The 93,696-nt window shown below is 68.3% G+C and carries 96 protein-coding genes, 1 tRNA gene and 3 riboswitches (1 of these 100 only partly in view); of the genes, 47 read left to right on the top strand and 50 right to left on the bottom strand.

Going from position 1 to position 93,696, the window contains the following annotated elements; genetic code table 11:
• Positions 1-776 carry the 3' portion of a pyrroline-5-carboxylate reductase gene (gene proC, locus AC1DYK_RS22460; protein WP_478168323.1) on the top strand. It extends 79 nt beyond the left edge of the window, so the window shows 776 of its 855 coding nt (coding positions 80-855); the start codon falls outside the window, past its left edge; it ends in the stop codon at positions 774-776.
• Positions 777-1,166: 390 nt separating this feature from the next.
• Here proC and ubiA read toward each other — a convergent pair whose 3' ends face one another.
• The 4 genes from ubiA to AC1DYK_RS22480 form a co-directional block, all read right to left on the bottom strand.
• The gene (ubiA, locus tag AC1DYK_RS22465; protein ID WP_478168324.1) at positions 1,167-2,045 is read right to left on the bottom strand and encodes a 4-hydroxybenzoate octaprenyltransferase; all 879 of its coding nucleotides are present in this window, start codon (positions 2,043-2,045) and stop codon (positions 1,167-1,169) included.
• A complete protein-coding gene (locus AC1DYK_RS22470; RefSeq protein WP_478087533.1) occupies positions 2,035-2,628 on the bottom strand; it encodes a Dps family protein in 594 nt (197 codons plus the stop codon). Before AC1DYK_RS22470 ends, ubiA begins: the two co-directional genes overlap by 11 nt.
• Positions 2,629-2,720: 92 nt before the next feature.
• Positions 2,721-3,686, bottom strand: a complete 966-nt coding sequence (locus AC1DYK_RS22475; protein WP_478087535.1) for a LysR substrate-binding domain-containing protein — start codon at positions 3,684-3,686, stop codon at positions 2,721-2,723.
• A 158-nt stretch (positions 3,687-3,844) separates the two neighbouring features.
• On the bottom strand, positions 3,845-5,881 hold the full coding sequence (locus AC1DYK_RS22480) for an ATP-dependent DNA helicase RecG (RefSeq protein ID WP_478168325.1): 2,037 nt from the start codon (positions 5,879-5,881) through the stop codon (positions 3,845-3,847).
• Between the two features lie 77 nt (positions 5,882-5,958).
• Between AC1DYK_RS22480 and queA the strand changes: the two genes are divergently transcribed.
• The 4 genes from queA (at position 5,959) to AC1DYK_RS22500 (ending at position 10,290) form a co-directional block, all read left to right on the top strand.
• On the top strand, positions 5,959-7,002 hold the full coding sequence (gene queA, locus AC1DYK_RS22485) for a tRNA preQ1(34) S-adenosylmethionine ribosyltransferase-isomerase QueA (protein WP_478168326.1): 1,044 nt from the start codon (positions 5,959-5,961) through the stop codon (positions 7,000-7,002).
• The gene (locus tag AC1DYK_RS22490) at positions 6,999-8,231 is read left to right on the top strand and encodes a PQQ-dependent sugar dehydrogenase (protein ID WP_478168327.1); all 1,233 of its coding nucleotides are present in this window, start codon (positions 6,999-7,001) and stop codon (positions 8,229-8,231) included. Before queA ends, AC1DYK_RS22490 begins: the two co-directional genes overlap by 4 nt.
• Positions 8,228-9,418, top strand: coding sequence for a tRNA guanosine(34) transglycosylase Tgt (gene tgt / locus AC1DYK_RS22495; RefSeq protein WP_478168328.1), 1,191 nt, complete (start codon positions 8,228-8,230; stop codon positions 9,416-9,418). The genes AC1DYK_RS22490 and tgt overlap by 4 nt, the downstream gene beginning before the upstream one ends.
• Positions 9,419-9,510: 92 nt before the next feature.
• On the top strand, positions 9,511-10,290 hold the full coding sequence (locus AC1DYK_RS22500; protein ID WP_478168329.1) for an SDR family NAD(P)-dependent oxidoreductase: 780 nt from the start codon (positions 9,511-9,513) through the stop codon (positions 10,288-10,290).
• Here AC1DYK_RS22500 and AC1DYK_RS22505 read toward each other — a convergent pair.
• The 4 genes from AC1DYK_RS22505 to AC1DYK_RS22520 all read right to left on the bottom strand — a co-directional run bounded on the left by AC1DYK_RS22505 (position 10,263) and on the right by AC1DYK_RS22520 (position 15,249).
• Positions 10,263-11,360: a serine endopeptidase gene (locus AC1DYK_RS22505; protein WP_478168330.1), complete on the bottom strand. Its 1,098-nt coding sequence runs from the start codon at positions 11,358-11,360 to the stop codon at positions 10,263-10,265. The two genes, AC1DYK_RS22500 and AC1DYK_RS22505, sit on opposite strands and share 28 nt — an antisense overlap.
• Positions 11,361-11,760: 400 nt before the next feature.
• Positions 11,761-12,414 (bottom strand): phosphatase PAP2 family protein, encoded by a 654-nt coding sequence (locus AC1DYK_RS22510; RefSeq protein ID WP_478168331.1) that lies wholly within the window; start codon positions 12,412-12,414, stop codon positions 11,761-11,763.
• A gap of 10 nt (positions 12,415-12,424) precedes the next feature.
• A complete protein-coding gene (locus tag AC1DYK_RS22515; protein WP_478168332.1) occupies positions 12,425-14,377 on the bottom strand; it encodes an MFS transporter in 1,953 nt (650 codons plus the stop codon).
• 26 nt (positions 14,378-14,403) lie between these two features.
• A complete protein-coding gene (locus tag AC1DYK_RS22520; protein WP_478168333.1) occupies positions 14,404-15,249 on the bottom strand; it encodes a hypothetical protein in 846 nt (281 codons plus the stop codon).
• A gap of 125 nt (positions 15,250-15,374) precedes the next feature.
• Here AC1DYK_RS22520 and AC1DYK_RS22525 point away from each other — a divergent pair, with 125 nt between their 5' ends.
• The 3 genes from AC1DYK_RS22525 (at position 15,375) to AC1DYK_RS22535 (ending at position 19,316) form a co-directional block, all read left to right on the top strand.
• Entirely contained in the window at positions 15,375-16,109 is a 735-nt protein-coding gene (locus AC1DYK_RS22525) for a helix-turn-helix domain-containing protein (RefSeq protein ID WP_478168334.1), read from the top strand.
• A 133-nt stretch (positions 16,110-16,242) separates the two neighbouring features.
• Positions 16,243-16,349: riboswitch (glycine riboswitch) on the top strand.
• A 78-nt stretch (positions 16,350-16,427) separates the two neighbouring features.
• Positions 16,428-17,666: an FAD-dependent oxidoreductase gene (locus AC1DYK_RS22530; RefSeq protein WP_478168335.1), complete on the top strand. Its 1,239-nt coding sequence runs from the start codon at positions 16,428-16,430 to the stop codon at positions 17,664-17,666.
• Positions 17,667-17,688: 22 nt separating this feature from the next.
• Positions 17,689-17,790, top strand: a riboswitch (glycine riboswitch).
• A riboswitch (glycine riboswitch) is annotated at positions 17,791-17,910 on the top strand.
• Between the two features lie 89 nt (positions 17,911-17,999).
• Positions 18,000-19,316, top strand: coding sequence for a D-amino acid dehydrogenase (locus AC1DYK_RS22535; RefSeq protein ID WP_478168336.1), 1,317 nt, complete (start codon positions 18,000-18,002; stop codon positions 19,314-19,316).
• Here the strand turns inward: AC1DYK_RS22535 and AC1DYK_RS22540 are convergent.
• Together AC1DYK_RS22540 and AC1DYK_RS22545 are read right to left on the bottom strand one after the other, a co-directional pair.
• Positions 19,277-20,545 carry an FIST signal transduction protein gene (locus tag AC1DYK_RS22540; protein ID WP_478168337.1) on the bottom strand — a complete coding sequence of 423 codons (1,269 nt, stop codon included), beginning with the start codon at positions 20,543-20,545 and terminating at the stop codon, positions 19,277-19,279. The two genes, AC1DYK_RS22535 and AC1DYK_RS22540, sit on opposite strands and share 40 nt — an antisense overlap.
• Positions 20,546-20,587: 42 nt before the next feature.
• Positions 20,588-21,298: a PhaM family polyhydroxyalkanoate granule multifunctional regulatory protein gene (locus AC1DYK_RS22545; RefSeq protein WP_478168338.1), complete on the bottom strand. Its 711-nt coding sequence runs from the start codon at positions 21,296-21,298 to the stop codon at positions 20,588-20,590.
• Positions 21,299-21,436: 138 nt separating this feature from the next.
• Between AC1DYK_RS22545 and AC1DYK_RS22550 the strand changes: the two genes are divergently transcribed.
• Positions 21,437-21,847 carry a VOC family protein gene (locus tag AC1DYK_RS22550; protein ID WP_478168339.1) on the top strand — a complete coding sequence of 137 codons (411 nt, stop codon included), beginning with the start codon at positions 21,437-21,439 and terminating at the stop codon, positions 21,845-21,847.
• Positions 21,844-23,034: a toxin-antitoxin system YwqK family antitoxin gene (locus tag AC1DYK_RS22555; protein WP_478168340.1), complete on the top strand. Its 1,191-nt coding sequence runs from the start codon at positions 21,844-21,846 to the stop codon at positions 23,032-23,034. Before AC1DYK_RS22550 ends, AC1DYK_RS22555 begins: the two co-directional genes overlap by 4 nt.
• A 128-nt stretch (positions 23,035-23,162) precedes the next feature.
• Here AC1DYK_RS22555 and AC1DYK_RS22560 read toward each other — a convergent pair whose 3' ends face one another.
• The 3 genes from AC1DYK_RS22560 to AC1DYK_RS22570 form a co-directional block, all read right to left on the bottom strand.
• Positions 23,163-24,140 carry a Bug family tripartite tricarboxylate transporter substrate binding protein gene (locus AC1DYK_RS22560; protein WP_442281973.1) on the bottom strand — a complete coding sequence of 326 codons (978 nt, stop codon included), beginning with the start codon at positions 24,138-24,140 and terminating at the stop codon, positions 23,163-23,165.
• 125 nt (positions 24,141-24,265) lie between these two features.
• Positions 24,266-24,469, bottom strand: a complete 204-nt coding sequence (locus AC1DYK_RS22565) for a hypothetical protein (RefSeq protein ID WP_478168341.1) — start codon at positions 24,467-24,469, stop codon at positions 24,266-24,268.
• A complete protein-coding gene (locus AC1DYK_RS22570) occupies positions 24,466-26,211 on the bottom strand; it encodes an FAD-dependent monooxygenase (RefSeq protein ID WP_478168342.1) in 1,746 nt (581 codons plus the stop codon). Before AC1DYK_RS22570 ends, AC1DYK_RS22565 begins: the two co-directional genes overlap by 4 nt.
• Positions 26,212-26,285: 74 nt before the next feature.
• On the opposite strand from AC1DYK_RS22570, the gene AC1DYK_RS22575 reads away from it, so the two are divergent.
• Positions 26,286-27,062: a LuxR C-terminal-related transcriptional regulator gene (locus AC1DYK_RS22575; protein ID WP_478168343.1), complete on the top strand. Its 777-nt coding sequence runs from the start codon at positions 26,286-26,288 to the stop codon at positions 27,060-27,062.
• Positions 27,063-27,154: 92 nt separating this feature from the next.
• Here the strand turns inward: AC1DYK_RS22575 and AC1DYK_RS22580 are convergent, their stop codons facing one another.
• Positions 27,155-28,171 (bottom strand): fumarylacetoacetate hydrolase family protein, encoded by a 1,017-nt coding sequence (locus tag AC1DYK_RS22580; RefSeq protein WP_478168344.1) that lies wholly within the window; start codon positions 28,169-28,171, stop codon positions 27,155-27,157.
• A 99-nt stretch (positions 28,172-28,270) separates the two neighbouring features.
• Between AC1DYK_RS22580 and AC1DYK_RS22585 the strand changes: the two genes are divergently transcribed.
• The 3 genes from AC1DYK_RS22585 to AC1DYK_RS22595 all read left to right on the top strand — a co-directional run bounded on the left by AC1DYK_RS22585 (position 28,271) and on the right by AC1DYK_RS22595 (position 30,707).
• Entirely contained in the window at positions 28,271-29,428 is a 1,158-nt protein-coding gene (locus tag AC1DYK_RS22585) for a DUF3108 domain-containing protein (protein ID WP_478168345.1), read from the top strand.
• 89 nt (positions 29,429-29,517) lie between these two features.
• Entirely contained in the window at positions 29,518-29,829 is a 312-nt protein-coding gene (locus AC1DYK_RS22590; RefSeq protein WP_163928374.1) for a BTH_I0359 family protein, read from the top strand.
• A gap of 29 nt (positions 29,830-29,858) precedes the next feature.
• A complete protein-coding gene (locus AC1DYK_RS22595) occupies positions 29,859-30,707 on the top strand; it encodes a ChaN family lipoprotein (RefSeq protein ID WP_478168346.1) in 849 nt (282 codons plus the stop codon).
• Here AC1DYK_RS22595 and aptA read toward each other — a convergent pair.
• Positions 30,691-32,028 (bottom strand): omega-aminotransferase AptA, encoded by a 1,338-nt coding sequence (gene aptA / locus AC1DYK_RS22600; protein ID WP_478168347.1) that lies wholly within the window; start codon positions 32,026-32,028, stop codon positions 30,691-30,693. The two genes, AC1DYK_RS22595 and aptA, sit on opposite strands and share 17 nt — an antisense overlap.
• A gap of 96 nt (positions 32,029-32,124) precedes the next feature.
• On the opposite strand from aptA, the gene purU reads away from it, so the two are divergent.
• The 4 genes from purU (at position 32,125) to AC1DYK_RS22620 (ending at position 34,516) form a co-directional block, all read left to right on the top strand.
• On the top strand, positions 32,125-32,970 hold the full coding sequence (purU, locus tag AC1DYK_RS22605; RefSeq protein ID WP_478091450.1) for a formyltetrahydrofolate deformylase: 846 nt from the start codon (positions 32,125-32,127) through the stop codon (positions 32,968-32,970).
• A 71-nt stretch (positions 32,971-33,041) separates the two neighbouring features.
• On the top strand, positions 33,042-33,401 hold the full coding sequence (locus tag AC1DYK_RS22610; protein WP_478168348.1) for a YgiW/YdeI family stress tolerance OB fold protein: 360 nt from the start codon (positions 33,042-33,044) through the stop codon (positions 33,399-33,401).
• Between the two features lie 12 nt (positions 33,402-33,413).
• Positions 33,414-33,764, top strand: coding sequence for a CidA/LrgA family protein (locus tag AC1DYK_RS22615; RefSeq protein ID WP_478091453.1), 351 nt, complete (start codon positions 33,414-33,416; stop codon positions 33,762-33,764).
• A 23-nt stretch (positions 33,765-33,787) separates the two neighbouring features.
• Positions 33,788-34,516, top strand: coding sequence for an LrgB family protein (locus AC1DYK_RS22620; RefSeq protein WP_478168349.1), 729 nt, complete (start codon positions 33,788-33,790; stop codon positions 34,514-34,516).
• A gap of 23 nt (positions 34,517-34,539) precedes the next feature.
• Here the strand turns inward: AC1DYK_RS22620 and AC1DYK_RS22625 are convergent, their stop codons facing one another.
• Genes AC1DYK_RS22625 through AC1DYK_RS22635 form a run of 3 tightly spaced genes read right to left on the bottom strand, consistent with a single transcriptional unit; the run spans position 34,540 to position 40,244 of the window.
• Positions 34,540-35,274: an SGNH/GDSL hydrolase family protein gene (locus AC1DYK_RS22625; protein WP_478168350.1), complete on the bottom strand. Its 735-nt coding sequence runs from the start codon at positions 35,272-35,274 to the stop codon at positions 34,540-34,542.
• Positions 35,275-35,323: 49 nt separating this feature from the next.
• Entirely contained in the window at positions 35,324-38,626 is a 3,303-nt protein-coding gene (locus tag AC1DYK_RS22630) for an acetyl-CoA carboxylase family protein (protein WP_478168351.1), read from the bottom strand.
• 4 nt (positions 38,627-38,630) lie between these two features.
• Positions 38,631-40,244, bottom strand: coding sequence for an AMP-binding protein (locus tag AC1DYK_RS22635; protein WP_478168352.1), 1,614 nt, complete (start codon positions 40,242-40,244; stop codon positions 38,631-38,633).
• Between the two features lie 74 nt (positions 40,245-40,318).
• On the opposite strand from AC1DYK_RS22635, the gene AC1DYK_RS22640 reads away from it, so the two are divergent.
• The 4 genes from AC1DYK_RS22640 to AC1DYK_RS22655 all read left to right on the top strand — a co-directional run bounded on the left by AC1DYK_RS22640 (position 40,319) and on the right by AC1DYK_RS22655 (position 43,752).
• Positions 40,319-41,011 carry a TetR/AcrR family transcriptional regulator gene (locus tag AC1DYK_RS22640; protein ID WP_478168353.1) on the top strand — a complete coding sequence of 231 codons (693 nt, stop codon included), beginning with the start codon at positions 40,319-40,321 and terminating at the stop codon, positions 41,009-41,011.
• A 45-nt stretch (positions 41,012-41,056) separates the two neighbouring features.
• Complete coding sequence (locus tag AC1DYK_RS22645; protein WP_478168354.1) at positions 41,057-42,304, top strand: branched-chain amino acid ABC transporter substrate-binding protein; 1,248 nt, start codon at positions 41,057-41,059, stop codon at positions 42,302-42,304.
• Between the two features lie 187 nt (positions 42,305-42,491).
• A complete protein-coding gene (gene rocF / locus AC1DYK_RS22650; protein WP_478168355.1) occupies positions 42,492-43,403 on the top strand; it encodes an arginase in 912 nt (303 codons plus the stop codon).
• Positions 43,404-43,512: 109 nt separating this feature from the next.
• On the top strand, positions 43,513-43,752 hold the full coding sequence (locus tag AC1DYK_RS22655; RefSeq protein WP_478090660.1) for a hypothetical protein: 240 nt from the start codon (positions 43,513-43,515) through the stop codon (positions 43,750-43,752).
• Positions 43,753-43,769: 17 nt separating this feature from the next.
• Here AC1DYK_RS22655 and AC1DYK_RS22660 read toward each other — a convergent pair whose 3' ends face one another.
• Positions 43,770-44,414, bottom strand: coding sequence for a DUF2242 domain-containing protein (locus tag AC1DYK_RS22660; RefSeq protein WP_478168356.1), 645 nt, complete (start codon positions 44,412-44,414; stop codon positions 43,770-43,772).
• Positions 44,415-44,531: 117 nt separating this feature from the next.
• On the bottom strand, positions 44,532-45,803 hold the full coding sequence (locus tag AC1DYK_RS22665) for a Glu/Leu/Phe/Val family dehydrogenase (RefSeq protein WP_478090658.1): 1,272 nt from the start codon (positions 45,801-45,803) through the stop codon (positions 44,532-44,534).
• 180 nt (positions 45,804-45,983) lie between these two features.
• On the opposite strand from AC1DYK_RS22665, the gene AC1DYK_RS22670 reads away from it, so the two are divergent.
• Positions 45,984-46,463 (top strand): Lrp/AsnC ligand binding domain-containing protein, encoded by a 480-nt coding sequence (locus tag AC1DYK_RS22670; protein ID WP_478168357.1) that lies wholly within the window; start codon positions 45,984-45,986, stop codon positions 46,461-46,463.
• A 5-nt stretch (positions 46,464-46,468) separates the two neighbouring features.
• Here AC1DYK_RS22670 and AC1DYK_RS22675 read toward each other — a convergent pair whose 3' ends face one another.
• Positions 46,469-47,155, bottom strand: a complete 687-nt coding sequence (locus AC1DYK_RS22675) for a YggS family pyridoxal phosphate-dependent enzyme (RefSeq protein WP_478168358.1) — start codon at positions 47,153-47,155, stop codon at positions 46,469-46,471.
• 39 nt (positions 47,156-47,194) lie between these two features.
• Here AC1DYK_RS22675 and AC1DYK_RS22680 point away from each other — a divergent pair, with 39 nt between their 5' ends.
• The 3 genes from AC1DYK_RS22680 to AC1DYK_RS22690 all read left to right on the top strand — a co-directional run bounded on the left by AC1DYK_RS22680 (position 47,195) and on the right by AC1DYK_RS22690 (position 50,458).
• Entirely contained in the window at positions 47,195-48,238 is a 1,044-nt protein-coding gene (locus AC1DYK_RS22680; protein ID WP_478157119.1) for a type IV pilus twitching motility protein PilT, read from the top strand.
• A 143-nt stretch (positions 48,239-48,381) separates the two neighbouring features.
• Positions 48,382-49,518: a PilT/PilU family type 4a pilus ATPase gene (locus AC1DYK_RS22685; RefSeq protein WP_478094147.1), complete on the top strand. Its 1,137-nt coding sequence runs from the start codon at positions 48,382-48,384 to the stop codon at positions 49,516-49,518.
• Between the two features lie 22 nt (positions 49,519-49,540).
• A complete protein-coding gene (locus tag AC1DYK_RS22690) occupies positions 49,541-50,458 on the top strand; it encodes an NAD(P)-dependent oxidoreductase (protein ID WP_478168359.1) in 918 nt (305 codons plus the stop codon).
• A 194-nt stretch (positions 50,459-50,652) separates the two neighbouring features.
• Here the strand turns inward: AC1DYK_RS22690 and AC1DYK_RS22695 are convergent, their stop codons facing one another.
• Complete coding sequence (locus tag AC1DYK_RS22695) at positions 50,653-51,423, bottom strand: BON domain-containing protein (RefSeq protein ID WP_478168360.1); 771 nt, start codon at positions 51,421-51,423, stop codon at positions 50,653-50,655.
• Positions 51,424-51,613: 190 nt separating this feature from the next.
• Between AC1DYK_RS22695 and AC1DYK_RS22700 the strand changes: the two genes are divergently transcribed.
• On the top strand, positions 51,614-53,086 hold the full coding sequence (locus tag AC1DYK_RS22700; RefSeq protein ID WP_478168361.1) for a patatin-like phospholipase family protein: 1,473 nt from the start codon (positions 51,614-51,616) through the stop codon (positions 53,084-53,086).
• A 12-nt stretch (positions 53,087-53,098) separates the two neighbouring features.
• On the opposite strand, the gene AC1DYK_RS22705 is transcribed toward AC1DYK_RS22700, so the two are convergent.
• Together AC1DYK_RS22705 and AC1DYK_RS22710 are read right to left on the bottom strand one after the other, a co-directional pair.
• Positions 53,099-53,734: an SIS domain-containing protein gene (locus AC1DYK_RS22705; protein ID WP_478091696.1), complete on the bottom strand. Its 636-nt coding sequence runs from the start codon at positions 53,732-53,734 to the stop codon at positions 53,099-53,101.
• A 148-nt stretch (positions 53,735-53,882) separates the two neighbouring features.
• Complete coding sequence (locus AC1DYK_RS22710) at positions 53,883-54,281, bottom strand: YraN family protein (RefSeq protein ID WP_478168362.1); 399 nt, start codon at positions 54,279-54,281, stop codon at positions 53,883-53,885.
• On the opposite strand from AC1DYK_RS22710, the gene rsmI reads away from it, so the two are divergent.
• Both rsmI and AC1DYK_RS22720 read left to right on the top strand, forming a co-directional pair.
• On the top strand, positions 54,281-55,228 hold the full coding sequence (gene rsmI / locus AC1DYK_RS22715; protein ID WP_478168363.1) for a 16S rRNA (cytidine(1402)-2'-O)-methyltransferase: 948 nt from the start codon (positions 54,281-54,283) through the stop codon (positions 55,226-55,228). The genes AC1DYK_RS22710 and rsmI overlap by 1 nt on opposite strands.
• 96 nt (positions 55,229-55,324) lie before the next feature.
• Positions 55,325-55,819 carry a macro domain-containing protein gene (locus tag AC1DYK_RS22720; protein WP_478168364.1) on the top strand — a complete coding sequence of 165 codons (495 nt, stop codon included), beginning with the start codon at positions 55,325-55,327 and terminating at the stop codon, positions 55,817-55,819.
• 21 nt (positions 55,820-55,840) lie between these two features.
• On the opposite strand, the gene AC1DYK_RS22725 is transcribed toward AC1DYK_RS22720, so the two are convergent.
• Complete coding sequence (locus AC1DYK_RS22725) at positions 55,841-56,569, bottom strand: glutathione S-transferase (RefSeq protein WP_478168365.1); 729 nt, start codon at positions 56,567-56,569, stop codon at positions 55,841-55,843.
• A 339-nt stretch (positions 56,570-56,908) separates the two neighbouring features.
• Between AC1DYK_RS22725 and AC1DYK_RS22730 the strand changes: the two genes are divergently transcribed.
• Positions 56,909-57,517, top strand: coding sequence for an N-acetyltransferase (locus tag AC1DYK_RS22730; RefSeq protein ID WP_478168402.1), 609 nt, complete (start codon positions 56,909-56,911; stop codon positions 57,515-57,517).
• A 91-nt stretch (positions 57,518-57,608) separates the two neighbouring features.
• Positions 57,609-57,932, top strand: a complete 324-nt coding sequence (locus tag AC1DYK_RS22735) for a c-type cytochrome (protein ID WP_478168366.1) — start codon at positions 57,609-57,611, stop codon at positions 57,930-57,932.
• 13 nt (positions 57,933-57,945) lie between these two features.
• On the opposite strand, the gene AC1DYK_RS22740 is transcribed toward AC1DYK_RS22735, so the two are convergent.
• From AC1DYK_RS22740 to AC1DYK_RS22750, 3 genes are read right to left on the bottom strand one after another with little or no spacing between them, the layout of a single operon-like run.
• Positions 57,946-58,281: an SMR family transporter gene (locus AC1DYK_RS22740; RefSeq protein WP_478168367.1), complete on the bottom strand. Its 336-nt coding sequence runs from the start codon at positions 58,279-58,281 to the stop codon at positions 57,946-57,948.
• Between the two features lie 15 nt (positions 58,282-58,296).
• On the bottom strand, positions 58,297-58,578 hold the full coding sequence (locus AC1DYK_RS22745) for a hypothetical protein (RefSeq protein WP_478168368.1): 282 nt from the start codon (positions 58,576-58,578) through the stop codon (positions 58,297-58,299).
• A gap of 5 nt (positions 58,579-58,583) precedes the next feature.
• On the bottom strand, positions 58,584-58,910 hold the full coding sequence (locus tag AC1DYK_RS22750) for an antibiotic biosynthesis monooxygenase (RefSeq protein WP_478168369.1): 327 nt from the start codon (positions 58,908-58,910) through the stop codon (positions 58,584-58,586).
• A 93-nt stretch (positions 58,911-59,003) separates the two neighbouring features.
• Between AC1DYK_RS22750 and soxR the strand changes: the two genes are divergently transcribed.
• Positions 59,004-59,474 carry a redox-sensitive transcriptional activator SoxR gene (gene soxR / locus AC1DYK_RS22755; RefSeq protein WP_478168370.1) on the top strand — a complete coding sequence of 157 codons (471 nt, stop codon included), beginning with the start codon at positions 59,004-59,006 and terminating at the stop codon, positions 59,472-59,474.
• A gap of 45 nt (positions 59,475-59,519) precedes the next feature.
• The gene (locus AC1DYK_RS22760) at positions 59,520-60,359 is read left to right on the top strand and encodes a methyltransferase, TIGR04325 family (protein ID WP_478168403.1); all 840 of its coding nucleotides are present in this window, start codon (positions 59,520-59,522) and stop codon (positions 60,357-60,359) included.
• 746 nt (positions 60,360-61,105) lie between these two features.
• On the opposite strand, the gene AC1DYK_RS22765 is transcribed toward AC1DYK_RS22760, so the two are convergent.
• Positions 61,106-61,180 (bottom strand) — tRNA-Arg (locus AC1DYK_RS22765).
• A gap of 40 nt (positions 61,181-61,220) precedes the next feature.
• Positions 61,221-61,859, bottom strand: coding sequence for a TetR family transcriptional regulator (locus tag AC1DYK_RS22770; protein WP_478168371.1), 639 nt, complete (start codon positions 61,857-61,859; stop codon positions 61,221-61,223).
• A 164-nt stretch (positions 61,860-62,023) separates the two neighbouring features.
• Between AC1DYK_RS22770 and AC1DYK_RS22775 the strand changes: the two genes are divergently transcribed.
• The 4 genes from AC1DYK_RS22775 to AC1DYK_RS22790 all read left to right on the top strand — a co-directional run bounded on the left by AC1DYK_RS22775 (position 62,024) and on the right by AC1DYK_RS22790 (position 68,556).
• Positions 62,024-63,274 carry an efflux RND transporter periplasmic adaptor subunit gene (locus tag AC1DYK_RS22775; RefSeq protein WP_478168372.1) on the top strand — a complete coding sequence of 417 codons (1,251 nt, stop codon included), beginning with the start codon at positions 62,024-62,026 and terminating at the stop codon, positions 63,272-63,274.
• Between the two features lie 13 nt (positions 63,275-63,287).
• Positions 63,288-66,449, top strand: coding sequence for an efflux RND transporter permease subunit (locus tag AC1DYK_RS22780; protein ID WP_478168373.1), 3,162 nt, complete (start codon positions 63,288-63,290; stop codon positions 66,447-66,449).
• A complete protein-coding gene (locus AC1DYK_RS22785; RefSeq protein ID WP_478168374.1) occupies positions 66,442-67,851 on the top strand; it encodes an efflux transporter outer membrane subunit in 1,410 nt (469 codons plus the stop codon). Before AC1DYK_RS22780 ends, AC1DYK_RS22785 begins: the two co-directional genes overlap by 8 nt.
• A 102-nt stretch (positions 67,852-67,953) precedes the next feature.
• Positions 67,954-68,556, top strand: coding sequence for a c-type cytochrome (locus AC1DYK_RS22790; RefSeq protein ID WP_478168375.1), 603 nt, complete (start codon positions 67,954-67,956; stop codon positions 68,554-68,556).
• Between the two features lie 73 nt (positions 68,557-68,629).
• On the opposite strand, the gene AC1DYK_RS22795 is transcribed toward AC1DYK_RS22790, so the two are convergent.
• The 4 genes from AC1DYK_RS22795 to AC1DYK_RS22810 form a co-directional block, all read right to left on the bottom strand.
• Positions 68,630-69,175 carry a DUF2946 family protein gene (locus AC1DYK_RS22795; protein WP_478168376.1) on the bottom strand — a complete coding sequence of 182 codons (546 nt, stop codon included), beginning with the start codon at positions 69,173-69,175 and terminating at the stop codon, positions 68,630-68,632.
• A gap of 127 nt (positions 69,176-69,302) precedes the next feature.
• Positions 69,303-70,274, bottom strand: a complete 972-nt coding sequence (locus AC1DYK_RS22800; RefSeq protein ID WP_478168377.1) for a YheT family hydrolase — start codon at positions 70,272-70,274, stop codon at positions 69,303-69,305.
• Positions 70,275-70,277: 3 nt separating this feature from the next.
• Complete coding sequence (locus tag AC1DYK_RS22805) at positions 70,278-70,730, bottom strand: YybH family protein (RefSeq protein WP_478168378.1); 453 nt, start codon at positions 70,728-70,730, stop codon at positions 70,278-70,280.
• A 52-nt stretch (positions 70,731-70,782) separates the two neighbouring features.
• Positions 70,783-71,547, bottom strand: coding sequence for a hypothetical protein (locus AC1DYK_RS22810; protein ID WP_478168379.1), 765 nt, complete (start codon positions 71,545-71,547; stop codon positions 70,783-70,785).
• Positions 71,548-71,592: 45 nt separating this feature from the next.
• Here AC1DYK_RS22810 and AC1DYK_RS22815 point away from each other — a divergent pair, with 45 nt between their 5' ends.
• From AC1DYK_RS22815 to AC1DYK_RS22825, 3 genes are read left to right on the top strand one after another with little or no spacing between them, the layout of a single operon-like run.
• A complete protein-coding gene (locus AC1DYK_RS22815; RefSeq protein ID WP_478168380.1) occupies positions 71,593-72,189 on the top strand; it encodes a LemA family protein in 597 nt (198 codons plus the stop codon).
• Positions 72,190-72,204: 15 nt separating this feature from the next.
• Positions 72,205-73,128, top strand: a complete 924-nt coding sequence (locus AC1DYK_RS22820; protein ID WP_478168381.1) for a TPM domain-containing protein — start codon at positions 72,205-72,207, stop codon at positions 73,126-73,128.
• 2 nt (positions 73,129-73,130) lie between these two features.
• Entirely contained in the window at positions 73,131-73,676 is a 546-nt protein-coding gene (locus AC1DYK_RS22825; protein ID WP_478168382.1) for a TPM domain-containing protein, read from the top strand.
• 606 nt (positions 73,677-74,282) lie between these two features.
• Here AC1DYK_RS22825 and AC1DYK_RS22830 read toward each other — a convergent pair.
• Positions 74,283-74,420: a hypothetical protein gene (locus AC1DYK_RS22830; protein ID WP_478168383.1), complete on the bottom strand. Its 138-nt coding sequence runs from the start codon at positions 74,418-74,420 to the stop codon at positions 74,283-74,285.
• A 558-nt stretch (positions 74,421-74,978) separates the two neighbouring features.
• Between AC1DYK_RS22830 and AC1DYK_RS22835 the strand changes: the two genes are divergently transcribed.
• Genes AC1DYK_RS22835 through AC1DYK_RS22845 form a run of 3 tightly spaced genes read left to right on the top strand, consistent with a single transcriptional unit; the run spans position 74,979 to position 76,812 of the window.
• Entirely contained in the window at positions 74,979-75,395 is a 417-nt protein-coding gene (locus AC1DYK_RS22835) for a hypothetical protein (protein WP_478168384.1), read from the top strand.
• Between the two features lie 17 nt (positions 75,396-75,412).
• Entirely contained in the window at positions 75,413-76,456 is a 1,044-nt protein-coding gene (locus tag AC1DYK_RS22840) for a glycosyltransferase family 2 protein (protein ID WP_478168385.1), read from the top strand.
• A 41-nt stretch (positions 76,457-76,497) separates the two neighbouring features.
• Entirely contained in the window at positions 76,498-76,812 is a 315-nt protein-coding gene (locus AC1DYK_RS22845; RefSeq protein WP_478168386.1) for a hypothetical protein, read from the top strand.
• Positions 76,813-76,894: 82 nt separating this feature from the next.
• On the opposite strand, the gene AC1DYK_RS22850 is transcribed toward AC1DYK_RS22845, so the two are convergent.
• The 15 genes from AC1DYK_RS22850 to AC1DYK_RS22920 form a co-directional block, all read right to left on the bottom strand.
• On the bottom strand, positions 76,895-77,209 hold the full coding sequence (locus AC1DYK_RS22850) for a cyclic nucleotide-binding domain-containing protein (RefSeq protein WP_478168387.1): 315 nt from the start codon (positions 77,207-77,209) through the stop codon (positions 76,895-76,897).
• A gap of 13 nt (positions 77,210-77,222) precedes the next feature.
• The gene (locus AC1DYK_RS22855) at positions 77,223-78,389 is read right to left on the bottom strand and encodes a Gfo/Idh/MocA family protein (protein WP_478168388.1); all 1,167 of its coding nucleotides are present in this window, start codon (positions 78,387-78,389) and stop codon (positions 77,223-77,225) included.
• A 129-nt stretch (positions 78,390-78,518) separates the two neighbouring features.
• Positions 78,519-79,481 carry a substrate-binding domain-containing protein gene (locus tag AC1DYK_RS22860; protein ID WP_478089746.1) on the bottom strand — a complete coding sequence of 321 codons (963 nt, stop codon included), beginning with the start codon at positions 79,479-79,481 and terminating at the stop codon, positions 78,519-78,521.
• A gap of 53 nt (positions 79,482-79,534) precedes the next feature.
• Positions 79,535-80,548, bottom strand: a complete 1,014-nt coding sequence (locus AC1DYK_RS22865) for an ABC transporter permease (RefSeq protein ID WP_478168389.1) — start codon at positions 80,546-80,548, stop codon at positions 79,535-79,537.
• Positions 80,526-82,019 (bottom strand): sugar ABC transporter ATP-binding protein, encoded by a 1,494-nt coding sequence (locus AC1DYK_RS22870; protein WP_478168390.1) that lies wholly within the window; start codon positions 82,017-82,019, stop codon positions 80,526-80,528. Before AC1DYK_RS22870 ends, AC1DYK_RS22865 begins: the two co-directional genes overlap by 23 nt.
• Before the next feature lie 58 nt (positions 82,020-82,077).
• Positions 82,078-83,247, bottom strand: coding sequence for an ROK family protein (locus tag AC1DYK_RS22875; protein WP_478168404.1), 1,170 nt, complete (start codon positions 83,245-83,247; stop codon positions 82,078-82,080).
• Between the two features lie 300 nt (positions 83,248-83,547).
• Positions 83,548-83,967, bottom strand: a complete 420-nt coding sequence (locus tag AC1DYK_RS22880) for a F0F1 ATP synthase subunit epsilon (RefSeq protein ID WP_478168391.1) — start codon at positions 83,965-83,967, stop codon at positions 83,548-83,550.
• Positions 83,968-83,976: 9 nt separating this feature from the next.
• Complete coding sequence (gene atpD / locus AC1DYK_RS22885; RefSeq protein ID WP_478168392.1) at positions 83,977-85,392, bottom strand: F0F1 ATP synthase subunit beta; 1,416 nt, start codon at positions 85,390-85,392, stop codon at positions 83,977-83,979.
• Between the two features lie 43 nt (positions 85,393-85,435).
• The gene (atpG, locus tag AC1DYK_RS22890) at positions 85,436-86,311 is read right to left on the bottom strand and encodes a F0F1 ATP synthase subunit gamma (protein WP_478168393.1); all 876 of its coding nucleotides are present in this window, start codon (positions 86,309-86,311) and stop codon (positions 85,436-85,438) included.
• A gap of 24 nt (positions 86,312-86,335) precedes the next feature.
• Positions 86,336-87,889: a F0F1 ATP synthase subunit alpha gene (atpA, locus tag AC1DYK_RS22895; RefSeq protein WP_478168394.1), complete on the bottom strand. Its 1,554-nt coding sequence runs from the start codon at positions 87,887-87,889 to the stop codon at positions 86,336-86,338.
• A gap of 38 nt (positions 87,890-87,927) precedes the next feature.
• Positions 87,928-88,458 (bottom strand): F0F1 ATP synthase subunit delta, encoded by a 531-nt coding sequence (locus tag AC1DYK_RS22900; protein ID WP_478168395.1) that lies wholly within the window; start codon positions 88,456-88,458, stop codon positions 87,928-87,930.
• A gap of 7 nt (positions 88,459-88,465) precedes the next feature.
• Positions 88,466-88,936, bottom strand: a complete 471-nt coding sequence (locus AC1DYK_RS22905) for a F0F1 ATP synthase subunit B (protein ID WP_478168396.1) — start codon at positions 88,934-88,936, stop codon at positions 88,466-88,468.
• 80 nt (positions 88,937-89,016) lie between these two features.
• Positions 89,017-89,280 (bottom strand): F0F1 ATP synthase subunit C, encoded by a 264-nt coding sequence (gene atpE / locus AC1DYK_RS22910; protein WP_019657641.1) that lies wholly within the window; start codon positions 89,278-89,280, stop codon positions 89,017-89,019.
• A 54-nt stretch (positions 89,281-89,334) separates the two neighbouring features.
• Positions 89,335-90,204: a F0F1 ATP synthase subunit A gene (gene atpB / locus AC1DYK_RS22915; RefSeq protein ID WP_478168397.1), complete on the bottom strand. Its 870-nt coding sequence runs from the start codon at positions 90,202-90,204 to the stop codon at positions 89,335-89,337.
• 12 nt (positions 90,205-90,216) lie between these two features.
• Positions 90,217-90,705 (bottom strand): ATP synthase subunit I, encoded by a 489-nt coding sequence (locus tag AC1DYK_RS22920; protein WP_478168398.1) that lies wholly within the window; start codon positions 90,703-90,705, stop codon positions 90,217-90,219.
• 173 nt (positions 90,706-90,878) lie between these two features.
• Here AC1DYK_RS22920 and AC1DYK_RS22925 point away from each other — a divergent pair, with 173 nt between their 5' ends.
• From AC1DYK_RS22925 to lipA, 4 genes are all read left to right on the top strand, one after another.
• Positions 90,879-91,784, top strand: coding sequence for a D-amino acid aminotransferase (locus AC1DYK_RS22925; RefSeq protein WP_478168399.1), 906 nt, complete (start codon positions 90,879-90,881; stop codon positions 91,782-91,784).
• Entirely contained in the window at positions 91,781-92,074 is a 294-nt protein-coding gene (locus AC1DYK_RS22930; RefSeq protein ID WP_478092021.1) for a YbeD family protein, read from the top strand. Before AC1DYK_RS22925 ends, AC1DYK_RS22930 begins: the two co-directional genes overlap by 4 nt.
• Positions 92,074-92,751, top strand: a complete 678-nt coding sequence (gene lipB / locus AC1DYK_RS22935) for a lipoyl(octanoyl) transferase LipB (protein ID WP_478168405.1) — start codon at positions 92,074-92,076, stop codon at positions 92,749-92,751. The genes AC1DYK_RS22930 and lipB overlap by 1 nt, the downstream gene beginning before the upstream one ends.
• A 19-nt stretch (positions 92,752-92,770) precedes the next feature.
• A partial coding sequence (gene lipA / locus AC1DYK_RS22940) for a lipoyl synthase (protein ID WP_478168400.1) occupies positions 92,771-93,696 on the top strand: 926 nt, incomplete at its 3' end.

Here is a 93,696-nt window from a genome sequence, read left to right on the forward strand (position 1 = left end):
TGGCCAGCGCCATCATCGGCGGGCTCCTCAAGCAGGACACGCCGGCAGCCACCTTCGAGATCGTGGAGCCCTTTGCGGAGGCGCGCGAACGGCTGGCCCGCGACTTCGGCATCGTCGCCCAGGCCGAGGCCGGCCCGGCCCTGGCGCGCTGCGAGGTCATCGTCTGGGCGGTCAAGCCGCAGAATTTCGCCGAAGCCGCGAAGCCGGTGCGCGGGCTGGCGCCGGAAGCCCTGCATCTCAGCGTCGCCGCGGGCATTCCGTCCGACAGCATCGCCCGCTGGCTCGGCACCGAGCGCGTGGTGCGGGCGATGCCCAACACGCCGGCCCTGGTCGGCCAGGGCATGACCGGGCTGTTCGCGCGCGACGCGGTCGATGGCGCCGGCCGCAAGCGGGTGGAACGGGTGCTGGGCGCCACCGGGGAGCTGCTCTGGGTCGATGCCGAAGGCGCGCTCGACGCGGTCACTGCGGTTTCCGGCTCCGGTCCGGCCTACGTGTTCTATTTCCTGGAGGCCATGACCGAGGCCGGCATCTCGCTGGGCCTGACGCCGGCGCAGGCGCACCAGCTCGCGGTCGGCACCTTCTCGGGCGCCACGGCGCTGGCCGCCAGTTCCAGCGAACCGCCGGCGGTGCTGCGCGCGCGCGTGACCTCCAAGGGGGGCACGACCCATGCGGCGATCACGTCGATGGAAAACGCCGACGTCGCCGGCAAGTTCAAGGCCGCGATCCGCGCCGCCCACCAGCGCGCCGGCGAACTTGCGGCCGAATTCGGGGGATAGGCTCGCCCCCAGGTTGCCCGGCACTTCATGTCCGGGCGCCCACCCCCTGCCGGGGGCAACACCAGCGGCCCGGCGGAGCCGGATCCGCGGTGTTTCACCAACGGGCCTGGCTGCGCCGGCCGGTGAATACTGGCGCTGTGGTTGTTCTATGGCGGCGCGCAGCGCGCCTGTTGGTGGGCGGCCGCGGAACCGGCTTCGCCGGGCCGCTGGCTGCGCCCCCGGTAGGGGGTGGGCGGGCTACACGCAGTGAGCCCAACCTGGGGGCGAGCTAGTGCTCCGCGCAGCGCGCCTGTTCGTGGGCAGTCGCGGAACCGGCTTCGCCGGGCCGCTGACTGCGCCCCCGGTAGGGGGTGGGCGGGCTACACGAAGTGAGCCCGACCTGGGGGCGAGCTACATCCAGCCGGTGGCAACGCCGGCGAACACCGTGAAGCCGAGCCAGTGGTTGAGGCGGAAGGCCTTGAAGCAGCCCTCGCGCGTGCGGTCCCGGATCAGACGCCAGTGCCACAGCGCCTGCCCCGCCGCCGCGGCGATCGCCAGGTAGAAGACCGGGCCGAGGCCCATGCCGGCGCCGACCGCGGTCCACACCACGAGGAACACCGCGTAGCATGCCATCACGATCGCGACGTCGAAGCGCCCGAAGGTGATCGCCGAGGTCTTCATGCCGATCCGCAGGTCGTCATCGCGGTCGACCATTGCGTACTCGGTGTCATAGGCCAGCACCCAGAACAGGTTGCCGGCCAGCAGCCACCAGGCCAGCGCCGGCACTTCGCCGCGCACCGCGGCAAAGGCCATCGGGATGCCGAAGCTGAAGGCGATGCCGAGCACCGCCTGCGGGATCGATACGAAGCGCTTGGCATAGGGATAGGCCAGCGTGATCGCGAGCGCCACGAAGGACCACAGCACCGTCACCTGATTGGTGGTGAGCACCAGCGCGAAGGCGCACAGGGCTAGCACGGCGCCGACCGCCAGCGCCTCCTTGACCGAGAGCGCACCGCTGGTGACCGGCCGCTGCGCGGTGCGCTTGACGTGGCGGTCGAACTCGCGGTCGGCCACGTCGTTGATGCAGCAGCCCGCGCTGCGCATCAGGAAGGTGCCGAGCACGAAGACGACCAGCAGGTGCCAGCCCGGCCAGCCGCCGGTCGCAAACCAGAGCGCGCCCAGGGTCGGCCACAACAGCAGCAGCCAGCCGGCCGGCCGGTTCCAGCGGATCAGGTCGAGGTAGAGCCCGAGCCGCCCGCGCGGGGACTCGGCGGCAGGATCATTCTTCAAGGAGCGAGCGCAGCATCCAGGCCGTCTGGTCATGCACCGTGCAGCGCGCGGTCAGCATGTCGGCGGTCGGGTCATCGCCGGCTTCCTCGGCCACGGGGATGAACTCGCGGGCGATGCGCGACACGGTCTCATGGCCCTTGACCAGGATGCGCACCATCTCCATCGCCTTGGGCGGGACCTGCGGCACGTCGGGCACGGTGGCGATCTTGCTGAATTCGGCATAGGAACCCGGTGCGTAGTGGCCCAGCGCGCGGATGCGCTCGGCCAGGACGTCGGTCGAGGTCCAGAGCTCGGTGTACTGGCCCATGAACATCGCATGCAGCGAGTTGAAGTGCGGGCCGGTCACGTTCCAGTGGAAGTTGTGGGTGGTCAGGTAGAGCGTGTAGGTGTCGGCCAGCACCCGGCTCAGGCCTTCGGCGATGGCCGCGCGGTCCTGGCGGTCGATGCCGATGTTGATGATCGGCGCGTTGCGGCTGCCCGATTCCTCGGCCACCCGGATGCCGCCTTTGCGCGGCACCTTGCCGGCCGACGAGGCCGGAGCGGGCGTGGCGGGCGACTTGGGCTTCTTGATGACTTTGGCCATGCGAAGGGTTCTTTCTACAGAAGGGTTGACGGCAGGAGGAAGCCGGAAACGGCGCACCGGCTTCGCAACATGCGCACTCTATCTCAGGACCGTCAGGACAGGCGCTTGACGCCCGGCAGTTCGCAGGCATAGATCGCGTTGCGCAGCGCCGCGATCGCCTCGTAGCGCGTGAAGCTGCGCCGCCAGGCCAGCACCACGCGCCGCGTCGGCGGCTCGCCGCCCTGGGTGTCGCGCACCGGCAGGTAGCGCACGATCTGCTCGGGCTCCTTGCGCCCCTTGCCGCGGGGCTTGAGCGCGTCGGCCGGCACCGACAGCCGCGGCACCAGCGTCACGCCCATGCCCGAAGCCACCATGTGCTTGATGGTCTCCAGCGACGAGCCCTCGAAGCTCTTGCGGATGCCTTCGGCGTTGCTCGAGAAGCGGGCGAATTCGGGGCAGACCTCGAGCACGTGGTCGCGGAAGCAGTGGCCGGTGCCGAGCAGCAGCATGGTTTCCTTCTTGAGTTCGTCGGAACTCACGGACTCGCGCTCGGCCAGCGGGTGATGCGCCGGCAGCGCGGCCATGAAGGGCTCGTCGTAGAGCGCAGCCATCGCCAGGCCGGTGTCGGGAAAGGGCTCGGCCATGATCGCGCAGTCGATCTCGCCGGCGCGCAGCATCTCGAGCAGCTTGGCGGTGAAGTTCTCCTGCAGCACCAGCGGCATCTGCGGCGTGCGCGCGATGTTCTGGCGCACTAGGTCGGGCAGCAGGTAGGGGCCGATGGTGTAGATCACGCCGAGGTTCAGCGGGCCGGACAACGGGTCCTTGCCGCGCTTGGCGATCTCCTTGATGCTCGCGGCCTGGTCGAGCACGCTCTGGGCCTGCTGGACGATCTGCTCGCCCAGCGGCGTGACGGTGACCTCGCCGGCGCTGCGCTCGAAGAGCTTGACCTCGAGTTCGTCCTCGAGCTTCTTGATCGCCACCGACAGGGTCGGCTGCGAGACGTAGCAGGCCTCGGCGGCCTTGCCGAAATGCCGTTCGCGCGCGACCGCAACAATGTATTTGAGTTCGGTGAGGGTCATAGCTTGGGTCAATTATTGCTCGCGAACGTTGCTCGCCCCCAGGTTGCCCCGCACTTCGTGTCGGGGCGCCCACCCCCTGCCGGGGGCAACACCGGCGGCCCGGCGGAGCCGGTTCCGCGGCGTTTCACGAAGGGGCCGGGCTGCGCCGGCCACGCGGGTCAGGCCTTGAGGTATTCGGCCTTGCTGCCCAGCCAGCGGTCGACATGCTTCTCGGCCAGCGCGGGGTGCCGGTCGAGCATCTGCGGAGCCAGGTCGCGGGCCCAGTCGAGCAGCATGACATCGGTGCTGAGGTCGGCGAATCGCAGCAGCGGCGCACCCGACTGGCGGGCGCCGAGGAATTCGCCGGGGCCGCGGATCTCGAGGTCGCGGCGCGCGATCTCGAAGCCGTCGCCGGTCTCGGCCATCGCCTTGAGCCGCGCCCGCGCGGTCTCGCCGACCCGGCCGCCCTCGTTCGGCGCGTACAGCAGCACGCAGGCCGAGGCCGCGGCGCGGGGGGGGGCCCCGTCGACCCCGACCTCGATCACCGTGGTGCTGACCAGCACCTGCAGCTTGTTGGCCGTGAAGCTCTCCATCACCGCCTGCTTGTCGGCGGTCGGCATGCGCGAATGCAGCAGGCCGACGCCGACCTGGTCGCCCAGCGCGTCGGCCAGTTCGTCGCGGGTCTCGGTGGCGTTGCGCAGGTCGACCGCCTCGCTCTCCTCGATCAGCGGGCAGACCCAGTAGACCTGACGGCCCTGCTGCAGCTGGGCCTGGATCCGGTCGATGACCTCGTCGCGGCGGTGCTCGGCCACCAGCTTGGTCACGATCGGCGTGCGGCCGGGCGGCAGCTCGTCGAGCGTCGAGACGTCGAGGTCGGCGTAGTAGCTCATCGCCAGGGTGCGCGGGATCGGCGTGGCACTCATCATCAGCAGGTGGGGTTCGAGGTCGCCCACCGCCTTGCCGCGCAGCGCGAGGCGTTGCGCCACGCCGAAGCGATGCTGCTCGTCGATGATCGCCAGCGCCAGCTTCTTGAAGCGCACCTTCTCCGAGATCACCGCATGGGTGCCGATCACCAGCGCCGCCTCGCCGCTCTCGACCGCGGCCGACATCGCGTCGCGCTCCTTCTTCTTCTGGCTGCCGGTGAGCCAGGCCACGCGCAGGCCGCGCTCGGCCAGCAGCGGATCGAGCCAGCCGACCAGCTTGCCGAAATGCTGCGCCGCCAGGATCTCGGTCGGCGCCATCAGTGCGCACTGGTGGCCGGCATCGATGCAGCGCGCGGCGGCCAGCGCCGCCACCACGGTCTTGCCGGAACCGACGTCGCCCTGCAGCAGACGGTGCATCGGGACGTGGCGCGCCAGGTCGCGGCTGATCTCGACGCCCACGCGCTGCTGCGCCCCGGTCAAGCCGAAGGGCAGCACGGCCAGCAGCTCCCGGTGCAAGGACTCGCCCGAGGCGGCCGCATCGAGCGCCGGCGCGCGCTGCGCCGCCCGGGTGCGCCGCGCCTGCAGCTGCGAGAGCTGCTGGGCCAGCAGCTCATCGGCTTTGAGGCGCTGCCAGGCGGGATGGCTGTGGTCCTCGAGGGTGGCCAGCGCGACATCGGGCGCGGGATAGTGCAGGAAGCTCAGCGCCCGGCGCAGGTCCCAGGTCCCGTGCGGGGCGGCCCCCGCGGGCAGGGTCTCGTCGAGCACGGCACGCGCCAGACCCGAACGCACCTCGCGCCGCAGCACCGGCTGGGCCAGCCCGGCGATCGTCGAATACACCGGCGTCAGCGCCTCGGGCAATGGGGTGCCCGCGGCCTTCACGGCCGGATGCATCATCTGCCGCCCGATGAAGCCGCCCCGCACCTCGCCGCGCACCCGCACCCGGGCGCCGACCGCGAGCTGCTTCTGCTGCGAGGGGTAGAAGTTGAAGAAGCGCAGCTGGCAGGTATCGCTGCCGTCGTCGACGGTCACGATCAGCTGGCGCCGCGGCCGGAAAGCCACTTCGCTCTCGGTGACCACGGCCTCGATCTGCGCCATCTCGCCGTCGCGCACGTCGGCCAGCCGCACGACGCGGGTCTCGTCCTCGTAGCGCATCGGCAGGTAGAGCGCGAAGTCGATGTCGCGCAAGAGGCCCAGCTTGCGCAGCGCCCGCTGCACCACGCTGAGCCCGGTGCCGGGCGCGGGCGCGGCGGCGGCGGGCTTTTCAGGGGTCGGGAACTTGGAAGCGGCAGGCATGGGACAATTCTGCCCGGCTCTTCGCCTCCCTCTTCCCCATGCCTCCTTGGCACGGGCCTGTCCGGCCCTCAAGCACCATGCGCGCCTTCACGCTCTCCGATTTCGATTTCGCCCTGCCGCCCGATCTGGTGGCCCAGCATCCCGCCGCCGAACGCAGCGCCTCGCGCCTGCTCGACGGCACCGGCGCCGAACTGGTCGACCGCATCTTCAACCAGCTGCCCTCGCTGCTGCGGCCCGGCGACCTGCTGGTCTTCAACGACACCCGCGTGGTCAAGGCGCGGCTCTTCGGCGAAAAGCCCACCGGCGGCAAGCTCGAGCTGCTGGTGGAGCGCGTGCTGCAGGGCCCCGAGGTGGTGGCCCACATGAAGGTCAGCAAGAAGCCGCCGGTCGGCACCACCCTGGCGATGACGGGCGGATTCACGGCCACGCTGCTGGGCCGCTGGCCCGAGGAGGACGGCGCCCTGTTCCGCTTGCGCTTCGACAGCCCCGCGGGCGAAGACCCCTACGCGCTGATGGCGCGCTGCGGCCATGTGCCGCTGCCGCCCTACATCACGCACGCCGATTCGACCGACGACGAGAGCCGCTACCAGACCGTGTTCGCGCGCGTGCCCGGCGCGGTGGCGGCACCGACCGCCGCGCTGCATTTCGACGCGTCGCTGCTGGCGGCGCTGGAGGCGCGCGGCGTACAGCGCGCCAATGTCACGCTGCATGTCGGCGCCGGCACCTTCCAGCCCGTGAAGACCGAGAACATCGCCGAGCACACCATGCATGCCGAGCGCTACGAGGTGCCCGAGGCGACGCAGCGCGCGATCGCCGACTGCAAGGCGCGCGGCGGCCGCGTCGTCGCGGTCGGCACGACCACCGTGCGCACGCTCGAAAGCTGGGCCAAGAGCGGCGAGGCCGCCGGGGACACGCGCATCTTCATCACGCCGGGCTTCCAGTTCGCGCACGTCGACCTGCTGGTCACCAACTTCCACCTGCCCAAGAGCACGCTGATGATGCTGGTCAGCGCCTTCGCGGGCTACGAACCCGTGATGGCGCTCTACGCCCACGCGATCCGCGCAGGCTACCGCTTCTTCAGCTATGGCGACGCCATGCTGCTCGCCCGGGTGCAGCCATGACGCGCAGGCCCTGGCTTGCGCTGGCGATGCTGCTGCTGATGCCGCTCGCCGCGGCGGCCCGCGGCTACACGCCGCAAGGCCGATGCGGGGACTATGCGCGGCTCGACATCCGCAGTCCGGCCGGCACCTGCGTCGCGTTGCTCGCCGACGAGAACGAAGGCCTGCGCGCACCGCGACGCGTGCTCGAGATCGCGCCCGGACGCTACTGGGTCGTCGACATGGGCTCGTGGGAGCCGCGCAAGGGCCGCCTGCTCGAGATGACGCTGCCCGCGGACGGCCCGGCGCCGCGCCGCGCGCGCTTCACGGTGCTCGCCGAGCAACTCGACCGCCCGCTCGGCCTGGCGCTCGGCCCGGACGGCAAGGCCTACGTCGGCGAAGCCGGCAGCATCTGGCGCACGCCGATCCCGGCGCCCGGCGGCGCGCTGCTGCGAGAGATGCTGATCGACAACCTGCCCAAGGACGGCAGGCACCCACTGAAGGAACTCGCCTTCGGCCCGGGCGGCCGGATGTACGTGAACATGGGCTCGGACTCGGACGACTGCCGCGATGGCGCGAAGGCGTACCCGCTGCCCTGCCCCGACGGCACCGGTCCGATGCCGCGCGCCGCGGTCTACGAGGGCAGCTTCGGCGGCGACGGCTTCAAGCTGCAGGGCTTCAAGCCCTTCGCCACCGGCCTGCGCAACTCGGCCGCGCTGACGGTGCTGGCCGACGGGCCGGCCAAGGGCACCGTGCTGCAGGGCGAGAACTCGATCGACTACGACCCGGCCGACCAGCCACCCGAAGAGCTCAACCGCCTCCAGGCCGGCCGCGACTACGGATGGCCCTACTGCGTGGGCCGCCGCCAGCCGGCCCGCGGCTACGAGGCCCGCTTCGATTGCAGCCGTACCGAGGCGCCCTGGATGCTCTGGCCCGCGCACGTCGCGCCGCTGCAGATGCAGGTCGGGCCTGCCGGCAGCCGTTTCGCCGGCCAGCTGCTCGTCGCCTGGCGCGGCCACCGGCCCGCGGGGCACCGCGTGGTCGGCTACAAGCTCGACGCCAAGGGAATGCCGTCGGGACGCCCGATCGACTGGCTCGCCGGCTGGACCGCCGCGCCCGGCGTGCGGCCGCTGGGCCGCCCGACCGGATTGACCGTCGACCGCCAGGGCCGGATGCTGGTGGTCGAAGACTTCAACCGCACCGTACTCATGCTGATGCCCGACGGGCCCGCCTCTGCAAGCCTCCAAAGATGACCACCACACTGCCTCGCCTGCAATTCGAACTCCTCGCCACCGATTCGCAGAGCCACGCGCGACGCGGCACCCTGACGCTGAACCACGGCGTGGTGCAGACCCCGATCTTCATGCCCGTGGGCACCTACGGCACGGTCAAGGGCGTGATGCCGCGCAGCCTGCACGAGATGGGCGCGCAGATCATCCTCGGCAACACCTTCCACCTGTGGATGCGCCCCGGCCTCGACGTCATGGCGGCGTTCGGCGGCCTGCACCAGTTCGAGAAATGGGACAAGCCGATCCTCACCGACTCGGGCGGCTTCCAGGTCTGGTCGCTCGGCGCGATGCGCAAGATCAGCGAGGAAGGCGTCAGGTTCGCGTCTCCGGTCAACGGCGACAAGCTGTTCCTCACGCCCGAGGTCTCGATGCAGATCCAGACCATCCTCAACAGCGACATCGTGATGCAGTTCGACGAATGCACGCCCTACGACGTCGACGGTCACGTGACGACCGAGGCCGAAGCCCGCCAGTCGATGGAGCTCAGCCTGCGCTGGGCACGCCGCTGCCAGTCGGAGTTCGCCCGGCTCGAGAACCCGAACGCACTGTTCGGCATCGTGCAGGGGGGCATGTTCGAGAACCTGCGCGAAGAATCGCTGGCCCAGCTGGTCGAGATGGATTTCCCGGGCTATGCGATCGGCGGCGTCAGCGTCGGCGAGCCCAAGGACGAGATGCTGCGCATCATGGCCCACACGCCGCACCGGCTGCCGCCGAACAAGCCGCGCTACCTGATGGGCGTCGGCACGCCCGAGGACCTGGTCGAGGGCGTGGCACAGGGCGTCGACATGTTCGATTGCGTGATGCCGACCCGCAATGCGCGCAACGGCACGCTGTTCTCGCGCTACGGCGATCTCAAGATGCGCAACGCCCGCCACAAGAGCGATCCGCAGCCGATCGATGCGAGCTGCAGCTGCCACGCCTGTGCGGGCGCCTCCGGCGTGCCGTGGAACGAGGGCGGGCGCGACGGCTTCAGCCGCGCCTACCTGCACCACCTCGATCGCTGCGGCGAGATGCTGGGCCCGATGCTCACCACCATCCACAACCTGCACTACTACCTGAACCTCATGCGCGAGATCCGCGAGGCGCTCGATGCCGGGCAGTTCGCCGAATTCCGCGCCCGCTTCAAGGCGGATCGGGCACGCGGGATCTAGGCTGAGCGCAGGGTCCGCGAAGCCGGGTGCGAACGCGGGCATTCTCGTTCACCTGGGTGGCGAGCGGCTCGGCGGAAGCTCAGAATCCACGCATGTCCGCATCCACCTCCCCCGCTCCCTCGGCCATCTACCCCTCCCTGGCCGGCCGCACTGTCTTCATCTCGGGCGGCGCCACCGGCATCGGCGAAGCCCTGGTGCGCGCCTTCCATGCGCAGGGCGCGCGGGTCGGCTTCTGCGATCTCGACGTGACGGCCGGACGCGCGCTGGCGCAGCAACTGGGCGGCAACGACGAACCGCTGTTCCAGGAATGCGACGTCACCGACGTGGCCGCGCTCGGTGCGACCATCGCCGCGGTGCGCTCGCGCTTCGGCCCGATCCAGGTGCTGCTCAACAACGCCGCCAATGACCGCCGCCACCAGATGGCCGAGGTCACGAGCGATGAATTCGACCGTCTCGTGGCGGTCAACTTCAAGCACCAGTTCTTCGCCGCCCAGGCGGTGGCGGACGACATGCGCGCGCTGGGCGGCGGCTCGATCATCAACTTCGGCTCGATGAGCTGGATGATCAAGGGCGCCGGCTATCCGGTCTACCAGGCCTGCAAGGCGGCCACGCGCGGGCTCACGCGCTCGCTGGCGCGCGATCTGGGCAAGGCCCGCATCCGGGTCAACTCGATCGTCCCCGGCTGGGTCATGACCGAGCGCCAGCTGCGGCTCTGGGTCAAGCCCGAATCGGCCGCCGAGATCGACGCCGCCCAGTGCCTGCCCGGCCGCGTGATGGCCGAGGACATCGCCAGCATGGCGCTGTTCCTGGCCGCCGACGATTCGAAGATGTGCACCGCGCAGGACTACGTGGTGGACGCCGGCTGGACCTGAAGCGGCCCGGGCTGCGGCGGCGGCAGCGCAGCACCCGCATCCGCCGCCGTGCCGCAGGCGTGGCAGAACTTGGCGAAGGCGTTCTTGCGCGCATCGCAGGCGCGGCAGTGGTCGAACAGGCCGATGCCGCAGTGCGGGCAGAAGTCGATCTCATCGTTCTTGAGGTCCACCGGGCGTTCGCAGCCCGGGCACACGCTCTTGGCCAGTCGCGCCAGCGCCGTGTCGTAGCTCAGCTCGTGGCGGCGCACCGTCTCGGGCTGCGCCTCGGCCAGCTTCTGGCGCGCCAGGTAGCGGTTGAGCGCCAGGATGGCGTAGCGCCCGATCAGCACCGTGACCACGATACCCACTGCATAGCGAACGTAGCCGCCGTAGCTCGGCAGGTAGGGCACCAGTTCGACGAAGAAGGCGAACAGCGCGAAGTAGATGAAGCCCCAGACGAAGGGCCACCAGGTGCTCTTGCGCTTCTTCGCGAACAGCCAGCCCGCGATCACCAGCAGCGGCAGCGTGAGCGCCAGCCGGTACAGGAACACCCGAAGCTCGACCTTTCGGTTCTCGGCATCGAGCCGCTTGCGCGCCGCCTCCTCGAGCACCACCAGTTGCTGCTGCGCCCGCTGGCGCGACTGCCGGGCATCAAGCGCGATCTGGCGCTGCGCGACCACGTTGCGCTCGGCCTCGTCCTCCTTGGCCTTCAGCGCGTCGAGCGCCTTGGTGCGGACGATCAGCTCGCTGTCCTGGTCGGGCTGCGCGGTGGCGCGACGGGTGGCGAGCCAGTTTCCGAAGGTCTCGCGCGCCGCCCGGCTGGCCTGCTGGGCCGCGACCAGCTTGAGCTCGGCCTGCTCGCGGTCGCGCGCCGCCTGCTGCTCGCTGCGCTCGGCGTCGCGCACGGTATTGCGCAGCGGATCGGCTGCCGCACGGTCGATGAAGTCGTCGAGCTCGATCCGGTGCTCGACCTGAGGCAGGTCACCGACGATCGTGCTGCCGAGCCCGACCAGGAAGCTGGCGAACACAATCGCCACCAGCCAAAGGCCGCGGCGAAACCACTTTTCGGACAGGCGCAGGGCTTTGCTCATCGCATTCCTTCTCTTGAGACGATTTGTCGTTCTGGATCGACTGATTCTGGACGATGGCTTGCGAGCCCCCCCGGTTCACGGGAAACACGAACACCCCGGCCAGGATCACTGCCGCGGCCATCAGGCCCATCTGCAACGCCAGCCCCACGAGGTGCCGAGAGCGCGAGACGCGCACCCGGTATTCGCGCTCGTACGGGCCGAAGTTGGTGGGCGTCCGGCTCAGCACGGTTTCCCGCCCTCGCAGAGCGGGCCGCACAGGCCGCAGCCAGAAAACGTGAACAGATACTGCTTCATGAAGTTCTCTCCGCCAGGAAATGAAAGTGGGCGGATGATGGTCCGCCCCTTGGTTTCCTGGAGCGCTTTGATGCAGCGGTCGCGATCCTCTGCGCCGCCGGTATCGCTACCTGATACCCAGCGGCATCCGGCGACCCGCCAGCAGGTCCGCGCGCGTGAAAGGCCGCTCGATGCCCGACAGTCGCACGGCAATGACTTCGAGCGCGCCCTGGGTCGGCGCCGGCGTGCCGGGCCGCAGGAACAGCACCGGCGTGGCGAGGCTCAGCAGCACCAGCGTCCAGCTCAGGCGTGGATGCGGCAGGCGGTGCTGCCACCAGAGAAAGGTCCCGCTGACAGCGGCGCCGAGCGCATAGCCGAACACCACTTCCGAGAGCGAATGCGCATCGAGCGCCAGCCGGGTGGCGCCGATGAAGGCGGCGAACAACCATCCGAGCAGTGCTGCGCCCACCCGGACCCGATGCTCCCAGCGCGAGACCACCAACCAGCAGGCCACCGGCCAGACGCTGGCCGCGATCGCGGTGTGGCCGCTGAAGCCGGTGAAATCGAGCGTGACGCTGCCGATGCCCCAGCCGAGGAAGGCGATCTTCGACACCGCGATCAGGGCGCCACCGAGGCCGAACAGCAGCACCCAGAGCACCGCCAGGGGCCGGGTGGCGCCGCGAATGCCGAGCCACACCGCGATCCAGAGCGCGGCGGGCAGCAGAAAACCGCTGTCACCGAACCAGGTGATCGCGTGGAGAATTTGACGGAGGCCGGGCATCGGACGGGCGTCAGCTGCCGAGCAGCACGCTCACGCGCCGCCGCAGGCTTTCGGGCTGCACCTCCACGCGGGGCACCGCGCCGCCGACATGGAGCCCCACGCGGCTGAAGAAGCCGCGCCGGAACGGCCGCACCATCGCGACGTTCTGGCCGGCGCGCGTCTCGACCCGGCTGAAGTACGAGCCCCACAGATTGGTCAGCGCCATCGGGATCACCGGCGGGTCGATGCCTTCGGCGCGGGCAGCGTCCAGGATCTTCATCACGCCGCCCTTGAACGGTTGCAGGCTGCCGTCGCGCGTGATCGCGCCTTCGGGAAAGATGGCGAGCAGGTCACCCTCGCGCAGCACCTGCACGGCCTCCGCGAAGGCCTTCTCGTAGGCCGCCGGGTCTTCCTTCTGGGGCGCGATCGGGATCGCCTTGGCCAACCGGAACAGCCCGCCGAGCACCGGCACGGCGAAGATCCGGTGGTCCATGATGAAGCGGATCGGGCGCGGGCTGGCGGCCATCAGCAGCACCGCGTCGATGAAGCTCACGTGGTTGCACACCAGCACCGCGGGCCCGTCGGCCGGGATGTGCTCCTGGCCCCGGATGTCGAAGCGGTAGACCAGGTGCGACAGCACCCAGGCCACGAAGCGCAGCAGGTATTCGGGAACCAGCATGAAGATGTAGAAAGCGACCACCGCGTTGGCGACGCCGGTGAACAGGAAGATCTGGGGAATCGTGAAGCCACCCTTCAGCAGCGCACCGGCGATGACCGAACTGGCGATCATGAAAAGCGCATTCAGGATGTTGTTGGCCGCGATGATACGAGCCCGGTGCGTGGGCTGGCTGCGCATCTGGATGAGCGCATACATCGGCACGCTGTAGAGCCCCGCGAACAGCGACAGCAGCCCCAGGTCGGCCATCACGCGCCAGTGGGCCGGCTGGGCCGAGAACGCGCCCAGCCCCATCTGCCCCACGGCCGGCAGCGCCCGCGACGCGAAATAGAGATCGATCGCGAACACGCTCATGCCGATGGCGCCCAGCGGCACCAGGCCGATCTCCACCTGGCGCCGGCTCAGCGTCTCGCACAACAGCGAGCCGATGCCGATGCCGACCGAGAACACCACCAGCAGCAGCGAGGCCACCTGCTCGTCGCCGTGCAGCACCTCCTTGGCGAAGCTCGGAAACTGGGCCAGGAAGACCGCGCCGAAGAACCACATCCACGAGATACCCAGCAGCGAGCGGAAGACGACCACGTTGCCGTGCGCCAGCTTCAGGTTGCGCCAGGTTTCGCTGACCGGATTCCAGTTGATCGACAGGCCGGGGTCGGTGGCCGGCGCCAGCGGGATCGCCTGCGCCACCGCCCGTCCGACCAGCGCCAGCAGCAGGCAGGCCACGGCCACCGTGGCATGGCCGACCTGCGGCAGGGCGACCAGCAGGCCTCCCGCGACCTGCCCGAGCAGGATCGCGACGAAGGTGCCCATCTCGACCATGCCGTTGCCCCCGGTGAGCTCGCGCGGCGTGAGCACCTGCGGCAGATAGGCGAACTTGACCGGGCCGAACAGGGTCGAGTGCAGCCCCATCAGGAACACGCAGCCGAGCAGCACGACGGCGTCCGCCCGCAGGAAGCCCCAGGCGGCGATGCCCATGATCGCGATCTCGAGGTTCTTGACGAAGCGGATCATCTTCGTCTTGTCGTACTTGTCCGTGAGTTGCCCCGCGGTGGCGGAGAACAGCAGAAAGGGCAGGATGAACAGGGCGCCGATCGCCAGCCCCGCCATGGCGGGCGACATCCAGGCCAGCTGCAGCTGGTAGGTCACCATCACCGTGAAGGCGAACTTGAACAGGTTGTCGTTGGCGGCGCCGGCGAACTGGGTCCAGAAAAAAGGCGCGAAGCGCCGCTGCCGCAACAAGGCGAACTGGTTGGCGTGGGCGGGCCCCTCGGGCAGGCTGGCGGACGAGACTTCGGAAGGATGGGTCATTCGAATGGGCGCAGCGGTCTGTTGGCTCAGGCCGTCAGGGCGGCGGCCCGCGAATTGTGCCGCAGGGTCTGCCGCCCCATCGCCTGCAGCGCATGCAGCACGGGAAGCGCCGCCAGGGCGGCCGTCAGGTGCTTGAGGCTGTGGCCCGACACCAGCTGCTGCGTCGCCTCGAGGATCGCAGGATCCGCCAGTTCGAACAGCTTGGCGAGCGCATAGAAGAAGACCACTCGGCCGAGCGCGAGGCCGATGGCGCCGGGCACCGGCCGTGCCAGCGCCAGCGCGAGAACCAGCGCCAGGCCGCCGAACTGCACCAACGCCCAAGGCAGCGCGTTGCCGCTGCGATGGCAGACTGCCACTGCCAGCAGCCCGCCGGCGAGCGTGACCCAGGCGGCTGGCCAGCCGGCGCGTGCGCTGACCCGCTCGCAGACAGCGACACCGACCAGCCCCGCGAAAGCCACCGCCATGCCGGCGCGATCCGCCGCCAGCCGCATGGGATCGGGCTGCAGGTGATAGAAGGCCGAGCCGAGTGCGGTGAGGATCAGGCCGGCGAAGAACATCCAGGCGCAATCCAGTGCATCGAAGGGCAGCGGCGCCAGGGCCTGCGGCAGCGGCGCGGCCTCCAGCAGCTCGTCGTGGGCGCGACCGAGCCAGTGCAGCCAGCGCAGGCCCCAGATGCCCACCACCGCGAAAGGCAGGTTGCTCAAGACGTCCATCGCGTTCGGCAGCGCACCCCAGGACCGGCCGTCGGCGAAGGGCGCGCCGCCCAGCGCCGGGTTCGGCACCGCGGGACCGAAGACCGCGGCGACCGATAGCAGCGCGGCGAGCGCCAGCAGTGCACGCTCGCGATGGGAGAGGGACGACGGCAGGGACATGGCAGACTCCGATGGGTGGCTCGACGAGGCGGAATCTAGGTTGTCGACCCCGCGCCGGGCATCGAGAATCGATACGGAGCACTTTTTCACCACTTCGGGTATCGCTTCGCAATACTCCCTCAGACATGAGCACCACCGTCGACCTGGTCAACGCACTCAAGAGCGAACTCAAGACCGCCCGCATGACCTATGCCGACCTGGCCAGATCGCTGGACATGGCGGAATCCAGCGTCAAGCGGATGCTGGCCAAGGGCGACATGCCGCTGACGCGGGTCGACGCGATCTGCCGGGCGCTCAAGATCGACTTCGCGGAGCTGGCCCGCCGGGTGGCGGACGCTCAGCCCCTGCTCAAGGAACTCACCCTCGAGCAGGAGAAGGCGGTGGTCAAGGACAAGAAGCTCCTTCTGCTGGCAATCTGCGTGCTGAGCCAGTGGACGCTGGAGCAGATCGTCGCCGCCTACCGGATCAGCGAGGCCGAGTGCATCGGCTACCTGGTCCAGCTCGACCGGATCGGCATCATCGAGCTGCGGCCGCTGAACCGCTACCGGCTCAAGCTCGCCAAGACCTTCCGCTGGCGTCCGCACGGGCCGGTGATGGATTTCTTCCGCGAAAACGTGGTGCTCGACTACTACCGCGGCGGTTTCGACGGCCCCGCCGAAGGCCTGCTGCTGGTGCACGGCTCGATCAGCAAGTCGCTGGCGCCGGCCTTCCTCGACCGGCTGCAACGGGTCGCGCAGGACTTCGCCCAGCAGCACCAGACCGATCAGAAGCTGTCGCCCAAGGAGCGCGAGGGTTACACGCTGCTGCTGGGCATGCGCAACTGGGAATTCGAGCTGTTCACGCGCCTGCGCCGGGCCTGACGCACACGAAACGGGTTTCCTCGATAAAATCCGGCGAGCAGAAAAGCGGACGCACCCGTCCCACCGATGGCGCAATCTCCCATGAACGCTCAGGTGAATCGCCAGGCGATTCGGCCACTGCCTATTTTTTGATCAATCGCCGACTGGAGAGTCACCACGCCAAGTGGTGCACCGAAGGAGCAAACCCGCTGCCGGGCGCAGCGGGTGAAACTCTCAGGTAACAGAGACAGGGGGAGCGGCAGTCTGAACCCCGGGTCTTGCCGCTTTCACAGTAAGCGCTAACGCCCGCCGTTCATGCCATCCCAAAAGGATTCGGACATGCGCGTGGTTGTACTTGGCGCCGGCTTGCTCGGCGTGACTTCGGCCTATTACCTTCAGCAGCTCGGTCATGAAGTGACCGTGGTCGACCGGCACGCGACGCCGGCGGCCAAGGCGCGCGGCCTGGCCGCGGTCGGTGCACATTCGCCCGCAGTGCGGCCCGGACTCGCAGCGCCCCGGACCGCACAACGCTGGACCAAGATGTGCGGCCGCATGCGCCGCCGGCTGGCCGGCCTGATCAACCAGGCCATGGGCACGCCGCCGCCGAAACGCGATCCTCTCGACCATCTCGTGCGCCTGGCCGCCTACAGCCGCAAGAGCGCGCGGGCGCTGCGCGACGAAGATGGCGTGCCGCAGGGCCCGCGGACGGCCGGCCTCCTGAACCTCTTCACCGACCCCGAGGCCTTCCGCGTGCGGACGGCCCGGGCAAGCCATTGGACGGGGCTCGGCTGCGAGGAGCGGCTGCTGTCGGCCGACGAAGCGATCGGCATGGAGCCGGCGCTGAAGGCGATCCGCGGCAAGCTGGCCGGGGCGACCCATGCACTCGAGGATCCGGCGCGCGATCCGACGCAATTCGCGGCCAGCCTGGTGTTCCTGTGCCGTGCGGCGGGCGTGCGCTTCATGACCCGGCACACGGTGGTCTCGCTCAAGGAGCGCGACGGCCGCCTCGACCACGTCGAACTGCTCGATGCCGCCGGCCAGCCCGCCACGCTGCGCGCCCAGGCCTACGTGCTGGCGCTGGGGGCCTCGAGCGTGCCGCACGCCGAGGACCTGGGCATCGACATGCCGCTGCGCTTCCTGCGCGAGTACATCGTCACCATGCCGATCCTGGACCCGGCGAAGGCGCCGCGCATCGCGCTGCGCGACCGGCAAGGCAAGCTGCGCATCACGCGCGTCGAAACGGCGGCCGGCGAGCAGTTGCGGATTCAGGCCGTCGTGCAGGCCGGGCTCGACGAGACGGCCGAGCCCGACTCGGACCGCTTCCAGGCGATCGTGCGCCGCACCGAGATGCTGCTGCCCGGCGTCGCCGACGCCAAGCAGGCCCGTTTCGAGACCGCCATGCATGCGGTCAGCACCAACCGGCTGCCGATGATCGGCAAGACGCGCTTGCCCAACCTGTTCCTGAATACCGCGCCCGGCACCAGAACCTGGATCCATGCCTGCGGCGCGGGCAAGTCGATCGCGCGCATCGTCAGCGGCCTGCGGCCCGAGCTCGATTTCGCCTTCCGGCGCCCCTAGGCCGGCGCTGCGCCGCTACAATCCGCACTCTGCAGGAGAGCGGGCCCACGGGCCCCACCGAAGGCGCAAACTCCCATAAACGCTCAGGTCGGCTCACAAGATGAGCCTGTACTGCAGTTCACTGTCAAAGCCGTCTGGAGAGCCATCACGCCGCTTGCATGCGCGCGCGTGGTGCACCGAAGGAGCAAACCCGCTGCGGGCGCAGCGGGTGAATCTCTCAGGTACCGAGGACAGGGGGAGCGGCAACTTGGACTCTCGGTCCGGTTGCTTTCGTTGTCGACAGCATTCCGTCTCCGTTGCGTTCAAGCGCTGCAACCTTCAAGGGTTCTCGATATGCGCGTGATCGTTCTTGGCGCCGGCCTGCTCGGCGTGACTTCGGCTTACTACCTCCAGCAACTCGGCCACGAAGTGACCGTGATCGACCGCCAGGCCACGCCGGCGGCGGAAACCAGCTTCGCCAATGGCGGCCAGATCTCGGTCAGCCATGCCGAGCCCTGGGCCAACCCGGGGGCGCCGCTCAAGGTGCTGCAATGGCTCGGCAAGGAAGATGCGCCCTTGCTGTTCCGCATCCGCGCCGACATGCGCCAGTGGCTCTGGGGGTTGCAGTTCCTGCGCGAATGCACGCCGGCGCGCACCCGCCACAACATCGAGCAGATCGTGCGCCTGGGCACCTACAGCCGCGACACCCTGCAGCAGTTGCGGCGCGACACCGGCCTGGACTACGACCAGCGCACCCAGGGCATCCTGCACTTCTACACGACGCAGAAAGAGTTCGATGCGGCGCTGAAGCCGGCCGAGCAGATGCGCGCGCTCGGCTGCGACCGGCGGGTGATCTCGGCCGACGAGGCGGTGAAGCTCGAGCCCGCGCTCTCCCACATCCGTGCGCAGCTCGCCGGCGCCACCTACACCGCGGAGGACGAATCGGGCGACGCCAACCGCTTCGCGCGAGAGCTGGTCAAGCTGGCCGAGGCGGCCGGCGTGCGCTTCCTCATGAGCCACACCGTGACCGCGCTGCGCGAAGCCGGCGGCAGCATCGACCACGTCGAGGCGACCGACAGCGAGGGCCGCTTCCAGCGTATCCGCGGCGATGCCTTCGTGCTGGCGATGGGCTCGCTGAGCCCGCTCTACGCGGCGCCGCTCGGAATCCGCCTGCCGATCTACCCGGCCAAGGGCTATTCGGTCACGATGCCGGTCAAGGATGCCTCGAAGGCCCATCAGGTCTCGTTGACGGACGACGAGTTCAAGCTGGTGTTCTCGCGCTACACCTCGGCCACCGGCGACCGGCTGCGCATCGCCGGCACGGCCGAGCTCAACGGCTACGACCGCGACCTGAACCGGGTCCGCTGCGAGGCCATCGTGCGGCGCGTGGAGCAGCTGTTCCCGGGCGCCGGCAACGCGGCCGAGGCCCAGTTCTGGACCGGGCTGCGCCCGGCGACACCGAGCAACGTGCCGCTGATCGGGGCGACGAAGCTGCCGAACCTGTTCCTGAACACGGGCCACGGCACGCTGGGCTGGACCCATGCCTGCGGGTCGGGCAAGTCGATCGCGCGCATCGTGAGCGGACTCGCACCCGAGGTCGACTTCGCCTTCACCGGGCTGCGCGCCGGCCTTCAGTCGTCGTTGGTGAAGACCGTCAGCACGCCGGTGTAGCCGTACAGGTGGTTGCGGGCGATCTCGCCGGCGGCGAAGAAGCCGACCAGCGGGACATCGCCCAGAGCATGCCGCACGATCTGCAGCTCGGCGCCGGGGGCGCCGAAATGCGGTCCGCCGCGGCCCGAGCAGCTCACATAGATGGCGCCCGCGATGCGGCGTGCCGGATGCGGCGCGGCCTCGGCCTCGCCGGCCGCGACCGCGCGTGCGGTCGCCAGCGTCTGCTCCTGCGGTTCGAGCTCCTCGCGGATCTCGGCGCAGACGCGCATCAGGTCGGCGCGCGCCGCCTGCGCGTTGCGGCGGCAGAAGCTCATGCGCATGCCGGCTTCGGCAACATCGGCGATCGCCACGCCGCGACGTGTCGGATCCAGCCCGATGATGTGGCGCACCCGCACGTCGGCGCCCAGGTCGCCGGTGCGCCGGACGCCGTCGCTGCCGGCCTCGGCCAGGCCGACCAGGGTCGCGCGCACAGCGTCGATCGCCTGCTCGGGTGCATCGAGCGACACCCGCAGGTCGGCCAGCAATACGTCGAGCGCGGGCTCGCCGTCGAGCTCCAGCAGCAGATTGCCGTCGGCCTTGGTGATCTCGCGCTCGCGCGAGACCGGCTGGCAGCCTTGGGTCACACGCGACACCAGCCGCACACCCTCGCCGAACACCACGCCCGAGAGGCCGCCCGAGAACACGCCGCCGACCGCGCCGTGGCCACGGATGTTGCCGTTGCCGCCGATCGCGAATTGCAGCGAGCCGACACGGCCGGATGACAGGCCGCCGAACAGGTAGCCGGTGTCGGTGCGCTCCGCCATCTCGGCGATCAGTTCGCCCAACTCGGGCGTGCGCGGGTCGGCGTGCACCAGCGCGGTATGGGCCGCGAAGCCGCTCATTTCCGAGCTGGCGAGCGGCGCCACGCCGGAGAACACGCGGTATTGGTCGCTCGGCAACTCGCACAGCATCACGCTGAGGGCCGGCTCGTCGAAATACTCGGCGTTGTTGGCCGCCACACCGACCCCCACGGTGCCGGTCCAGTCGGTGATCTCGGGCAGTTCGGCACCCAGGTGATCGAGGATCTCCTGGGCGTCTTCCCCGTAGTGGTCGGTGATGTAGAGCAGGCCCAGGGTCGGCGAGCGCGCATAGTCGGGCAGCGCCATCTGCGCCCGCAACTGGGCCAGCACCAGGCCGGCGGCCATGCGCCATTGCGGGTGGGTGGCATGCCCGGAAGGAAACAGCTTCATGGGCTCGGCTTTCTTTTCTCTCTCGGAGGCGAGGAATCGGCGTCAGCGCGCACGCTTGCGCGCCGGCGCCGGGCGTTTGGCAGCCGCCGCACCGCCGCGGGGCGGCGCCGGAGCCTTCTTTCGGGCGGCGGCCGGCCTGGCGGCGCTCTTGGCCGGGGTCGAACGCGCGCCCGAACCGGCCGCGTCGGCCAGCGGCTGCGCCATGGCCGGCACCGTGAGCTGCGAGGCGTCCTGCAGGGCCGAACTGGCGATCTGCTGGAACTGCTGCGTGAGGGCACCCCACCATTGCAGTGGGTCGACGACCCCGGCCCCATCCGCCGCGGCCGCGGCAGGCGTCGGCGCCGGTGCCTCTTCGGCTTCCGGCGCCGCCTCGGGCGCGGGTGCCGCGGCCGGCGCCGCGGTCCGGAACGCAGGTGCCGGTGCGGGCGCTGCCGGCCGCGTGAAGGCGCTCGCGAGGTCTTCCATGCGCACGTTCATGCCGCGCAAGGTCGACAGCGTCATCTTCTGCACCTCGAGCGCCTGGATCGTCGCCTTGAGCGCATGGCCATTCTGCTCGAGCCAGTACTGAACGGTCTTGAGCTCCTGGATGCGCTTGTCGACCTCCTCGACGCTCAGCGTCGGCGCCACCCAGTTCGACAGGCTCGGCAGCCCTGGCACGGCGCTGGGCGTGGTGCTCCCGCCAGCCAGGTTCTTCAGGAAGTCGAAACCCGGAACGAACTGACTGAAGGCGAAAGGCTTGCTGGCGTCGCTCATGGGGGGTGCTCCGGAAGTGTGTTTCTTGTGCAGGCAGCTTACTCCAAGCGTCCACGCTTTTGGGCTTGCCGATGGCATCAGGGACTCGCCATCGAGGCCCGGCTTGTGGACAATGACCGACCCGACACAGAAAGTCACATGTCCATCTTCCACCTCGCCTTCCACGTGCGCGACCTCGACGAAGCCGGGCGCTTCTACGGCGGCGTGCTCGGCTGCGCCGAAGGCCGCAGCACCGACACCTGGGTCGACTTCGACTTCTTCGGCCACCAGATCTCGCTGCACCTCGGCGAGCCCTTCGCCACCGCGCGCACCGGCCGCGTGGGGGACGCGATGGTGCCGATGCCGCACTTCGGCATCGTGCTCGAACTGCCCGCCTGGCGCCAGCTCGCCGCGCGCCTGGAGGCGGCCGGGGTCGACTTCGTGCTGAAGCCGCAGGTGCGCTTCGAGGGGCAGCCCGGCGAGCAATGGACGATGTTCTTCTGCGATCCCTTCGGCAATCCGATCGAGGCCAAGGGCTTCAGGTCGCTCGACACCGTATACGACGCATGAGTCTTTCGGCCGCGGCACCCCAGCCATCGACGCGCCAGCGCTTCGCCGCGGCGGCCGTGCTGCTGCTGTTCGCCTGCGGCACGGCGCACGCGGTGCAGGACTGCGAGCTCAACGGCCAGGCGGTGAACCCGGCCAATGGCGGCACCACCGTCGGCAAGACCGGCCTGATGCGCTGCAAGGACCGCGACAGCGGCCTGCTGGTGCGCGAGCAGCAGATCCAGAGCGGCACCTTCATGGGCCTGGTGCGCTTCTACGAGGACGGCAAGCTCGTGAAGGAACACAGCGTGAACGCGCGCGGCAACATGGAAGGCCGTGCCCGCGAGTTCTCGCCCACCGGACAGGTGCTGCGCGATGCGACCTACGAGGACGGCCGCGAGATGGGCCTGGTGCGCAGCTTCTATGCGACCGGGTCGCTGCGCCGCGTGACCTTCTTCGCCGATGCGGCGGGCGAGCGCGCCTCGGTCGAGTTCACCGAAAGCGGCCAGCTCTCGGCACTGCGCTGCGGCGACAAGCCGGTGCTGGCGCCGGTGGCCGACGACGCACGGCTGTGCGGCTTCCGCAACGGCGCGTCGAAGGTCGAATTGTTCGACGCCCAGGGAACGCTGCGGTCGCGGCTGTCCTATGTGGCCGGCAAGCGGGTGCGCAGCGAAGACCTCTACGACAACGGCAAGCCCGCGACGCAGGACGAGGTGGTGGGCAACCAGCGCACCGAAAGGCGCTTCTCCTCCGAAGGGATCAAGCGCCGCGAAGTGATCTCGCTGATCGGCGAGCGCGGCGCGGTCAAGCAGCGCGAGCAGGAGTTCTCCGAGAAAGGCACGCTGGTGCGCGAGCAGCTCTGGAACACCGCCGGGGCGCCGCTGAGCGACACCAGCTACTACCAGAACGGCCAGCCGCGCAGCAAGTCGGTCCATGGCGTGGACGGCAAGGCGCGCCTGATCGAGATCACCGAATTCCACGACAACGGCCAGCGGGCAGCCGTCGGCCGCTACCTGGCCAGCGACCGCCTCAGCCAGATCCCCATCGGCGCCCATCAACGCTTCAGCGACACGGGCGTCCTCATCGCCGAATCGATCTACGACAGCAAGGGCCGCATCACGCGCGAACGCGCCTGGGATCCCAGCGGCAAGCTGGAGCGCGACGACGATATGTTCGAGGACGGCTCGCGCAAGGCCTTCGCGAGGCCGTAGCCCGGAAGAGGGTCAGGCCGGCGCCGGGCCGCCAGCGCGGCAAAGTCCGCGCTTCGCGCAGACGGGCGGCCTGCTGACTCCCCCTCGGGGGGCAGCGACCACACGAAGTGAGGGAGCGTGGGGGCCAGTTAGTCGAGCTTGATGCCCGCGGCCTTGATGATGGGGCCCCAGCGCTGGGATTCGGCGCGCGACAGGGCCGCGAACTGCTGCGGCGTGCCGGGCATCGCCTCCATGCCGAAGTCGTTGAAGCGCTTCTGCACCGCCGGCGCGGTGAATGCCCGATTGAGGTCGCCGTTGAGCCTGGCGACGATCGCCGGCGGGATGCCGGCCGGTCCCACGACGCCCTGGAAGGCGAACACTTCGGAATTCGCGACGCCCACTTCCGCCAGCGTCGGCACTTCGGGCAACAGCTTCGAGCGGCTGCCCGAGCCGATGGCCAGAACGCGCACCTTCTTGCTCTGCATGATGGACAGGCCCGAGGCGAGGTCGAGGAACATGGCCGGCACCTGGCCGCCCATCACGTCGGCCATCGCCGGCGCCGCACCGCGGTACGGAATGTGGGTGATGAAAGTGCCGGTGCGGACCTTGAACATCTCCATCGCCAGGTGATGCGGCGAGCCGTTGCCCGGCGAGGCGTAGTTGACCTTGCCCGGATTGGCCTTGACATAGGCCAGGAAGGCCTTGAAGTCCTGCGCCGGGAAGTCCGGGTGCACCACCAGCGCCAGCGGGAACTTGCCGATCGCGCCGATGTAGCTGAAGTCCTTCTCGGGGTTGAACGGCAGCTTGCTGAACAGGTGCTCGTTGAAGGCCAGCAGCGCGTTGTCGGCCGACATGATGGTGTAGCCGTCGGGCTTGGCCTTCGCGACCAGTTCGGCCCCGATGTTGGTCGACGCGCCGGGACGGTTGTCGATCACGATCTGCTGACCCAGCGTCTGCCGCATGGCCTCGGCCAGGGTGCGCGCGATCACATCGGTGCCGCCGCCGGCCGGGTACGGCACCACCCACTTGATGAGCTGGTCAGGATAGGCGCCCTGGGCGCGCGCCCACGGAGCGGCTGCAGCGGCCGCAGTCGCGGCGAGGGTGGTGAGCAGGGTTCTGCGATCCATCGAATAAGTCTCCTGGTTTCGTGTGTTCTGAAATGTAAGGGGTCCGACCGGCGCCGGGCCGCCCCAAGGCGGTCGGCACCCCCTCGGGGGGCAGCGAGTACACGAAGTGACGAGCGTGGGGGTCGTCAAACCGACAGCGACGGCACCGGCAAGCCATCCAGCGCCTGCGCGAGCGCGGCCCGGCAGCGTGCTTCGTCGCCGACCTGCTCGAACAGCAACAGCGCAAGCCGCGCGAGGAACAGCGATTCTCGTTCGGCGCCGGCTTCGCTGATGGCGCGCGCGCACTCGGCGTAGACGCGGTCGCGGGCTTCGGGGGACAGGGCGGTCATGGGGACTCCTTGGTTGGCAGCACGGCGGCGCGCGCCAGGGCCCGCAGCAGCTCGCCCTCGGGCGGACGGCGCCAGCGCGCAACCACATGGCCGTCGGGGCGCAACAGATAGACGGCGCCCTGCGCCGCGCCGAGCGCCGCGAACACCTCGGGACCGGCTTCGCCCGGCAACAGCTCGCACAGCGCAACCGGCAGCGGCCCGGCCTGTGCCCGCGCCACGTCGGAGGCCAGCAGTGGGTCCGGCTCCTGCATGTTCAGCACCAGCACGGTAAAGGCAGGGCCGAGGCGATCCGTCAGATGCAGGCCCTCGGCCAGCGCCTGCTCGGGCATGACCTCGCCCGGCCGCGGACCGGCGGTCAGCGCCTCGCCTTCGCTCGACAGCATCGATCCCTCGTAGCCCACGGCCTGCGTCTGGCGCGGGTTGATCAGGTTGGCGATGCCCCGGTGCGCACCCGAAAGCGACAACGCCGCCTCGCGCAGCAAGTCGAAGCCGCGCGAGGGCGGCGACATGAATTCGGTGCTGCGCATCGCGTTCTCGGCATTGATGTGGAAGGCCGCGATGCGCTCCTGCGAGTAGCTGTCGAGCAGCGACGCCTCCGAGACGCCGCGGGCCACCAGCGCCAGCTTCCAGGCCAGGTTGTCGGCATCGTCGAAGCCGGAATTGAGGCCGCGCACGCCGAAGATCGGCATCGCATGCGCGGCATTGCCTGCGAACAGCACGCGGCCGTGGCGGTAGCTCTCGAGCGTCATCGCGCCGGCGCGGTAGACCGAGGTCCACACCGTGTGCCAGGGCAGGTGGCCTTCGCCGATGGCATCGAGATGGCGTTGCACGAACTCGGCCACCGCCGCGGGCTGCAGCGCCTCTTCGGTGCTCTGGCCCGCGCGCAGCTGGTAGTCGATGCGCCAGATGTCGTCGGGCTGACGGTGCATCAGCACGGTCGAGCCGGGGTTCCAGGGTGGATCGAACCAGGCGCGGCGTTCGGTCGGATACGCGCTGTGCAGCTCGATGTCGATGATCACGTAGCGGCCTTCGTAGCCGGTGCCGACCAGTTCGAGGCCGAGCGACTTGCGCACGAAGCTCTGGCCGCCGTCGCAGGCGGCCAGCCACTCGCCGCGCAGCGCGTAGTCGCCGAGCACGTTGCGGGCCGCGAGCACCAGGCCGTCCGCATCCTCCACGAAGCCGGTGAGCTCGGTGCCCCAGCGGATGTCGATCAGTCCGGGCGTGGACGCGTTGCGACGGTCGATCTCGTCCAGCAGGTACTGCTCGATGTAGTACTGCTCCAGGTTGATCATCGGCGGCAGCTTCTGCTGCTCGTCGTGCGGCATCTCGAAGCGGAACACCTCGTCGGTCTTGTAGTAGCTGCGCCCGCCCGTCCAGGGCAGGCCCTTGGCCAGGAAGGCCGGCAACGCGCCCAGGCGCTCGACGATCTCGAGGCTGCGGCGCGAAATGCAGGCCGCGCGGCTGCCGACGCAGACCGTGTCGTCGGCCTCCAGGATCACGCTGCGCACGCCATGGTTCGCCAGGCCGAGCGCGAGCGACATGCCGACCGGCCCGCCGCCCGCGATCACGACCGGATGGCGGCCGGGCTCGGCGCCCTCCTCCAGCGCCGGCATCCGGGGTTCGAAGCGCGTGTAGTGGAAGGCGCCGACCGAGGGCGGCAGGCCGGCGGCGGCTGGCGGCAGCGGACCGCTGGCGGCGTCGCCGGCGCGCGCAGCGGGAGGGTTCACAGCGGCAGTGTTCATGGAACGGGATTGTCCTGATGCAGCTGCGACGCCGATGTCGTAACTTCGTACGAAGTGTTAACCCCTAAATCGCAATGAAACGCTGGCCCGTCCGTGCCGCCGGCCAGGCCCTGTCAGCGCCAGTCGTCTGCGACGTGCTCGCGGGCATCGGCACGCCGCACCTGGCCGCCAGCTACCTGACGGCGATGCAGCGCGTGCTGCCCGTGACCTTCTGCACCGTGTTCGCGGCGAGCGCCAACGGCCGCATCGAAACCGTCTCGGCCGCGAGCACCTATGGCCACACGGCCGAGCGCACCGCCGAGCGCTACGTGGCCGAGCGCTTCGACCGGCGGGACCCCCACATGGCCTGGCTGGCCGCTCGCAAGCTGCCCAAGGGCCCGCAGATCTGGCTCGGCCACCATCGGGCCGAGGAGGTGGAAGACCCGGCCTACCGGGCCGCGTGCTACGGCGATGTCGGCATCCGGGAGCGCAGCTCGGTGCTGCTGCTGCTGCCGACCGGCCAGCGGGCGGCCGTGAGCTTCTACCGCAGCCTCGCCCAGCCCGATTTCGGCGCTGCGGATTTCGCGCTGCTCGAAACCCACGCCGCGCTGCTCGCCGACGCCACCGCCGCCCATGCGCGCAGCGCGGTCGCCGTCCGGGAGGCCGCGGAGCCGGCGCTGGCATCGCGCCTGCTGGGCCTGAGCCTGCGCGAGCGCGAGGTGGTCGGCCACTTGCTGGCCGGCAAGACCGCCAAGGAGACGGCGCGCGAGATCGGCATCGAGCTCACGACCGTGCGCACCCACCAGTACCGGGCGTTCCGGCGGCTGGGGATACGGAGCCTGAAGGAGCTGCTGCGCGGCGCGCGCGGCTGAAAGCCCCCACGCTCCCCCACTGCGTGTGGGTCGCTGCCCCCCAAGGGGGCCGCAGGCCGGCTTGGGGCGGCCCGGCGCCGGCCCGAGCGCGGCTACCTCGCCGCCGCCGGGGCCACCACTTCCTGGTCGATCGCGCCGAAGACCGACTGTCCATCGCGGCCCTTCATCTCGATCTTGATGGTGTCGCCGTACTTCATGAACTCGGTGCTGGCCTGGCCGTCCTGGATGGTCTCGATGCAGCGCTTCTCGGCGATGCAGCTGTAGCCCTTGGGCCAGTCCATGCCGCCCTTCTTCTCGACGCCCTTGTTGCTCACCGTGCCGCTGCCGACGATGCTGCCGGCGCGCACGTTGCGGGTCTTGGCGATGTGGGCAATCAACTGCCCGAAATGGAAGGTCATCTCCTCGCCCGCATCGCACATGCCGACCTTGCGGCCGTTCCAGGTGCTCTGCAGCGCCAGGTGCACGCGGCCGCCCTGCCAGGCGTCGCCCAGCTCGTCCGGGGTGACCGCGACCGGGCTGAAGGCGGTCGCGGGCTTGCTCTGGAAGAAGCCGAAGCCCTTGGCCAGTTCGGCCGGGATCAGGTTGCGCAGGCTGACGTCGTTGGCCAGCATCACGAGGCGGATGCCGTCGAGCGCCTGCGCCGGGGTGGCGCCCATCCTGACGTCGCCGGTGACGACCGCGATCTCGGCCTCGAAGTCGATGCCGAAGGCCTCGCTGGCGACCACCACCGGATCGCAGGGGCCGATGAAGTCGTCGCTGCCGCCCTGGTACATCAGCGGGTCGGTGTAGAAGCTCTCGGGCACTTCGGCGTTGCGCGCCTTGCGAACCAGTTCGACGTGGTTGAGGTAGGCCGAGCCGTCGGCCCACTGGTAGGCTCTCGGCAGCGGCGCCATGCACTGCGCCGGATCGAAGGGAAAGGCGTGGCGGGCCCGCCCGCCATTGAGTGCGTCGTAGAGGTCCTGCAGCTGCGGGCTCATGAAGCCCCAGTCGTCGAGCACCTGCTGCATGCGGCTGGCGACGCCGGTGGCGTAGTGGGCGCTGACGAGGTCGCGCGAGACGACGACGAGCTGGCCGTCGCGGGAACCGTCTTTGAGGGTGGCGAGTTTCATGGGTGGCGGCGCGTGCCGACTCGGCATCGCTACTAAACTGGTTGGACGGGCGGCAGTGTACCGAGGTGAACCTCTGGGCCGGCGTCCGCTCCATCCTCGATGCTTCCCGCAGCCCTGCCCGATGCCCCCGACGCTCCGCGCCCACCCTGGCGCGGGCTCGCGCTGCTGACCGCGGCCGTGGTGCTGGCCCACCTGGCCTTGCTGGGGCTGGCGCCACCGGCCACGGGGCCGCGCCCCTCTCCGCTCGCCAACACCTTCATCACGCGCAGCATCGTGGTCGCGCCGCCGCCGGCGCCCGAGCCGGCTGCTGCGGCGGCGGCGGTGGTCACGCCTGCACCACCGCCGCCCCGCCCCGTGCGGCCGCGGCCCGCAGCTCGGCCCCGCCCGGCGGTGGAGCCGGCCCCCACGCCGGCCGCCGCCGCTTCGATGCCGCCCGAGGCGCCGCCGAACGACCTCATCGCCCAGGCCGCGATCGACGCCGGCGACGCGCAGGCGCCCGAAGCGACGGCCGGTGCGCCCACATCCGGTGCATCCGGCGCATCCGGTGCAGGCGGAGCAGGCGGCGGCGAGACGGCCGGCGCGATCGCCGGCCCGGTGGCGCTGCAGATTTCGGGCTCGGTCCGGCTGGCCTTCGCGGCCACCGCCCAACAGGGGGCGCAGCCCCTGCAGGGCGTGTTCGGCGAGCTCGTCTGGCTGCAGGACGGCAGCCACTACGACGCGACGCTGTCGTGGACCTTCCTCTTCAAGACCCTGCGCAGCCAGCGCAGCACCGGAAGCATCGGTCCGACCGGCATCGAACCCCTGCGCTTCTCCGACAGGCGCAAGGCCGAAGTCACCTCCCTTTTCGACCGCGACAAGGGGCTGGTCGTGTTCAGCAGCAACGCACCGAGCGAGATGCTCCTGGCCGGTGCGCAGGACCGGCTCAGCGTGGTGCTGCAGCTCGGCGGCCTGCTGGCCGGCGATTCGGCACGCTACCCGCCCGGTGCGGTGATCGCGGTGCAAACGGTCGGGCCGCGGGACGCCGAGATCTGGACCTTCAACGTCGAAGGCGAGGAGGCGCTCAGCGTGCCCGCCGGCGATTTCCAGACCCGCAAGCTCACGCGCAACCCACGCAAGCCCTTCGACGACAGGATCGAGCTGTGGCTGGCCCCGGCACTGGGCTGGCTGCCGGTGCGCATCAAGCAAACCCAGACCAACGGCGACTTCATCGACCTGCAGATGCGAAACCAGGTGCCATTGCGCGCCGCCAATCCCTGAAAAAACGCAAAAAACACGCAGAAAAAGGCGTCCGCCTACAAAACAACGATGGATATTGAAACTGGCGCGTTGATTGCTATCTAAGCATCATGAATGCCATCGACATCCTGACAGGACCCGCCATGCAGATGCTCTACGACTCCGACTCCTTCGTCGTCGTGCACGTGCAGCCGACCGAAGACGAGGCGCCCGCGGCGCCCCACCTGCCGGTGCTGGCGCGCCATGGCTTCGAGATCGTCGACAAGCGCTCGGGCAAGGAGGTCTACCTCGACGGCTCCTGGGCGGAACTGTTCCAGCAGCAGATCGCCGCCTGGCAACTCAACACACCAACCCAGGAAGAGGTCGAGGACACGCTCGAAGGCTACGCCGAGTTGGCGCACACTCCGGTCCTGGTGCACTGAAGGATGCCGGCGGCCAGTAGCATCGCGGGATGACGCTTCGACGCCCCCTCGCACCCTCCACTTCTCTTCGTCATCCGGCTCGTGTGGCGCTGGTCCTCGGCGCCGCCTTGCTGGCGGCCTGCACGACGCCCCGCCCCACCACCAGCAGCACCGAAGAACCGGTCGCCCGTCGCGTGGCGGCACAGATGCCGGCCGATGCCCTGTTGCTGGGCGAGCAGCACGATGCCGCGGAACACCAGCAGATCGAACGTGAAACCGTCGAGGCCCTGGTGCAAAGCGGCCGCTTGGCCGTCGTTGCACTGGAGATGGTCGAAGAAGGCAACAGCACAAAACTCTTGCCGGCCGATGCGACCGAAGTGCAAGTGCAGGCCGCGCTGAGCTGGAACGACAAGGGCTGGCCCTGGACCGCCTACGGTCCGGTGGTGATGGCCGCGGTGCGCGCCGGCGTGCCCGTGATCGGCGCCAACCTGCGGCGCGCCCACATGAAGGATGCGATGGCCGACGTGTCGCTCGATGCGCAGCTGTCGGACGGTGCGCGCACCGCCCAGCAGGAGGCCGTGCGCAGCGGCCACTGCAATCTTCTGCCCGAGTCGCAGATCGTGCCGATGACCCGGATCCAGATCGCCCGCGACCGCGCCATGGCGCAGGCCGTGATCAAGGCGAAGGTGCCGGGCAAGACGGTGCTGCTGGTGAGCGGCGCCGGCCACAGCAACAAGTTGCTCGGCGTTCCCCAGCACCTGCCGACCGACGTCTCGGTCAAGGCAGTGAAGATGCAGGCGGGGGATTCCGACATGGGCCCCGGCGCCTTCGACGCCGTCTGGCTGACCCCCGCGCTGCCCGAGAAGGACTACTGCGCCGGCGTCAAGCGTTCTTCCTGATCGAATCCGCCAGCGTGTTGACCAGCGTGTCGATGTGCGACTTCTCGACGATGTACGGCGGCGCAATCACCAGCACGTCACCCGCGGGCCGCACCAGCGCGCCCTTGTGATAGCAGTCCAGGAAGATGTCGTAGGCGCGCTTGCCCGGCGCGCCGGCGATCGGCGCCAGCTCGACCGCCGCGGCCAGGCCCAGGCTTCGAATACCCACCACGTTGGGCAGGCCCTTGAACGCGCTGTGGAAGGCATCGCCCAGCACCTTGCCCATTTCGCCGGCGCGCGCGAACAGCTGCTCCTTCTCGAACAGCTCCAGCGTCGCGAGGGCGGCCGCGCAGGCCACCGGGTGGCCCGAATAGGTGTAGCCATGGAAGAACTCCACCACGTGTTCGGGCGCCGAGGTCTTCATCATCTCGTCGTAGAGCTTGTCGCGGCAGATCACGCCGCCGAGCGGAATCACGCCGTTGGTCACGCACTTGGCGAAATTCAGCATGTCGGGCACGACGCCGTAGAAGTCCGACGCGAAATTGGTGCCCATGCGTCCGAAGCCCGTGATGACCTCGTCGAAGATCAGCAGGATGCCGTGCTTGTCGCAGATCTCGCGCAGCTTCTGCAGGTAGCCCTTGGGCGGCAGGTACCAGCCGGCCGAGCCCGCGACCGGCTCCACGATGATGGCCGCCACGTTGCTCGGGTCGTGCAGCGGCAGGATGCGCTGCTCGAGCTCGGCCAGCGGATCCTCGGCCCAGACCGGCTCCTGGTTGTGGATGTAGGCGTGGTTGACCGGATCGTGGATGAATCGCATGTGGTCCACGCGCGGCAGGAAGGCCGAGCCGAACACCTTGCGGTTGCCCGGGATGCCGCCGACCGACATGCCGCCGAAACCGACCCCGTGATAGCCCTTCTCGCGGCCGATGAAGAGGTTGCGGTGCCCCTCGCCCCGGGCGCGGTGGTAGGCCAGCGCGACCTTCATCGAGGTGTCGGCCGCTTCGCTGCCCGAGTTGCAGAACAGCACCTTGTTGAGGTCGCCCGGCGCCATCGCGGCGATCGTCTCGGCCGCCTTGAAAGCGCGGTCGTTGCTGACCTGGAACGCGGTCGCGTAGTCGAGCGTGTCGAGCTGCTTCTTGATCGCCTCGTTGATCGGCTTGCGGTTGTGGCCTGCGCCCACGCACCACAGCGAGGAGATGCCGTCGATCACCTTGCGGCCGTCGTGGGTGGTGAATTCCATCCCGTCGGCCGCCACGAAGACCCGTGGATCCTTCTTGAACGAACGGTTGGGGGTGAAGGGCAACCACTGGTTGTCCATGCTGAAGTCGTCGTTGAAGGCCATGAAGTCACTCCTGCGAGGTTGGGTCTGGCGGCGGGGAAGTGGGCATTTTGGCACCAGGCGCCCGCGCCGGCGGGCCCTGCGACAATGGCGGGCCTTATGAACCCCGCGTACATCCTCACCCTCTCCTGCCCCGATCGCACCGGCATCGTCCACGCCGTCTCCGGCTTCCTGCTCGAGCGCGGCGGCAACATCGAAGAAGCGGCGCAGTACAACGACCACCACACCGGCCTGTTCTTCATGCGCGTGCGCTTCGCCTGCGAGCAGGGTGAAGCCCAGTTGCGCGAGCAGATCGCCACCCTCGCGGCCGAATTCGGCATGCGCTGGAAGCTGCACGCCGCCGCCGAACCGATGAAGACCGTGATCCTGGTCAGCAAGGAAGGGCACTGCCTCAACGACCTGCTGTTCCGCTGGAAGAGCGGCCTGCTGGCGATCGACGTGCGCGCCATCATCTCGAACCATCGCGAGTTCTACCAGCTGGCCGCAAGCTACAACGTCCCCTTCCACCACATTCCGGTGACCGCCGCGAACAAGGCGCAGGGCGAAGCGAAGCAGTTGGAGATCATCGAGGCCGAAGGCGCCGAACTGGTGGTGCTGGCGCGCTACATGCAGATCCTCAGCAACGACCTGTGCGGCAAGCTGGCCGGCCGCGCCATCAACATCCACCACTCGTTCCTGCCGAGCTTCAAGGGCGCCAAGCCCTACTACCAGGCGCACGACCGCGGCGTGAAGCTGATCGGCGCCACCGCCCACTACGTGACCGCCGACCTCGACGAAGGCCCGATCATCGAGCAGGACGTGGAGCGCGCCGACCACACCGACACGGTCGAGGACCTCACGGCCCGCGGCCGCGATACCGAAAGCCAGGTGCTGGCGCGGGCCGTGAAGTGGCACAGCGAGCACCGGGTGCTCCTGAACGGGCACCGCACCGTCGTGTTCCGTTGAAGGCACGAACCGCATTCGTCGTGTCGTACAGTAATGGCGACTCGCACGATCGACAAAAGAAAGGACATCTCATGCGGACCTGGAAACACTACCTTCTCGCGCTGCTGGCCGTCGGCACTGCCGGCATCGCCATGGCCCAGTACGTGGGCCCCTCGGGCACGCAGCTGACCACGGTAGCCAATGTGCTGAAGACCGGCAAGGACGACCAGCAGGTCCTGCTGCAAGGCGTGCTGCTCAAGAAGGTGGGCCATGAGAAGTACGAGTTCAGCGACGGCACCGGCACCATCCGTGTCGAGATCGACGACAAGATCTTCCCGCGCGAAACCATCGACGAGAAGACCCGCGTCGAGCTCCTCGGCGAAGTCGAAAAGGACTTCATGACCTCGCCCCAGGTCGACGTCGACACGATCCGGCGCCTGCCGAGCCAGTAAGCGCCACCCTCGATGAACGGCCTGCGCGGAATGGCCTGGCTGCTGGTGTTCCAGTCGGTCGGCGAACTGCTCTCGCGCGGCCTGTCGCTGCCGCTGCCGGGCCCGGTGCTCGGGATGATGCTGATGCTCGCGGGGCTGCGTTTCGCCGCCGTGCGCGAGCCGGTGTCCGAATGCGCCAGCTTCCTGCTGGCGCATCTTTCGCTGCTGTTCGTGCCGGTCGGCGTCGGCGTCATGACGCACCTCGCGCTGCTCGGCCAGTACGGCGGGCGCATGCTGCTGGTGATTGCGCTGTCGACCTGGATCGGCCTCGCGGTCACGGCCCTGGTGCTCTTCTGGCCCGACCGGAAGAACCATCCGCTCTAGGGGCCTGAAAAGGCCCTGCTCGCATGCCGCGCTTCGTCGAACTGTGGATCTACCTCTCGGCCACCCCGCTGTTCGGGCTCACGGCCACGCTGGTCGTCTACCTGCTGGCGAACGCGGCCTACACGAGGGCCGGCGGCGCGCCCTGGGCGAACCCGGTGCTGTGGTCGGTCGTCGTGCTCGCCGGCGGCCTGCTCGCCACGCGCGTCGACTACCCGACCTATTTCGCCGGCGCGCAATTCATCCATTTCCTGCTCGGACCGGCCGTGGTGGCACTGGCCTGGCCGCTGTGGCAGCGGCGCGCCGAGTTGCGGGCGCGCTTCGGCCGCCTGCTGCTCGCTGCGCTGCTCGGCGGCGCTGCCGCCGCCGGTTCGGCGGTCGCGCTCGGCTGGGCCGTGGGCCTGCCGCACGACGTCGTGCTGTCGCTCGCGCCCAAGTCGGTGACGGCGCCCGTCGCCATGGGCATCTCCGAGAAGATCGGCGGCATTCCCGCCCTGTCGGCGGTGTTCGCCGTGCTGACCGGCATGATCGGCGCGCTGTCCGCCAAGTACCTCTTCGATGCGCTGCGCATCGGCACCGACGCCACGGGCTTCGCCGCGCGCGGCTTCGGGCTCGGCACCGCGGCGCACGGCATCGGCGCCGCCCGCGCGCTGCATGTCGACGCCGATGCCGGCGCCTATGCGGGGCTCGCACTGGGCATGCAGGTCGTGCTGGCCGCCCTGCTCATGCCCCCGGTCTTCAGGCTTCTCCAATGAAGCGCCTGGCTGCTGGCCGAGGTCTATTTCAGCAGCAGCCGAAGATCGATCGCGTTGGCCATCGCCGCATAGCCCGCATTTCCCGGATGGAGATGGTCGCCGCTGTCGTTGACCGGATTCAATGCCTGCGGATCGGAGGGGTCGCGCAGCGCCGCGTCGAAATCCACCACCCCGCCGATGTCCTGGCGGCCGCGGATCCAGCGGTTCACGGCTTGCCGACGTGATTCTTTCTCCTTGCTCCAGTACGCCGAGCCCTTGAAGGGCGGCAGCGTGCCCAGCAGCGTCTTGACCCCGCGCGCGCTTGCCTGCTCGATCAATTGCTGAAGGCCGGCGACGATCTGATCCGCGGCGGGCTGGCCGCGGATCGGCCCGGCGGCGCCTTCCGGCATGCTGAAGCCGATGTCGTTGATGCCGAGCAGGATCACGACATGGGTCACGCCGCGCTGCGCCAGCACATCGCGCTCGAACCGGGCGATGCCCTTGGGTCCGACCCCGTCAGCCAGCAGGCGGTTGCCCGAGATGCCGGCATTGATCACCGCGACGGGTGCGGCGCCGCCCGGCTTCGCGCGCAGCCTGGCGGCCAGACGCTCGGGGTAGCGGACCGGGCGCCCTTGCTCCTCGACGACCCCCGCGCCCTCGGTGATCGAATCGCCAAAGGCCACCACCACGCCGGTGCCGGCCGATCGCGCCGGCATCTGTGCACCCAGCAGCAGGGCGCCCAGCAGCAGCGTCGGCAGGCATCGAGAAAACGGCTTCATGAGAAGCACGGAGTCTACGCAAGGCCGGGGCCCGGCCTGCGGCCGGCTTTCACCAGGTGTCGACGTAGGCCGTGGCCGGCGGCCGCACCGCGGACGCGGAGGCGAGCCCACGCACCAGCCAGGCGCGGGTGTCGGCCGGATCGATGACCGCGTCGATCTCGAGCGTCTGCGCCATGTGGATCGCCTCGCCGTTCGCGTACTGCTGTGCGACCAGCTTCTTGAACAGCGCATCGCGCTCGGCGCCCACCGCCGCCGCTTCGAGTTCCTTGCGGAAGCCGAGCCGCACGGCGCCTTCGAGCCCCATCGCACCGAATTCGCCGGTGGGCCAGGCGACCGTGAACACCGGGGCGTCGAAGCCGCCGGCGGTCATGGCCTGCGCGCCCAGGCCGTAGCCCTTGCGCAGCACCACCGCGAAATACGGCACGCGCAGGTGCGAGGCCACCATGAACATGCGGCAGACGTGGCGCACCTGCGCCTGCGCCTCGATCTCGGGGCCGACCATGAAGCCCGGCGTGTCGCACAGCGCCACCAGAGGGAGGCCGTGCGCATTGCACAGCTGCATGAAGCGCGCGGCCTTGTCGGCGGCCTCGACGTCGATCGCGCCGCCCAGGTGGTGCGGGTTGTTTGCCAGCAAGCCGACCGGCTTGCCCTCGATGCGCGCCAGCGCCGTGACGATGCCGGCGCCGAAACCGGCGCGCAGCTCGAGCATCGAGCCGGTGTCGGCGACACCGCGCATCGCGGCGCGCACGTCGTACACACGCAGCCGGTTCTCGGGGATCGCCTGCCGCAGCGCGCGCGGGTCGGCGCATTGCCAATCGATGGTCGGCCCCTGGAAGTACGAAAGGTACTGTTTCGCCGCGGCGACCGCGTGGGCCTCGTCCTTGACCAGGATGTCGATCACGCCATTGCGCGACTGCACGCTGCTGGGCCCGATCTGCTCGGGCGCGAAGGTGCCGAGGCCGCCGCCCTCGATCATGGCCGGGCCGCTCATGCCGATGTTGCTCGCCTCGGTGGCGATGATCACGTCGGCACAGCCGAGCAGCGCGGCGTTGCCCGCGAAGCAGCGGCCGTGCACGATGCCCACCACCGGCACCTTGCCCGACAGCGCGGCGAACTGGCTGAAGGTGTGGTTGTTGAGGCCCGCGACGACGGCCAAGTCGGTGTCGCCGGGCCGCCCGCCGCCGCCTTCGGCGAACAGCACCACCGGCAATTGCAGCTGGTGCGCGATGCCGAGCATGCGGTCGGTCTTGTGGTGGTTGCGCATGCCCTGCGTACCCGCCAGTACGGTGTAGTCGTAGGACATGACCACGCAGCGCGACTTCTCGGGCCCGAACTGCTTCGCGTTGATGCTGCCGATGCCGGTCACCATGCCGTCGGCCGGCGTGTTGGCGATCAGGTCCTCGAGCGTACGGCGACGGGTCTGGGCGGCGATCGCGAGCGCGCCGTATTCGGTGAAGTTGCCTGGGTCGTCTGCCGAGTCGCAAAGGTCGGCGATGTTGGCGCGCGCGGTGCGCCCCCCCTGCGCATGGCGCTTGGCCACCGCAGCGGCGCGGTTGGCATCGAGGGTCGGCGCATGGCGGTCGATCACCTTCTGCAGGTCGGGACGGATCTCGTCGAGATGGCGCTCGGCATGCGCCTCGGCTTCGACCGCCTGCGCGTCCATCTCTTCGAGCCTGACCAGCGACTGGCCTTCGACCAGGTAGTCGCCCGCCGCCGCCAGCAGCGCGACGACGCGGCCGGCCGTGGGCGCATGCAGCAGATGCTCCATCTTCATGGCTTCGAGCACACCGAGCTGTGCGCCCGCCGGCACCACGTCGCCCACATCGACCTCGAACTGCACCAGCCTGGCGGGCATCGGCGCCTTCACCACGAGGCCGGCTTCCTCGTCCTGCGGCAAGGCTGCCGCTTCGCGCGGGGCGGCAGCAGGCCGCGCCGTCTTCGCCACCGTCGCGTCGATGTGCGCGGCGGCGGCGAGCAGATCGCCCAGGTGGGCCTCGACGAAGCGCGTGTGCACCGCCTGCGACGCGAACTCGGGCCGCATCGCGATCGCGCGCAGCAGCGCAAGGTTGGTCGCCATGCCGTCGACATGGCATTCCTCGAGCGCCCGCAGCGAACGTCGCACCACGTCGGCGAAGCGCGGCGACGACGATTGAACGATCAGCTTGGCCAGCAGCGTGTCGTAGTGCGGAGAGGGCGCGAGGCCGGCATAGCCGTGCGTATCGACGCGCACGCCGGGGCCGGCGGGCAGGTCGAAGCGCGTCAGCGTGCCGCCGGACGGCCGCGCGCTGCCCTGCGCATCGAGCGTCTCGGCGTTGACGCGCCACTGCACCGCGAAGCCGCGCTGCGGCGCCGTGCGCTGCGTATCGACGCCCAGGTCCGCCAGGGTCTGGCCGGTCGCGACGCCGATCTGGAGCTGGACCAGGTCGAGGCCGGTGACCGCTTCGGTCACCGTATGTTCGACCTGCAACCGCGGATTGGCTTCGATGAAGACGAAGGGCAGCGTCGCCGAATGGTCGTCGACCAGGAATTCGAAGGTGCCCAGGCTCTGGTAGCCGACCGCCTTCGCCATGCGCAGCGCGGCCTGCGTGACCTGATCGCGCAGCGCTGGCGGCAGCGACGGGCTCGGCGCGATCTCGACCAGCTTCTGGAAACGCCGCTGCAGCGTGCACTCGCGCTCGCCCAGGCTCGCCACCGCCTCTCCGTCGCCCAGCACCTGGACCTCGATGTGGCGTGCGTTGCGCATCAGTCGCTCGACGTAGACGCCCTCGACGCCGAACGCGGCCTTGGCTTCGGACATGCAGCGCGCATGGGCTTGCGGCAGTTCGTCGGCCTGGAGGACGGCGCGCATGCCGCGGCCGCCGCCACCGCCGATGGCCTTGACCATCACGCCCGCGCCATCCGCCTGCTGGGCCGCGAAGAAAGCCTGCGCTTCGGACAGCGTCACCGCGGCGGGGCTGCCGGGCATCACCGGTACGCCGCACTGCTCGGCCAGCGCCCGCGCCCGCGCCTTGTCGCCGAACAGCGCGAGCTGGTCCGGCGTCGGACCGATGAAGCGCAGGTCCGCGTCGGCGCACGCCTGCGCGAAATCCGCACGTTCGCTCAGGAAACCGTAGCCCGGATGCACCGCATCGCAGCCCTGTGCGCGCGCGATCGCGATCAGTGCCGCAATGTCCAGATAGGCCGAAGGCCCGGTCGCAGCAAGCGGCACGGCCGTGTCGGCCAGCTGCACATGCAGCGCGGTGGCGTCGTCCTTCGCATGCACCGCGACGCTCGCGATGCCGAGGTCGCGCAGCGCGCGCACCAGCCGGACCGCGATCTCGCCGCGGTTGGCAATCAGAACTTTCTTCATCATCCGGTCAGTCCTTGAGCAGGCGGCGCAGCACCTTGCCGGCACCCGTGGTGGGCAAGGCCTCGATGAAGCTCACCGCACGCGGCGCCTTGTAGCTGGCCATGTTCTCGCGCGACCAGGCGATCAGCGCATCGGCATCGAGCGTGGCCCCGGGCTTCTTCACGACGAAGGCCTTGACCACCTCGCCCTTCTCCGGGTCGGCTTGCGCGATGACCGCGGCCTGCGCCACGGCGGGATGCTTGATGAGGATGGTCTCCACCTCTTCGGGGAACACGCTGTAGCCCGAGACCTTGATCATTTCCTTGAAGCGGCCGATGAAGGTGAGGTAGCCGTCGGCATCGAGCTTGCCCATGTCGCCGGTGTGCACCCAGCCGCCGCGCAGGGTCGCTGCCGTGGCTTCGGGCTTGTTCCAGTACCCCTTGAAGGAACCCGCGCTGGCGAGCACGATCTCGCCGACCTCGCCCGCCGGCTTGTCCTCGCCCGTGTCGGTGTCGATGATGCGGATCGTGACGCCCGGCACCGCGATGCCCTGCGTGCCCCAGCGTGGCGCGTGGTGCGGCGTATAGGTGTCGCAGGTGTGGGTCTCGCTCAGGCCGTAGGCGGCCTCGAAGGAGCTGCAGTTCTTCGCGAAGCCGCGCCATTGCTGCGCGAGCGGCTCGGTGAAGGCGATGCCGAAGCTGGTGACCGGATTCATGCGCAGGCTCGACAGGTCGTGCTCCGCAATGCCTTCCACGTGCATGCAGGCCACGTTCATCGGCGCGATGCTGTACCACCAGCTGACCCGGTAGCGGTCGATGGCCTGCAGCGTCGCGCGCGGCTCGAAGCGATGCAGCAGCACCGAGGTCGCGCCGGCGAGCACCGGCACGTTGACGCCCATCAGCATGCCGGCGATGTGATAGAGCGGCGCGATCGACAGCAGCACGTCGCCGCCCGAGACGCCGTTGCAGTCGGCCGCCGCGCGGGTCTTGAAGAGCGCGTTGCCGTAGCTCAGCATCGCGCCCTTGGGCAGGCCGGTGGTGCCGGAGGTGTAGGTCATGAGCGCCACGTCGTCGAGCGACACCTCGACCGGCGCAGGGCACTGGCCGCTGCGCATCACCGCGAGGAAGTCCTCGCAGCCGGCCGGCAGGTCGCGCGGCTCGCGTTGCGCCGCGGCCAGTTCGGCCGGCAGGTCCGGCGTGGGCGCGGCGGGCAGCAGGTCGGCATAGTGCACCACGAACACATGCGCCAGCGCGCTCGACGCGCGCACCTTGTCGACCACCGGCAGCAGCGACGAGGCCGCGACGATCACGCGGGCCTTGAGGTCGTTGACCTGGTAGGACAGCTCGTGCTCCTTGTTGAGCGGCCCGCTCGGGCAGACGATGGCGCCGATCTTCTGGATGCCGAAGTGCGCGACCAGGTATTGCGGGCAGTTGTTGAGGAACAGCACGACCGGCTCGCCCTTGCGCACGCCGATCGCCTGCAGACGCGCGGCGAAGGCGTCGCTCGCGGCGTCCAGCTCGGCGTAGCTCAGGGCCTGCCCGTACCAGATGCAGGCCGGGTGGCCGCCGCGCTCGCGCGCATGCGTACGCAGGTACTCGTGCAGCGGCTGCTGCGGGCGGTCGGGAAGCTGGATTGTCTCCATGGCGTCACTCTCACAGGGTTATCGATAGGGATCGGCACTTGCCATCGCCGCATGGTGCACCAACAATCCTACCCATGGGTATAACTTCGGCGACACAGCACAAACCCTCTGAATGCGGCCCGACGCCATCCACGCGAAGCGACCTGCCGCGGCGCACCGGCCGGCAGCGCACCGCCACGGCGGGCACCGACGTGCAGCGCGAGCGCATCCTGCAGGCCGCGGCGCAGCTCTTCGCCGCGCAGGGCTACGCCCACACGACGATGGCGCAGATCGTGCGCGCGCTCGATGCCACCAAGCCTTTCGTGTACTACTACTTCCGCGACAAGCAGGAGATCTTCGAGACGCTGTCGTGGCGGCCCGCGGTCGACTGCTTCACCGCGATGGACTTCGCCGCCGGCGACACGCGCCCGGCCGTCGACAAGGTCAAGGAGGGCATCGAGCGGCTGATCCGCGCCACGGTGGCACATCACCCCTGCGCCTTCTTCGCCTACAAGGAGCCGCAGGTCTACCGGCCCGAGTACCTCGCGGCGCAGAAGAAGCTGGCCCGCCACTTCTACGACCAGCTCTTCCCGCTGCTCGAGGAGGCCCGCAGCGACGGGGACCTCGACTTCGGCGAGACCAAGATCACCGCCTTCGCCGCGCTGAGCCTGCCCGGCTTCCTCTACAGCTGGTACCGGCCCGATGGCCGCCTGTCGCCCGACGAGGTGGTGGCCGAGCTGTCGAAGCTCGCCTGGCGGGTGCTGGGCCTGCGCGAGCGCCGGACCTGAGCCGGACCGCTTTCTTTCCACGAAACCCAAGACCGGAGACCGTCCATGAAATTCCCCCGCCTGCTCGCGCCCGCCGCGGCCACGGCCCTGCTCGCAGCGGGCGCCGCCCATGCCCAGCAGACCTACAAGATCGCCTACATCGATCCGCTGTCGGGACCGTTCGCGAACGTGGGCGAGCTGATGCTCACGCACACGCAGTACGCGATCGAGGACATCAACGCCAAGGGCGGCGTGCTCGGCGGCACCAAGCTGCAATTGCTCCAGTTCGACAGCAAGCTGTCGGCGCAGGAGAGCCAGAGCGCGCTGCAGGCCGCCATCGACCAGGGCGCACGCGCCATCGTCACGGGCGGTTCGGGCTCCTCGGTGGTCAGCGCCCTGGTGCAGGCGGTCAACCGCTGGAACCAGCGCAATCCGGGCCGCGAGCTGCTGGTGCTGAACCACTCGTCGATCGACCCCGAACTGACGGGCAAGGCGTGCAGCTTCTGGCACTTCCAGACCGAGGCCAACACGGCGATGAAGATGAAGGCGATCGCCAACTACACCAAGAAGACCCCGGAGTTGAAGAAGGTCTACCTGCTGAACCAGGACTACGCCCACGGCAAGCAGTGGGCCAGCTACGGCCGGCAGATGGTCGGCCTCGCGCGGCCCGACATCCAGTTCGTCGGCGAGACGCTCCATCCCATCGGCCGCGTGAAGGACTTCGCCCCCTACCTTGCCAACATCAAGCAGTCGGGCGCGGATTCGGTCATCACCGGCAACTGGGGCCAGGACATGACCCTGCTGCTCAAGGCGGCCGGCGACGCGGGCTACGACCTGCACTACTTCAACCACAGCGCGGGCTCGATACCCGGCACGGTGCTCGCCGTGTCGCAGGCCAAGCTCGGCCAGCTGACCTGGGTCGCCGAGTGGCATCCCGGCGAGGCCGATTCGCCGAAGGTCGATGCGCTGGCGAAGAGCTACAAGGCGAAGACCGGCAAGGACTTCCTGGCGCCGCGCATCGAGATGACGCCGCGCCTGCTGGCCGCCGCGATCAACAAGGCCGGCAGCACCGACACGCCGAAGGTGGCGCGCGCCCTCGAAGACCTGAGCTTCGATTCGGTGGTCGGTCCGGTACGCATGCGAGCGGAGGACCACCAGTTGCTGCTGCCGCAGGTGGTCAACACGATCGCGCCGGTCGACGGCAAGACGGTCAAGGTGGGCTGGGAAGGCACGAACTACGGCTTCCGCACGGATGCGATCTACTCCGGGAACGAATTGGCCCAAGGCACCGACTGCAAGATGACGAGACCGTAGCTGTTGCTCGCCCCCAGGTTGCCCGGCACTTCGTGTCCGGGCGCCCACCCCCTGCCGGGGGCAACACCAGCGGCCCGGCAAAGCCGGTTCCGCGGTGTTCCTGGGGCCGAGTTCGTCAGGGTTGCACTTTGCCATGAGCGTGCGCTACCGTAGCGGCTGCCCAGCAACCTGCATGGAGAGACCGCGCATGACCCGCACCCTTCGACTGATCGGCGCACCGACCGACATCGGCGCCAGCACCCGTGGCGCCGGCATGGGCCCCGACGCGCTGCGGGTGGCCGGCCTTGCCAACACGCTGGCCGGGCTGGGTTTCGAGGTGATCGACGGCGGCAACCTGGCCGGCCCGGGCACGCCCTGGGAGGTGCCGGCCGAAGGGCTGCATCACCTGGACGAGGTGGTGGCCTGGAACCGCCTGGTCTACGACGCGGTCGACCTCGCGCTGGAGGCCAGGCAGCTCCCCGTGCTGCTGGGCGGCGACCACTGCATCGCGGTCGGCTCCATCAGCGCGATCGCCCGCCACGCGCACCAGCGGCGGAAGAAATTGCGCGTGCTGTGGCTCGATGCCCACACCGACGTCAACACCGAGACCACCAGCCCGAGCGGCAACATGCACGGCATGCCGGTCTCCTGCCTGCTCGGCCACGGGCCCGCGGCGCTCACCGGCTGGAGCGGCGAGCCGGCGGCGCTGGCGCCCGACGCGATCCGGTTCCTCGGCATCCGCAGCGTGGACGCGGAGGAAAAATCGGCGATCCGGGCACTCGGCCTCGGTGTCTTCGACATGCGGCACATCGACGAGCACGGCATGCGCACCACCATGACCGAGGCGCTTCAGGACGTCGACGACGACACCCACCTGCACGTCAGCTTCGATCTCGACTGCCTCGACCCGGACTACGCGCCCGGGGTCGGTACCGGCGTGCGCGGCGGCCCGACCTGGCGCGAGATGCAGCTCTGCATGGAAATGATCGCCGATACCGGGCGGCTCGCCTCGCTCGACGTGGTCGAACTCAATCCGGCGCTGGACGTGCGCAACCGGACGGCGGAGATCGCGGTCGAGCTGATCGAGAGCCTGTTCGGCAAGTCGACGCTGGCGCGTTGACACGGCGCGGCCGCCGCAAAAAGGCGGTGCTTCGTGATTTTTCTCCCGCGGAAAACTAACACCCTCGAATTACATTCTTAAGTATTCTTTTTGATACTGAGAAACCAAGATGGGCGTGCGGAAGATTGGATTGCTGGTGGAGCAGCCGACCGATGGATCGTATTTCTGGGTCATCCATGAAGACGTGCGGGACGACGGCCGATTCGAACCGCTGCAGCGCGCCGAGCGCTCGTTCGCGACCTACTCGGCCGCTCTGGCGCAGGGCTACGGCGTGCTCCAGCGCCTCTGCGGCCTGACCGGCCTGCCGGCCTACGCGGCCCGTTCGGTCTCCTTGTCGCCGGCCGCCTGATCGTTCGGCGCGCCCGCTCAGCCGCGCGTCGGCGACGGCGGCACCGGGCTGAGCGGCACCTCGATCATCGGCTGCGGCGGCAGCACCGGCGAAGCCTCGACCGGCCGGCCTTCGGTCGCGGCCGGCAGGAAACGGTCGATCAGCGAGAAGAAGCGGTCGTAGAAGCGCTCGTCGGTCAGGGTCTCGCTCGCCACCTTGACCAGGGCGTCGTCGCTCGAGCTGAAAGGCAGCGACAGCGAACCGATCGCGCCCACCCCCACCGTGGCGGAGTTGTTGACCTTCTTGATGCCATAGCGGTCCTGCAGCGCGCTGGCGAAGGCGATGGTGCTGCGGGCCCCGTTGCGGCCGCTGCCCTCGCGCGCGCAGACGACCCGGAACTCGACTTCCACATGCACCTCCGCCGCCGGCTGGAAGCTCTTGCGGCCGGTCACGAGGTCGGCATTCCCCGCCGTGATCATGTAGCCCTGGCTCAGCAGCGCGCGCCGCGCGGCTTCGCAGGTCTGCGCCTCGTTGGCGGCATAGCTGCGCGTGTGGGTGGTGGTGGAGTCGAACTCCTCCGGCTCGTAGGACACGCGCCGCGGCGGCGCGAGGCTGCAGCCGGCGACCAGGGAGGAGAACAGCAGCAGCGCGGCGGCGGCGGCGCGGCGGGACGGAAAGCGCATGGCGGGCATGAGATGGGGCGGAACACGGAATGCTAGCCGCAGGAGCGCGGCCCCGCTTGGACATGCCGGACGCCCCGTCGTTCCCCGTTCAGGCGCTGCCGTCGACCGGCCGCCCGGTCACGGGTAGAGGCCGCGCTCCTGGCGTGCCATCAGGATCCGCTCGCAGGCCACCGCGAAGGTCGCGGTGCGCAGCGTGATCTTGTGCTTGTCGGCGGTGTCCCAGATGTGGTTGAGCGCATTCATCATGATGCGGTCGAGCCGCACGTTGATCTCGTCCTCGTCCCAGAAGAAGGACGAGAAATCCTGGACCCACTCGAAGTAGCTGACCGTCACGCCGCCGGCGTTGCAGATCACGTCGGGCACCACCAGCACGCCGCGTTCGGCCAGGATGTCGTCGGCGGCCGGCACGGTCGGGCCGTTGGCGCCCTCGAGCACCAGCTTGGCCCGGGTCTTCTGGGCCCGCTCGGCCGTGATCTGGCCTTCGAGCGCGGCCGGGATCAGGATGTCGCAGGCCACGTCCCAGAAGGACTCGTTGGCGATCACGTCGCCGCCCTTGAAGCCGACCACGCCGTCGGTGCGCGACAGCGGCACCAGCGTCGCGAGGTCCAGCCCCTGGTCGTTGACGATGGTGCCGGTGTGGTCCTGCACCGCGACGATCTTCGCGCCGGCCTCGGCGAACAGCTCGGCCGCGACCGAACCCACGTTGCCGAAGCCCTGCACCGCGATGCGGGCGCCGCGCAGGTCGAGCCCGAGACGGCGTGCCGCCTCGCGGCCGGTCACGAAGACGCCGCGGCCGGTGGCCTTGACCCGGCCCAGCGAGCCGCCCAGGTGCAGCGGCTTGCCGGTGACCACGCCGGTGGCGGTGCCGCCGACGTTCATCGAGTAGGTGTCCATCATCCAGGCCATGATCTGGGCGTTGGTGTTGACGTCGGGCGCCGGGATGTCGGTATGCGGGCCGATGATGATGCCGATCTCGCTGGTGTAGCGGCGCGTGACCTTCTCGAGCTCCTTCTCCGACAGCTTCTTCGGGTCGACCCGGATGCCGCCCTTGGCGCCACCGTACGGCAGGTTGACCGCGGCGGTCTTGACCGTCATCCAGGCCGACAGCGCCATCACTTCCTCGAGCGTGACGTCGGGGTGGAAGCGCACGCCGCCCTTGCCCGGGCCGCGGCTCATGTTGTGCTGCACGCGGTAGCCCTCGAAGTGCGCAATCGAGCCGTCGTCCATCTCGATCGGCACGTCGACGATCAGCGCGCGCTTGGGGCGCTTGAGCGTCTCGACCCAACGGGCCAGCCCGCCGAGGTACGGCACGACGCGGTCGACCTGCGAGAGATAGGTGCCCCAGGGGCTGTCGGCGGTCGGTTGGACATAGGAGAGGTCAGAACTCATGGCGATCCTTGTTGTTGAACGGCGAGCCGCGACGATAGTCCGGCGCAGCCCGGGGCGCCATGACCTATGCGCGAAGCGTTGACGGTTATGCAGCGGCGGCAAGCAAGGCGCCGATGCCCCGGAATCTTCCACCGAGTTGTTCACCAACGGATGCCGCCTTGACCGGATAATTCACATCCGATGAGCGCACCAGCACCAGATCTCGACCGCATCGACATGAAAATCCTGAAGATTCTTCAGGAAGACGGCCGCATTTCCAATCTCAAGCTGGCGGAAACCGTCGCGCTTTCGCCCACGGCGGTCCTGGCGCGGGTCCAGCGGCTTACGCGGGACGGCTTCATCCTCGGCTACGAGGCCCGGCTCGACCCCGACAAGCTCGGCCGCGGCTTCACGGTGTTCGTCGAGGTGCTGCTCGACCGCACCACGCCGAACGTGTTCGACGAGTTCAAGGCGGCCGTGCAGGCGCGCGACGAGATCATGGAATGCCACATGGTCGCCGGCGGCTTCGACTACCTGCTCAAGACCCGGATGGCCGACATGTCGGCCTACCGGGCCTTCGCCGGCACGGTGCTGTGGCAACTGCCCGGTGTGCGCGAGACCCGCACCTATGCCGTCATGGAAGAAGTGAAGAGCAGCGCCAGGCTTCCGCTCGGCATTTGAGCCCGTCAGCGCGCCCCAAAGATCGCCGACCCGACACGCACCATCGTGCTGCCCGCCGCGACCGCGGCTTCGAGGTCGGCCGACATGCCCAGCGACAGCGTGTCGACCTCGAGGCCTGCCGCACGCAACTCGTCGAACACCGCAGCGGCGCGCAGGAAAAGCGCCCGCTGGGCCGCGAAGTCGACCGCCGGCTCGGGAATCGCCATCAACCCTCGCAAGCGCAAGCGTGGCAAAGCCGCCACGGCGCGCGCCAGCGGCAGCGCCTCCTCGGCCGCGACGCCGGACTTGTTGGCGCCGCCGTCGACATTGACCTGCAGGCACACCTGCAAGGGCGGCCGTCCCGCCGGCCGCTGCTCGGCCAGGCGCTCGGCGATCTTCAGCCGGTCGATGCCGTGCACCCAGTCGAAATGCTCGGCCACGACCCGGGTCTTGTTGCTCTGCAGGGGGCCGATGCAGTGCCATTCGAGCTGCGCACGCAGGTCGTCCAGCGCCGCGATCTTGGCGACGCCTTCCTGCACGTAGTTCTCGCCGAAGGCCGTCTGGCCGGCCGCATGGGCGGCGCGCACCGCCTCCGGCCCGAAGGTCTTGGACACTGCAAGCAAGCGCACGCTCGCCGGGTCGCGTCCGGCGGCCGTGCACGCTGCCACGATCCGGGCCCGAACTTGCTGGAGCTTGTCGCCAATCATCGTCATAATCTTCAAAGTCGTATCAAAACGTCACCGAGGAACTGCGTGGACATTACCCAACTGCTCGCCTTCAGCGTCAAGAACAAGGCGTCCGACCTGCACCTCTCGGCCGGTCTGCCGCCCATGATCCGCGTCCACGGCGACGTGCGCCGCATCAACGTGGACGCGCTGGACCACAAGGCAGTGCACGCCATGGTGTACGACATCATGAGCGACACGCACCGCAAGCACTACGAGGAGTTCCTGGAAGTCGACTTCTCGTTCGAGATCGACGGCCTGGCGCGCTTTCGCGTCAACGCCTTCAACCAGTCGCGCGGCGCGGCGGCGGTGTTCCGGACCATTCCGTCGAAGATCCTCACGCTCGAGCAGCTCAACGCGCCGAAGATTTTCGGCGATCTGGCGCTCAAGCCGCGCGGCCTGGTGCTGGTCACCGGCCCCACCGGCTCGGGCAAGTCGACCACGCTGGCGGCGATGGTCAACTACCTGAACGAGACCGAGTACGGCCACATTCTCACGGTGGAAGACCCGATCGAGTTCGTGCACGACTCCAAGAAGTGCCTGATCAACCAGCGCGAGGTCGGGCCGATGACGCTCTCCTTCGCCAATGCGCTGCGCTCGGCCCTGCGCGAGGACCCGGACGCGATCCTGGTCGGCGAAATGCGCGACCTCGAGACCATCCGCCTGGCGATGACCGCGGCCGAGACCGGCCACCTGGTGTTCGGCACGCTGCACACCTCGTCGGCGGCCAAGACCATCGACCGGATCATCGACGTCTTCCCGGGCGAGGAAAAGGAAATGATCCGCGCCATGCTGTCGGAGTCGCTGCAGGCGGTGATCTCGCAGACGCTGTGCAAGACCAAGGACGGCCAGGGCCGCGTGGCGGCGCACGAGATCATGCTGGGCACGCCCGCCATCCGCAATCTGATCCGCGAAGGCAAGGTGGCGCAGATGTACTCGTCGATCCAGACCGGCAGCGGCCAGGGCATGCAGACGCTGGACCAGAACCTCACGGACCTGGTGCGCCGCAGTGTCATTTCCTCCGCCGAAGCGCGCGGGAAGGCCAAGATCCCCGAGAATTTCCCCGGATGAATGAAGCTCACCCCCAGCCTCGCCCACTTCGTGTGGCTCGGACACCCCCTCTCCGGGGGCAACCCCAGCGGCCCGGCAAAGCCGGTTCCGCGGGGTTTCCCGGCTGAAGAGGCCGCCACGCCGGATTTCTATTAGGAGCGCTCATGGAACGCGATCAAGCCAGCCAGTTCATCAACGACCTGCTCAAGCTCATGGTGAGCCGCAACGGCAGCGACCTGTTCATCACGGCCGATTTCCCGCCCGCGATCAAGGTCGACGGCAAGGTCACCAAGGTGTCGGCCCAGGCGCTCGGCGCGCAGCACACGCTGGCGCTCACGCGCTCGGTCATGAACGACCGCCAGACGGCCGAGTTCGAGCGCACCAAGGAGTGCAACTTCGCGATCTCGCCGACCGGCATCGGCCGCTTCCGCGTCAATGCCTTCGTGCAGCAGGGCAAGGTCGGCATGGTGCTGCGGACCATTCCGGCCAAGCTGCCGACCATCGACGGCCTGGGCATGCCGCAGGTGCTCAAGGACGTGGCGATGACCAAGCGCGGCCTGACCATCCTGGTCGGCGCCACCGGCTCGGGCAAGTCGACCACGCTGGCCGCGATGATCGACTGGCGCAACGAGAATTCCTACGGCCACATCGTGACGGTCGAGGACCCGGTCGAGTTCGTGCACCCGCACAAGAACTGCGTGGTCACCCAGCGCGAGGTCGGCATCGACACCGACAGCTGGGAGGCAGCGCTCAAGAACACGCTGCGCCAGGCGCCCGACGTGATCCTGATGGGCGAGATCCGCGACCGCGAGACCATGGAGCACGCCGTGGCCTTCGCCGAGACCGGCCACCTGTGCATGGCGACGCTGCACGCCAACAGCGCCAACCAGGCGCTGGACCGCATCATCAACTTCTTCCCCGAGGAGCGCCGGGCCCAGCTCCTGATGGACCTGTCGCTGAACCTGCGCTCGCTGGTCTCGCAGCGGCTGATTCCGACCGAGGACGGCCACGGCCGCATCGCCGCGGTCGAGATCCTGCTGAACACGCCGCTGATCTCCGACATGATCTTCAAGGGCGAGGTCGGCGAGATCAAAGAGATCATGAAGAAGAGCCGCAACCTGGGCATGCAGACTTTCGACCAGGCGCTGTTCGACCTGTTCGAGGGCAACGCGATCAGCCTCGACGACGCGATCCGCAACGCCGACTCGGCCAACGACCTGCGGCTGCAGATCAAGCTCAACAGCCAGCGCGCGCGCACCACCGACCTGTCGGCGGGGACAGAACACTTCGCGATCGTCTGAAGCTCGCGCTAAGCTTGGAGGCATGAGCCTCAACCCCAAAACCTACGATCCCGTCCCTTCGCAGAAGGTCGCCTTCCTCGGCCTCGGCGTGATGGGCTACCCCATGGCGGGCCACCTCGCGCTGGCCGGCCACCACGTCACGGTCTACAACCGCAGCGCCGGCAAGGCCAAGGACTGGGAAGCGGAATTCAAGCCGCAGGCTTCGGCCTCGGTGAGCCACTCCGCAACCCCGCGCGGCGCCGCGTCCAACGCCGACATCGTGTTCTGCTGCGTCGGCAACGACGACGACCTGCGCTCGGTGGTGCTGGGCGAGAACGGTGCCTTCGCGGGCATGGCCCCGGGCTCGGTGTTCGTCGACCACACGACCGCCTCGGCCGACGTGGCGCGAGAACTCTCGAAGGCGGCGCTCGAACGCGGCCTGCAGTTCATCGACGCCCCTGTCTCGGGCGGCCAGGCCGGCGCCCAGAACGGCGCGCTGACCGTGATGTGCGGCGGCGACCCAGCCACCTTCGCCAAGGTCGAGCCCGTGATCGCGGCCTTCGCGCGCGCCGTCACGCTGCTCGGCGGGAGCGGCGCGGGCCAGCTTGCCAAGATGGTCAACCAGATCGCGATCGCCGGACTGGTGCAGGGCCTGTCCGAGGCCATCGCCTTCGGCCAGCGCGCCGGCCTGGACATGAACGCGGTGCTCGCCGTCATCGGCAAGGGCGCAGCCCAGAGCTGGCAGATGGACAACCGCGGCAAGACCATGATCGAAGGCAAGTTCGACTACGGCTTCGCGGTCGACTGGATGCGCAAGGACCTCGGCCTGGTGCTCGACGAAGCCAAGCGCAATGGCGCGCGCTTGCCGGTGACCGCGCTGGTCGACCAGTTCTATGCCGACGTGCAGCAGGCCGGCGGCAGGCGCTGGGACACCTCCAGCCTGATCACCCGGCTGAAATAGGGCCCCCACGCTCCCCCACTTCGTGTGGGTCGCTGCCCCCCAAGGGGGCCGCAGGCCGCCTTGGGGCGGCCCGGCGCCGGCCTGAGGGGGCCCCACGCTCCCCCACTTCGTGTGGGTCGCTGCCCCCCAAGGGGGCCGCAGGCCGCCTTGGGCGGCCCGGCGCCGGCCTGGGCGCGGCCCTCCAAAGGGGCCGATCAGCGCACCGGCGAGGTCGTGACGCCGCCGTTGGCCGGCGGCTGCGACGACGAGGGCAGCGGCGGCAGCGGCTCCATCGGCGGCAGCGGCACGCTCGAACGCGAGGCCGGTGCGCTGCCCGACGCGCCGGTGCCGCCTGGCTGGGACTGTTGCTGCAACTGGTTCTGCAGCTCGGTCTCGGTGACGATCTCGACCACGCGCACCACCTTCGTGACGCCCGAAACGCCGCGCGCGATGTCGGTCGCGCGATCGGTCTCGCGGCGGGTCGCGATGCCCATCAGGTAGACCGTGCCGCGCTCGGTCACGACCTTGAACGAATTGGCGAAGATGTCCTTGGCATCGAGCAGCGAAGCCTTGACCTTGCCGGTGATGAAGGTGTCGTTGGAGCGCTCCTGGAAGGAGGTCGGCGGCCCGACCACCAGTTCGTTGACCACCGTTCGCACGTTGTCGACCCGCCGCACCACGTCCTCGACGCGGCGCTTGTCGGCTTCGCTGCCGACCGTGCCCGTCAACAGCACCTGGCGGTTGAAGCTGGTGATGCTCACGTACATGTTGTCGTTCGCGATCTCGCGCACACGGGCTCCGCCGCGCAACTCGATGGCTTGGTCGTCGACCTGCGCGCCCGAGCTGCGGCGGTCGGTCGCCACCATGCCGACGCCGGCGGCCGCAGCCCCGCCCACCACCAAAGGCACGCAGGCTGTGAGGCCGGCGACCAGTACGGCGCCTGCGGTCAATGCCATCGCGATGCGTTGAGTGGATGTCGTCGTCATGGGGTAAAGCCTTCCGGTGCGTTGTGTCCGCGACGAGTTTAGCCCAGGGGATTTCGATCCTCCGTGACGGCCCGTCATCGCTCATTCGAGCAGGCTGCAGGTCGCGCCGCCTGCCTACAATTTGCCGCGCGGTCGATGGCGCAAATGTTGCACCTGCATCCGGCAAGCCCCGCTCGAGCAAGGAAGACACGTGAATCAATCTGTTGTGAGATCGCTGATCCTGAGGCCGATGGCCGGCGCCTTCGCGGCCCTGTTGCTGGCAGGATGCAACGCCCTGGCGCCGGTCAACCCGCCCATCGCCCAGGTCGACCTCGACAGCGGCTACCGGGTCAACCGGCTGCTCAAACGCCAGCATGAAGGCGTCAAGAACGATCCCCACACCCTCTTCCTGCTGACCTTCTCCGGCGGCGGCACGCGCGCGGCAGCGTTCTCGTACGGCGTGCTCGAAGAGTTGCGGCGCACCGACGTCATGGTGCAGGGCGAGCAGCGCAATCTGCTGGCCGAGGTGGATGCGATCTCCGGGGTCTCGGGCGGCAGCTTCACCGCGCTGGCCTACGCGCTCTACGGCGACCGGCTGTTCACCGAGTACGAGCCCCGCTTCCTGAAGCGCGACGTGCAGGGCACGCTGACGCTGCGCGCCCTCAATCCGCTCAACTGGTTCAACCTCGGCAGCGGCCTGTACGGGCGCTCCGAGCTGGCGGCGGACTACTACGACGAGATCCTGTTCAACGGCGCCACCTTCGCCGACCTGATCAAGCAGCCGACGCCCGTGACCGCAGTCACAGGCACCGACCTCTCGACCGGCGCCCGCTTCCCCTTCTCGCAGGACCACTTCGACCTGCTGTGTTCCGACCTCGGCACCGTACGCCTGGCGCGGGCCGCCGCCACCTCCTCGGCCGTGCCCGCCGTGCTCTCGCCCGTGACGTACCACAACTACGGCGGCAGATGCGGCGCGGCCCTGCCGGCCTGGGTCCACGACGTCACCAAGCCCGGCGGCCCCGAACGTCCGGCCGGCCGGGCCCTGCTGCGCTATCGCGACATCCGGAGCTTCGAGGACAGCAAGAACCGGCCGTACCTGCACGTGGTCGACGGCGGCGTCTCCGACAACCTGGGCCTGCGCGGCCTGCTCGAGGCGCTCGAGGAGATGGAAGCCAGCCCGGCCTTCCAGCGCGAAGTGGGGCTCGCATCGATTCAGCGCATCGTGGTCGTGGTGGTCAACTCGCGCTCGGCGCCGGCCACCGACTGGGACCGCCGGGCGCGCGCGCCGGGCATCGTCGCGCAGCTGCTGCAGTCGTCGAGCGTGCCGATCGACCACTTCTCCTATGAATCGGTCGAGTTGCTGAAGGACATCGCGCAGCGCTGGGCCGACAAGCGCGAGCTCGAGGTGGCCGAACTCCGGCTCTCGGGCCTGTCGCGCGCGCAGGCCGAGGCCTCGGTGCCCAAGCTGCGCTTCGACGCCATCGACGTCAGCTTCGACGCCATCGAGGACCCCAAGGAGCAGCGCTACTTCATGGACCTGCCGACCAGCTTCGTGCTGTCGAGCGACGAGGTCGACCGGCTGCGCGCGCTGGGCGGCCGGCTGCTGCGCGAAGCGCCGGGCTATCGCGAACTGTTGCAGCGGATCAGCGACAGCAACGCGACCGCCAAGGCCGCGGCGCAGTAGCCGGGCGCGCGCTCAGGGCGACAGCAGGGACGAGTCGCTGTCCTGGTCGCCGAGCAGTTGCGCGTCCACGCCGTCGCACAGGCAGTGCAGCGCCAGCAAGTGGACCTCGTGGATGCGCGCGGCGCGCTCGTGCGGCACGCAGACCTGGACGTCGGTCTCGCGCAGCGCGCGGCCCACGGCCCCGCCGGTGCCGCTGCCGGTGGGGGCGGCGTTGCCGAGCAGCGCCACCACGGTCATGTCGCGCGCATGCGCCGCCTCGACCGCCGCCAGCACCGCGGCGGACTGGCCGCTGACGCTCAGCACCAGCAGCACGTCGCCGGCCTGGCCCAGTGCGCGAACCTGGCGCGCGAAGCGATCGGCGCCCAAAGACTCGGCCGTGTCGGCGGCGGGGTCGGTGGCGTCGCCGGGCAGTGCGATCGCCGCCAGCTCGGGGCGATCGCGCTCGAAGCGGCCGACGAACTGCGCCGCGAACTGGGCCGCCAGGAAGCCGGAAACGCCGGCGCCGCAGGCGAGGATCTTGCCGCCGCTGGTGACGCAGGCCAGCAGTGCCTGCATGGCCTGGGAGATCGGCTTTCCGAGCAGCGGCCCGGCCTGGTATTTGAGGTCAGCACTGTCGATGAAGTGCTGCTGAATCCGTTGCTCTAGCATGAAGGGAATATAGCTCGCCCCCAGGTTGCCCCGCACTGCGTGTCGGGGCGCCCACCCCCTGCCGGGGGCAACACCGGCGGACTGGCAAAGCCAGATCCGCGGTGTTTCACCAACAGGCCCTGGCGTCGCCGGGCCGGGGTCGCTTGCGCTATCCGGCGTCGAAGGCGGCCTGAAGCCAGGTGATGCGCTCTTCGACCAGCACGACGTCGAAACGGCAGGGTGGCAGCACGCGCAACCGGCTGATGTAGTGCCGCGCCGCGAAGACGATGCGGCGCTGCTTCACGCCCGTGATGCTGCCGGCGGCACCGCCATGCGTCGCGCTGGCACGACCGCGAACCTCGACGAACACCAGGGTGCCGTCGTGCGGATCGCGCATGATGAGGTCGATCTCGCCGCCGCCGCGGCCGGGGGTTCGATAATTGCGCGCGACCAGGCCGAGCCCGGCCGCCTGCAGGTGCTCGAGCGCCGCGTCTTCGGCCGCGTCGCCGCGCTGCTTGGTCGTCGGCTGCGATGTCCGCCCTGCCGCCTTGTTCTGGAGATAAGCCATTGACTTCCATCGCTCCCGCTTCGTTCGGCGCCGCCCTGCTCGCCGCGCGCGATGCCGCGGGTGCGCAGCATTATCCGCAGGCCACGCTCTACGTGGTCGCCACGCCGATCGGCAACCTGGCGGACATCACGCTGCGCGCACTGCACGTGCTGCAACTGGTCGACGCGGTCGCCTGCGAGGACACGCGGCACACGCAGAGCCTGCTGCGTGCCTACGGCATCGACCGCCCGGGCGCGCAACTGCTGGCCCTGCACCAGCACAACGAGAGCGAGGCGGCGCAGGCACTGATCGCGCGGCTGGCCGCGGGCGAGCGCATCGCCTACGTCAGCGACGCCGGCACGCCGGGCGTCAGCGACCCGGGCGCGCGCCTGGTGGCCGCGGTGCGCGAAGCCGGCCACCGCGTGCTGCCGCTGCCCGGCGCGAGCAGCGTGACCACCCTGGTCGGCGCCGCGGGGCTGGTCGCCGCGGGCGACCCGGGCAGCGGCTTCGTGTTCGCCGGCTTCCTGCCGAGCAAGGCGGGCGAGCGCGATGCCGCGGTGCTGCTGCTGGCCGACGAGCCTCGCAGCGTGGTGCTGCTCGAAGCGCCGCATCGCATCGAGGCGCTGGCGCGTTCGCTCGCCAGCCTGGGCGAACGCAAGGTGACCGTGGGCCGCGAGCTCACCAAGCAGTTCGAGGAGATCGCGACCGTCGCCGCCGCCGCCCTGCCCGACTGGTTCGCCGCCAGCCGCGACCGCACGCGCGGCGAGTTCGCGCTGGTGCTGCACCCGAAGCCCGCGGCCGCCGAGGACGGCGCGGAGGGCGAGCGCGTGCTGCGCCTGCTGCTGGCCGAACTGCCGGTCAAGAGCGCGGTGCGGGTCGCGGCAGAGATCAGCGGCGCGCCGCGCAATGCGCTCTATGAAGCCGCACTGCGCATGCGCAAGGACGGCGACGAGGCCGTCGAAACCTAGCGCGCCCGCCGCTGCAGGGATCGCCGCTTGCTTGACCCAGGTCAGAGTTCTGCGCCGGCGCGCGGATTATGGTCAGGCAACCATCCAGGAGCACCCATGTTGCATGAAGTCAGCGGCGATCTTCTTCTTTCCAGGGCACAGGCCATCGCGCACGGTGTCTCGCCCAACGATTCGTTCAATTCCGGCCTCGCGCTGGCGCTGCGCGAAAGCTGGCCCTCGCTGTACAAGGATTTCCGCCACTATTGCCAGACCCGCCACCCGCAACCGGGCGAGCTGTGGACCTGGACCAACGCGGGAGGCCAGCGCGTGATCAACCTCATGACGCAGGACGCCGCATACGACACCGGCGCCAAGCCGGGCAAGGCGACGGTCGAGCGCGTCAACCACACGCTGCGGGCGCTGCGCAAGCTGGTCGAGGAAGACAAGGTCGCCAGCCTCGCCCTGCCGCGCCTCGCCACCGGCGTCGGCGGCCTCGACTGGAAGGACGTCGCGCCGCTGGTCGAGCGCCACCTGGGCGACCTCGAGATCCCGGTCTACCTGTACACGACCTACCGCAAGGGCGTCGCCGCCGAGGAAACGGCGGCCCGCTGATCCGGGCGACGGCCCCGCCGCTCAGCCGTCGAGCTCGGGGTAGGCGCGGAAGATGCCGTCCTCATTGAAGGCGATCCGCCGCGGACTGCGCAGGTAGTCGTGCACCCGCTGCCGGCGACCCACGTTGGCATGCAGCTTCGCCACCGCCGGCGTGTCGGCCAAGGCACGTGCGGCGGCCTTCGGGAAGGCATAGCGCAGCCCCGCCACCAACTGGAACAGCGAGAGATCGGCGTAGGTCAGCACATCGCCGACCAGGTGCAGGTCGCCGGCCGGATTGCGCTCGAGAATTCGCTCGAACCATCCGAGAAATTTCGGAATGCGCTCCTCGCGAAAGGCCTTGGCGCGCGACTGCGCCGCCTCGCGCTGGTCCTCGTAGTAGAGCCCGGTCGACAGCGGATGGTGCGTGTCGTGCGCCTCGGCCACGCAGTCGGCGATGGTCAGCTGGATCTGGTGGGTCCATAGCCCGTCGGCCTCGCCCACGCCCGCAAGCCCGAGGCGCGGCCCAAGATACAGGAGGATCGCCGCGGTCTGGCCGACCACGATGCCGCCGTCGACCAGGAAGGGCGGCGCGAACGAGGGCCGCGGATTGTCCGGGTCGCCGAGCCGGCGTCCCAGGTTCGATTCGCCGCCGCCCTTGGATGGCGGTTCGCGCGCCACGTCGACGTAGTCGGCACCGGCGGCCTCGAGCGCGAGGCGGACGAATTCGCCGCGGCCCTGGATCGTGGGCCAGTAGTGGAGCTGGTAGGTCAAAGCGCCCTCCGCGTGACGATGGGAAGACCGCAAGGATACGGGGCGGCGTCTCGCCGTGCCCGCTACACTCCGGCTCCATGAGTCCCACGGCTTCCCTCCGCGTCCAGCGGCCCACGGCAACGATCCCGCCCCGCGCGGCGATCGCCGCCGTGCGCGCACGCCGCGTGTCGGTGCTGCTGCCGGACCTCCAGCCGGCCGCAGATTCCTAGGCCCGGCAGTCCGCTTCTTCCCCCTTTCAGCGCAAAATACCGACCGCCGGGCATCCAAGCCGCGCATCAGCGGCCGGCTCCACGGGAGTCGGTTCGCGTTCGACTGGAGAATCTTCTCGTGATCCTCACGATGCCCACCTTGTGGCCCCCCTGGCTTGCACACCTGACGGAACTGCGCATCGACGTCCACCACGGCCCGAAGCGGCTCGACGGCGAGATCAGTTCCATCTACGACCGCATCCACAAGCCGGGCGACCGGCTGCACGGCATTCCCGAAATCCCGCTGAACGACCCCGAACTCGTGATCCGCCATCGCGAGGCCGACGGCGAGTTCTACGTCTACGTGGAAGACATCCGCCGCAGGCAGCTGGCCGGCTACACGGTCTTCAACCGGCTGATCGAAGTGCATCGCCGCGCCGACCGCTACGTGCGGGCGCCGCATTCCAAGTACGACCCGCAGTACCAGCGGCGCGGACTGGCCACCGCGGTCTACCGCTGGGCGCTGGATGCCGGCCTGTGCCTGCTCACCGGCGCGCGGCAGTCGCCCGCCGCCCACGCGCTCTGGCACAAGCTCGCGGCCGACTACGAGCTGGGCTACGTCGACCTGCGCGACAAGACGCTGACCTACCTCGGGCGCGAGATCTCGCCGCAGGTGCTGGGCGAGTTGCACACGCGCATGCTGCTGCTCGGGCGCGGCTGGACCCTGGCCCGCTTCACGGCCGCGACCGGGATGCGCTGAAGGGCCGGTGCCGTGCATTCCTTTGCGACACAGCGGCCGGCCCCTCCCACCCTATCGAATTGGCAGACAATCCGGGCCGATGCGCTTGACGATGGCCCGACCCCTGATGTTGATTGCCGGGCTGCTGCTGATGGCAGGGCCGGCCATGGCCGACGAGCGGGCGCAGGCGCTGGCGCGGCAGAACGGTTGCATGTCCTGCCACGGCATGGTCCACAAGCAGGTCGGCCCCGGCTTCGCGCAAATCGCGGCCCGCTACCGCGAGGATGGGGCGGCGCCCTCGCGCCTCGCGGGCAGGATTCGCAGCGGCAGCGTAGGCAACTGGGGCCGCGTCATCATGCCGCGGCAGCCCCGGGTCAACGAGGCCGACGCAACACTGCTGGCGCGATGGGTGCTGGAGCAGCCGTCACCGCCCTGAGGCGGCCTGGCGCTCAATGAGCGACCGATTTCGAGAACGCATTGACGACCACGACACCTGCAATGATGAGTCCGAGACCGACGATCGCCGGACCATCCAGGGACTGGCCGAAGCAGAGCCAGCTCACGAGCGAGATGAGGACGATGCCGACGCCCGACCAGATGGCGTAGGCGATGCCCGTGGGCAGCACGCGCAGCGCCAGCGAAAGGAAGTAGAAGGAGATGGCATAGCCGGCCACCGTGGCCAGGCTCGGCCATAGCCTGGTGAAGCTGTCGGAGGCCTTCAGAAAGCTGGTCGCCAGGACTTCCACGACGATGGCCACGGCCAGGTAGACGTAGGTGAGAGACATGCGCGCACTCTACCGTCATCGACACCATCGACCTGCCGATGATGGCCGGCCGTCATGCGCCTGGCGGGCCGGTTCGGAGTTCGACTCGGTCGGCCCGAGGGCCGACGCCAGCTCGTGCTCTTCGGCAGGCTTGAGCTGAAGCCTGCCGAGCTCGGCCCGGTAGCAGGGCAACATCAACGCCGCCGTCAGCGCGTGCACATCGTTGCTTCGCGCGAGGTAGTCGTGGCACGCGGCAATGCTTCGATGGATGTCGAGCGCCTGTGCCACGCGGGGGGAAGGTGGCTTGTCGCGGTTCATGGTGATCAAGCGCCGCCGTACAGGCCCATGTCGGCCTTCACCCCGAGCCTTTGCATGAATGCCGGCGGATTGAAGCCTTCCTCGGCGTACCTCTTCTGGATCAGGGCCTTGGCCGCCGCCATCGCCTCCGGGCTCGCCCACTCGACCACCGTCGTCACACTGAACTCGCTGGTGTCGCCCAGCTGGGTCAGCACCAGGCTCTGCTTGCACCCCGGCATGGCGCCCAGCGCCTGGTCGACCCAGCGCAAGCGCTCGAGAAAGGCCGCAAGTGCGTCCTGGGGCGCGGCGAACTTGTCGATGCGATACACGGATCCCGATACCTGGCTTGACATTGAAAACTCCTTTGTTTGCGCGCTGGATCGCCCGCAGGACCCGAAGTTTCAAACCTCAAGTAAAGTTGAGGTCAAGCGATTTCGGAAAGACTCATGCTGAAACCAGACGACATCACCACCACGCTCTCGGTCGGCGAAGTGGCGCAGCGCAGCGGCGTGCCCGTGTCCACCCTCCACTTCTACGAGGCCAAGGGCCTGATCAGCAGCCACCGGACCGACAGCAACCACCGCCGCTATCCGCGCGCGGCGCTGCGGCGCGTCGCCTTCATCCGCGTCGCACAGCGCGTGGGCATCGCGCTGTCGGACATCGCCCAGGCCCTGGACACGCTGCCCACGTCGGCCGCGCCCAGCCGAGCGGACTGGGCGCGGCTGTCCGCGAACTGGAGGACCGAACTGGACGAACGCATGGCGCAGCTCAAGAAACTGCGCGACACGCTGGACGACTGCATCGGCTGCGGATGTCTGTCGATCGACCGCTGCCGGCTGCGCAACCCCCTGGACAAGCTGGCGGCGGAGGGGCCGGGTGCGCAACGCCTGTGGGTCAGGCTCGAGGCGACCGACTGAGCATTCCAGATGTCCTTGCTCAAGACCGTCCGCGCCGTCCGCCGGATGCTGGGTGGGCCTCTTGTTCGACCCGTGCGAGTGCGTTTGAAGCGCCAGCTGTTCCTTTCAAGTGAAGGGGCTGGCGCCTACTTTGGTGTGTTCGGCAGCTTCGCCGACGCTCGTGCCTGGCTTCCTCGAAGCAAGGAGTTCGACCAAGCCCCGCTCGCGGCTCAGTACATCGAGATTTGCTGCAGACAGGTCTTTCCGTACGACTATCCTGTCATGTGGTGGCTTGAGCGCGCATTTCGAGGCGGTGCGACCCGCGTGCTCGACTTTGGTGGCTCGGTCGGCGTGCACTACTACGCCTATCGCCGCTACATCGATATGCCGGCCGCCTTGGCGTGGCGTGTCGTGGAGCTTCCGGCGATGGTCTCCATCGGGCGAAGCCTGGCGGCCACGAATGCTGCGACCGCCTTGTCGTTCGTCGAAGATCTGCCGCAGGCTGTCATGGCGGCCGACAGCGAAATCTGGCTCTCGGCCGGTGCGATCCACTACATGGAAGACGCGCGACCTGCGCGGCTCCTGGATCGGTGTGCCGTGCGTCCCAAGCACATCTTGCTGAACAAGCTCCCTCTCTACGAAGGCGAAGACTTCGTGACCTCACAGAACATCGGCGAAGGTTCATTCGCCCCGCTGCATGTCTTCAACCGAAGGCGCTACATCAGGGAGATCGAGGAGGTCGGCTACACGCTCTGGGACAAGTGGGCCGTTCCGGAACGCACCTTGTACCTGACCGGCGATTCGAAACGCACGCTCCCGAGCTTCACGGGCCTGTATTTCGTGGACAGCCAACTCATCCCCGACAAGGCGGGAGACCCTCCCTACATAGCGGTCGACTTGCGATAGACATGGCCGCCAAGCCCGCAGCGCATCGCCGCCGCGATCGAGGAAGGGTCGGGCCAGGCGCCGCGCACGCAGCACTTGCGGATCGCGCACGTGCACGTCGGTCAACTGGCCGCTGGTCCCCCTGAGCGTGACGATCTTCTTCTTGCGGTCGACGCCGAAGACATTGGCCACGATGGTCGTGCGCGTGGTGGCGACGCCGCCCGGCCTGGCGCCCTTCGCGGCCACGGCGGCCGATTCGGTCTCGACGGTCTCGCGGATGCCGTCGCCGCCCTTGCGCAGCGCCAGGGCGACACCGATGCGGTAGCTCAGACGGACCCGGTCGCCGACCTTGACCTGCTCGAGGTTCCTCACGGCCGGATCGACCCGCAGGTCGGAGATGTTGCCCTTCGGGCCCTTGATCGACACGATGCGGTTCGCCACGTCCACTGCGGTGATCTCGCCGGTGACGGAGAGCACGGCCGAGCCACCCCGGGCGTCCTCGAGCTCGATGGTTTTCCGGGCCGGCTCGGTCTGCGCGCTGGCGGTGCCGGCGCAAAGGGTCAGCGCGGCGCATGCCGCGATCAAAGCCTGTCTTTGGTAGATGTTCATGTTTGACCTGCGTGGGTGAGTGGGCGCACTCACCGACCTTACGCGCGCGCAGATGGGCTGTCACTTGCACTTTGGTGCAAGTGCGCGCAAAGAAAAACCCGCGACGCCGGTGAACGTGCGGGTTTCTGGTGCTCGAAGAGCCGATCAAGAGGGGTAACTGGTCCCGCCGCCAGGAATCGAACCTGGATCTCAGCCTTCGGAGGGCCGAATTCTATCCGTTGAAATACAGCGAGAGGTGCTTCCGGAATATCGGAAGCCTCAGATTATCGCCGATCAGCCGGCGCTCGCCACGGACCGGGTAAATCCAAGCCCCGCGAGGTACACCCGGAAGGTCTGGCGCCCGGTCGCCACGAGGTCGAAGGCGGCCGGGTCGAGCAGCCAGTTCTGGATCAGTCCGCTGATCAGCGCGTGCAGCCCCTGGGCCGCCGCCGCCGCCGGGATCGGCAGCCGCTTGCGGGTGCGGCGGGCGTCGGCCACCATGGCCCTCTCGAAGTCGATCACGCAGGCGTTTCGAGTCGCGAGGTGGCGCAATTGCACCGACTCCATGTCGTGCGTGTACTCGACCTTGTGGGTGGCGATCTCGAACACGCGGCGCACCTGCATGTCGGTGGTCATCAGCCTCAGCGCCTCGACCATCTGGTGCTCGACGTCGTCCAGCGGGCCGACTTTGATGCCGAGCACGGCCTTCGCGACCTCGGCCTCCAGCGGCAGCCTGACGCGTTCCATCATGGCGTTGAAAAGGGCCGCCTTGTCCTTGAAGTGCCAGTAGATGGCGCCCCGGGTCGCGCCGGCCTGGTGCGCGATCTGCTGCAGCGATGTCTGGGAAACCCCCTGGGCCTGGAACAGCACCTCCGCCGCGTCGAGCAGGCGGTTGCGCGTCTCCTGGGCCTCCTCTTTGGTACGTCTGACCATTTTGTCGTCTCCCCTTCTTAGAATCCATCGCCTGGGCAAGGCCGTCACTATACATCCATGAATGTATGTAAACTACGGCTCTTTTCCCGATAGTCAAGATCGCCGGGTTGCTTTAGGCGTCCGCGCGATCGAGCACCGTCCCGTTCTCCCTTCAAAGGAATCACATGCCCGACTTGCATGTCTCGCGCCCGTTGTTGTTTTCGCCGCGCCTCGCCACCGTTGCCACCGCCGTCGTGCTCGTCGCACTGACCGCCTGCAGCAAGGGTGAAGCAACGAAAGGCGCCGGCGGCGGTGCCCCGCCCGCGCCCGAAGTCGGCGTGGTGGTCGCGACGCCCACCAATGTCGGCCTGGTGACCGAGTTGCCGGGCCGGCTCGAGGCCTCCCGCGTGGCCGAGGTTCGCGCCCGGGCCGCCGGCATCCTGCTGCAGCGCGTGTTCCAGGAAGGCAGCGACGTCAAGGCCGGCCAGGTGCTGTACCGCATCGACCCCGCCCCCTACGCCGCCGCCGCGCAGAGCGCCGAGGCCAGTCTCGCCCGCGCCGAAGCCAACGCAGTGCAGGCGCGGGCCCTGGCCGAGCGCTACAAGCCGCTGGTCGAGGCCAACGCCGTCAGCAAGCAGGAATACCTGAACGCGGTGGCCGCGCAGAAAACTGCCGAGGCCGATATCGCCGTGGGTCGCGCCGCGGTGCAGACCGCCAGGATCAACCTGGGCTATGCGACCGTGACGGCGCCGATCTCGGGCCGCATCGGCCGCTCGCTGGTGACCGAGGGCGCACTGGTGGGCCAGAGCGACGCCACGGCGCTGGCCGTGATCCAGCAGATCAATCCGCTGTACGTGAACTTCACGCAGTCGGCCACCGACGTGCTGCGGCTGCGCCGCGCGCTGCAGGACGGCCTGTTCAAGCGCGCCAGCGGCGGCGACGCGGCCAGCGTGCGCATCGTGCTGGAGGACGGCACCGAGTACGCGCAGCCCGGCCGGCTGCTGTTCTCCGACCTGACAGTCGACCAGACCACGGGTCAGATCACGCTGCGCGCCGAGGTGCCGAACCCGAAGGGCGACCTGCTGCCGGGCCTCTATGTGCGCGTGCGCCTCGAGCAGGCCCAGGCCACCAACGCGATCACGGTGCCGCAACAGGCCGTCACTCGCACCCAGCAGGGCGACACGCTCACGGTGGTGGGTGCCGACGGCAAGCTGAGCAAGCGCACGGTGAAGATCAGCGCCGCCCAGAACAATCAGTGGGTGGTGCTCGACGGCCTGAAGGCCGGCGAGCAGGTGATGGTCGACGGCTTCCAGAAGCTGCAGATGATGCCGCCCGGCACGCCCGTGAAGGCGGTGCCGTGGACCGGGCCGAACGCCACCGCGACCCCGGCGCCTGCCGCCTCGGCTGCGGCCGCTCCGGCTGCGGCCGCGAAGTAAGGAGCCCGCCCGCATGGCCAAGTTTTTCATCGACCGTCCGATCTTCGCGTGGGTGATCGCACTGTTCATCCTCGTGGTGGGCGGCGTGGCGATCACGCAGCTGCCGATCGCCCAGTACCCGCCGGTGGCCCCGCCGGCCATCGTCATCAACGCCGCCTACCCCGGTGCCTCCGCCCAGACGCTGGAGGACAGCGTGCTGTCCGTCATCGAGCGCGAGATGAACGGCTCGCCCGGCATGATCTACATGGAGTCGGTGGCACAGGCCGACGGCACCGGTTCGATCACGATCAGCTTCGCCCCCGGCACCGACCCCGAGTTGGCGCAGGTGGACGTGCAGAACCGGCTCTCGCGCGCCACGCCACGCCTGCCTGCGGCGGTGACGCAGCAGGGGGTGCGGGTCGACAAGTCGAACAACAACTTCCTGCTGTTCACGATCCTGTCATCCGACAACCCGGCCCTCGATCCGATCGCCCTCGGCGACTACGCGGCACGCAACATCGTGCCCGAACTGCAGCGCGTGCGCGGCATCGGTCAGGCCCAGCTCTTCGGCACCGAACGTGCCATGCGGATCTGGCTCGACCCGGCCAAGATGCATGGCTTCAATCTGTCGTCGGCGGACATCACGGCGGCGATCCGGGCGCAGAACGCGCAGGTGGCCTCGGGCACCATCGGCGACCTGCCGAACGTGGGCGGCCAGGCGATCGCGGCCACGGTGGTGGTCAACGGCCAGCTCAGCAACGTCGAGCAGTTCGGCAACATCGTGCTGCGCGCCAACACCGACGGCTCGGCCGTGCGGCTGCGCGACGTCGCCCGCGTCGAGCTGGGCGGCCAGGCCTACGCGACCTCGGCGCGCCTGAACGGCGAGCCCGCGGTGGGCATCGGCGTCCAGCTGGCGCCGAGCGGCAACGCGCTCGAATCCGCCAAGCTGATCCGCGCCAAGATGGAAGAGCTCTCGCACTTCTTCCCGCAGGGCGTGAAATGGGACATCCCCTACGACAGCTCGCGCTTCGTGAAGATCTCGATCTCGCAGGTGGCCGAGACCCTGGTCGAGGCCGTGGTGCTGGTGTTCCTGGTGATGTTCCTGTTCCTGCAGAACTGGCGCTACACGATCATCCCGACCATCGTGGTGCCGATCGCGCTGCTGGGCACCTTCGGGGTGCTGCTGGCGCTCGGCTTCTCGATCAACGTGCTGACCATGTTCGGCATGGTGCTGGTGATCGGCATCGTGGTGGACGATGCGATCGTGGTGGTCGAGAACGTCGAGCGCATCATGAGCGAGGAAGGGCTTTCACCGCTGGAAGCCACGCGCAAGGCGATGAAGCAGATCTCGGGCGCCATCATCGGCGTGACCGTGGTGCTGATCTCGGTGTTCGTGCCGCTTGCCTTCTTCGCCGGCTCGACCGGCAACATCTACCGCCAGTTCTCGGCCGTGATGGTGGCGGCGATCAGCTTCTCGGCCTTCATGGCGCTGTCGCTCACGCCGGCGCTGTGCGCCACGCTGCTGAAGCCCGTGGAGGCCGGCCATCACCACGCCAAGACCGGCTTCTTCGGCTGGTTCAACCGCGGCTTTTCGCGCACCGCCAAGGGCTACGAGAGCCTGGTGTCGCGCATCCTGCGCCGCGCGACGCGCTACCTCGTGATCTACGCGGCGATCATCGGCGCGGTGGTGTTCGCCTACATGCGGGTGCCGACCTCGTTCCTGCCGCAGGAAGACCAGGGCAACATCATCGTCAACGTGCAGCTGCCGCCGGGTGCGACCCAGGAGCGCACGCTCGACGTGATGAAAAAAGTCGAGGGCTTCATCCTCAAGCAGCCCGAAGTGCAGAGCATGGTGGGCGTGCTGGGCTTCAGCTTCTCGGGCCAGGGCCAGAACGCAGGCCTGGCCTTCGTGACGCTCAAGGACTGGGACAAGCGCAAGGAAGCCGGCCAGTCGGCCGAAGCGCTGGCCGGTCGCGCCTTCGGAGCGCTGTCGGGCGTGCGCGATGCCTTCATCTACCCGCTGAGCCCGCCGCCCATTCCCGAGCTGGGCAACGCCAGCGGCGTGACCTTCCGCCTGCAGGACCGCGCCGGCGCGGGCCACGAGGCGCTGGTGAATGCCCGCAACCAGCTGCTCGGCATGGCAGCCCAGAGCAAGATCCTGACGCAGACGCGCCCCGACGGCCTGGAGGACGCGCCGCAGCTGCAGATCGATATCGACCGCGACAAGGCGAATGCACTGGGCGTGACCTTCGACGCGATCAACACGACGCTGTCGACCGCGCTGGGCTCGAGCTACGTGAACGACTTCCCGAACCGGGGCCGCCTGCAGCGCGTGGTGGTGCAGGCCGATGCGCCGGCGCGGATGCAGCCGGAAGACCTGCTCAAGCTGAACGCGCTCAACGCGCAGGGCAAGCCGGTGCCTTTGTCGACCTTCGCGAGCACGCGCTGGATCACGGGCGCGCAACAGACCGTGCGCTACAACGGCTACCCGGCGATGCGCATCAGCGCCAGCACGGCGCCGGGCTACAGCACCGGGGCGGCGATGGCCGAGATGGAGAAACTTGCCTCGCAACTGCCGGCCGGCTTCGGCTACGAATGGACCGGCCAGTCGCGGGAAGAAAAGCTCGCCGGCTCGCAGGCCATCATCCTGTACGGCTTCGCGATCCTGGCGGTGTTCCTGTGCCTGGCCGCGCTGTACGAGAGCTGGACGATTCCGCTGGCGGTGATCATGGTGGTGCCGCTGGGCGTGCTGGGCGTGCTGCTGGCGACCATGCTGCGGGCCTATTCGAACGACGTGTACTTCCAGGTCGGGCTGATCACGATCATCGGCCTGTCGGCGAAGAACGCGATCCTGATCATCGAATTCGCGAAGGACCTGCAGGCCCAGGGCAAGGGAGTGGTCGAATCGGCGCTCGCCGCCGCCCACCTGCGGTTCCGGCCGATCATCATGACCTCCCTGGCCTTCGGCCTCGGCGTGCTGCCGCTGGCACTGGCCTCCGGCGCCGGCTCGGCGAGCCAGCGCGCCATCGGCACCGGCGTGCTGGGCGGCATGTTCACGGGCACGGCGCTGGCCGTGCTGTTCGTGCCGGTGTTCTTCGTGGTCGTGCGCACCTTCTTCAAGGGCAGCGAACGTCAACACGAGGCCGACAAGCGCCATGCGCAGGCCGCCGGCATCGAGGAAGAAAAACATGACTAAGCAATTCATATCCACGGCTCTCGCAGGCGCTGCCGCGCTGATGCTGGCGGGCTGCTCGCTGATCCCGACCTACGAGCGCCCGGCGGCGCCGGTGCCGGCCACCTTCCCCAACGCGGCGGCGGCGCCGACCGCGGCCGGCCAGCCGCTGGCCTCGACCATCGCGTGGCAGGACTACTTCACCGATCCGCGGCTGGGCAAGCTGATCGACACCGCGCTCGCGAACAACCGCGACCTGCAGGTGGCGATCCTCAACATCGAGCAGGCCCGGGCCCAGTTCCAGATCACCCGCTCGGCGCTGTTCCCGACGCTCAACGCGACGGCCGGCGGCTCGCGCCAGAGCCCCTCGCTCATCGGCCCGGGCGTGGCATCGAGCTACTCGGTCGGCCTGGGCGTCACGGCCTGGGAGCTCGACTTCTTCGGCCGCGTGGCCAGCCTCAAGGACGCCGCGCTGGCCCAGTACCTGGCCACCGAGGAAGCCCGCAAGGCGACCCAGATCAGCCTGGTGGCCGCCGTGGCCAACGGCTGGCTGGCGGTGCTCGGCGACGACGAGGCGCTGGACATCACGCGCCGCACCATGGTCACGCGCGACGACTCGCTCAAGCTCACCAAGCTGCGCTTCGACAACGGCGTGGCCTCGGAGATCGACTATCGCTTCGCCGAAGCGCAGGCCGAGACCGCGCGCGCGGCCTACGCTCAGCAGCAGCGGCTGCGCATGCAGGACGAGAACGCGTTGGCCCTGCTCATCGGCGCACCGGTGCCGCCGGAGACCACCGTCGGCAGCCCCCAGGGGCTGCAGGCGCTGGCGCCGATGCAGGACCTGCCGGCCGGGCTGCCTTCGGACCTGCTGGCCGAGCGGCCCGACATCCGCGCGGCCGAGCAGCAGCTGATCGCGGCCAACGCCAACATCGGTGCCGCACGCGCCGCCTTCTTCCCGCGCGTGACGCTGACCACCTCGATCGGCACGGCGAGCCCCGAGTTTTCCGGCCTGTTCGACAGCGGTTCGAAAGCCTGGGCCTTCGCGCCGCAGATCACGCTGCCGATCTTCGACGCCGGCCGCAACCAGGCCAACCTGGATTCGGCCCGCGCCGGCCAGAAGATCGCGGTGGCGCAGTACGAGAAGTCGATCCAGTCGGCGTTCCGCGAGGTGGCCGACGCGCTCGCGGGCCGCGCGACCTACGACGAGGAGCTGCGCGCCCTGGTGGCCCAGTCCAAGGCCGAGGAGGTGCGCTTCCAGTTGTCCGACATGCGCTATCGCGGCGGCGTGTCCAGCGGGCTCGACCTGCTGGACGCCCAGCGCTCGCTCTTCACCTCGCAACTCGCGACGGCGCAGGTCCGGCAGGCACGGCTGCAGAACCAGGTCGTGCTCTACAAGACCCTGGGCGGCGGCTGGGCCACCAAGTGACGACCCGGGCGGCCCCTGCGGGCCCGGCCTGCACGGCCGGGCCCGGGGGGCTCTCTATAATCCGCGGTTGATCCAAAAAAAGCCCCCGATACTGAGGACGCAATGAGCGACGCACCGCACAACCAGGCCGCAGAAGAAGCCCACACCGGCCCGATCAAGAATCCGAAGCAGCTCCTGCTCGCGGTTTTCTTCTCCTTCATCGTTCCGATCCTGATCATCGTCGGCCTGGTCTCGTTCGTCGTGTCCGGCACGCACCCCTCGGGTTCGGAGCAGGGCGAAGGCATGTCGCTCTACGGTGTTTCCAAGGACGTGCGCGATCGCGACATCGCCGATCGCCTCAAGAAGGTCGGCTCGATCGAGATCCGCGACACCAACCGCCCGCTCGCCACCGGCGAAGCCGTGTTCAAGGCCCAGTGCATAGCCTGCCACGGCGCGCCGGGCATCCCTGGCGCTCCGCACCAGGGCGATGCCGCGGCCTGGGGCCCTCGCATTGGCCAGGGCTACGCCACGCTGCTGGAGCACGCGCTCAAGGGCAAGGGCGCGATGCCGGCGCAAGGCGGCGGCGACTTCGAGGACACCGAGATCGGCCGCGCGGTGGTCTACCTGGCCAACGCCGGCGGTGCCACGTTCCCGGTGCCCGAACGGCCGGCCGCCCCCGAAGGCACGGCGGCTGCCGATGCGGCCCCAGCGGCGGCTGCCAAGTAGCCCGCGTCGCCCGCCACCAGGAAAATGCCCGCGCGATGCGGGCTTTTTTTCGTCCTGCGAGCGCCGATCCCGCTCAGGGCGGCGGCGCCGGATGCGCCGGCTGGCCCGCCGCCGGGCTCAGCACGTGCCCGAAACGGGCCGGAAGATCCTCGGCGCGGACGCTCTCAGGCACCCAGCGCCCCTGATCGATGGCCTCGGCCGCCAAGCCGACGTCCTGCGTGTGGACCAGGCCCAGTCCGATGTCGGCGACCAGATACAACTTGCCGGCGTCGTCGAGCAGGCAGGCCGTGGGTTCGATCGGCCGGCCGCTGTGAGACGTGACCGAGAAGTCCTCGGCCACGCGCCAGATCCACGGCGCGGCCTCGAGTTCGACATACACCCGCTGCGGCCCATTCTGGAAGAACCACTGGCCCTGCTCGTCGTGCTCGTAGTTGCGCTGGATGAAGTCGATCAGCTTGTCGTGGCGCAATTGCGAGCCCTTGGCCTGCACGAACGGCCCCATGGCCTGCGTGCCGTCATCGCGCATGAACCAGTTGCCACGCGCATCCAGCCCGAGCCAGCCGTAGCAGTGCGGCACGTTGGGCCATTTGGCCAAGGCCTGTTTGACGATGTCGTCCATAAAACATATTTTGCTCCCAGGCGACGCGGACTTCTACGTGGGCCGCCGCGGAACCGGCTCTGCCGGGCCGCCGGGGGCGCCCCCTGAAAGGGGGTGGGCGGCTACACGCAGTGAGCCAACCTGGGGGTTAGCTCAGCTTCAGCCAGTGGACCACTCGCTCGGGCATGGCGCGGACATGGCCGGGGGGCGCGCCGAACGGAAAGCCCACGTGGCCGCCGTGGACGGGCTGCCACAGCGTCACGTGGCTGCCGACCTCTTCCTGGCGCGGCAGGCTGGCCGCCGGCACGAAGGGGTCGTTGACCGCATTCACAGCCAGCGCCGGAATCCGGATCCGGTGCAGGTGCGGCTTGGCCGAGCCGCGGTGCCAGTAGTCTTCGGTGTCGCGGAAGCCGTGCAGCGGCGCGGTGAACACGTCGTCGAAGGCATAGAGATCGCGGGCCGCGAGCAGCTTCTCGCGGTCGAACAGGCCCGGATGCTGGGCCAGCTTGGCCAGCGCCTTGGGCTTCATGGTCGACAGGAACATGCGCGTGTAGACCAGCCGGTTGAAGCCGCGGCCGATGGCGGCGCCGCCGGCCGCCAGGTCCAGCGGCGCCGAGATCGAGGCCACCGCGCTCACCAGCTTCGAGGCTTCGCTGCCGGCCTCCTCGGCCCAGCGCAACAGCGCGTTGCCGCCGAGCGAAATGCCGGTCGCCCGCATGGGTTGCGCGGGGTCCAGCTGCTCCCGCAGCCGCGCAAGGATCCAGCCGATCTCCTCGAAGTCGCCCGAGTGGTAGGCCCGCGGCGCCAGGTTGAGCTCGCCGCTGCAGCCGCGGAAATGCGGCACGGCGTAGTCCCAGCCCTGCGCGTGCGCGAAGGCCCCGAAGACTTCCGCGTAGTGGCTGCGCGACGACCCTTCGAGGCCGTGGAACAGCACCAGCAGCGGCCGCGGTCCCGCCACGGCGGCATCCAGGAAGTCGACATCGATGAAGTCGCCGTCGGGCGTGGTCCAGCGCTCGCGCCGATAGTCGGGCAGCGGCACCTCGGCGCGCCGGGCATACAGCGCGGGCCAGATGGTTTGCAGGTTGCCGCCGGGCAGCCAGCGTGGCGCGACGTATTGCATGGTTCAGTGCAGCGTCTGCGGCACCTCGCCGGCATCACCGGGCTCGTGCGCGCTGCCGGGGCTCGCGTGGTGCGCGACCATGCGCCAGCCCTGCGCGGTGCGGTGGTACACGTTGGTGGCCAGCACGAAGGCATGGCGCGGCCCCTCGGCCGTCAGCACCTCGATGCGCTCGAGCACGTTGTGGACCGCGCTGGCGAGCGACTCGACCTTGCGCACGCGCGCCGGCGTGGCCTGGATCGTGCCGTTGCCGAACATGTGCTCGAAGGCGGCGCGGATCGCCTCCGCCCCGACCAGCCTCGGGCCGCCGGGATGGACGCAGAACACCTCTTCCTCGTCGGCCCAGCAGTTCATCAGGGCGTCGACGTCGCCGCGCTGCAGCGCTTCGTAGAAGGCGGCTTCGACGTCGTCGGCGGTGCCGCCGATGGCGCTGGCGCGGAGTTTGGCTTTGGTGGACATGGGTGGTGCTGCCGGAAGTAGCGATTTTGCCTCGGTCGCGTGACCGCCGTGTTCATGGAGGCGCAGCCACCCAGCCTTCCACGACCGCGCGCAATTCGCCTTGGGCGGCCCGCCACACCAGCTCGGGCGCGGCCACGTGCACGCCGGGCGGGGCGAGGCGCAGGGCGATGTCGATCAGTTCGGCCACCTTGGACGCCCGCACCGGCTGCTCGCTGGCCGGCACCATGAAGCGGGCGATCGACAGCATCCAGGCCGCCAGCCGCTCGCCCGGGTTCGCGAAGCGGACCGGCGCCGGCTTGCGCGCCGAGCGCACCAGCAGCACGCGCTCGAAGCCCAGCGCCACCACGGCCTGCTCGTCGAGGCTGGCCAGGCCGTGCTTCAAGGCCTCCGGCAGCCGGCCCTGATCGTGCGGCAGGACCACCGCCAGCGTCTGCACGCCGCAGGCGCGCAACCAGCCCGCCAGGGCCGGCAATTGCGCGGGCTCGGGGGTCCACAGCGCGCGCTCGCGGTCGTAGTAGAGCCGCGGCGGCTCGAACAGCACCAGCGCGGTGTCGGCCCTGACCAGCGGCCATTGCGCGATCGGCAGCGCCGGCGTCAGCACGGTCTCGACGCCGCGCAGGCCGTCACGGATCGGCTCGCGCGCCAGCACGATGGTGTGGTCGAAGCGATGGCGGCCGGCCAGCCGGCGCACCAGCTCGTGGCCGAGCGCGCCGGTCGCGCCGGCGATCAGCAGCGTGCCCTTCGGCGGGCCGCCGTCCGAGCCCGGCACCGGCCTGCGGTGTGCGGCCTGCAGGACCTGGAGAGGATCGATCGCCATCCATCTATGCTACCTTTGCCGACTTCGCACAGAGAGGGTTCGGACATGTTGAAACGCTGGCTTCTGATCATCGTCGCGGCGCTGTCGCTCGCGGGCTGCGGCTACAACGACTTCCAGCGCCTCGACGAGGCCAGCAAGTCGGCCTGGAGCGAGGTGCTCAACCAGTACCAGCGGCGCGCCGACCTGGTGCCCAACATCGTGGCCACGGTCAAGGGCGAGGCCAACTTCGAGCAGGAGACGCTGACCCGCGTGATCGAGGCGCGCGCCAAGGCGACCTCGATCCAGGTCTCGCCCGAGACGCTTAACAATCCCGAGGCCTTCAACCGCTTCCAGCAGGCGCAGGGCGAGCTGTCGGGCGCACTGTCGCGCCTGATGGCGGTCTCCGAGCAGTATCCGAACCTGAAGGCCAACCAGGCCTTCCGCGACCTGCGCGTGACGCTGGAGGGCACCGAGAACCGCATCACGGTGGCGCGCAACCGCTTCATCCAGACGGTCCAGGAGTACAACGTGCTGGCCCGCAGCTTCCCGACCAACCTGACGGCCAAGGTGATGGGCTACGCGCCCAAGCCCAACTTCACGGTGCAGAACGAAGCCCAGATCTCGACGCCGCCGACGGTCGATTTCAGCGCGCCGAAGAAGTAGGCGACGCGCACCCGCATGACAGCTGTCCGCATCAGGCAGGCGCTGACGGCCCTCTTGCTGATGGCGGTGGCGCTGTTCGGCGCCCAGGCGCAGGGCCTGCTGCCGGTGCCCGCGCTGAACGCGCGCGTGATCGACCAGACCGGCACGCTGAGCGCGGCCCAGCGCAGCGCGCTCGACGCCAAGCTGCAGGACTTCGAGCAGAAGAAGGGCTCGCAGATCGTGGTGCTGATGGTCGCGACCACCCAGCCCGAGGACATCGCGAGTTACGCCAACCGGGTCGGCAATGCCTGGAAGATCGGCCGCAAGGCGGTCGGCGACGGCATCCTCGTGGTGGTGGCCAAGGACGACCGCAAGATGCGCATCGAGGTCGCGAAGACCCTCGAAGGCGCTGTGCCGGACCTTGCTGCCGCGCACATCATCGACGAGGCCATGAAGCCACGCTTCCGGCAGAACGATTTCGCGGGCGGCCTCGACGCGGCGGTCGACCAGCTCATGGCGCGCGTCAACGGCGAGGCGCTGCCCGAGGTCGATGCGCGCGGCGGCGACTTCGGCGACGGCCAGGGCTCCGGCCGCGGCTTCGACTGGCAGGACCTCGGCATCTTCCTGTTCGCCGCGGTGCTGGTGGGCGGCCCGATCGCGCGCCGCATCCTCGGCAAGATCCCGGGCTCGCTGGCGCTGGGCGGCCTGACCGGCGTCGTGGTGATGGTGCTCACATCGAGCCTCGTGATCGCGGTGCTGGCCGGGCTGGGCGCCCTGCTCTTCACGCTGCTGTCGATGGCCTTCGGTGCCGGTCCGTCCATCGGCCGCCGGGGCGGTGGCGGTTTCGGCGGCGGCGGCTGGGGCGGCGGTTCGTCTTCGGGTGGCGGTTCGTCTTCGGGTGGCTTCAGCTCCGGCGGCGGCGGCGATTTCGGCGGCGGCGGCGCCTCGGGAGACTGGTAGCCATGGCATCGCCCTCTTCTTCTTCATCCTCCCCCTCGCTGTTCGCGCGCCTGGGCCGCCTGTGGCGCCACCGCTGGACCGACGAGGCCGATGTGCGCCGCGCGCTGCCGGCCGAGCTGCTCGAGCGCCTGACGCGGCGCGTGGCAGCCAGCGAGCGGCGCCACAGCGGCGAGATCCGCATCTGCGTCGAGGCCGGCTTGCCGCTGTCCTACCTGTGGCGCGGCGCACCGGCGCGCGAGCGCGCGATCATGCTGTTCGGCAAGCTGCGCGTGTGGGACACCGAACACAACAACGGGGTCCTGATCTATCTGCTGCTGGCCGAGCATGCGATCGAAATCGTCGCCGACCGCGGCATCGATGCCCGTGTCGACGCCGCGCAATGGGCCGCGATGGCCCAGCGCATGGGCACCGCCTTCCGCGAGGGGCGCTTCGAGGACGGGCTGACGCAGGCGCTCGAAGAGGTCTCGGCCCTGCTGGTGGCGCACTTTCCGCTGGCCGAGGGGCACGCGGATCGCAATGAGCTGCCGGATGCGCCGGTGGTGCTGTAGGCAGCTCTGGCCTTTACTATGTCGACGATGGCGACACGACGCGGGCCGGGGCTTGAACGAAGGGCTTGACCTGAAAAAGCCGAGTAGCGGTCTTTCCGCCAGCCTGTACGCAATGAACGCACACACCTCGCAAGACGAGAAGGTCGGGATCCAGAAGACTACGCTGGAGCTCGCGCCCGCAGGGAGCGCGATTAGACCGGAGAGCCACACGGCGGCCCATACCGTCATCTCGATCATGTGAGAGAGATAGAGCGTGCAGGAGCAATCTCCGACAGAGACGAGAGGCTTCCAGACTCGCAGGCCAGCACGCTCCACCGCGGCCATGCCCAGAAGCAGAAGCGAATAGACAGCGCCGATCAGGACAACGCGCAGTGCCTCCGACGAACGCAGAAGAGAGGTTCCCCACTGGTCAATGTGCCGCCCCGACTTGTTGATCAAGGAGGGAAGCAGAAGCTGTACCGTCACAAGAGCGATGAAGTAGATCCAATAGGTCGGATAGATGCGGAGGCCTCGCTGCAATAGAAAGCCCGCGGAATCTGCGAATCCCTTGCGGTTCGCAGTGGTCATTGCCATGGCAATCCCGCTGACGACGAAGAAGAGATCCAGTCAGGTTTGCCCGAATGTGAAGAGATCCGGCAACACCGGGTGGGACAGGAACTTCTGGTCGAAACCATAGGCGTGAAACCCAAGCACCATGAGCGCGGCGAGTCCGCGCGCGGCCTGGAGGGTGTGAATTTTCTTCATGGGGCCCGCCCCAGACCGTCGCGATTCGAACTGGCGATGAACTTGGCGCCCAGCGATTGGCGAGCAGATCCCTTCTCCTGCTGGAAAGGCGCACGCCTTCTTTGCTCGTTGTCCGACTGAAACGCCACGGCAGGCGGCGAGTGTCAAGTTGTTGTCTTGGACTTTCAGCCCATCCGGCAATGCGAGCGGCATCAGGACTGCCGATGCATCCGCCCGCGAGACGGCAGTCAATCTGAAGATTGGAAGGTGGATAGCTTGGCGATCAGACGCTAGGAATCACGCATCGAGACGTCCATGAGATCGATCCGATACAGCCGATGGACATTTCTGAGATATCGCGAGAAGTCTCCGGGACTATCGATCGAGGACGTCAAAGAGAGAACTCTGCTTCCGAAGCAGACGCGTCTTATGGACGAACGATCGAGTCACTCGGTAGCCTTATCCGGTCTGCATCACTCGGTGCGCAGACGCTCCTCGGCGCTGCGGACCGTACCGCCGCTTCGGCCGCAATGCAGGCCCCGCCCTCATCCCTGATTCCCATTTGGACTTTTGCCAGCAATGCTCAGCCAACGAACTCTCATAGCGAAGCTTTCGGCTCTCGCCTGCATCACGCTGATCGGGTGTGGAGGCGGTGGCGCCGATGGCGCCTTCTCCGAAACTGCATCACACCCGCCAGAAGCTTCGAAGAATTCGACAACTTCACTGGAGGCCGTGAAGCCACTGACGGGTTGCACAGTCGAACTCTATGGAGACTCGATCTTGGCGGGCAACGGAGACGCCGAAACGCCGGCAATGACGCTGCAGCGCCTGCGACCCGGCATCGAAGTGATTGCAGACCATTCGGTAGCGGGCAAGCAACTCGCAGCGTTGGCGACGGTCTTTCCAAACGAAGCGCGCAGTGCTCGCATCGTGGTGATCGAGAACGGCGTGATCGACTCGTGGTACGGCTTGCCGGTAGCCAGTTTCGGGTCGTAAGCGGGGTCCAAGCCATGATGCACAACGAAGAGACCGCAGCGGCGACGATCGACTCATCGAATCCAAGCGTTGCAGTGGTCATTCCGTTCTACAACGGTTCCAGTTTCATCGAGCGGTGCCTGCGCAGCGTGTTCGAACAGACAATTCCGGCCAGCGAAGTCATCGTCGTCGACGATGGCTCGAACCGCGATGAACATGATCGTCTCAACGCGCTGGCCGCGAGCCATCCCATCAGGATCATAAAAAAGGAGAACGGCGGCCAGGGCTCGGCGCGCAATGCCGGCGTGGCGGCTTCGACTTCGAACTTCATCTGTTTCCTCGATCAAGACGATTTCTTCCTGCCGAATCACATCGAGATACTGTCCAAGGCCATCCCGGCCAACGACCCGCTCTTCGGCTTCGTCTATGCGGAACTCTACGAAGCCGATCAGGACGGCAATGTCCTCTACACATCCATCGTCAAACGGTACTCGAAGCAATTTCCCAAGCAGACGGTCTTCGACATGTTGCGGCACGACATGTTCGTCTTGCCTTCGGCGAGTCTGGTCAGCCGCGCGGCCTTCGACGCCGTGGGCGGCTTCGACGTCCAGTTCATCGGCTATGAAGACGACGACCTGTTCCTGCGGATCTTTCGCAAGGGCTACAGCAACTGCTTCGTCGACCGCGCGGTCACCGTCTGGTGCATCCACACCGAGAGCACATCGCACGGCATGCTGATGACGCGGAGTCGTTTCCGATACTTCAAGAAGCTGGTCGACATGTTCCCGGACCAGCCTGGGCTGAAGCGGTACTACCTGCGCGACTACTTGGCGCCTCGCTTCGGTCAGCTCTTTATCGAGCAAGCCATCAAGGCGGCGGAATCGAAGACCGCGTATCGCGAAGAACTCCTCGACAACTTGAAGACCTATGCCGCCGTAGTGGCATCGAATCCATACATAAGGCTCCGGTACAAGCTGAAGCTCAAATGCCTCGTTCACGCGGTTGAGAACAGTCTTCCAACTCTCTCGAAGGTGATCAGCCGACTTCCTGCGAATCCGGGAACCCTCGCGCAGCTTCGCTGAGACTGTTCGAGCTGGAAGCCGCGCCTGCTGCGGACCGCTTGATGGCCGAGCAATCTCTTTCCCAGCAGACTGCGAGTCGCAGCGCTTTGCTCGATCAGAAAGCGCAGGCCGAGAATGCGATGTCGTTGATGTTTGGCGAACCGTTGACTATGTCGTTGGACGTGTCGACGGACATCCTGGATCGGCCATTGGTGAAGGTCGCGCCAAGCATTCCGGCGCAGAATCGGCCATTGATAAAGGCAACGGTCGAGACCGCGCAAACATCGCATGACCTGTCGGTCACCGCGTTCAGGCAGGCCTTTTGCCAGTCACTGCAGCAAGTCGACATCGCAACGTCACACGCGCCGCTGAGCTGACACGCAGGTCAGGTTCTAGGCGGGGATTTTGCGGACTCGAGGGAACCGTAAGTCGGGGATCCGATGAAACGACGGGCGCGGCTCAGTAATCCTGCGAATCCAGCAGCCTGCGGTTCACCGCATGCACCGCGTCGAGTTCCAGTTGCAGTGCGCGCGTGACCTGCGGCAGCGTACGCAGCCGCCGATTACCTTCGCGAAGCCGCAGCGCGAGTTCCTTCGACAAGCCCAGCATCAGCCTCGCGGCGGCCGCGGGATGCTCGGCGATCGGGGTCAGCAGCGATGTCCGCGACAGCACGCCGCGCTTGACCTCGGTGATTGCGGTGCAACTCGCCGAGCGCGGTCCGCCGTCGATCACGCCCATCTCGCCGATCAGGCGGGCCCGTGCGATGCCCAGCACCCGGGCCCGGGCTTTACCAAGGTGTCCACTTCGCCTCGCTGGCTGCAGACGCCACCGCGCGTTCGATGAAGCGCACGCCGCGCGCGCCCTCCTCCACGCGCGGGTAGTCGGCGGCCAAGGGGTCCGCCTGCGTGCCCGCCAGCCGCGTCCGGATGTCCGCCGCCACGCCGCCATACACGTTGGCGAAGGCCTCGATGAAGCCCTCCGGATGCCCGCTCGGAAGCCGGCTCGCGCGCTGCGCTGCGGCGCACAGCCACGGCGAACCGCGCGTGAAGATTCGCTTCGGCCCGTCGTGCGGCAGATGCACCAGTTCGCTCGGCTGCTCCTGCCGCCAGACCAGCGTGCCGAGCGTGCCGGAGACGCGGAGGCGCAGATCGTTCTCCAGCCCCGTATTGACCTGCGAGGCGATCAGCACGCCACGCGCACCGCCGACGAAGCGCAGCAGCAGACTGCCATCGTCGTCCAACGGCCGCCCTGGCACCAGCGAACTCAAGTCGGCGCAGAGGCTCTCGATCTCGAGTCCCGTGACGGTCGCCACCAGGTGCTCGGCATGCGAGCCGATGTCGCCGATGGCCCCTGCGGCACCACTGCGCGCCGGGTCGCTGCGCCAGGCGGCCTGCTTGTTGCCCTCGCCTTCCAGTCGCGTCGCGAGCCAGCCCTGGTTGTACTCGACCACCACCTTGCGGATCTCGCCGATGTCGCCCGCGCGCACCATCTCGCGCGCCTGGCGGACCATCGGGTAGCCGGTGTAGTTGTAGGTGACGCCGAACACCGTGCCCTGCTTCGCCACCGCGGCGACCAGCGCATCGGCCTGTTCGCGCGTGTGCACCATCGGCTTGTCGCAAACCACGTGGAAGCCGGCCTCGACGAAGGCTTGGGCCACCGGAAAGTGGACGTGATTCGGCGTCACGATCGACACGAAGTCGATGCGCTCACTCGCCGGCCGCTTCAGTTCGTCGTCGAGCAGCGCGCGCCAGTCGCCGTGATTGCGGTCATCGGGCAGGAAAAGATCGCGGCCCGAGGCCTTGGCCTTTTCGGGGCTCGAAGACAGCGCGCCGGCCACCAGCTCGATCTGGCCGTCGAGCGCGATCGCCTTGCGGTGCACCGCGCCTATGAAGGCGTCGCGGCCGCCACCGACCATGGCGTAGCGCAGCCTGCGTGAAAAAGTGTCGTGTGTCATGCAGTTTCAAGCGCCGCGAAGCGCGCCCTTGGTGGAACACCGCGGAACCGGCTTTGCCGGGCCTCTGGTGTTGCCCCCGGTAGGGGGTGGGCGTCCCGACACGAAGTGCGGGACAACCTGGGGGCGAGCTCAGAAAGGCGAATCGGGGTGGTAGAAGGATTTCGCGTTGTCCTTCGTGATCAAGACCGAAGGAATGATCGTCGTCGCCGGCAGCTTCTCGCCCTTCAGCCGTGCCTCGGCCGTCAGCTTGATCGCGTCATAGATGAATTTCGGCGAGTAGCTCACGTCGGCCTGGATCCGCGGGTCCTTGCCGTCCATGATCGTCTTGACCATGCCCTTGGCACCCGCGCCCCCGAACACCAACAGGATGTCGTCGCGCTTGGCCTGCTCGATGGCCTTCAGCACGCCCACCGCCATGTCGTCGTCGGCGGCCCAGATGGCATCGATCTTCTTGAAGCGCGTCAGGTAGTCCTGCGTGACCTTGAAGGCATCGTCGCGGTTCCAGTTGGCGTACTTGGCATCCAGCAGCTTGATGTCCGGGTAGTTCTTGAGCACGCTGTTGAAGGCGTCCATGCGCTCGTTGTCCAGCGTGGTGGCGATGCCGCGCAGCGCCACGACATTGCCCTTGCCGCCCAGCTTCTTCGCGATGTACTCGGCCGGAATCTTGCCGAAGGCGGTGTTGTCGCCGGCGACGTACGCGTCCTGGGCGCTGGTGTCGGTGAGGCCGCGGTCGACCACCGTGACGTAGGTGCCCTTGGCCTTCACCTGGGCCACCGGCTTGGTGAGCGCGGCCGACTCGAACGGGAAGATCACGAGCGCGTTGATCTTGCTCACGGTCGACAGATCCTGCAGCTGGTTCGCCTGCTCGGGCGCGTTGGCCGCGGTCTTGATCGTGATCTTCAGGTCCTTGTGTTCTTTCTCGAGGTCCTTCTTGGCCTGGTTGGCCCAGTAGTTGATGCCGCCCATGAAGCTGTGCGTGGCCGCCGGGATCGAGACGCCGAGGTTGACCGGCTCGGCGGCCAGGGCCGGGAGGGCCGCGAAGCTCGCGGCGGCGACGGCGCTCAGCGCCAGGCGTCGGGTGACGGATTTCATGCTTCTTGTCTCCTGTGGTGAATGAACTTGAACGAACGAGAAACGTTTGCGGCCTAGCGCCGGCCGCGCTGAAGAAACGCCACGACGATGATCACGATGCCCTGCACCGCGGCGTTGAGGTACACGCTGATGATGCTGGTGAGGTTCAGAATGTTGCTGATGACCGAGAGCAGGATCGCGCCGATCACGGTGCCGGTGATGCTGCCCGCGCCGCCCTTGAGCGCGGTGCCGCCGACGATCACGGCCGCGATCGCCTCCAGCTCCCACAGCAGGCCGGTGGTCGGCGAGGCCGAACCCAGCCGCGGCACGTAGAGCAGCGTCGCGATGCCGACGCAGACGCCGAGCAGCACGTAGGTCATGATCTTCACGTGGTCGACGCCGACCGCGGCATAGCGCGCCACCTGCTCGTTGGAACCGATGGCCTGCACGTAGCGGCCATAGGCGGTGCGGTTGAGGATCAGGCCGCCGATCACCGCCACGACGAAGAACACCCACACCGGCACCGGGATGCCCAGCAGGCTCGCGTAATACACCGGCGCATAGAGGTCCGACAGCTCGTTGTCGAGCGTCAGCGCGCCGCCGTCGGCGAAGTAGGTCAGGTAGGCACGGAAGATGCCGAGCGTGCCGAGCGTCACGATGAAGGGCTCGATCCGGCCCTTGGTGATCAGCAGGCCGTGTGCGAGGCCGAACACCGCGCCGAGCAGCACCGCGAGCAGAGCGCCCAGCAACACCGCCAGCAGCGGCGATCCGAGCGCCGGGCCCATCGCGTTGATGAACATGATCACGCAACCCGCGATCAGCGCCGCCATCGAACCGACCGACAGGTCGATGCCGCCCGAGATGATCACGAAGCACATGCCGACCGCGATGATGCCGATGAAGGCGGTGCGGGTGAGCACGTTCATGGCGTTGTCGAGCGTGGCGAAGTCGCCGTTGAGCAAGGTGCCCGCGATGCACAGCAGCACCAGCCCGATGACCGGGCCGAAGCCGTGCAGGCGCTCGGTCCAGCGCGGGCGAGTGACCGGGCGGTGCGCGGCCTGGGCGCTAGGAAGCGGTTCCGGTGGCATGAGCGATCAAGTCCTCTTCGGTCAGATGTTCGGCATCGAGCGTGGTGACCAGGCGGCCCGCGCGCATCACCGCGACGCGGTGGCACAGGCCGATCAGTTCCATCAGCTCGGAAGAGACGACGATCACGGCCAGCCCCTGACGGGCCAGGCGCTGGATCAGGAAATAGATGTCGCGCTTGGCGCCGACGTCGACGCCTCGCGTGGGCTCGTCGAGCACCACCACCTTCGGTTGCGGCTGGAGCACCTTGGCCAGCGCCAGCTTCTGCTGGTTGCCGCCCGACAGCGACGAGGCGCGCGCATCGAGGTCGCCGGTGCGGATGCCGTAGTCCTTCACCGCTTCGGCCAGCGCAGCGCGCTCGGCGTCGGGTTTCAGCCACGGCTGCGCATAGCGCTCGAGCGCCATCAGCGTGAGGTTCTGGCGCAGTCCGAGATTCACGTGCAGGCCCTTGCCCTTGCGGTCCTCGCTCAGGTAGGTCAGGCCGTGCTTGGCGGCGTCGCGCGGGTTGCGGAAGCTGCGCGCCCGGCCTTCGATCTCGACCGTGCCGCTCGCGGGGCGCAGCCCGAGCAGGCCTTCGAAGAGCTCCGTCCGGCCGGCGCCGACGAGCCCGGCGAAACCGAGGATCTCGCCCGGGCGCACCTCGAAGCTCGCGTTCTGCGCCCAGCCGGGCACCGTGAAATCCCGCACCTTCATGGCCGGCGCCGTCGCCGCGACGACCGCATCGCGCGGCGGATAGAGGTCCGCGAGTTCGCGCCCGACCATCAGGTTCGCCATCTGGTGGCGCGTGACCTCGGAGGTGGGCGACCGGGCCACGAAGCGACCGTCGCGCATCACGATCACCTCGTCGGTCACCTGCTCGACCTCGTCGAGCTTGTGCGAGATGTAGACGATGGTCACGCCGTCGGCGCGCAACTGCGCGATCAGCTTGAACAGGCGCTCGGTCTCGCCGGGCGTGAGCGTGGCGGTCGGCTCGTCCATGATCAGCAGCCGCGCGTGGCGCGAAATGGCCTTGGCGATCTCGACCAGCTGCTTCTCGGCCACGATCAGCCGCCGCACCTTGGTGGGCGGGTCGATGTCGAGCCCGACTTCGGCCAGCGCACTGGCCGCATCGCGCGCCATCGCAACGTCGTCGAGCAGCCAGCCCTTCTTCTTCTCGTGGCCGAGGAAGATGTTCTGCGCCACCGTGAGGTCTTCGGCGAGATTGAACTCCTGGTGGATCAGCACGATGCCCAGCGCCTCGGCCTCGCGCGAACTGGCGAACTGCTGCGGCTCGCCGTTCACCTTCAGCGTGCCGGCGGTCAGCGACTCGTAGCCCGCGAGCATCTTCATCAGCGTGGACTTCCCGGCGCCGTTCTCGCCGAGCAGGCCGTAGACGCGGCCCGGTTCGAGCGAAAAACTCACGCCATGCAGCACCTCCACCGGGCCGAAGGTCTTCACGACGTTGTCGAACTCGACCGCGACGGAACTCTTCACAACAGAACCTCCGTGCTTCGCACTGCGGTGCGAGCGCCTTCGGGCGGCCGGGCGGCGCTCATGGCGCCACCCCGCGCACCTTGAGCGTCTCCTGCATGGCGAGCACGCCGGCGCCGATCAAGCCGGCCTGCGCACCCAGCGGCGTGTACTGGATCTCCAGGTGCCGCGTCGACAGCGCCAGCGAGCGCTGGTAGACACTTTGCCGCACGGCGGCGAGGAACAGCGGACCGATGCGCGTGATGCCGCCGCCGATGAAGACGTGCGACGGATTGAAGAAGTTCACGATCGACGCCAGCATCTGGCCGATCAGGCTGCCGGCGCGTTGCACGATGGCATTGGCGGCAGCGTCGCCGGCACGGCTGGCCTGGCCGACGTCGACGGCCTCGATGCGGCCCTGCACCCGCAGGCACTCGGCCAGCGCGGCGCTCTCGCCGGCTTCGGCGGCCTGCACCGCCATCCGCGTGATAGCCGGGCCGGCCGCCATCGCCTCGACGCAGCCCAGGTTGCCGCAATGGCAGCGCGGGCCCTCCTGGTCGACGCAGATGTGGCCGACGTCGCCCGCCGAGCCGGCGGCGCCGCGGTACACCTCGCCGTGGCAGACGATGCCGCAGCCGATGCCGGTGCCGACCTTGATGACCAGGAAGTTGGAAAGCGACCGCTTCAGCCGCCAGAGTTCGCCGAGCGCCATCAGGTTGACGTCGTTGTCGACGAACACCGGCGCGGCGTAGTCCTCGCGCAGGTAGTCCCGGATCGAGAAACTGTCCCAGGCCGGCATCAGCGGCGGATTCACCAGCTGCCCGATGTCGAAGTTGACCGGGCCCGGCACCCCGATGCCGATGCCGAGCACCTGCCTGGCCTCGAAGCCGACCCGGGCGAGCAGTTCGCGCACCAGCACGCGCACGCGCGCCAGCACCACGCCCGGACCTTCGCGCACATCGGCCGTTTCCGCGTGATGCACGAGCACCTGGAGGTCGAGCCCGAGCACCGCGACATCGAGGCTGGTGGCGCCGATGTCGACACCCACCACGACACCGAGGCCAGCATGCAGCCGGAGGTTTTCGGGCCGGCGTCCGCCGGACGATCGCTGCAGGCCCGCTTCGGCGAGCAGGCCCTGCTCGACCAGGCCGGCGATCAATGAATTGGCCTTGCTCTTGGAGAAGCCGAGCTGCTCGGCAATGCCATGGCGCGACCCGCCGGCCGACCAGAACGTGGTCTCCAGCAGAAGCATCTCGTCCGCGGTCAATCGGCTCCAGGGGGCCAAGTGCATGTCTCCGTCATCGTTCTTCGGTGCTACCGGCCCGTGAGCCGTGCAGCGAAGCGAATACTAGAGCCGGCGCTTCAGCCCAACAAGTCTGAACTTCGGCCAAATAAAAGTCGAAGTGGAGTCTCGCTGCTTCCCCAAACGCAAAAGCCGCCCGAAGGCGGCTTTCTTTTCCAGAAACACCGCGGAACCGGCTTTGCCGGGCCGCTGGTGTTGCCCCCGGTAGGGGGTGGGCGGCTACACGAAGTGAGCCAACCTGGGGGCGAGCTACTTTTTCTGGCGGTACTTGCGCAGCGCTGCCAGCTGAGCAGCCATCACCGTCAGTTCCGACTGAGCCAGCGCGATGTCGATGTCGGTCTTGGCGTTCTTCAGTGCCTCTTCGGCGGCGGTCTTGGCGGCGTTCGCCTTCTCGTCGTCGAGGTCCTTGCCGCGGATCGCGGTGTCGGACAGCACGGTCACCGTGGTGGGCTGCACTTCGAGAATGCCACCGGCCACGAAGACGAATTCCTCGCCGCCGTCGGCCGTTTCGATGCGCACCGCGCCGGGGCGGATGCGCGTGATCAGCGGCGTGTGGCGCGGGTAGATGCCGAGCTCGCCGGCTTCGCCGGGGAGCGCGACGAACTTGGCCTCGCCGGAGAAGATCGACTCCTCGGCGCTGACCACGTCGACGTGAATGGTGCCTGCCATGGGGATTCCTTAAGCGACCTTCTTGGCCTTTTCGAACGCTTCGTCGATGCTGCCCACCATGTAGAACGCTTGTTCCGGCAGGTGGTCGGCTTCGCCGTTCACGATCATCTTGAAGCCGCGGATGGTCTCGCTCAGCGGCACGTACTTGCCGGGCGAGCCGGTGAACACTTCGGCGACGTGGAAGGGCTGCGACAGGAAGCGCTGGATCTTCCGTGCGCGGGCCACGGCCAGCTTGTCTTCGGGTGCCAGTTCGTCCATGCCCAGAATGGCGATGATGTCGCGCAGTTCCTTGTAGCGCTGCAGCGTGCCCTGCACGGCGCGGGCCACGTTGTAGTGCTCTTCGCCGACGACCAGCGGGTCGAGCTGGCGCGAGGTCGAGTCCAGCGGGTCCACGGCGGGGTAGATACCGAGCGAAGCGATGTCGCGCGACAGCACCACGGTGGAGTCCAGGTGGGCGAAGGTGGTGGCGGGCGACGGGTCGGTCAAGTCGTCGGCGGGGACGTACACGGCCTGGATCGAGGTGATCGAGCCGACCTTGGTCGACGTGATCCGCTCTTGCAGACGACCCATTTCCTCGGCCAGCGTGGGCTGGTAGCCCACGGCGGAAGGCATCCGGCCCAGCAGTGCCGACACTTCGGTACCGGCCAGCGTGTAGCGGTAGATGTTGTCGACGAAGAACAGAACGTCGCGGCCTTCGTCGCGGAACGACTCGGCGATGGTCAGGCCGGTCAGTGCCACGCGCAGACGGTTGCCCGGGGGCTCGTTCATCTGGCCGTAGACCATGGCCACCTTGGACTCGCCGAGGTTCTCGAGGTTCACGACGCCGGAGTCGGCCATCTCGTGATAGAAGTCGTTGCCTTCGCGGGTGCGCTCACCGACGCCGGCGAACACGGACAGGCCCGAGTGCGCCTTGGCGATGTTGTTGATGAGCTCCATCATGTTCACGGTCTTGCCGACGCCGGCGCCGCCGAACAGGCCCACCTTGCCGCCCTTGGCGAACGGGCAGACCAGGTCGATCACCTTGATGCCGGTTTCCAGCAGGTCCTGCGAGGGCGAGAGTTCGTCGTACGCGGGGGCCTTGCGGTGGATCGAGGCGGTCAGCGTCTGGTCGACCGGGCCACGCTCGTCGATCGGCGCGCCGAGCACGTCCATGATGCGGCCCAGCGTCGCCTTGCCCACGGGCACGGTGATCGGGGCTTGCGTGTTGGTCACGATCAGGCCGCGGCGCAGGCCGTCGGAAGAACCGAGCGCAATCGTGCGAACCACGCCGTCGCCGAGCTGCTGCTGCACTTCGAGGGTCAGTGCGCTGCCTTCGAACTTGAGGGCGTCGTAGATCTTCGGCATCTTGTCGCGCGGGAATTCCACGTCGACCACGGCGCCGATACATTGAACGATCTTGCCTTGAACTGCTTCTGCTTGAGCCATGTCTGCTCCGATAAAAATTTAAATCTGTTGAGGGCCGAGGGGCTCAGACGCCCGCGGCCGCCGCGGCGCCCGAGACGATCTCCGACAGCTCTTTGGTGATGCCGGCCTGGCGGGTCTTGTTGTAGACCAGCTTGAGCTCGTCGATCACGTTGCCGGCGTTGTCGGTCGCCGCCTTCATGGCCACCATCCGCGCCGAATGCTCGGAGGCCATGTTCTCGGCCACCGCCTGGTACACCAGCGATTCGACATAGCGCACCAGCAGTTCGTCGATCACGCTTTGGGCATCGGGCTCGTAGATGTAGTCCCACGAGTGATGGCCCGATTCGGTGCGAAGCGTGTCCGCGGCCAAGGGCAGCAGCTGCTCCACCACCGGCTCTTGCTTGATGGTGTTGATGAACTTGGTGTAGCAGAGGTACACGGCCGAGATCTTGCCCTCGGCGTAGGCGTCGAGCAGCGTCTTGACCGGCCCGATGAGCTTGTCGAGGTGCGGCGTGTCGCCCAGTTGCGTGACGTGCGCGACGACGCGGGCGCCGATGCGGTTCAGGAAACCCAGGCCCTTGTTGCCGATGGCGACCGACTCGATCGCGCTGCCGGCGCTCTGCGCCTCGCGCAACTTGGCCGTCACCGCACGCAGCAAGTTGGTGTTCAAGCCACCGCACAAGCCCTTGTCGCTGGTGACGACGATGAAGCCGACCGCCTTGGCGTCGCTCGTCTTCATGAAGGCGTGCGTGTACTCCGGGTTCGCCTGGCCGAGATTGGCCGCGATGTTGCGGATCTTCTCGCTGTAGGGGCGGGCGGCGCGCATGCGTTCCTGCGCCTTGCGCATCTTGGAAACCGAGACCATTTCCATGGCCTTGGTGATCTTCTTGGTGTTCTCCACCGATTTGATCTTGCCGCGGATTTCCTTACCAGCTGCCATGAGCGTTCCTTCCTTGGTCGTCGATCAGGCGAACGACTTCTTGAACGCGGCAACCGCCGTGTTCAGTTCGGCTTCGGCGTCCTTGTCGAGCGCCCTGGACTGTTCGATCTTGTCGAGCAGCGCGCCATGGCTGGACTTCAGGAACTGGTGCAGGCCGTGCTCGAAAGACAGGATCTTCTTGATTTCGACGTCGTCCATGAAGCCCTTGTTGACCGCGAACAGCGTGGCACCCATCAGCGAGATGGGCAGCGGGCTGTATTGCGACTGCTTGAGCAGTTCGGTCACGCGGGCGCCGCGGTCGAGCTGCTTGCGGGTCGCTTCGTCGAGGTCGGAGGCGAACTGCGCGAACGCAGCCAGTTCACGGTACTGCGCCAGGTCGGTACGGATACCGCCCGACTGGCCCTTGATGATCTTCGTCTGTGCCGACGAACCCACGCGCGACACCGAGATACCGGCGTTGATGGCGGGACGGATGCCGGCGTTGAACAGGCTGGTTTCCAGGAAGATCTGGCCGTCGGTGATCGAGATCACGTTGGTCGGAACGAAGGCCGACACGTCGCCGGCTTGCGTTTCGATGATCGGCAGTGCAGTCAGCGAACCGGTCTTGCCCTTGACTTCACCCTTGGTGAAGGCTTCGACGTAGTCGGCATTGACGCGGGCTGCGCGCTCGAGCAGGCGGCTGTGGAGATAGAACACGTCGCCGGGGTAGGCTTCGCGGCCTGGCGGACGGCGCAGCAGCAGCGAGACCTGGCGGTAGGCCACGGCTTGCTTGGACAGGTCGTCATAGACGATCAGCGCATCTTGCCCGCGGTCGCGGAAGTATTCGCCCATCGTGCAGCCCGAGTAGGCGCTGACGTATTGCATGGCGGCCGATTCCGAAGCGGAGGCGGCGACCACGATGGTGTATTCCATCGCGCCGGCTTGTTCCAGCGAACGCACCACGTTCTTGATCGACGAAGCCTTCTGGCCGATCGCGACGTAGACGCAGGTCATGTTCTGACCCTTCTGGTTGATGATCGCGTCGATCGCCACGGCGGTCTTGCCGGTCTGGCGGTCGCCGATGATCAGCTCGCGCTGGCCACGGCCGATCGGCACCATCGAGTCGATCGACTTCAGGCCGGTCTGCATCGGCTGGTCGACCGACTGGCGGGCGATCACGCCCGGGGCGACCTTCTCGATCACGTCGGTCATCTTGGCGTTGATCGGACCCTTGCCGTCGATCGGCTGGCCCAGGGCATTCACCACGCGGCCGATCAGCTCGGGGCCGACCGGCACTTCCAGGATGCGGCCCGTGCACTTGACGGTGTCGCCTTCGGAGATGTGCTCGTACTCACCCAGAATCACGGCGCCGACCGAGTCGCGCTCGAGGTTCAGCGCCAGGCCGAACGACGGCGAGCCGTCAGGCGACGGCGGAAACTCCAGCATTTCGCCCTGCATCGCGTCCGACAGGCCGTGCACGCGCACGATGCCGTCGGTCACCGACACCACGGTGCCTTCGTTGCGGATGTTCGCGCTGACGCCGAGACCCTCGATGCGGCTCTTGATCAGTTCGGAAATTTCTGCGGGATTGAGTTGCATGACTCTTTCCTTCTTTCTTTGTAAGGGGCTGGCGGCCTTCAGGCTGCCAGCGCAACTTTCATTTGTTCAAGGCGCGCTTTGACGGAGGTGTCGAGCACTTCGTCACCGACGACCACACGAATGCCGCCGATGAGCGACGGGTCCTGCTGGACCGTGAACTGCAATTTGCGGCCGAAACGCTTTTCGAGCGTGGCGGAGATGTTGGCCAGGGCGGCGCCGTCGATCGGGAAGGCGCTGTACACCACGGCATCCGACGAGCCGGCCTGCGCGTTCGCCAGCGCGCGGAACTGCTTGGCGATCTCGGGCAGCGCGGTGAAGCGGCCGTTCTCGAGCAGTGCCAGCAGGAAGTTGTTCGCGTGCGGCGGCAGCGGCGAACCGTGCGCGCTGGCGACAACACCGAGCACCTGCTCGGGCGTGGCCTTGGGGTTGTCCGCGAACTGAAGCAGATCGGGGTTGCCGGCGATGGCCGCGACGTCGTCGAGCCAGGCGCCGGTGGCGCGCAGGTCCGACGAGGACGCCTGGAACAGCGCTTCGGCGTAGGGACGTGCGATGGTGGCGAGTTCGGCCATGGCGTGATCAGAGTTCGGTCTGCAGGCGGGCCAGCAAATCGGCGTGGACGGCCGGATTCACTTCCTTGCGCAGGATCTGCTCGGCGCCCTTGACGGCCAGCGCGGCGACTTGCTCGCGCAGGGACTCGCGCGCCTTCACGGCTTGCTGCTCGGCTTCGACACGGGCGGCCGCAACGATCTTGTTGCCCTCTTCCGTGGCGCGGCCCTTGGCCTCTTCAACGATGGCCTGCGCACGACGTTCGGCATCGGCAAGACGCTGGGCGGACTCGTTGCGCGCCTGGCCGAGTTCGACTTCCACGCGCTTGTTGGCGGCGGACAGTTCGCTCTTGGCACGGTCGGCGGCGGCGAGGCCATCGGCGATCTTCTGGGCACGATCGTCCAACGCCTTGGCGATCGGCGGCCACACAAACTTCATCGTGAACCCGACAAGAATCAGGAACACGATCATCTGGACGATCAGGGTACCGGTAATGCTCACTTTTCACCCTCTCTTTGGGAATGAATCCGAGGCCATTCAGCGCAGAACGACATGGGTTCGACGAGAAAGCCTGGACCCGATTACTTCGGCAGGTTGGCGATTTGCGAGAGGAACGGGTTGGCCGTTGCGAACCACAGCGCGATACCGGTACCGATAATGAACGCGGCGTCGATCAGACCAGCCAGCAGGAACATCTTGGTTTGCAGTTCGCCCATCAGCTCGGGTTGACGCGCAGCCGACTCGAGGTACTTGCTGCCCATGATGCCGATGCCGATACATGCACCGACAGCGCCCAGACCGATGATCAGGCCGGCGGCCAATGCGACAAAGCTGATAACTTCCATGATGACTCCTAGAGGACTTTGGTTGAAGAGAAAAGAAAAAACGAAAACAGATGATCAGTGATGATCGTGCGCCTGGCCAATGTAGACCAGCGTCAGCATCATGAACACGAACGCTTGCAGCGTGATGATCAGGATGTGGAAGATGGCCCAGGCCGTGCCCGCGATGATGTGGCCGAGCGCCAGGAAGATGCCGGTGGCGGACAGCGTCCAGGCGCCGCCCATCAGGGCGATCAGCAGGAAGATCAGTTCGCCGGCATACATGTTGCCGAACAAACGCATGCCGTGCGAGACCGTCTTGGCGACGAACTCGATCATCTGCATGGCGAAGTTGAAGGGGTACAGCGCCCAGTGGTTGCCGAAAGGCGCCGTGAAGAGTTCGTGGACCCAGCCGCCGAGGCCCTTGATCTTGATGTTGTAGTACAGGCAGATCAGCAGCACCGACACCGACAGGCCCATGGCCACCGAGAGGTCGGCGGTCGGCACGACACGCATATAAGCATGGTGCGGGTCGCCACCGGCGATGCCGAAGATCTGCGCCCAGATGGCCGGGAACAGATCGACCGGAAACAAGTCCATCGCGTTGAGCATGAAGATCCACACGAAGATCGTCAGCGCCAGCGGGGCGACGAACTTGCGGCTCTGGGCGTTGTGGACGATGCCCTTGGCCTGCTGGTCGACGACCTCGATCAGGATCTCGACCGCGGCCTGGAAGCGGCCCGGGACGCCCGAGGTGGCCTTGCGGGCGGCCAGCCAGAGGATCCAGCAGCCGAGGATGCCGAGCAGGATCGAGAAAAAGAGCGAGTCGTAGTTGAAGACGGAGAGATCGGCTACACCTGCAGGCTTGGAGCTCTGCAGATGCGTCAAGTGGTGAACGATGTATTCACCAGCGGTCATACCGTGTTCCGCAGCGTTTTCAGCAGCCATCCGTTACTCGTCTCAAAGTTTCAGGCGCCTGGGGGCCAGCATCACTGCCACCCAAGCCGCCTTCATTGTCACCACCAAGCCCACCAGCATCGCCGGCCAGCTCAGCGCCGTAATCAGCCTTGGCGCGGCGATCAGCATCGCCACCGTCAAGGCCATCTTGACCATTTCCCACAAAAAGAACCCGAACACCGCAGTGCCCGGATTCAGGGACGCAAAGCGTCCGGTCAGCCCTCGCGCGAACACCGCAGCGGGAATGACCACCGCCAGCGCGCCGTATCCGGCGGACCATCCCAGATTTTGCCTCCCCGTCAGACCCCAGGCGGCCAACGCCACCAGCAAGCCCGCCACGACCTGAATCGCGATCACGCGCCACGGCGAGATCAACGGCTTCCTGTCGCGCAGCCGCTGGGCCTCCTCGGCAGTCAGCGGCTTGAAGTCGTCTTCCGGATCGTTGACATCCTCGGGGACTTCCCTCGATGCGTTGCGGGCGATTGTTTTCATTTCGAATGAAGCCCGGATGACGACCCAGAATTTCTACAAAGCCATTGATTATAAGTAAAAACCCATGGCATTCCGCCAGCCCGCACGGCGGAGGGGGAAAAGTTCCCTTGGCATGCGCCGAGGCATCCGCAAGCCGCTTGGGAAAGGCCCGAGCGCCCCCACCATAATTCCTTATGCACCCGATCGCCGACGCCCTCCCCGACGCCCTCTGCTACCTCGACGGCAGCTACACGCCGCTGCGCGACGCCAAGATCAGCGTGCTCGATCGCGGCTTCATCTTCGGCGACGGCGTCTACGAGGTGGTGCCCGCCTACGGCGGCCAGCCCTTCTGCTTCGACGAACACATGGCGCGGCTCGAGCGTTCGCTGGCCGAGCTCCAGATCCGCAATCCGCTCTCCGCGGCGCAGTGGCGCGCGATCGCCATGCGGCTGGTCGACGCCGCGGCACCCGCGCAGCGCGCGGGCATGCAGGGCATCTACATCCAGGTCACGCGCGGCGTGGCGCCGCGCGATCATGCGATGCCGCAGGGCCTGCAGCCGACGGTATTCGTGATGGTGAACCCCATGAAGCCGGTCGCCGATGCGGTGCGCGCCAAGGGCGTCGCCTGCGTGAGCGCGCCCGACTTCCGCTGGCAGAAGGCGCACATCAAGACCACCAGCCTGCTCGGCGCGGTGCTGGCGCGCCAGATCAGCGTCGAGGCCGGCGCCGCGGAAACCATCATGTTCCGAGACGAGGGGCTCAGCGAGGCCTCTTCCAGCAACGTCTGGATCGTGAAGGATGGCGTCGTGAGCGGTCCGCCCAAGGACCAGTGGGTGCTTGCGGGCATTCGCTACGGTCTGATCGAGCGCCTCTGCGCCGACGCCGGCATCCCCTTCACGCTGCGCCGCATCGCCCGCGACGAGGTCTTCGGTGCCGACGAACTGCTGCTGTCTTCCGCCAGCAAGGAAGTGCTGCCGGTGGTCACGCTCGACGGCCGCAGCATCGGCGCCGGCAGCCCCGGCCCGATCTACCAGGCGCTCTACGCCGGCTACCAGCGGGCCAAGGCCCGCAGCCCCCAAGACCAAGGAGTTCCCGCATGACCACCGCACCCGACGCCCCGCTCGACGCCCGCAAGGAATCGCTGATCGAGTACCCCTCGAAGTTCCCGATCAAGGTGATGGGCGCGAAGGCCGACGGCTTCGTGCACGCCGTGACGCAGATCGCCGAGCAGTTCGATCCGCAGTTCGACGCCACGACCGTCGAACTGCGCAACAGCAAGGCCGGCAACTACCTGGGCGTGACGATCACGGTCACGGCCACCAGCCGCGAGCAGCTCGACGACCTCTACCGGGCCCTGTCGAGCCACCCGATGGTGAAGGTGGTGCTCTGATCGCTGCGCTCGAGACGCGGCTGCTCGGCCGCGTCGACTACGCCCCGACCTACGCGGCGATGCGGCAGGCGACGCTGGACCGCAGCGCCGACAGCCCCGACCAGTTGTGGCTCTGCGAGCATGCGCCGGTCTACACCCAGGGCCTGGCGGGCAAGGCCGACCATGTGCTGAACCCCGGCGAGATCCCGGTGATCCAGACCGACCGCGGCGGCCAGGTGACCTACCACGGTCCCGGCCAGGTGGTGGCCTATCCCCTGATCAATCTGAAGCGGGCCGGCTACTACGTGAAGGAATACGTGTACCGGATCGAGGAAGCCGTGATCCGCACGCTGGCCCATTTCGAGGTCACGGGGCACCGGGTTGCCGGCGCGCCCGGCATCTACGTGCGCTTGGACGATCCGTTTTCGCATGCCGCGCTGACCGGGCCGCGGCACCTCGCGGACCCCTTCCGCGGCCTCGGCAAGATCGCCGCGCTCGGCATCAAGGTCAGCGGCCACTGCACCTACCACGGCGTCGCGCTCAACGTGGCGATGGACCTGGAACCCTTCACGCGCATCAACCCTTGCGGCTACGCGGGGCTCCAAACCGTCGACCTTTCTACAATCGGCGTTCAAACAACCTGGGACGAAGCCGCGCAGGTGCTGGGCAGCAAGCTCGGCATCTACCTCGCGCCCTGAGCCCCGTCAAAGAGAAGCCATGAGCACACTCGACGTTGTCCGCGACGCCCAAGGACCCGAAAGCTACAACCCCCTCGCCAAGCAGAAGGCCGCGGCCAAGCTGTCGCGCATCCCGGTCAAGGTGGTGCAGGGCGAGGTGCTCAAGAAGCCCGAGTGGATCCGCGTCAAGGCCGGCTCGCCGACCACCCGCTTCTACGAGATCAAGCAGATCCTGCGCGAAAGCAACCTGCACACGGTCTGCGAGGAAGCCTCCTGCCCCAACATCGGCGAGTGCTTCGGCAACGGCACCGCCACCTTCATGATCATGGGCGACAAGTGCACCCGGCGCTGCCCGTTCTGCGACGTCGGCCACGGCCGGCCCGATCCGCTCGACACCGACGAGCCGCTGAACCTCGCSAAGACCATCGCCCGGCTGCGCCTCAAGTACGTGGTGATCACCAGCGTCGACCGCGACGACCTGCGCGACGGTGGCAGCCAGCATTTCGTCGACTGCATCCGCAACATCCGCGAGCTTTCGCCGCTGACCCAGATCGAGATCCTGGTGCCCGACTTCCGCGGCCGCGACGATCGCGCGCTCGAGATCCTCAAGGCCGCGCCGCCCGACGTGATGAACCACAACCTGGAAACCGCGCCGCGCCTCTACAAGGAAGCGCGCCCGGGCAGCGACTACCAGTTCAGCCTCAACCTGCTGAAGAAGTTCAAGGCGCTGCACCCTCAGGTTCCGACCAAGAGCGGCATCATGGTCGGCCTGGGCGAGACCGACGAGGAGATCCTGCAGGTGATGCGCGACATGCGCGCGCACGACATCGACATGCTGACCATCGGCCAGTACCTGTCGCCCAGCAACAGCCACCTGCCGGTGCGCCGCTACGTGCATCCCGACACCTTCAAGATGTTCGAGGAAGAGGCCTACAGGATGGGCTTCAGCCATGCGGCAGTGGGCGC

The organism is Variovorax sp. P2_H12 (genome assembly GCF_056403395.1).

Coding starts and splice junctions, on each gene's coding strand:
- AC1DYK_RS22470 (WP_478087533.1), bottom strand. CDS start 2,628: ATGGCCAAAGTCATCAAGAAGCCCAAGTCGCCCGCCACGCCCGCTCCG.
- AC1DYK_RS22475 (WP_478087535.1), bottom strand. CDS start 3,686: ATGACCCTCACCGAACTCAAATACATTGTTGCGGTCGCGCGCGAACGG.
- AC1DYK_RS22480 (WP_478168325.1), bottom strand. CDS start 5,881: ATGCCTGCCGCTTCCAAGTTCCCGACCCCTGAAAAGCCCGCCGCCGCC.
- queA (WP_478168326.1), top strand. CDS start 5,959: ATGCGCGCCTTCACGCTCTCCGATTTCGATTTCGCCCTGCCGCCCGAT.
- AC1DYK_RS22490 (WP_478168327.1), top strand. CDS start 6,999: ATGACGCGCAGGCCCTGGCTTGCGCTGGCGATGCTGCTGCTGATGCCG.
- tgt (WP_478168328.1), top strand. CDS start 8,228: ATGACCACCACACTGCCTCGCCTGCAATTCGAACTCCTCGCCACCGAT.
- AC1DYK_RS22500 (WP_478168329.1), top strand. CDS start 9,511: ATGTCCGCATCCACCTCCCCCGCTCCCTCGGCCATCTACCCCTCCCTG.
- AC1DYK_RS22505 (WP_478168330.1), bottom strand. CDS start 11,360: ATGAGCAAAGCCCTGCGCCTGTCCGAAAAGTGGTTTCGCCGCGGCCTT.
- AC1DYK_RS22510 (WP_478168331.1), bottom strand. CDS start 12,414: ATGCCCGGCCTCCGTCAAATTCTCCACGCGATCACCTGGTTCGGTGAC.
- AC1DYK_RS22515 (WP_478168332.1), bottom strand. CDS start 14,377: ATGACCCATCCTTCCGAAGTCTCGTCCGCCAGCCTGCCCGAGGGGCCC.
- AC1DYK_RS22520 (WP_478168333.1), bottom strand. CDS start 15,249: ATGTCCCTGCCGTCGTCCCTCTCCCATCGCGAGCGTGCACTGCTGGCG.
- AC1DYK_RS22525 (WP_478168334.1), top strand. CDS start 15,375: ATGAGCACCACCGTCGACCTGGTCAACGCACTCAAGAGCGAACTCAAG.
- AC1DYK_RS22530 (WP_478168335.1), top strand. CDS start 16,428: ATGCGCGTGGTTGTACTTGGCGCCGGCTTGCTCGGCGTGACTTCGGCC.
- AC1DYK_RS22535 (WP_478168336.1), top strand. CDS start 18,000: ATGCGCGTGATCGTTCTTGGCGCCGGCCTGCTCGGCGTGACTTCGGCT.
- AC1DYK_RS22540 (WP_478168337.1), bottom strand. CDS start 20,545: ATGAAGCTGTTTCCTTCCGGGCATGCCACCCACCCGCAATGGCGCATG.
- AC1DYK_RS22545 (WP_478168338.1), bottom strand. CDS start 21,298: ATGAGCGACGCCAGCAAGCCTTTCGCCTTCAGTCAGTTCGTTCCGGGT.
- AC1DYK_RS22550 (WP_478168339.1), top strand. CDS start 21,437: ATGTCCATCTTCCACCTCGCCTTCCACGTGCGCGACCTCGACGAAGCC.
- AC1DYK_RS22555 (WP_478168340.1), top strand. CDS start 21,844: ATGAGTCTTTCGGCCGCGGCACCCCAGCCATCGACGCGCCAGCGCTTC.
- AC1DYK_RS22560 (WP_442281973.1), bottom strand. CDS start 24,140: ATGGATCGCAGAACCCTGCTCACCACCCTCGCCGCGACTGCGGCCGCT.
- AC1DYK_RS22565 (WP_478168341.1), bottom strand. CDS start 24,469: ATGACCGCCCTGTCCCCCGAAGCCCGCGACCGCGTCTACGCCGAGTGC.
- AC1DYK_RS22570 (WP_478168342.1), bottom strand. CDS start 26,211: ATGAACACTGCCGCTGTGAACCCTCCCGCTGCGCGCGCCGGCGACGCC.
- AC1DYK_RS22575 (WP_478168343.1), top strand. CDS start 26,286: ATGAAACGCTGGCCCGTCCGTGCCGCCGGCCAGGCCCTGTCAGCGCCA.
- AC1DYK_RS22580 (WP_478168344.1), bottom strand. CDS start 28,171: ATGAAACTCGCCACCCTCAAAGACGGTTCCCGCGACGGCCAGCTCGTC.
- AC1DYK_RS22585 (WP_478168345.1), top strand. CDS start 28,271: ATGCTTCCCGCAGCCCTGCCCGATGCCCCCGACGCTCCGCGCCCACCC.
- AC1DYK_RS22590 (WP_163928374.1), top strand. CDS start 29,518: ATGAATGCCATCGACATCCTGACAGGACCCGCCATGCAGATGCTCTAC.
- AC1DYK_RS22595 (WP_478168346.1), top strand. CDS start 29,859: ATGACGCTTCGACGCCCCCTCGCACCCTCCACTTCTCTTCGTCATCCG.
- aptA (WP_478168347.1), bottom strand. CDS start 32,028: ATGGCCTTCAACGACGACTTCAGCATGGACAACCAGTGGTTGCCCTTC.
- purU (WP_478091450.1), top strand. CDS start 32,125: ATGAACCCCGCGTACATCCTCACCCTCTCCTGCCCCGATCGCACCGGC.
- AC1DYK_RS22610 (WP_478168348.1), top strand. CDS start 33,042: ATGCGGACCTGGAAACACTACCTTCTCGCGCTGCTGGCCGTCGGCACT.
- AC1DYK_RS22615 (WP_478091453.1), top strand. CDS start 33,414: ATGAACGGCCTGCGCGGAATGGCCTGGCTGCTGGTGTTCCAGTCGGTC.
- AC1DYK_RS22620 (WP_478168349.1), top strand. CDS start 33,788: ATGCCGCGCTTCGTCGAACTGTGGATCTACCTCTCGGCCACCCCGCTG.
- AC1DYK_RS22625 (WP_478168350.1), bottom strand. CDS start 35,274: ATGAAGCCGTTTTCTCGATGCCTGCCGACGCTGCTGCTGGGCGCCCTG.
- AC1DYK_RS22630 (WP_478168351.1), bottom strand. CDS start 38,626: ATGATGAAGAAAGTTCTGATTGCCAACCGCGGCGAGATCGCGGTCCGG.
- AC1DYK_RS22635 (WP_478168352.1), bottom strand. CDS start 40,244: ATGGAGACAATCCAGCTTCCCGACCGCCCGCAGCAGCCGCTGCACGAG.
- AC1DYK_RS22640 (WP_478168353.1), top strand. CDS start 40,319: ATGGGTATAACTTCGGCGACACAGCACAAACCCTCTGAATGCGGCCCG.
- AC1DYK_RS22645 (WP_478168354.1), top strand. CDS start 41,057: ATGAAATTCCCCCGCCTGCTCGCGCCCGCCGCGGCCACGGCCCTGCTC.
- rocF (WP_478168355.1), top strand. CDS start 42,492: ATGACCCGCACCCTTCGACTGATCGGCGCACCGACCGACATCGGCGCC.
- AC1DYK_RS22655 (WP_478090660.1), top strand. CDS start 43,513: ATGGGCGTGCGGAAGATTGGATTGCTGGTGGAGCAGCCGACCGATGGA.
- AC1DYK_RS22660 (WP_478168356.1), bottom strand. CDS start 44,414: ATGCGCTTTCCGTCCCGCCGCGCCGCCGCCGCCGCGCTGCTGCTGTTC.
- AC1DYK_RS22665 (WP_478090658.1), bottom strand. CDS start 45,803: ATGAGTTCTGACCTCTCCTATGTCCAACCGACCGCCGACAGCCCCTGG.
- AC1DYK_RS22670 (WP_478168357.1), top strand. CDS start 45,984: ATGAGCGCACCAGCACCAGATCTCGACCGCATCGACATGAAAATCCTG.
- AC1DYK_RS22675 (WP_478168358.1), bottom strand. CDS start 47,155: ATGACGATGATTGGCGACAAGCTCCAGCAAGTTCGGGCCCGGATCGTG.
- AC1DYK_RS22685 (WP_478094147.1), top strand. CDS start 48,382: ATGGAACGCGATCAAGCCAGCCAGTTCATCAACGACCTGCTCAAGCTC.
- AC1DYK_RS22690 (WP_478168359.1), top strand. CDS start 49,541: ATGAGCCTCAACCCCAAAACCTACGATCCCGTCCCTTCGCAGAAGGTC.
- AC1DYK_RS22695 (WP_478168360.1), bottom strand. CDS start 51,423: ATGACGACGACATCCACTCAACGCATCGCGATGGCATTGACCGCAGGC.
- AC1DYK_RS22705 (WP_478091696.1), bottom strand. CDS start 53,734: ATGCTAGAGCAACGGATTCAGCAGCACTTCATCGACAGTGCTGACCTC.
- AC1DYK_RS22710 (WP_478168362.1), bottom strand. CDS start 54,281: ATGGCTTATCTCCAGAACAAGGCGGCAGGGCGGACATCGCAGCCGACG.
- AC1DYK_RS22720 (WP_478168364.1), top strand. CDS start 55,325: ATGTTGCATGAAGTCAGCGGCGATCTTCTTCTTTCCAGGGCACAGGCC.
- AC1DYK_RS22730 (WP_478168402.1), top strand. CDS start 56,909: ATGCCCACCTTGTGGCCCCCCTGGCTTGCACACCTGACGGAACTGCGC.
- AC1DYK_RS22735 (WP_478168366.1), top strand. CDS start 57,609: ATGGCCCGACCCCTGATGTTGATTGCCGGGCTGCTGCTGATGGCAGGG.
- AC1DYK_RS22740 (WP_478168367.1), bottom strand. CDS start 58,281: ATGTCTCTCACCTACGTCTACCTGGCCGTGGCCATCGTCGTGGAAGTC.
- AC1DYK_RS22745 (WP_478168368.1), bottom strand. CDS start 58,578: ATGAACCGCGACAAGCCACCTTCCCCCCGCGTGGCACAGGCGCTCGAC.
- AC1DYK_RS22750 (WP_478168369.1), bottom strand. CDS start 58,910: ATGTCAAGCCAGGTATCGGGATCCGTGTATCGCATCGACAAGTTCGCC.
- soxR (WP_478168370.1), top strand. CDS start 59,004: ATGCTGAAACCAGACGACATCACCACCACGCTCTCGGTCGGCGAAGTG.
- AC1DYK_RS22760 (WP_478168403.1), top strand. CDS start 59,520: ATGCTGGGTGGGCCTCTTGTTCGACCCGTGCGAGTGCGTTTGAAGCGC.
- AC1DYK_RS22770 (WP_478168371.1), bottom strand. CDS start 61,859: ATGGTCAGACGTACCAAAGAGGAGGCCCAGGAGACGCGCAACCGCCTG.
- AC1DYK_RS22775 (WP_478168372.1), top strand. CDS start 62,024: ATGCCCGACTTGCATGTCTCGCGCCCGTTGTTGTTTTCGCCGCGCCTC.
- AC1DYK_RS22780 (WP_478168373.1), top strand. CDS start 63,288: ATGGCCAAGTTTTTCATCGACCGTCCGATCTTCGCGTGGGTGATCGCA.
- AC1DYK_RS22785 (WP_478168374.1), top strand. CDS start 66,442: ATGACTAAGCAATTCATATCCACGGCTCTCGCAGGCGCTGCCGCGCTG.
- AC1DYK_RS22790 (WP_478168375.1), top strand. CDS start 67,954: ATGAGCGACGCACCGCACAACCAGGCCGCAGAAGAAGCCCACACCGGC.
- AC1DYK_RS22795 (WP_478168376.1), bottom strand. CDS start 69,175: ATGGACGACATCGTCAAACAGGCCTTGGCCAAATGGCCCAACGTGCCG.
- AC1DYK_RS22800 (WP_478168377.1), bottom strand. CDS start 70,274: ATGCAATACGTCGCGCCACGCTGGCTGCCCGGCGGCAACCTGCAAACC.
- AC1DYK_RS22805 (WP_478168378.1), bottom strand. CDS start 70,730: ATGTCCACCAAAGCCAAACTCCGCGCCAGCGCCATCGGCGGCACCGCC.
- AC1DYK_RS22810 (WP_478168379.1), bottom strand. CDS start 71,547: ATGGCGATCGATCCTCTCCAGGTCCTGCAGGCCGCACACCGCAGGCCG.
- AC1DYK_RS22815 (WP_478168380.1), top strand. CDS start 71,593: ATGTTGAAACGCTGGCTTCTGATCATCGTCGCGGCGCTGTCGCTCGCG.
- AC1DYK_RS22820 (WP_478168381.1), top strand. CDS start 72,205: ATGACAGCTGTCCGCATCAGGCAGGCGCTGACGGCCCTCTTGCTGATG.
- AC1DYK_RS22825 (WP_478168382.1), top strand. CDS start 73,131: ATGGCATCGCCCTCTTCTTCTTCATCCTCCCCCTCGCTGTTCGCGCGC.
- AC1DYK_RS22830 (WP_478168383.1), bottom strand. CDS start 74,420: ATGAAGAAAATTCACACCCTCCAGGCCGCGCGCGGACTCGCCGCGCTC.
- AC1DYK_RS22835 (WP_478168384.1), top strand. CDS start 74,979: ATGCTCAGCCAACGAACTCTCATAGCGAAGCTTTCGGCTCTCGCCTGC.
- AC1DYK_RS22840 (WP_478168385.1), top strand. CDS start 75,413: ATGCACAACGAAGAGACCGCAGCGGCGACGATCGACTCATCGAATCCA.
- AC1DYK_RS22845 (WP_478168386.1), top strand. CDS start 76,498: ATGGCCGAGCAATCTCTTTCCCAGCAGACTGCGAGTCGCAGCGCTTTG.
- AC1DYK_RS22855 (WP_478168388.1), bottom strand. CDS start 78,389: ATGACACACGACACTTTTTCACGCAGGCTGCGCTACGCCATGGTCGGT.
- AC1DYK_RS22860 (WP_478089746.1), bottom strand. CDS start 79,481: ATGAAATCCGTCACCCGACGCCTGGCGCTGAGCGCCGTCGCCGCCGCG.
- AC1DYK_RS22865 (WP_478168389.1), bottom strand. CDS start 80,548: ATGCCACCGGAACCGCTTCCTAGCGCCCAGGCCGCGCACCGCCCGGTC.
- AC1DYK_RS22875 (WP_478168404.1), bottom strand. CDS start 83,247: ATGCTTCTGCTGGAGACCACGTTCTGGTCGGCCGGCGGGTCGCGCCAT.
- AC1DYK_RS22880 (WP_478168391.1), bottom strand. CDS start 83,967: ATGGCAGGCACCATTCACGTCGACGTGGTCAGCGCCGAGGAGTCGATC.
- atpD (WP_478168392.1), bottom strand. CDS start 85,392: ATGGCTCAAGCAGAAGCAGTTCAAGGCAAGATCGTTCAATGTATCGGC.
- atpG (WP_478168393.1), bottom strand. CDS start 86,311: ATGGCAGCTGGTAAGGAAATCCGCGGCAAGATCAAATCGGTGGAGAAC.
- atpA (WP_478168394.1), bottom strand. CDS start 87,889: ATGCAACTCAATCCCGCAGAAATTTCCGAACTGATCAAGAGCCGCATC.
- AC1DYK_RS22900 (WP_478168395.1), bottom strand. CDS start 88,458: ATGGCCGAACTCGCCACCATCGCACGTCCCTACGCCGAAGCGCTGTTC.
- atpE (WP_019657641.1), bottom strand. CDS start 89,280: ATGGAAGTTATCAGCTTTGTCGCATTGGCCGCCGGCCTGATCATCGGT.
- atpB (WP_478168397.1), bottom strand. CDS start 90,204: ATGGCTGCTGAAAACGCTGCGGAACACGGTATGACCGCTGGTGAATAC.
- AC1DYK_RS22920 (WP_478168398.1), bottom strand. CDS start 90,705: ATGAAAACAATCGCCCGCAACGCATCGAGGGAAGTCCCCGAGGATGTC.
- AC1DYK_RS22925 (WP_478168399.1), top strand. CDS start 90,879: ATGCACCCGATCGCCGACGCCCTCCCCGACGCCCTCTGCTACCTCGAC.
- AC1DYK_RS22930 (WP_478092021.1), top strand. CDS start 91,781: ATGACCACCGCACCCGACGCCCCGCTCGACGCCCGCAAGGAATCGCTG.